This window comes from Streptomyces sp. F001 (genome assembly GCF_004187715.1).
Lineage (GTDB): Bacteria > Actinomycetota > Actinomycetes > Streptomycetales > Streptomycetaceae > Streptomyces > Streptomyces flavusporus.
Genome location: NZ_QZWF01000004.1, coordinates 396954 through 511595 on the forward strand (window position 1 = coordinate 396954; position 114642 = coordinate 511595).

Here is a 114642-nt window from a genome sequence, read left to right on the forward strand (position 1 = left end):
GGCGGCGGCGTACTCGGAGTTGCCCGAAGCGTGCGCGGTGCTGTCGAAGAAGACGTTGGGCGAACTCGTCCCGAAGGGCTCGAAGTCGGGCAAGGAGGGCAAATCCGACGATGTGTCGACGCGGGGCAGCTGCTCCTGGGACAGTCTCGACAACAACGGCGTCAACGGCTCGCAGTTCCGCTGGCTGAACGTCTCGCTGCTGCGCTTCGAGTCCGACGTCACCCGCGGCGAGGGCGACAAGCTGGCGCAGGAGTACTTCGCGAAGCAGGTCAAGGACGTCCAGGCGACCGAGGGCGCGAAGGGCACCAAGACCGAGTCGGTGTCCGGGACGGGCGACCAGGCGACGGCGGTGCGCTACGACCTGAAGAAGAAGGAGGGCACCTTCAAGCAGCAGACGATCGTCGCGCGCGTGGAGAACGTCGTCCTGACCCTCGACTACAACGGCGCGGGCCTGGCCGGCGACAAGACCCCCGACGCCGACGATCTGATGAAGGCGGCGAAGAAGGCGGCCGAGGAGGCGGTGGCCGCGGTGACGAAGGCGAACGGTGAGAGCGGCTCCGCCGCCGGCCCCGGCGCCTCCAAGTCCCCCTCGAAGTCGGCGACTTCGTCCAAGTCGCCGACGAAGAAGAGCTGACGTCACGGGTCACCGGACGCCACCGGTAGAGTCACGGAAGGGCTGACGTACCCGGACCGGCCACCCGACCCCCGTACGCGTGTGCCACCCTGTTGGCCGCGCAACAACACGCAGTGGGAGGGGGAGTACGGGTGGCCGCGCCACTACAGCTGACACGGACGCACCGCGTTCTCATCGCCGTGGTCGTCTTCGGTGCCGTGATCATCGCGGGCATCGGTTTCGCGGGTTCGTACGCCGCGGTACGTGAACTCGCGCTCGAAAAGGGCTTCGGGGACTTCAGTTACGTCTTCCCGATCGGCATCGACGCAGGTATCTGCGTCCTGCTCGCTCTGGACCTCCTGCTGACCTGGATCCGCATCCCGTTCCCGCTGCTGCGCCAGACGGCGTGGCTGCTGACGGCGGCGACGATCGCCTTCAACGGCGCGGCGGCCTGGCCGGACCCGCTGGGCGTGGGCATGCACGGGGTCATCCCGATCCTGTTCGTGGTGTCGGTGGAGGCCGCCCGCCACGCGATCGGCCGGATCGCCGACATCACGGCCGACAAGCACATGGAGGGAGTCCGCCTCACCCGCTGGCTGCTCTCCCCCATCCCCACGTTCCTTCTCTGGCGCCGTATGAAGCTCTGGGAGCTCCGCTCCTACGACCAGGTGATCAAGCTGGAACAGGAACGCCTCGTCTACCAGGCCCGCCTCCGCTCCCGCTACGGCCGGGCCTGGCGCCGCAAGGCCCCGGTGGAGGCCCTGATGCCCCTACGTCTGGCCAAGTACGGCGTCCCCCTGGCCGACACGGCTCCCGCGGGGCTGGCGGCAGCGGGCGTGGAGCCCACGCTGATACCCCCACCACCGCAACCGGCCTTGGAGCGGGCCGACGACCCAGCTGCGGGCAGTCGTGCCGCTGGGGCGGCACGGGTGGGCGCAGCGGCACCTCTCAGCGAGCGGCGTCCCCAAGGCGACGGCAACCCAGACGCAGAGCCCCTGGACCACGCCGAGCCCCAGAACCCCTGGCTGCACGCCCGTGACCCCCAGACCATCGAGTACCACGGCGGCTACGACCCCACGTACGACCCGGAAGCCGCCTACGCCCAGTGGTACGACGAACAGCAACAGGCGGACCAGTACCAGCAGCAGTACGAGGAACCCCACCCCCGAACCTCCCGGAGGACACCGGCACGTTCCCATCCCGGTAGGCCCCAACCGCACCCGCGAACTCGGCGAAGGCGGCGGCACCCCCGCTCCCGAACCGACGGAGGAGGACTACTACACGGTCTTCAAGCAGTCGATCAGCGGCAGCGGCTACCCGACCCCGCGCGAGTTCAGCGACAACGTCGAGGCGACGTACGGCGTGCCCGTCGTGGACGCCGATGCCAAGCGCATGGTCCTCCGCTTCCAGAAGCGCCACACCGCGGAACTGGAAGACGAGCACATCGCGTAACCCGCTCCCTTGCGACGACGAGGGGCGCCCGGCGAATCGCCGGGCGCCCCTCGTCGTCGCAGCAGCGGCTCTACTCCCCGAGCAGGACCCGCACCCGCTCCTGCCCCACCGCCAACAGCAGCGTAGGCAGCCGCGGCCCGGTGTCCCGCCCCACCAGCAGGTGGTACAGCAGCGCGAAGAACGACCGCTGAGCGGTCTTGATCTCCGGCGGCAGCTCCTTCGGCGTGGCGTCCGCCGGGAACCCGGCCTGCACCTTGGGCACGCCGTACACGAGGTGCGTCAGCCCGTCCAGCGACCAGTGCTCCTCCAGCCCGTCGAGCAGCAGCCGGATCGACTGCTGGGACGCCTCGTCGAGCGACTTCAGCAGCTCGACGTCCGGTTCGTCCCGCACGATGGTCCGCTGATCGGCCGGCACATGGGTGTTGATCCACGCCTCGGCCTTGTCGTACCGCGGCCGCACCGCGTCGAGCGAGGCCAGCGGCTTCTCCGGGTCGAGCTCGGAGAGAATCCGCAGTGCCTGGTCCTCGTGCCCGGCGGTGATGTCGGCGACGGACGCGAGCGTCCGGTACGGCATCGGCCGGGGCGTCCTCGGCAGCTCACTGGCGGCCGTCCGCACGGCACGCGAGTGTGCGGCGACGTCGGCGGGCAGGGCAGAGCCGTCGGTGACCTTGGCGTCGAGCTTGTCCCACTCGTCGTAGAGCCGCTGGATCTCCTGGTCGAAGGCGATCTTGAAGGACTGGTTGGGCTTGCGCCGGGCGTACAGCCAGCGCAGGAGCTGCGGCTCCATGATCTTCAGCGCGTCGGCCGGGGTGGGCACGCCACCGCGCGACGACGACATCTTCGCCATGCCGCTGATGCCGACGAACGCGTACATGGGCCCGATCGGCTGCTTGCCGCCGAAGATCCCGACGACCTGCCCGCCGACCTGGAAGGACGACCCCGGAGACGAGTGGTCGACACCGCTCGGCTCGAAGATGACCCCTTCGTACGCCCACCGCATCGGCCAGTCGACCTTCCAGACCAGCTTGCCGCGGTTGAACTCGTTCAGCCGGACGGTCTCGGAGAAGCCGCAGACCGTGCAGGCGTACGTCAGCTCGGTGGTGGTGTCGTCGTAGGAGGTGACGGTGGTGAAGTCCTTCTCGCAGTTGCCGCAGTACGGCTTGTACGGGAAGTACCCGGCGGTCCCGGAGCTGCCGTCGTCCTCGGACGCGGCGCCGGACCCCTCCTCGGCCTCCAGCTCGGCCTCGTCGACGGGCTTCTGCGACTTCTTGGCGCCTGCCTTGGGCTTGGTCCGGTACTGGGCCAGCACCGCGTCGATGTCACCCCGGTGCTTCATGGCGTGCAGGATCTGCTCCCGGTACGCCCCGGAGGTGTACTGCGCGGTCTGGCTGATCCCGTCGAACTCCACGCCCAGCTCGGCCAGCGACTCGATCATCGCGGCCTTGAAGTGCTCGGCCCAGTTCGGGTGGGCGGAGCCCTTCGGGGCGGGCACGGAGGTCAGCGGCTTGCCGATGTGCTCGGCCCAGGACTCGTCGATCCCGGCGACACCGGCCGGCACCTTGCGGTACCGGTCGTAGTCGTCCCAGGAGATGAGATGCCGGACCTGGCGTCCCCGGCGTCGGATCTCGTCGGCGACGAGGTGCGGCGTCATGACCTCGCGCAGGTTACCCAGGTGAATGGGCCCGGAGGGCGACAGGCCGGACGCGACGACAACGGGTTTGCCCGGGGCCCGACGCTCCGACTCCTCGATGACCTCATCCGCGAAACGGGAGACCCAGTCGGTGGTCTCGGTGCTCTGCCCCACGATCGGCACGTCCTTCTTTCCTCATCCGCAGCCGGCCCGGTCACACGGCTGACGCCCCCATTCTCCCAGCAACCCGAGCATCCACGAAAACCCCTTTTCACCGCCGTCAGACGCAGCTGCGGCAGCCGCCGTAGCTGCGGACAGCCGCCGTAGCTGCGGACAGCCGCCGTAGCTGCGGGCAGTCGTGCCGCTGGGGCGATGGGGGTCCCCCCGCTCGAGCGAAGCCGAGAGTGGGGGAGGGTGGGCGCAGCGGCACCCCGCAGCGCCGGGCTCCCCCCCGACCCCGCCCAGCCCCCGCACCCCGCACCCCGCACCCGCACCCGCACCCCGCACCCCGCACCCGCACCCCGCACCCCGCACCGGAAAAAACCCTTTGCCCCCCATGGGATACTGGCCGTGTCTATCCATCCCCACGAGGAGAACGGCACCCACTTCATGGCCCCGGTCACGTCCCTCACCGCTTCCGTCCACCAGCACCTCGCCGACGCCCTCGCTTCCGCCCTCCCGGAAGCCGACGGAGTCGACCCGCTGCTGCGACGAAGCGACCGGGCGGACTTCCAGGCCAACGGGATCCTGGCCCTCGCGAAGAAGGCGAAGGCCAACCCGCGCGAGCTGGCGACGCAGGTCGTCGCCCAGGTCACCACCGGCGATGTGATCAAGGACGTCGAGGTCTCGGGCCCCGGCTTCCTCAACATCACGGTCACCGACAAGGCGATCACCGAGAACCTCGCCGCCCGCGCCGCTGACGCCGAGGGCCGCCTGGGTGTGCCGCGCGCGGAGAACCCCGGCACGACGGTCATCGACTACGCCCAGCCGAATGTGGCGAAGGAGATGCACGTCGGCCACCTCCGCTCCGCGGTGATCGGCGACGCGGTCGTCCAGCTCCTTGAGTTCACCGGCGAGAACGTGGTCCGCCGCCACCACATCGGCGACTGGGGCACGCAGTTCGGCATGCTCATCCAGTACCTGGACGAGCACCCGCACGAGCTGGACCACAAGGACGCCCAGGTCACCGGCGAGGAGGCGATGTCGAACCTCGACCGCCTCTACAAGGCCGCGCGGAAGTTCTTCGACTCCGACGAGGAGTTCAAGACCAGGGCCCGCCGCCGTGTCGTCGACCTCCAGGCCGGTGATCCGCACACGCTCGCCATGTGGCAGAAGTTCGTCGACGAGTCGAAGATCTACTTCTTCTCCGTCTTCGAGAAGCTGGACATGGAGATCCGGGACGCGGACATCGTCGGCGAGTCGGGCTACAACGACATGCTGGACGAGACGTGCCGCCTGCTGGAGGAGTCGGGCGTCGCAGTGCGCTCCGAGGGCGCCCTGTGCGTGTTCTTCGACGACATCAAGGGCCCGGACGGCAACCCGGTCCCGCTGATCGTCCGCAAGTCCGACGGCGGCTACGGCTACGCGGCGACCGACCTGTCCGCGATCAGGGACCGCGTCTTCAACCTGAAGGCGAACAGCCTGATCTACGTCGTGGACGCCCGCCAGTCCCTCCACTTCAAGATGGTCTTCGAGACGGCCCGCAGGGCGGGCTGGCTGAACGACGACGTGAAGGCGTACCAGCTGGCCTTCGGTACGGTCCTCGGCAAGGACGGCAAGCCGTTCAAGACGCGTGAGGGCGAGACGGTACGGCTGGTCGATCTCCTCGACGAGGCGATCGACCGCGCCTCGGCCGTCGTACGGGAGAAGGCCCAGGACCTGTCCGAGGGGGAGATCGCCGAGCGCGGCGCCCAGGTGGGCATCGGCGCGGTGAAGTACGCGGACCTGTCGACGTCGGCGAACCGGGACTACAAGTTCGACCTGGACCAGATGGTCTCGCTGAACGGCGACACGTCCGTCTACCTCCAGTACGCGTACGCCCGTATCCAGTCCATCCTCCGCAAGGCCGGCGAGGTACGCCCGGCCGCGCACCCCGAGCTGGACCTGCACGAGGCGGAGCGCGCCCTCGGCCTGCACGTGGACGCGTTCGCGGAGACGGTCGCGGAGGCGGCTACGGAGTACGCCCCGCACAAGATGACGGCGTATCTGTACCAGCTGGCGTCCCTGTACACGACCTTCTACGACAAGTGCCCGGTCCTGAAGGCGGAGACGCCGGCCCAGGTGGAGAACCGCCTGTTCCTGTGCGACGTCACGGCCCGCACCCTCCACCAGGGCATGGCCCTCCTCGGCATCCGCACCCCCGAGCGCCTCTGATCGCGGAGTCCGATTGTCAGTGGCCGGCCCTACAGTCACCGACATGGCGACTCTTCCGAACCCGCTGCCCACGCTGGCGGCCGACCCGAGCGGCCGCTCGCTCGGGCTGCAGCTCCCGCCCGGCATCCTGACCGATGCGACGGACGACGGTCCGTGGCACGAACCGTTGTTGTGGTACGCCGGTCAGGCCGCGGCCCCCGGCGCCTGGTCGGCGTTGGGCATACCGGCCGGGCGGGCGGGGCTTCTGCCGGTGCTCATCGAGGTGGGCGACGCCCAGGGCGGCCCGGAGGACTGGGAGTTGATGCCCGGGGAGATGTCGTATCCCGGGGATCACGACGCCGATGACGTCCTCGCGGGCTTCTGGGAGGAGTACGCGGCGGACGAGTTGGAGGCCCTTGAGAGCGAGGAGGCCGAGGAAGCCGAGGAACGGATCAGGCCCTTCGGCCCGGACTGGCCGGGTCTCGCCCCCATGGCGTCCCTCACCGTCTCCCCGGACACACGCGCCGCCGAGGTCGCCGACTCCCTCAGCGGCGGCTCCCGCGACTGGTTCAAGGAGCCGCGACTGGCCCTCGTCCCGGCCCGCCGCTCCGCAGACATCCCCGCGGTGATCGGCTGGACGGGGCCGCTGAACTACGAGAACGACGTGGCGCGCCTGTGCTCGGTGCTCCGCTCCTGGGAGGACCGCTTCGGCATACGGGTCGTGGCCCTGTCCTTCGACACCCTGGTCGTCTCCGTCGCCGCCCCGCCCACCACCCAGGCCGAGGCCGAGAGGGTCGCCGCCGAGCACTTCGCGTTCTGCCCGGACAACATCACCCAGAACGGCCCCGACGATCTGCGCGCCTACGCGGAGCAGCTCGTCGGCGAGGAGGTGTGGTCCTTCTGGTGGGACTGACCTCACCGGCCGGGCCGCTCCCGCCCGGTCAGTCCTTCCCGCCCCCGCCGGACAGCTTGCGCACACGCCGCCGCACGGCCGGGCCCAACCGGACCATCACGCGCTTCTCGATGCCGCCGACCCGGCGCTCCAAGGCGCCGAGCTGCTTGCGCGTGGCGGCCAGCTCCGCGCGGGCGGCGTCGAGCAGGCGCGCGGTCTCGGCCTGCCGCTTCTCGGCGGCGGCCACCCGGCCGCGCAGCTCCTTGTTCTCCTTGACCCGCGTGTCGATCCGGGCGTTGGCCGTCGCGAGCCGCTCGCGCAGCCGGGCGATGCGGTAGCGCATGTGGCCGTCGTCGGAACCGTCCCACACCGGCATCGACGCGGGCAGGTCGAGCGCGGCGAGGCGGGCGTCGAAGGCAGCGCCGCCGTCGCCGTGGGTGTAGGTGTTCTGCAGGCCGTTGCGGTCGAGGAAGGCGACGATCCGGTCGAAGCGCTCGCGGTGGCCCTTGAGCATGGCGGAGTAGTCGGCGCTCTCGTACAGCTCGCGGGGGTCGGTCTCCGCGGGCAGACCGGCCAGTTGGCGGTGCGGGATGTCGAAGTACCGGCACAGTTCGAGGGTGCGCGAGTCGTGGGTGAGGACGACGCTCGGCGTGCCGGCCAGCAGGGCGGCGATGTTGCCGTGGATGCGGGTGCCGAAGGCGAAGTCGTAGCCGCGCAGCTCGTCGATCCAGGTCGCCGGGTCCAGCGGCATGCGCACCTTGTTCTCGCGCAGCAGGTCATGGGTGAGCTGGAGCGGGAAGGGGTCCTCGACGCCGGTCTCAGGAGTGAGGTCACCCCACAGCAGCAGTTCGGCGTCGGCGAGGTTCTGCGCGTAGTAGGTCAGCTGGGGGTGGCGCTGCTGCGCGTGCCGGGCCAGGCCTGTTATGTCGCCGACGGGTATCGCGTCCGGCGACAGGTTCAGGGCGATGCGCGAGTCGGCGGTCAGCTCGGCGGCGCGGAGCTCGGGGAAGGTGCCGCCGTTCAGGAACATCGACGGGCAGCCGATGATGTCGACGCGGTCGGCGGGGACGCCGAGGTCGGTGAGGTAGCGGGCGGTCAGCTCGCCGCGGACGCCGATGGACGCGGACCGCTCCAGGACGGCGGACGTGAAGCGCTTGACGGAGTCCGCGAGCGGGCTCAGCCGGTCGGTGGCGTAGTCGTCGGTGGTCTGGGCGCCCACGCCGAAGACCACCACCGGGATGGTGAGCTGCTCGATCAGCGTGGACAGCCGGTCCAGCGAGGCCTGGAAACTGGGGCGGAAGGCATTGGCGAGCGGAACGACGAAGACGTCGTACTGCTCGTTGATCTCGGCTGCCCGGCGCGCGGACGGGTCGGTGCGGATGCCGTTGGAGGTGACCTCCGTGTCCGGCGCCGACAGCATCTTGTGCGCGGAGTCACTGAAGAGCAGATTGCCAGTGTTTGTCCCGATGAGGTCCTGGTGGATGAACTCGGTCGGGGTGGCGACGCGGAAGGGACTTTTACCGGACCGGATCAGTATGCGCTTCACGACACTCCTCATGCTGCTGTGGGCGGAGACCTTGCGGACCGTCCACGGCCGCACGCGAAAGCAGACCCTACAGCCAGGTAAAAACGGAGTGAAGGCAAGGTGCCCGAATCGTCATGAAGCCGTGCCCAAACCCAGCCCCAGCCTCCGCAGCCCCTCCCGATCTCCTCCGGCGTCCTGCCCACCGGCTCCCAGCAGGCCCTGTCCGGAACTACCTCAGCTTCCGGGCCACTTCGGTGGCCCAGTAGGTGAGGATGTTCTGCGCCCCGGCCCGCTTGATCCCGGTCAGCGTCTCCAGGATCGCCCGGTCCCGGTCGATCCAGCCCTTCTCCGCGGCGGCCTCGATCATCGAGTACTCGCCGGAGATCTGGTAGGCGGCCACGGGCACGTCCGCGGAGTCCGCGACCCGCGCCAGGATGTCGAGGTAGGGTCCGGCGGGCTTCACCATCACCATGTCGGCCCCCTCCTCCAGGTCGAGGGCCAGCTCCCGCATCGACTCCCGTACGTTGGCGGGGTCCTGCTGGTACGTCTTGCGGTCGCCCTTGAGGGAGGACGCGACGGCCTCGCGGAAGGGCCCGTAGAAGGCGGACGAGTACTTGGCGGTGTAGGCGAGGATGGCCACGTCCTCGCGCCCGATCTGGTCGAGCGCGTCACGGATGACGCCGACCTGCCCGTCCATCATCCCGCTCGGCCCGACGACATGCGCGCCCGCGTCGGCCTGCACCTGGGCCATCTCGGCGTACCGCTCCAGGGTGGCGTCGTTGTCGACCCGCCCCTGCTCGTCGAGCACTCCGCAGTGGCCGTGGTCGATCGTCTCGTCCAGGCACAGGTCGGACATGACGAGCAGATCGTCGCCGACTTCGGCCCGCACATCACGGATCGCGACCTGGAGGATCCCGTCCGGGTCGGTCCCCGGCGTCCCGATCGCGTCCTTCTTCGACTCCTCCGGCACCCCGAACAGCATGATCCCGGAGACCCCGGCCTCCACCGCCTCCGCGGCCGCCTTCTTCAGGCTGTCCCGGGTGTGCTGCACGACCCCGGGCATCGCCGCGATCGGCACCGGCTCGCTCACGCCCTCCCGCACGAACGCGGGCAGGATGAAGTCGGCCGGATGCAGCCGGGTCTCGGCAACCATGCGCCGCATGACGGGAGTGGTACGCAGTCGGCGGGGACGCGTACCGGGAAAGGATCCGTACTTCGTCATACGCCTACGCTACGCCCGACCGAACCCCACCTTTGCCGACGAGGCGTCGGGGCTCACGCCCCCGCAGTTGCCGCAGCTGCGGGCAAGTCGTGCCTCCCCCAGTGCCTTAAGGGCCTGGGGGGACCCCCAGGGCGGCACGGGTGGGCGATGGGGCCCCCGCTCGAGCGAAGCCGAGAGTGGGGGAGGCACCCCGCCAGCGCGGCGAGCTACACCCACCCCCGGCCGACTACGTCGTCCGACGCCGCCGAGCCCCCGGCCGCCGCTCACTCGGCCGCGTCACCGGATCCCCCGCCTCCAACGCGGCAGCGCGCCGCTTCATCCCGAAGTCGGCCAGGGCCTCCGCCAGCTTGTGCACGGACGGCTCGGGAGCCATCACATCCACCCGCAGCCCATGCTCCTCGGCGGTCTTCGCGGTGGCCGGCCCGATACAGGCGATCACGGTCACGTTGTGCGGCTTCCCGGCAATCCCGACCAGGTTCCGCACGGTGGACGACGACGTGAACAGCACGGCATCGAACCCACCCCCCTTGATCGCCTCCCGCGTCTCGGCCGGCGGCGGCGACGCGCGCACGGTCCGGTAGGCGGTGACGTCGTCGACCTCCCACCCGAGCTCGATCAGCCCGGCGACCAGCGTCTCCGTGGCGATGTCGGCCCGCGGCAGGAACACCCGGTCGATCGGGTCGAACACGGGGTCGTACGGCGGCCAGTCCTCCAGCAGCCCGGCGGCCGACTGCTCCCCCGAGGGCACCAGATCCGGCTTCACGCCGAAGGCGATGAGTGCCTTCGCCGTCTGCTCCCCCACCGCGGCGACCTTGATCCCCGCGAAGGCCCGGGCGTCGAGCCCGTACTCCTCGAACTTCTCCCGCACGGCCTTGACGGCATTGACCGAAGTGAAGGCGATCCACTCGTAACGGCCCGTCACCAGGCCCTTGACCGCGCGCTCCATCTGCTGCGGAGTCCGCGGCGGCTCGACGGCGATCGTCGGAACCTCGTGCGGCACGGCCCCGTAGGACCGCAGTTGGTCGGAAAGCGAAGCCGCCTGCTCCTTGGTCCGCGGCACGAGCACCTTCCAGCCGAACAGCGGCTTGGACTCGAACCACGACAACTGCTCCCGCTGAGCGGCGGCGGAACGCTCACCGACCACGGCTATCACCGGGCGCCCGCCCTCCGGCGACGGCAGCACCTTCGCCTGCTTCAGCGTCTGCGCGATGGTGCCCAGGGTGGCGATCCAGGTCCGCTGCCGGGTCGTCGTACCGGCGACGGTCACCGTCAGCGGTGTATCGGGCTTGCGTCCGGCCGACACCAGCTCCCCGGCGGCAGCGGCGACGGAGTCCAGGGTCGTCGACACGACCACCGTCCCGTCCGACGCCCCTACCTCCGTCCAGCACCGGTCCGACGCCGTCCGCGCATCCACGAAGCGGACGTCCGCGCCCTGCGCGTCCCGCAGCGGCACACCCGCGTACGCGGGCACACCGACCGCCGCCGCAACACCGGGGACGACCTCGAAGGGAACACCGGCCGCGGCGCAGGCGAGCATTTCCTCAGCGGCGTACGTATCAAGTCCCGGATCCCCGGACACCGCACGGACGACCCGCCTGCCGCCCCGCGCGGCCTCCATGACAAGATGTGCGGCATCCCGCACTGCGGGGACCCCAGCGGTTGTTGACGTGCCGTCAACAACCGTCAGCTGAGGCGTGCCCGTGCCCGGAACGGGGTCCGAAGAAGGACCCGGCTCCGTGTTCACGACGGCGACGCCAGGCCTGGCGTGCGTGCGTACGACGTCGAGCACCTCGTGCTCGGCGACGAGTACGTCCGCGTTCGCCAGCGCCTCGACGGCGCGCAGAGTCAGCAGTCCCGGATCTCCGGGTCCGGCACCGAGGAAGGTGACGTGCCCGTGTTCCGGACCGGCGGCGGGAAGGGTGGTGGGGCTCAATGTGCTCGCTCCCCCATCAGACCGGCCGCGCCCTGGGCAAGCATCTCGGCGGCGAGTTCGCGGCCGAGTGCCACTGCCCGGTCGTGCGTCTGGGGCACGGGACCGGTGGTGGACAGCTGCACCATCCGGGTGCCGTCGGTCGTGCCGACGACGCCCCGCAGGCGCATTTCCTTGACAATCTGCCCGTCGGCCTGGGGGTCCCCCCGCTCGAGCGGAGCCGAGAGGGGGGGAAGGTCGGCCAAGGCGCCCACGGGGGCGCTGCAACCGGCCTCCAGGGCGGCGAGCAGTGACCGTTCGGCGGTCACGGCGGCCCGGGTGAACGGGTCGTCGAGCTCACCGAGGGCGGCGATCAGGTCCGCGTTGTCCGCGGCGCATTCGATCGCCAGGGCCCCCTGGCCGGGGGCGGGCAGAACCGTGTCGACCGACAGGAAGTCGGTCACGTCGTCGATCCGGCCGATCCGGTGCAGTCCGGCGGCGGCCAGGACGACGGCATCGAGCTCGCCGTCCCGCACATACCGAATGCGTGTGTCGACGTTGCCGCGGATCGGCACCGTCTCGATGTCCAGCCCGTGGCTGCGCGCGTACGCGTTCAGCTGCGCCATCCGGCGCGGCGAACCCGTACCGATGCGCGCCCCGCGCGGCAGGTCCGTGAACTTCAGCGCGTCCCGGGCGACGATCACGTCCCGCGGGTCCTCGCGCTCGGGTACGGCGGCCAGCGCCAGCTCCGCGGGCTGCGTGGTCGGCAGGTCCTTCAGCGAGTGCACCGCGAAGTCGACCTCGCCCCTGAGCAGCGCGTCGCGCAGCGCGGTCACGAACACGCCCGTGCCGCCGATCTGCGCGAGGTGCTCGCGGGAGACATCGCCGTACGTGGTGATCTCGACGAGCTCGACGGGCCTTCCGGTCACCTGGCTCACGGCGTCCGCCACGAGCCCGGACTGGGCCATGGCGAGCTTGCTGCGCCTGGTTCCGAGCCTCAGTGCCTTGTCACTCATTGCGGCCCTCGGTTCTTCTCGGTGCTGTCCTCGGCGCGGGAGACGGAGGCCACCGTCTCGGGGTCGAGGTCGAACAGGGTGCGCAATGCGTCCGCGTACCCGGCGCCGCCGGGCTCGGCGGCGAGCTGCTTGACCCGTACGGTCGGCGCGTGCAGCAGCTTGTCCACGACGCGGTGCACCGCCTGCCGGATCTCGCTGCGCTGCTTGTCGTCCAGGCCGGGCAGCCGCCCGTCGAGCCGGGCGATCTCACCGGCGACGACGTCGGCGGCCATCGTCCGCAGGGCGACCACGGTGGGCGTGATGTGCGCGGCCCGCAGCGCCGCCCCGAAGGCGGCGACCTCGTCGGAGACGATACGCCGGACCTGGTCGACGTCGGCCGCCATCGGAGCGTCCGCCGAGGCCTCGGCCAGCGACTCGATGTCCACCAGCCGCACCCCGGCCAGCCGGTGCGCGGCGGCGTCGATGTCACGCGGCATGGCGAGGTCGAGCAGGAAGAGCACCGGCTCGGGCCGCGGGACCTCGGCGACCGGCTCGGGCTTGCGGAGCTCGGGGACACGGCCGGCGGTGGCCGCGGTCGCGGCGAGTGCGCTGATCAGCTCGGGGTCGGCCTCGGGCGTACGACGCGCAGCCTCACGCCGGTCGACGGCGCTGCCCGCGGCCCAGGCGGCGTGCTGCTCCAGGGTCGCCGCGTCCATGCCGGCCACGGCGGCCTCGCCCATCACGGAGAAGCCCGGAGCCGTCAGATCCAGCGGACAGTCCTCGTCGGCGCCGACTCCGGCGGGTGGCAGCGGCGTCTTCCGTGCGTCGGCCCTCGTCGGCGTACGACGCTCCTCGTGGCCCTCCTCGACGGCGACCGCGTGGCCCGTACGGCCCTCGACCGCGGCGGCGACCGCCTCGGCGTCGAGGACCAGCCCGGTGGCGCCGGTGCAGGAGACGGCGATGTCGGCACGTGTCAGCTCGGCCCGTACCGACTCCATCGGTACCGCCCGGGCCGGCACGTCCGTGTCGTCGGCCTCGTTGAGGATCTGCGCGAGACGCTCGGCACGTTCATGGGTGCGGTTGGCGATGACGACCTCGGCGACCCCGGCACGCGCGAGCGTCGCGGCGGCCAGCGAGGACATCGAACCGGCGCCGATCACCAGGGCCCGCTTGCCGTGGGCCCACTTCTCGACGGCACCGCCGGAGGCCAGCTGCTCCAGGCCGAACGTGACCAGGGACTGGCCGGCGCGGTCGATACCGGTCTCGGAGTGGGCGCGCTTGCCGACCCGCAGCGCCTGCTGGAACAGGTCGTTGAGCAGCCGCCCGGCGGTGTGCAGCTCCTGCGCCCGGGCGAGCGAATCCTTTATCTGGCCGAGGATCTGTCCCTCGCCGACGACCATCGAGTCCAGCCCGCAGGCCACCGTGAACAGGTGGTGGACGGCCCGGTCCTCGTAGTGCACGTACAGGTAGGGCGTGAGCTCGTCCAGACCGACGCCGCTGTGCTGGGCGAGCAGCGTGGACAGCTCGGCGACACCGGCGTGGAACTTGTCCACGTCGGCATACAGCTCGATGCGGTTGCAGGTGGCGAGGACCGCGGCCTCGGCAGCGGGCTCGGCGGCGACCGTGTCCTGGGCCAGCTTGATCTGGCCGTCCGCGGTCAGTGCCGCCCGCTCCAGGACGCTGACCGGAGCGCTGCGGTGACTCAGCCCGACGACGAGAAGACTCATGCCGGCATCACGGCGGGTACGTCCCCGTCGGGCCCCTTGTCGGCGGACTGCTTGCGCGTGGCGGCGACCGGCCTGGGGCCGTCGGTCAGCGCGGCCTCTTCGCCCGCCTTGCGCTGCTCGTGGAAGGCGAGGATCTGCAGCTCGATGGAGAGGTCGACCTTGCGCACGTCGACGCCGTCCGGCACCGACAGCACGGTCGGCGCGAAGTTCAGGATGGAGGTGACCCCGGCGGCCACCAGTCGCTCGCAGACCTGCTGGGCGACGCCCGGCGGGGTGGTGATGACCCCGATGGAGACGCCGTTCTCCGAGATGATCCGCTCCATGTCGTCGCTGTGCTGGACGGTGATCCCGGCGACCTGCTTTCCGGCCATCTCGGGATCGGCGTCGATCAGCGCGGCGACCCGGAAGCCACGGGAGGCGAAGCCGCCGTAGTTGGCGAGCGCGGCGCCGAGGTTACCGATGCCGACGATCACTACCGGCCAGTCCTGGGTCAGGCCTAGTTCGCGGGAGATCTGGTACACGAGATACTCGACGTCGTATCCCACGCCACGTGTCCCGTAGGAGCCCAGGTACGAGAAGTCCTTGCGCAGCTTCGCGGAGTTGACCCCCGCCGCGGCCGCGAGTTCCTCGGAGGAGACCGTGGGTACCGAGCGCTCGGAGAGCGCGGTGAGGGCGCGGAGGTACAGCGGAAGCCGGGCGACGGTGGCCTCGGGAATTCCTCGGCTACGGGTCGCCGGTCGGTGAGTTCGGCCAGTTGCCACGGTGCTCCTGCGGGTAGAGCGGGGCTGCAGGCGGTCATACGTTCCCTGACCGCCCCGTCGAAAGCAGGCTATGTCTTTGTGAACGCGTGCACAAAGATAGTGTCCGATTTGCCCGGCCAACGTGACCGGGGTCACGCGCAGATATGCGGAGGCCAAAACCGAACACTCTCCTCAACGATTCCCGCCCCCGAGACCAAGACGCCGTCGATCCTAAGTGACGTTCCGGCCGTTTTGGACTACTCGGTCAGTGCCTTGCGCAGCCGGTCCTCGTTCACACGCCAGAACGTGTGCTGCCGGCCATCCACCAGGACGACCGGAATCTGCTCCCAGTACTTGTCATGGAGTTCCTGGTCCTCGGTGATGTCCTTCTGCTCCCACGACACGCCGAGGTCACCGCAGACTTTCTCGATCACGACCTGTGCGTCGTCACACAGATGACAACCGGGTTTACGGACGAGGGTGACGAGCCGGTCCTGGGGAGCCGTGGCGGCCTTCCGCCGAAAGATGGGACTCATGTCGGCCATTCTCGCCCCGCGGCGGCCGCTTGCTTAACGGCACGGTCGCGGAGAGTTCACAGCGTTCCAACCTGCCGACTCCGGAACTGCCGAACAGAATGGCTATGCTCACGCCATGGCCGCTCTCGGATGGCTCACTCCCCGTAGGCGCTCCGCCACGGCGCGGAGCGTGTTGGCAGGCGAGGCGTCGGCGGAGGCCGCGCGCAAGTCCACGCAGGTCACCCCCGCCGAGGAGCCGGAGTTTCCGGTACGCGGGGACGACAAGGCCGCCGCGTTCTTCGACCTGGACAACACCGTGATGCAGGGCGCCGCGCTGTTCCACTACGGCCGCGGCCTGTACAAGCGGAAGTTCTTCGAGACCCGCGACCTCGCCAAGTTCGCCTGGCAGCAGGCATGGTTCCGGCTGGCCGGATTCGAGGACCCGGACCACATGCAGGACGTCCGCGAGTCCGCCCTCTCCATCGTGAAGGGCCACCGGGTCGCCGAGCTGCAGTCCATCGGCGAGGAGATCTACGACGAGTACATGGCCGAGCGCATCTGGCCGGGTACGCGCGCACTGGCCCAGGCGCACCTGGACGCCGGCCAGCGGGTGTGGCTGGTCACGGCGGCCCCGGTGGAGATCGCACAGGTGATCGCCCGCCGCCTCGGCCTCACGGGCGCGCTGGGCACGGTGGCGGAGTCGGTGGACGGCGTGTACACCGGCAAGCTCGTCGGCGAACCCCTGCACGGCCCGGCCAAGGCGGAGGCCGTCCGCGCCCTCGCCGCCGCGGAGGGCCTGGACCTCTCCCGCTGCGCCGCGTACAGCGACTCCCACAACGACATCCCCATGCTGTCCCTGGTCGGCCACCCCTACGCGATCAACCCCGACAGCAAGCTCCGCAAACACGCCCGGGAAAAGGACTGGCGCCTGCGCGACTACCGCACGGGCCGCAAGGCAGCCAAGGTCGGCATCCCGGCAGCAGCAGGCGTGGGCGCCGTAGCAGGCGGCACAGCAGCAGCCATCGCCCTCCACCGCCGCCGCCGCTGAGCGCTCCGCGGGAAGTGTGGTACGCCACCTGCGGGTGCGTCGTGGCTGATCGCGCCCACGCGGCGGAGCCGCAAGTCGATACAGCCCCGCGCCCCTGGCCCGCTCAGCCCTCCGGCTACGTAGCTGCGGGCACCCGTGCCTCCCCCAGTGCCTTAAGGGCCTGGGAGGTGCCCCCAGGGCGGCACGGGTGGGCGATGGGGGTCCCCCCGCTCGAGCGAAGCCGAGAGTGGGGAGGCACCCCGTGGCGCCGGGCTGCGCGACCACCCCCGCCCAGCCCCGACGCCGGCGCACCCGGAAACCCTCGCCCGCTCACCACCGCAACGCCCGGGCACACCCGAAACACCGGCCAATCCAATCCCCGTACCCACCCAACCCCCCAACCAGTCCCCCACCCGCACCCGACCACAACACGCCCCTTACCCACCCCAAACCCGAACCCTTCCGATCAACAACCATTCATTCTGTGGCACTTGACCGAGCGTCATTCGGTTACAGAAGCGACGTAATCGATGATTTGAGCAACTGGGCGTAGCAGCGCCTGCACGAAGCGTTATTCTCCTCAGACGCAAACCGGTACCCCTCCGTCGCCACGACGGGTGAAAGGTCCCGCACTGCACGTGATGGAAGCTCTGCCTCTGGGAGTCCCGTGTACCCACACGTCGGGGTTGACGCCTCGGGCCTGGCTACGCTGCGCGCAAGGGTCCAAGACCTGTTGCGCGGCTTCGTCCCCACCGCGTACGCCGTCCCCGCATTCGCCACCGCCGCGCCGCTGGGCCCGTGCTACGCACTGGCCGACGGCAGCGCCGCGGTCGGCAGACGAGGCCGCCCGGCCGGCGCGGCCACCGCACGCCGCCCGGCCGCCGACAGCGACAGCGCCCGGATGATGGACCTCGTGGAGCGCGCCCAGGCCGGCGAGGCCGACGCCTTCGGACGCCTCTACGACCAGTACAGCGACACCGTTTACCGCTACATCTACTACCGCGTGGGGGGCAAGGCGACCGCCGAGGACCTCACGAGCGAGACCTTTCTGCGCGCTCTGCGCAGGATCGGCACCTTCACCTGGCAGGGCCGCGACTTCGGCGCCTGGCTCGTCACCATCGCCCGCAACCTCGTCGCCGACCACTTCAAGTCGAGCCGCTTCCGCCTCGAGGTGACCACCGGCGAGATGCTCGACGCCAACGAGGTCGAACGCTCCCCCGAGGACTCCGTCCTGGAGTCCCTCTCCAACGCCGCACTCCTCGACGCCGTGCGCCGGCTCAATCCCCAGCAGCAGGAGTGCGTGACGCTCCGCTTCCTCCAGGGCCTCTCCGTCGCCGAGACCGCCCACGTGATGGGCAAGAACGAGGGCGCCATCAAGACCCTCCAGTACCGCGCCGTACGTACCCTCGCCCGGCTCCTGCCGGACGACGCACGCTGACAGCCGTGCACGCGGCCACGACAAACGGCCTCCCGCACGCACCGAATCCATACGCCCTGCAATCCCAACTCACCAACGGGGAAGCTCCGTTGAGTTCACGGTCCACTCATCCGCCGTCCGTAACCGAAGTGCCGCGCCACTCGTTGTGCGGGATGCAGGCTCCCTGTGGTCACTCCCTGGCCGACTCCGATCCCTCGTTCGTGTGGTTGCGGTCAGGGCGTGCAACCCTCAGGACCCCCTGGGGAGTCGACCGTCATGACGAGAGGAGGTGCCGCCAGTGATCGCGAACGTATCGGCACACCGGCGGGCGAACGCCTTCGCCCAGGCCCTGGAGGAGCAGTCCGAGCGGGGCACTGTGGCCGAGCAGTCCGAGGAAGCCGAACCGGCCCCGGCTGCTGCGGAACGGACCGAGCAAGGCCGCCTGTTGGCCCTCGCGGCCAGTCTCGGCGAGCTGCCCAAGCCGGAACTGGACCCCGAGGTCAAGGCCGTCCAGCGAGCGCAGCTCGTGGCCCAGTTCGAGGCCATGCTGCAGGAGGGCGGCGAGGCGACCGACCCCGCGCTGCCCGGGCAGCGCTCCCGGGGCCGCGGCGCACACCGGGCAGCCCCGCTCGGGAAGTTTCGGCCCCGTACGCGACTGGCCAAAGGCCTCACCGCGGGCGGACTCAGCGTCGGTGTCGCCGCGGGCGCCTTCGGCGGAGTCGCCGCCGCCAGCGGTGACGCCCTGCCCGGCGACTCGCTGTACGGCCTCAAGCGCGGCATCGAGGACTTCAAACTCGGCCTCACCAACGGCGACGACGAGCGCGGACAGGCGTACCTCGACCAGGCCTCCACCCGCCTGAACGAAGCCCGCCGCCTGATGGAGCGCGACCGCAGCGGCCCCCTCGACCACGAGTCCCTGGGCGAGGTCCGCCGCGCCCTGTCCGGCATGCGGCACGACGCCTCCGAGGGCCACCAACTGCTGAGCGCGGCCTACCAGCGCGACCCCGACTCGCTGGGGCCCATCCAGGCCCTCTCCGCCTTCTCCCGCTCGAACCGCGACACCTGGGGCGCCCTGCGCGACCGGCTGCCCGTCCAACTCGGGGACGTCAGCGAACAGGTGTCGTCGGTGTTCGACGCCATAGAGCAGGAGGTCGCCCCGCTGCAGTCCCTGCTTCCGCAGTCCCCGGCTCAGGACGGCGGCGAGGACGGTGGTCGGCGCGGCTCCGGGACCGCGCAGTCCCCGGGTTCGACCGAATCCGGACGGTCCACAACGCCCAGCACCGGCAGCGGCTCCTCCGACGCCGGGCGCACCGGCACCGGCGGCCCGAGCCGGTCCACCGACTCCGACAGCGAGGACGACGGCCTGCTCGGCGGCAACACCGGCGGCCTGCTCGATCCGCCGAAGGGCACCGGCAGCGCCTCCCCGTCCCCGACCAAGCCACCGACCACCGAGCCCGACGTCACCCTCCCACCGCTGCTCCCGGGCCTGCTGCCCGGCCTGGGCATCGAAGGCGAGGACGCCGAGTAGGTGGCCGTACGACGATGGGGGCGCCCCTCCTGGGAGGGGCGCCCCCATCGTCGTACGGCCACCTCGGTCAGAAGAAGACCGACCGGCGCTGCACCAGCAACTTGTACAGCGTGTGCTGGATCTGCTCCCTGACCTGATCGGTCAGATTGAACATCAGCATCGGATCCTCGGCCGCCTCCGGCGGATAACCACCCGTCGGAATCGGCTCACCGAACTGAATCGTCCACTTCGTCGGAAGCGGAACCGCACCCAACGGACCCAGCCACGGAAACGTCGGCGTCAGCGGGAAGTACGGGAAACCCAGCAGGCGAGCCACGGTCTTCGCGTTGCCCAGCATCGGGTAGATCTCCTCGGCCCCGACGATCGAGCACGGGATGATCGGCGCGCCCCGCCGGAGGGCCGTGGAGACGAAACCGCCACGGCCGAAGCGCTGGAGCTTGTACCGCTCGCTGAACGGCTTGCCGATGCCCTTGAAGCCCTCCGGCATCACCCCGACCAGCTCGCCCTGCCCGAGGAGACGTTCGGCGTCCTCGGCGCAGGCGAGGGTGTGGCCGAGCTTGCGGGCGAGTTCGTTGACGACCGGCAGGACGAACACCAGGTCCGCGGCGAGGAGGCGCAGGTGCCGGCCCGCCGGGTGGTGGTCGTGGACGGCGACCTGCATCATCAAGCCGTCCAGCGGCAGCGTGCCGGAGTGGTTCGCGACGATCAGAGCGCCGCCCTCGGCGGGGATGTTCTCGATGCCCTTCACCTCGACCCGGAAGTACTTCTCGTACACCGGGCGCAGCAGGGACATCAGGACGTTGTCGGTGAGTTCGGCGTCGTAGCCGAAGTCGTCGACCTCGTAGTCGCCGGTGAGGCGGCGACGCAGGAAGGCCAGGCCGCCCGCGATGCGCCGCTCCAGACCGTCCTCGGCGGACGGCTGCTGCTGCTGCGACTCCTGCGCGGCTTGGTGGGGCTGGTCCGGGCGTTCCTGTTGTTGCAGCTGTTCCCGCTGTTTCTCACGAGGCACAGATCCATCATCCTGCGCACGTGCCCGACTGGGCAGAGCCTGCACCTCACCGACCTCATGGCCCTCACCGACCCCGCCGCCCCGCCGGCTCCCCGCACTCCGGCGCCGCGACGGCCGCTGCACGGCGCTCCCGCGGGACCGGTCGTCGTCGAACGGAATGACCTTGGCGTCCGCCATCGTTGCTGCGCTCCTCAGTTGGCGCTCTGCGTCGGGGGGTGGCCGCCGCCCGCGAGGGGCAGCGCGGCGATCCGGTCGACGGCCCCCGCAAGGGCCTCCGGCGGCAGGAGTCCGGGTCCGCGGCTGCGCGCGAAGTCCGCGAACGTTTCTGCAGTGGTGTGCTTCGGTCGGAAACCGAGCGTCTCGCGCATCTGGGTCGTGTCCACCACCCGGCCGTGGGTCAGCAACCGGATCTGCTCCGGTGAGAAGTCCGTCATTCCCAGCGTACGCACCAGGGTGCCCGCCCAGGTGACCGCGGGCAGCAGCAAGGGCACCGTGGGGCGGCCGAGCCGCCTGGAGCACTGGGAGAGCAGCAGGACGCCGTCGCCGGCGATGTTGAAGGTGCCGCTGTTCAGGGTGCCCCGCCGAGGCTCGTGCGAGGCGATCCGCAGCACCTCGATCACATCGTCCTCGTGCACGAACTGCAGCCGCGGGTCGTAGCCGAACACCGTCGGCATCACCGGCAGCGAGAAGTACGAGGCGAGCGGCGAGTCGGCGCTCGGCCCGAGGATGTTGGCGAACCGCAGCACGCACACCGCCACGTCGGGCCGGCGGCGCGCGAAGCCGCGTACGTACCCCTCGACCTCCACCGTGTCCTTGGCGAAGCCGCCGCTGGGCAGGGACTTGGGCGGGGTCGTCTCGGTGAACACGGCCGGGTCGCGGGGTGCCGAACCGTAGACATTGGTGCTGGACTTCACCACCAGCCGTTTGACGGTGGGGGACTTCTGGCAGGCGCCCAGCAACTGCATCGTCCCGATGACGTTGGTCTCCTTGACCGTGGCCCGGCTGCCGCTGCCCAGCGCGGTGGCCGTGACATCCATGTGGACGACCGTGTCGGCGGCCGTCTCGGCCAGCACGCGCGCGATGGTGGGCTGCCGGATGTCCGCCCGGATGAAGTCGGCGCCACCCAGATGGTGCTCGGGCGGTACCGCGTCCACGGCGACGACCCGGTCCACTTCCGGGTCACGCTGGATCCGTCGTACGAACCGGCCCCCCAGCTGACGGGCCACTCCGGTCACGAGCACGACCTTGCCCAAGATCAGCGCCTTCCTTCCAGCCCTCGTCCCTGCCGGGTTCCCCGTGTGCTCGCCAACTTAGCGGGTTGATGTTGCGCTGTGATGACTGCCCGAAGCAACAAGTGACGAGAACCCCCAGTCGTACGACCAGGGCCGGTCACCTGTGATCGGGCGGACGTATGCGGTCTGTCCGTCCGGGGATATGCGTGTGGCCCCCCACCGGGTGTGGTGGGGGGCCACAGACACGCTTTCGCGGCGTTGCAGTGCGCCGTACTACTTCTTGTTACGACGCTGAACGCGCGTGCGCTTGAGCAGCTTGCGGTGCTTCTTCTTGGCCATCCGCTTGCGCCGCTTCTTGATAACAGAGCCCACGACTACCCTCGCTCACTTCTCATCACTCGGTGTTTGGGCGCCATGGGCCCACACGACCTACGAGGGGCTAGCCTACCCGCCCGAGCGCTGAGGTCGTAATCGAGGCTCCGGGGAGATCGAAAGTGCCCTGTGCTCGATCCCCCCGGATCGCCGTCAGGCGGTTTCCACCCCCACGTAGCTCTCGCGGAGGTACTCGTGTACCGCTTGCTCCGGGACTCGGAATGACCTCCCCACCCGGATCGCGGGCAGATGACCGCTGTGCACCAACCGGTACACGGTCATCTTCGACACTCGCATCACCGAGGCGACCTCCGCCACGGTAAGGAACTGAACCTCGTTCAGAGGCCTCTCGCCAGCTGCAGCCATGACACACCTGAACCTTCCGCACTCGACGGCCACCGGCTTCCCCTTCCGGTGACTCTTCGTCGTTGCGTGCTCACTCCCCAATGTAGGGGCGGGTGATGCGAGTGGGGAAGAGGTGCACCCATCGGCGGACTACTGTGACAGACACGCCCGATTGAGTACGTAGCGGGTAAGCGGTCGGTAGTAATCAGACCGCACAGCGTCATCAAGTGGAACGACGACGGACACGCGCCCCTCAGCCTCTCCGACGAAGAGGGCGGGGTCGTCCGTATCGGCCAGCCCAATGGCCTCGAACCCCAGCTGACCTGCTCCGCAGACCCAGCCGTGGTCCCCGATCACCAGCTCCGGCAGCGGCCCGCCGACCTCGGCAATCGCAGCCAGCGCGGTCCGAACCGGGAGCGGCGAATGGGTGTGTGCGCCGGTCGCACAACCGGGGACCGAAGCGCCGGGTTCCCGCACCAACGCGACACCCTGTACGTAATCAAGGTTGTACGTGCGTAGTCCGAACCGGGTCGTTATGTCGACACAGCGACCCTTCGCCGGTGTGAGTACGGCACATCCGGCCGCCGACAGCGCGTCCGCCAAGGCGGCGTAGAAGCCAAGTAAACGGTGCGGATGCCCGGTACCGAGCAGCACCGGAGCCCCACGCCGGGCAACCAGGGCGAGCCGCTCCGCGAACGCCTCGAGCGCGGCCAGCGTCCGCTCCGGATCGATCACGTCCTGACCGGAGACATGTCGAGGATCGGCCGAGACCCCACACTTGTCCGCCATCAACCCGATCAAGTCCCGCTGCCCCCATGACCATTCGGGGTCGATCCCGATCAGCACCCGTGGATCCCGAGCAGCGAACAACCGATAACTACGAAGGCTCTCCTCCCGCGAGGTCGCCACAACCCCGGCAAGCCGGGCAGCCAGAAGATGCGCACGGAGAGCTCCGACGGTCACCATGGGGGGATCGTGACGGATGGACCCCGACGACCACCGCGAAAACAGCGAAAACAGCGCACAGTTGGCGTAACAAGACCTCGTCAAGCCGCGGGCAGTCGTCAGCGCGGCTGCGCGCCCCACCCCCCGAGCCCACGCCGACACCCCGCCAACGCCGGGCTGCGCACCCACCCCGCCCAGCCCCACACCACCCAGCCGACGAACCCCTACGCCAACAACCCCCGCAACGGAAACACCGCCCGCCGCGCAGCCAGCACCGCCTGATCCAACCGATCCGCAGGGTCGTACCCCGCCTCCCACTCCCCCACGCCACAGGCCACCGACCATCGGTCATCCGCATCGGCGCCAACTGCCGCGTACGAGCAAAAACCTCCTGCCGCCACCCCTCCGGAATCACCGCTCCGGCTCCACAGCACGCCCCGCCGCAATCCCCACCAGATGAGTCCAGGACCGCGGCACCACATCCACCACCGCGTACCCACCCCCACCCAGCGCCACCCAGCGCCCCCGGCGTACTCATGCGCCAACTCATGACAGGCGACCTGCACCGCCCGCTGCGCATCCAGCGACACCGCCAAATGCGCCAACGGATCCTCGAAATGCGTATCGGCCCCATGCTGAGTCACCAGCACCTGCGGCCGAAAATCAGCGATCAGCTCCGGCACCACCGCATGAAAAGCCCGCAGCCACCCCGCATCCCCCGTACCCGCCGGCAGCGCAACATTCGCCGCACTCCCCTCCGCCGACTCCGCCCCCGTCTCCTCCGGCCACCCGGTCTGCGGAAACAACGTCCGCGGATGCTCGTGCAACGAGATCGTCAGAACCCGCGGATCCTCCCAGAACGCCGCCTGCACCCCGTCCCCGTGATGCACATCGACATCCACGTACGCGACCCGCTCGGCCCCCAACTCCAACAACCGCGCGATCGCCAGCGACGCATCGTTGTAGATGCAGAACCCAGACGCCCCCGCCGGCATCGCATGATGCAGCCCGCCCGCGAAGTTCACCGCATGCAGCGCCTCCCCGCGCCAGACGGCCTCCGCGGCCCCCACCGACTGCCCCGCGATCAGCGCCGACACCTCGTGCATCCCGGCGAACGCAGGATCGTCCAATGTCCCCAGCCCGTACGACTGGTCGGCCGCCCCGGGATCCACGGAGGCCGCCTTCACCGCCTCGATGTAGTCCGCCCGGTGGACAAGGCGCAACGTCGACTCCCCGGCGGCCTTGGCCGCCACGACGTCCACCTCACGATCGAGCCCGAACGCCTCGACCAGTCTCCGGGTCAGAGCCAGCCGGACCGGATCCATCGGATGGTCCGGCCCGAAGTTGTAACCCGTTACTGCGTCATCCCACATCAGCTGTGCGCGGCCGCTCATGCCCGTCACCGTATCGGTCCGGTTGAGCAGCGAACGAACGGGCGTACACGAGTGTCACCAGTACCAACACCATCGGCACGAGCATCGCCCCGCGATAGCTCCACGCGTCCCCCAACGCTCCCACCAACGGCGAACCGATCAGAAACCCGACGTAGTTGAAGACATTGAGCCGCGCGACAGCCGCATCCGAAGCGCCGGGAAACAGCCGCCCCGCCGCCGCGAACGTCTGCGGTACGAGCACACACAGCCCCAGCCCGAGCAAGGTGAACCCGACCATCCCGACCCACGCCCCAGGCGCCCGGCCACCACGGCGAACCCCGCCGCCGCCACGACCGCCCCACCCCGTACGACCCCCACGGCCCCGAACCGCCGCACCCCGAAGTCCCCCACGGCCCGCCCCACCAACGTGGTCACCATGTAGACGTTGTACGGAACCGTCGCCAGCTGCTCACTGCTCCCCAGCACGTCCTGCAGATACTTCGCGCTCCAGTTGGAGACGGTCGAATCCCCGATATACGCGAAGGTCATCACCAGACAGAGCGGCAACAGCATCTTCAAGCCGACGGACCCGCCCGGCCTTCGCCTCCGCGTCATCCCGTTCGGGCACGCCCTCCCCGTCGACGTACCACCGACTTCCCACCAGCGCGGCCGGCAGCAGAACCACGACGACCGGCAGATAGGAAACGACCAGCGCCAGATCCCAGTGCGCCCCCACCCACGCCAGCGAGGCCCCCACGATCCCGCCCAGGCTGTACGCCGCATGGAAGCTGAGCATGATGCTGCGTCCGTACGTCCGCTGCAGACTCACCCCGAGCATGTTCATCGAGGCGTCCAACGCCCCGACGGCCAGCCCGAACGCCCCGAGTGCAACCCCCAGCTCGACCATCCGGTCCCCCGCCCCGACCCCGAGCAGCGCCAGGAGCACGACGGGCTGGGACCAGCGCAGCACTCGGCTGGGCGGAACCTTCTTCACCAGCTTCTCGGTCGCCACACTCCCGACACCGGCCAGAATCGGTACGGCGGCCAGGAAGGCGGGCAGCAGCGCGTCGGACACCCCGTACCGGTCCTGGATGGCCGGTATTCGGGTCACCAGCAGAGCAAACGCGACGCCCTGAGCGAAGAAGCCGAACGCCAGCGAGGTCCTGCCGCGCCGCGGCACATCAGTCATGGCGGCGAGCGTAGAGCCCCGGCGTACCCGTGGGTAGATCCAGCCAAAGGTGAATCCCCCTCAGCTTTACTCACACCAGCAAGTCGATCAACTGCCCCATGTCGGAGAAGAGTTCGCCGGCTCCAGCCAGCTTGGCGGCAGGCGTCATGGCGGTGAATGCATAGACGTCCATCCCGGCCGCGACGGCCGCCTGAACCCCCAGCGGACTGTCCTCGATCACCACACACCGCGCGGGCTCGACCCCCATCCGCTCGGCCGCGTACAGGAACAGATCCGGCGCCGGCTTCCCCCGCCCCACATCCTGCGAACTGAAGATCCGCCCGTCCTCGAACCACCGGTCCAGCCCGGTCTTCCGATGTCCCACCCGAATCCGCTCATGACTCCCGGAGGACGCCACACAGTACGGCACCCCGTCCGCGGCAAGCTTCTCCAGCACTCCGCCGGCGCCGGCCACCGCTTCCAACTCCCGTTCGAAGGCCGCGAACACCCGCCCGTGGAAGACGTCGTCGAACTCTTCGGGCAGCCGCTGCCCCGTACGCTCCAGGACAAGCTCATGGATCCGGTGCATGGCGGACCCCATGTAGTCCCGGATGGACTCTTCGTACGAGGTCGGGTGCCCGAGCTCGGTCAGATAGCCGGCCAGGAGCCGGTTGGAAATCGGCTCACTATCGACGAGGACGCCGTCGTTGTCAAAGATGACCAGGTCATAGCGCATGACACCGAGCCTAAACGCAGAAAACCCCCGTGCCGGACGGCACGGGGGTTTTCTCAATAATTGTTCGGCGGTGTCCTACTCTCCCACAGGGTCCCCCCTGCAGTACCATCGGCGCTGTGAGGCTTAGCTTCCGGGTTCGGAATGTAACCGGGCGTTTCCCTCACGCTATGACCACCGAAACACTGTGAAACTGTGAACGCCGCACCACGCGCGGTGGCGTGGGGCTGTTCGTGGTTTCAGAACCAACACAGTGGACGCGAGCAACTGAGGACAAGCCCTCGGCCTATTAGTACCGGTCAACTCCACCCCTTGCGGGGCTTCCATATCCGGCCTATCAACCCAGTCGTCTACTGGGAGCCTTACCCCATCTAGTGGGTGGGAGTCCTCATCTCGAAGCAGGCTTCCCGCTTAGATGCTTTCAGCGGTTATCCCTCCCGAACGTAGCCAACCAGCCATGCCCTTGGCAGAACAACTGGCACACCAGAGGTTCGTCCGTCCCGGTCCTCTCGTACTAGGGACAGCCCTTCTCAAGACTCCTGCGCGCACAGCGGATAGGGACCGAACTGTCTCACGACGTTCTAAACCCAGCTCGCGTACCGCTTTAATGGGCGAACAGCCCAACCCTTGGGACCGACTCCAGCCCCAGGATGCGACGAGCCGACATCGAGGTGCCAAACCATCCCGTCGATATGGACTCTTGGGGAAGATCAGCCTGTTATCCCCGGGGTACCTTTTATCCGTTGAGCGACGGCGCTTCCACAAGCCACCGCCGGATCACTAGTCCCGACTTTCGTCCCTGCTCGACCCGTCGGTCTCACAGTCAAGCTCCCTTGTGCACTTACACTCAACACCTGATTGCCAACCAGGCTGAGGGAACCTTTGGGCGCCTCCGTTACCCTTTGGGAGGCAACCGCCCCAGTTAAACTACCCATCAGACACTGTCCCTGATCCGGATCACGGACCCAGGTTAGACATCCAGCACGACCAGACTGGTATTTCAACGACGACTCCACCCACACTGGCGTGTGGACTTCACAGTCTCCCAGCTATCCTACACAAGCCGAACCGAACACCAATATCAAACTGTAGTAAAGGTCCCGGGTCTTTCCGTCCTGCTGCGCGAAACGAGCATCTTTACTCGTAGTGCAATTTCACCGGGCCTATGGTTGAGACAGTCGAGAAGTCGTTACGCCATTCGTGCAGGTCGGAACTTACCCGACAAGGAATTTCGCTACCTTAGGATGGTTATAGTTACCACCGCCGTTTACTGGCGCTTAAGTTCTCAGCTTCGCCCACCCGAAGGTGAGCTAACCGGTCCCCTTAACGTTCCAGCACCGGGCAGGCGTCAGTCCGTATACATCGCCTTACGGCTTCGCACGGACCTGTGTTTTTAGTAAACAGTCGCTTCTCGCTGGTCTCTGCGGCCACCCCCAGCTCGGAGAGCAAGTCTCTTCACCGGGCGCGGCCCCCCTTCTCCCGAAGTTACGGGGCATTTTGCCGAGTTCCTTAACCATAGTTCACCCGAACGCTCGGTATCTCTACTGACCACTGAGTCGTTTAGGGTACGGGCCCATGAAATCGCTAGAGGCTTTTCTCGACAGCATGAGCAATCCTCACACAAATCGGCTCGGCATCAGGTCTCAGCCACACGTGCGACGGATTTACCTGTCGCACGGCCTACACCCTTACCCCGGGACAACCACCGCCGGGATGGACTACCTTCCTGCGTCACCCCATCACTCACCTACTAACCGCTTGGTCCGGCGGCTCCACCACTCCGTGCTTGTCCGAAGACGCACACGGCGGTTTCACGGCCTTAGCATCACGATGCTCGATGTTTGACGCTCCACAGCGGGTACCGGAATATCAACCGGTTATCCATCGACTACGCCTGTCGGCCTCGCCTTAGGTCCCGACTTACCCTGGGCAGATCAGCTTGACCCAGGAACCCTTAGTCAATCGGCGCACACGTTTCTCACGTGTGTATCGCTACTCATGCCTGCATTCTCACTCGTCAACCGTCCACGACTCGCTTACGCGGCCGCTTCACCCGGCAGACGACGCTCCCCTACCCATCACAGTCTCCGTTGGGAGTATGTACTGCAATGACACGACTTCGGCGGTACGCTTGAGCCCCGCTACATTGTCGGCGCGGAATCACTTGACCAGTGAGCTATTACGCACTCTTTCAAGGGTGGCTGCTTCTAAGCCAACCTCCTGGTTGTCTCTGCGACTCCACATCCTTTCCCACTTAGCGTACGCTTAGGGGCCTTAGTCGATGCTCTGGGCTGTTTCCCTCTCGACCATGGAGCTTATCCCCCACAGTCTCACTGCCGCGCTCTCACTTACCGGCATTCGGAGTTTGGCTAAGGTCAGTAACCCGGTAGGGCCCATCGCCTATCCAGTGCTCTACCTCCGGCAAGAAACACACGACGCTGCACCTAAATGCATTTCGGGGAGAACCAGCTATCACGGAGTTTGATTGGCCTTTCACCCCTAACCACAGGTCATCCCCCAGGTTTTCAACCCTGGTGGGTTCGGTCCTCCACGAAGTCTTACCTCCGCTTCAACCTGCCCATGGCTAGATCACTCCGCTTCGGGTCTTGAGCGCGCTACTCTACCGCCCTGTTCGGACTCGCTTTCGCTACGGCTTCCCCACCCGGGTTAACCTCGCAACACACCGCAAACTCGCAGGCTCATTCTTCAAAAGGCACGCAGTCACGAGAATGAAGCAAGCTCCATTCCGACGCTCCCACGGCTTGTAGGCACACGGTTTCAGGTACTATTTCACTCCCCTCCCGGGGTACTTTTCACCATTCCCTCACGGTACTATCCGCTATCGGTCACCAGGGAATATTTAGGCTTAGCGGGTGGTCCCGCCAGATTCACACGGGATTTCTCGGGCCCCGTGCTACTTGGGTGTCTCTCAGACGAGCCGCTGACGTTTCGACTACGGGGGTCTTACCCTCTACGCCGGACCTTTCGCATGTCCTTCGCCTACATCAACGGTTTCTGACTCGCCGACCGGCCGGCAGACCGGTCAAGAGAGATCCCACAACCCCCACGCGCAACCCCTGCCGGGTCTCACACGTCGTAGGTTTGGCCTCATCCGGTTTCGCTCGCCACTACTCCCGGAATCACGGTTGTTTTCTCTTCCTGCGGGTACTGAGATGTTTCACTTCCCCGCGTTCCCTCCACATGCCCTATGTGTTCAGGCATGGGTGACAGCCCATGACGACTGCCGGGTTTCCCCATTCGGACACCCCCGGATCAAAGCCTGGTTGACGACTCCCCGGGGCCTATCGTGGCCTCCCACGTCCTTCATCGGTTCCTGGTGCCAAGGCATCCACCGTGCGCCCTTAAAAACTTGGCCACAGATGCTCGCGTCCACTGTGCAGTTCTCAAACAACGACCAGCCACCCGTCACACACCACTACGTGATGCTTCACCGGGGCCGGCATCCGAAGACAGACCATGCGGCCGTGCCCTCAGACACCCAACAGCGTGCCCGGCACGGCCAGCCGACCAGATCAGCGTTCCACGCCCTTGCGGGCAGTACTAGCGCCTGGTCCATCCTGGACCGTGCCGAATAATCAACGTTCCACCCATGAGCAACCGGCATCGGACGTTCGCCGATGTACCGGCCCCTGAACCGGGCAAGCCCGGCTTAGAAGTGCTCCTTAGAAAGGAGGTGATCCAGCCGCACCTTCCGGTACGGCTACCTTGTTACGACTTCGTCCCAATCGCCAGTCCCACCTTCGACAGCTCCCTCCCGCGAACGGGTTGGGCCACCGGCTTCGGGTGTTACCGACTTTCGTGACGTGACGGGCGGTGTGTACAAGGCCCGGGAACGTATTCACCGCAGCACTGCTGATCTGCGATTACTAGCGACTCCGACTTCATGGGGTCGAGTTGCAGACCCCAATCCGAACTGAGACCGGCTTTTTGAGATTCGCTCCACCTCACGGTATCGCAGCTCATTGTACCGGCCATTGTAGCACGTGTGCAGCCCAAGACATAAGGGGCATGATGACTTGACGTCGTCCCCACCTTCCTCCGAGTTGACCCCGGCGGTCTCCCGTGAGTCCCCAGCACCACAAGGGCCTGCTGGCAACACGGGACAAGGGTTGCGCTCGTTGCGGGACTTAACCCAACATCTCACGACACGAGCTGACGACAGCCATGCACCACCTGTACACCGACCACAAGGGGGCGCCTGTCTCCAGACGTTTCCGGTGTATGTCAAGCCTTGGTAAGGTTCTTCGCGTTGCGTCGAATTAAGCCACATGCTCCGCCGCTTGTGCGGGCCCCCGTCAATTCCTTTGAGTTTTAGCCTTGCGGCCGTACTCCCCAGGCGGGGAACTTAATGCGTTAGCTGCGGCACCGACGACGTGGAATGTCGCCAACACCTAGTTCCCACCGTTTACGGCGTGGACTACCAGGGTATCTAATCCTGTTCGCTCCCCACGCTTTCGCTCCTCAGCGTCAGTAATGGCCCAGAGATCCGCCTTCGCCACCGGTGTTCCTCCTGATATCTGCGCATTTCACCGCTACACCAGGAATTCCGATCTCCCCTACCACACTCTAGCCAGCCCGTATCGAATGCAGACCCGGGGTTAAGCCCCGGGCTTTCACACCCGACGTGACAAGCCGCCTACGAGCTCTTTACGCCCAATAATTCCGGACAACGCTTGCGCCCTACGTATTACCGCGGCTGCTGGCACGTAGTTAGCCGGCGCTTCTTCTGCAGGTACCGTCACTTGCGCTTCTTCCCTGCTGAAAGAGGTTTACAACCCGAAGGCCGTCATCCCTCACGCGGCGTCGCTGCATCAGGCTTGCGCCCATTGTGCAATATTCCCCACTGCTGCCTCCCGTAGGAGTCTGGGCCGTGTCTCAGTCCCAGTGTGGCCGGTCGCCCTCTCAGGCCGGCTACCCGTCGTCGCCTTGGTGAGCCGTTACCTCACCAACAAGCTGATAGGCCGCGGGCCCATCCTTCACCGCCGGAGCTTTCCACCATCAAAGATGCCCAAGATGGTCGTATCCGGTATTAGACCCCGTTTCCAGGGCTTGTCCCAGAGTGAAGGGCAGATTGCCCACGTGTTACTCACCCGTTCGCCACTAATCCACCCCGAAGGGCTTCATCGTTCGACTTGCATGTGTTAAGCACGCCGCCAGCGTTCGTCCTGAGCCAGGATCAAACTCTCCGTGAATGTTTACCGGTCATCCGGTGCAACACCACGAGAGCGGAACAGCCGGGCGGAATAGGCCCGGCCGTTCACAGCGTCCTCGCTGTGTTATTTCAAAGGAACCTCGCCCCGGCCTGACGGCCGGAGACGGGGTATCAACATATCTGGCGTTGATTTTTGGCACGCTGTTGAGTTCTCAAGGAACGGACGCTTCCTTCGTACTCACCCGAGAGACTCTCTCGCGGCTTTCCTCCGGGCGCTTCCCTTCGGTCTTGCATTTCCGACTCTATCAGATCTTTTCCCGATCCGATTTCCTCGGTGCTTTCCAGGTTCCCGCTTTCGCGTTTCCCTTTCCGGCGGTTCCGACTCTATCAGATCCTTTCGGGCCTGACTCCCAGTCAGCAGGGCTTGTCTTCCCGGCCGTTGGGCCGTTCCGACGAGTGAGACTTTAGCGGATTCCTGGCTCCCGAGCTAATCGGGGGCTGCGTCCTTTCGAACGCGGATTCCTCATCTCGCAAATACGCATGGCAATGCATACGACGACAGATCGTCGATTACTGCTTGAGTACCTGCGGAATGGCTGTCCGGGGACCGACCGGAGTCGACTCTCACGTCGGACAACCCGGAGAACACTACGGACCGGGTCGGGGTGTGTCAACTCGGCTCCGGACCAGACCCTACGGGCGTACCCTGGTGTGCATGACGACGCGTACGTACACCCAGCAGTGGTGGGCCGCCTGACGGCGGCCGGACTTACGTATGCACTCAACGGCCGCCGCCTCGGCGGCCGTTCTCGTATCTCCCTCCGGAACTCCAGAGGGTCGGCCCGCCGGGGCGGCGGCCTCGACCAGGAGGTGGAGAAGGGATGACGCGGGTCTTCAGTGGGGTCAAGCCGACCGGGAATCTGACGCTGGGGAACTACCTGGGGGCCATGCAGCGGTGGGCTGCCGTGGATCAGCACCAGGCGGACGCGCTGTTCTGTGTCGTCGATCTGCATGCGCTGACCGTGGAGCACGATCCTGCGCGGGTGCGGCGGCTGAGTCGGCAGGCGGCGAGCCTGTTGTTGGCGACGGGGCTGGATCCGGAGCTGTGCACCGTGTTCGTACAGAGCCATGTGGATGAGCACGCGAGACTGTCGTATCTGCTGGAGTGCGTGGCCACGGACGGCGAGATGCGGCGGATGATCCAGTACAGGGAGAAGGCCGTGCGGGAGCGGGAGCGGGGCGGGAGTGTGCGGCTGTCGCTGCTGACGTATCCCGTGCTGATGGCGGCGGACATCCTGGTGTACGGAACCGACGAGGTGCCGGTGGGGGACGACCAGGCACAGCATGTGGAGCTGGCGCGGGATCTCGCGGTGCGGTTCAACCGTCGGTACGGGTACACGTTCGTGGTGCCTCGGGCCACGCATCCGACGGTGGCCACGCGGGTGATGAACCTGCAGGACCCGGCCTCGAAGATGGGGAAGAGCGAGGACGTCGGGCCCGGGATCGTCTATCTGCTCGATGAGCCGGACGTGGTGCGGAAGAAGGTTCTGCGGGCCGTGACCGACAGCGGGCGGGAGGTCGTGTACGACCGGGAGGCGCGGCCGGGCCTCGCCAATCTGCTGGAGATCCTCGCGGCCTGTACGGGTGGGAACCCATCGGAGCTGAGCGGTGTATATGAGTCGTACGGCGCCTTGAAGAAGGACACCGCAGAGGCCGTGGTCGAGGTTCTCAGGCCCGTGCAGGAGAGGCACAAGGCGTTGTGCGCGGATCCTGGCTATGTGGAGGAGGTGCTGCGGGATGGTGCGGAGAGGGCTCGGGCGATGGCCCGGCCGACCGTGGATGCCGCGTATCAGGCGATCGGGTTGTTGGCGGCGGCTGCCGATATCGAGGTGACTGCTCAGGGGTGAGCTGGGCCGCCCCGGGGCAGGGGCGGCCGGGCGTCAGCTGTTGCTGCCGGAGGCCAGTTCGCGGCTGCGGTCGCGGGCGGCTTCGAGGGCTGCGATGAGGGCGGCTCGTACGCCATGGTTCTCGAGTTCGCGGATGGCGTTGATGGTGGTGCCGGCGGGGGAGGTGACGTTCTCGCGGAGCTTCACCGGGTGTTCGCCGCTGTCGCGGAGCATCGTGGCGGCGCCGATCGCGGACTGGACGATCAGGTCGTGGGCCTTGTCGCGGGGCAGGCCCAGCAGGATGCCGGCGTCGGTCATGGCTTCGACCAGGTAGAAGAAGTACGCCGGGCCGGAGCCGGAGAGGGCCGTGCAGGCGTCCTGCTGGGACTCGGGGACGCGCAGCGTCTTGCCGACGGCGCCGAAGATCTCCTCCGCGTGGGCCAGGTCGGCATCGCTGGCGTGGCTGCCGGCGGAGATGACGGACATGGCTTCGTCGACGAGGGCGGGGGTGTTCGTCATGACGCGGACGACCGGAGTGCCGGTGGTGAGGCGCTCCTCGATGAAGGAGGTGGTGATGCCCGCCGCTCCGCTGATGACCAGGCGGTCGGTGGGGACGTGGGGGGCGAGTTCGTCGAGGAGGGTGCCCATGTCCTGCGGTTTGACCGTGAGGATCAGGGTGTCGGCGGTCTTGGCGGCTTCCGGGTTGGTGACCGGGATGACTCCGTAGCGGGTGCGGAGTTCTTCGGCTCGTTCCGGGCGGCGGGCGGTGACCAGGAGGTCGGCGGGGGTCCAGCCGGCGCGGATCATTCCGCTGAGCAGGGCTTCGCCGATCTTGCCGGTGCCGAGGACTGCGACTTTCTGGGTCATGGTGCGGGGCCCTCCGGGGGTGCGTCGTCCTTTGGGCATCCTCGCACTTGGAGTGAGGGTGCGCGTGGGCTGTCCGGCAGGCGGGACGCCGGTTGACGGGGGGGGTGGGGTTGCGGCTGAGGGCGTTTTGCTCGCCCGCGCCAGCGGGGTGCCTCCCCCACTCTCGGCTTCGCTCGAGCGGGGGGACCCCCATCGCCCACCCGTGCCGCCCTGGGGGCACCTCCCAGGCCCTTAAGGCACTGGGGGAGGCACGACTGCCCGCAGCTACGGCGGATGCGCGGTCGCCGCCCGCAACTGGGGCGGAAACATCTACGCCGTGCGGCGCCTCAGTGTTGCTGCGCCCAGGGTCAGGACCAGTAGGGCGCAGCCTGCCACGATCAGGGTGTCGCGGAGGAAGTTGGCGGTCATGTCGGTGTGCTTGAGGACTTCGTTCATGCCGTCGACGGCGTAGGACATGGGGAGGACGTTGGAGATGGCCTCGAGGACGGGGTGCATGTTGTCGCGTGGGGTGAACAGGCCGCAGAGGAGGAGTTGGGGGAAGAGCACTGCCGGCATGAACTGGACCGCCTGGAATTCGGAGGCCGCGAAGGCCGAGACGAAGAGACCGAGGGCTGTCCCGAGCAGGGCGTCGAGCAGGGCCACGAGCAGGAGCAGCCAGGGGGAGCCCGTGACGTCCAGGCCCAGGAACCAGAGCGCCAGGCCGGTGGCGAGAGTGGACTGGATGATCGCCAGGGTGCCGAAGGCGAGGGCGTAGCCCGCGATCACGTCGCCTTTGCCGAGGGGCATGGCGAGGAGGCGTTCGAGGGTGCCGGAGGTGCGTTCGCGCAGGGTGGCGATGGAGGTCACCAGGAACATCGTGATCAGCGGGAAGATGCCCAGGAGGGAGGCGCCGATGCTGTCGAAGGTGCGCGGGCTGCCGTCGAAGACGTAGCGCAGCAGGATCAGCATCAGGCACGGGACGAGGAGCATCAGCGCGATCGTGCGCGGGTCGTGGCGGAGCTGGCGCAGGACGCGGGCCGCGGTGGCAGTGGTGCGGGAGGCGTTCAGGGCGCTGGTGGGTGCGGGCGTTGCGGGGGCGGTGACCGTCGCGCTCATCGGGTGGTCTCCTTCTTGCGGCTGTTCGCGGTTGCCTCGTCCACCAGGTGCAGGAACGCCGCTTCGACGGTGTCGGCGCCGGTGCGGGTGCGCAGGGCGTCCGGGGTGTCGTCGGCGAGGATCTCGCCTTCGCGCATGAGGAGGAGGCGGTGGCAGCGTTCGGCCTCGTCCATGACGTGGGAGGAGATGAGGAGGGTGGCGCCGCGGTCGGCGGCGATGTCGTGGAAGAGGTTCCACAGGTCGCGGCGGAGGACGGGGTCCAGGCCGACGGTCGGTTCGTCGAGGACCAGGAGTTCGGGGGTGCCCAGGAGGGCCACTGCCAGGGAGACGCGGCTGCGCTGGCCGCCGGAGAGGTTGCCGGCGAGGGAGTCGGCGTGGCTGGTGAGGTCGACGTCGGCGATGGCTCGGGTGACGTTGTCGTGGCGGCGTTCGGTTGATGAGCGGCCGGGGTCGAGGATCGCGGCGAAGTAGTCCAGGTTCTGACGGATGGTCAGGTCGTCGTAGACGGAGGGGGCCTGGGTGACGTAGCCGATGCGGGCGCGCAGTGTGGGGTGGCCGGCGGGGCGGCCCAGGACGTCGAGGGTGCCGGTGACCTTGGCCTGGGTGCCGACGATGGCGCGCATCAGGGTCGACTTGCCGCATCCGGAGGGGCCGAGCAGGCCGGTGATCTGGCCGCGTGGGACGGTGAAGTCGAGGGCGCGCAGGACTGTGCGGGGGCCGCGGACGACGGTGAGGCCCTCGGCGTGGATGGCGGAGGTCTCGGCGGTTCGGGGTGGAGTGTTGCCGCTGGCGTCGGGCGGGTCGGCAGCATTATTCATCATGTGATGAATAATGCTCCTGGGTGTAGGCCTCGTCAAGGCAAAGGGTGCTCAGGTGCGGCGGCGCTTCTTCGGGTTGCCGGTGCGGCGGGCGGAGCGCTTCTCGTGCTGTCGGCGGGCCTCCTCGTACTCCTCGCGGTGGAGGTTCTCGCCCGGCGCCTCAAGGAGGGAGCGGAAGAAGTAGGCGAGGAGGGAGCCGACGAAGCCGATGGTCAGCAGGCCGCGCAGGGAAGCCTGGCGGTCGGGGTCCGGGCGCTTGGTGAAGGCGTCCCAGGTGTGGCGGAAGGCGAGGGCGCTGCAGACCGCGAACATGACGACGACCAGCAGCGTGACGAAGCTGCCGGAGCCGGCGATCTGCAGACCCTCGTAGGCGAAGCGGAGCACCAGGCAGGCGGCGACGGCTGCGGCGAGGGAGCCGACGGCGGCGGCGATGCGGCGGGCCGGGTATCCGTTGTCGTGGTGCACCCAGGTCGTGCCGAAGAAACGGATGGGCTCGGGGCGGGGGCCGTCCGTGGGCTGGTCCGGGGTGCGGTTCTGCTGGTCGCTCACGGGCTGATTATGACTCCCGGCCATGGCGGGGCCAGGCCCTCGCCGCGGTCAGGAGCCGCGCCGGGCGCCCCTGGTCGTCGTCAGGAGCAGCGCCCGGCGCACCCTGCCGTTGTCAGGAGCAGCGCGGTGCCACGTAGCCGTCGCTGCCGGTGTTGACGTAGGCGTCGGAGACGTACTGGGCGTTGGCGATGCAGTCCCAGAGGTTGGTGGTGCCGTAGGGGCCGGTGACGGTGTCGCCGGGGCGCTGGCAGTAGATGGGGACGGTGGTGCCCTCGGGCAGGACGCGGACGATCCGGTAGTGGGTGCCGGGGCCGCTGCGGACGTTGAGCCGGACGCCGGGGGCGACCGGGTAGGAGCGGACCCTCGCCTCCGCCGTCGTCGCCGTCTCCGGCTCGCCCGTGCCCGAGATCTCGATGTCCTCCGTGGCCATGTCGGCCTCCCCCGTTTGGATGCTTGTGAACGGTTCACGCCAAAATCACCTGGCACACCGAGGCTAGCAAGCCACAGAGGTTTCGCACGAAGCATCGACTAGGCTCAGCGCGTCGCGCATGCGGACGGACATCCGGGGGTGAGAGATGCCGCCATGGCGCAGCACCGGTACGGATGCGGAAGCGGAATCTCCGCAGTACGCCGGGCAGTACCTGCTGGAGGCGCCGCTCGGTTCCGGTGGCATGGGCGTGGTCCATCTGGCGCGGTCGGCCTCGGGGTTGCGGCTCGCCGTGAAGGTGGTGCACGGGGAGTTTGCTCAGGACCCGGAGTTCCGGGGGCGGTTCCGGCAGGAGGTGGCTGCCGCACGGCGGGTCAGCGGCGCCTTCACCGCGCCCGTCGTCGACGCCGATCCCGATGCAGAGCGCCCCTGGATGGCGACGCTCTTCATCCCCGGCCCCACCCTCGCCGAGTACGTGAAGCGGAACGGCGCCCTTGCGCCGGCCCGGCTGCGCCAGTTGACGGCGGGACTCGCCGAGGCGCTGCGGGACATCCATCGGGTCGGGGTCGTGCACCGCGACCTCAAGCCGAGCAACGTCCTGCTCGCCGAGGACGGGCCGAAGGTCATCGACTTCGGGATATCCCGGCCCTCGGACAGCGAACTGCGCACCGAGACCGGCAAGTTGATCGGCACACCGCCGTTCATGGCGCCGGAGCAGTTCCGCAGGCCGCGGGAGGTCGGGCCGGCCACCGACGTCTTCGCGCTCGGGTCGGTCATCGTGCACGCAGCGACGGGCAGCGGCCCCTTCGACTCCGACAGCCCGTACCTGGTGGCGTATCAGGTCGTTCATGAAGAGCCGGACTTGACAGGAGTGCCGGACGAGCTGGCGCCGCTCGTCGCCCGGTGCCTGGCCAAGGAGCCTGAGGACCGGCCCACTCCGGACGAGCTGATGGCGGAGCTCCGGTCGCTTTCGGCGTCGTATGACACACAGGCCTTCATTCCCGAACAGCGCACGGGCGAGCGGCCGTTCGATGACCTGCGGGAAGTCGATCGCCCGCGGGAAGCCGGTTCCCCGCGTGATGCCGGTCCCGCGCAGGACGAGGCCCCCACGCACTGGCGCCGGGTGCCCTCGGCGGACGGTCCGGTCGCGGACGCACCCGGGGCCCGCGGCCCGAGAAGGCGGTGGTGGAGGGCCGCTGTGGCCGTCGCCGCCGTGCTCGCCCTGGGCGCGGGGGCTGTTGCCCTCCTCGGGGCCGGCGACAGCCCGACGCCGGCCGGGGCCGGGCAGCCCGCCCCGTTCCGCCCCTGGGACATCGACCTGAGCGCCCGTGGCGCCGAGGCGAGCGGCATGCCGCAGTGCGCCTACACGCCCGGGACGCTGTACTGCACCCGCCCCGGTGTTCTGGCCGCCGCGGTCGATCCCGCCGACGGCGGCGTGAAGTGGGCGCGTGCGGGGGCGGGGCAGCAGGCGGACGGGACCGTCGAGCCGCCGGTGCTGTCGGGCGGGTTGCTGCATGTCGTCACGGAGGGCGGGCGGCGGCTCGCCGCGCTCGACCCGGCGACCGGCAGGACCCGCTGGAGCCACGACATCTCGCGCTACGACGGTCGGGTCGCGCACGTCGGCGGGGTCGTCCTGTTCACCGGACGCGACTCGGAGGTCACCGCGCTGGACGCGGCCACCGGCGAGCGGAAGTGGCAGCACGCGGTCGCCGGGCTCACGCAGCCGGTGTTCCAGTCGTACGGCGGCCGGGTCGCGTACGCGGTCGGCGCGGCCGGGACCGGGACCCGGGTGACCGCCGTCGACCCGGAGAGCGGCGCCGTCCGCTGGCAGCGGCGGCTGGCCGGTGCGCTCAGCCTGGTCGGCGCCCGTGAGGGCGTGCTCTGGTTCACGTCGACCTCGGCGGAGTACGCCGACACCGACGCGGTCGTGCGCTACGACGCCACGCACGGGACGCAGCGCCGTACCGCGCTGCGCCATCCGCTGGCGGGAGCGCAGGCCGTCGTGCAGCGGGACACGGTGTATCTGCTGGGGGCCGACGGTGCGCTGGTCGCCGTCGACACGCGGACGTCGGCGCAGCTGTGGCGGCTGGAGACGTCCGTCAGTTTCCCGTCCGCGCCGGTGGTGGCCGGGGGGCGGCTGTACTTCAGTGCCGGGGACGGGCGGGTCGTCGCCGTCGACACCGGGAAGGGTGCGCTGCTGGGAGACCAGGGCGTGGCCCGGGGCGGGGCGGGGGTCGGTGGTGTCCGGGCTGCCGCTGCCGGTCGCCGGGGACGGCAGGGTGTTCGCCGCGGCTCCGGACGGTTCGCTGTTCGCGGTGGACGGGGACGATCCGGCACGGTGGTGACAGGCGGGGCGGGCTGAGCGGCTGGGGGCGGCGCGCGAAGGCCGGGCCCACCGGCCGAAGGACACGCGAAAGCGGGCTCACCGGCTGGGTGCACAGCGAAACCCGGGCCCACCGGCCGAGGCCACACACGAAAGCCGGGCCCACCGGCCGAGCCCGCACACAAAAGGGGCCGCCCCGTCACAGGCGGCCCCAGGTGTGTGCCTCAGCCCAGTTTGCTGACGTCCCGCACGGCGCCCTTGTCCGCGCTGGTTGCCATGGCGGCGTAGGCCCGCAGTGCGGCCGACACCTTGCGCTCGCGGTTCTTCGGGACGTACGCCCCGTTCAACGCCTGATCCCGGCGTGCCAGTTCCGCCTCGTCCACGAGCAGTTCGACGGAACGGTTCGGGATGTCGATGCGGATGCGGTCGCCGTCCTCGACGAGCGCGATGGTGCCTCCCGACGCCGCCTCGGGGGAGGCGTGGCCGATGGACAGGCCGGACGTGCCGCCGGAGAAACGGCCGTCGGTGATCAGGGCGCAGGTCTTGCCGAGGCCGCGGCCCTTCAGGAAGGACGTCGGGTAGAGCATCTCCTGCATGCCGGGGCCGCCCTTGGGGCCCTCGTAGCGGATGACGACGACGTCGCCGTCCGTCACCTGCTTGTTGAGGATCTTCTCGACGGCCTCCTCCTGCGACTCGCAGACGACCGCCGGGCCCTCGAAGGTCCAGATGGACTCGTCGACACCGGCCGTCTTCACCACGCAGCCGTCGACGGCGAGGTTGCCCTTCAGTACTGCCAGGCCGCCGTCCTTGGAGTAGGCGTGCTCGGCAGAGCGGATGCAGCCGCCCTCGGCGTCCACGTCCAGGGCCTCCCAGCGCTCGGACTGGGAGAAGGCCTCGGCGGAGCGGACGCAGCCGGGTGCCGCGTGCCACAGCTCCACGGCCTCGGCCGAAGGCGAGCCGCCGCGGACGTCCCATGTCTTCAGCCAGTCCGCCAGGGACGGGCTGTGGACGGCGTGCACGTCCTCGTTGAGCAGGCCCGCGCGGTGCAGCTCGCCGAGCAGGGCGGGGATGCCGCCGGCGCGGTGCACGTCCTCCATGTAGTACGTGCGGTTCTTGGCCACGTTGGGCGCGACCTTCGCCAGGCACGGCACGCGGCGCGAGACGGCGTCGATCTGCTCCAGGCCGAAGGGCACGCCTGCCTCCTGGGCGGCGGCCAGCAGATGCAGGATCGTGTTGGTGGAGCCGCCCATCGCGATGTCCAGGGCCATGGCGTTCTCGAAGGCCGCGATGGTGGCGATGTTGCGAGGCAGGACCGTGTCGTCGTCCTGCTCGTAGTAGCGGCGGGTCAGGTCCATCACCGTGCGGGCGGCGTTCTCGTAGAGCGCGCGGCGGGCGGTGTGGGTGGCGAGGACCGAGCCGTTGCCGGGGAGGGAGAGGCCGATGGCCTCGGTCAGGCAGTTCATCGAGTTGGCGGTGAACATGCCGGAACAGGAGCCGCAGGTCGGACAGGCGTTCTCCTCGATACGGAGGATGTCCTCGTCCGAAATCTTGTCGTTCACCGCGTCGGAGATCGCGTCGACCAGGTCGAGCGTGCGGACCGTGCCGTCGACCAGCGTGGCGCGGCCGGACTCCATGGGACCGCCGGAGACGAAGACCGTCGGGATGTTCAGGCGCAGGGCGGCCATGAGCATGCCCGGGGTGATCTTGTCGCAGTTGGAGATGCAGACCAGGGCGTCGGCGCAGTGCGCCTCGACCATGTACTCCACGCTGTCCGCGATCAGGTCGCGGGAGGGCAGGCTGTACAGCATGCCGCCGTGGCCCATCGCGATGCCGTCGTCGACGGCGATCGTGTTGAACTCGCGCGGGATGCCGCCGGCCTCCTTGATCGCCTCGCTGACGATCCGGCCGACCGGCGCCAGGTGCGTGTGGCCTGGCACGAACTCCGTGAAGCTGTTGGCGACCGCGATGATCGGCTTTCGGCCGATGTCCGCACCGGGTACACCGGAGGCGCGCATAAGGGCGCGGGCGCCCGCCATGTTGCGGCCGTGGGTGACTGTGCGGGACCTCAGCTCGGGCATCGTCGCTCGCTCCTTCGGAGAGTTCTGACTGAGTCGAGCCTACGCCGGTCATCCAGAGAGCGGACAGGATGTCCGGATTGCGGGACGCATGTCTCAGGGATTCAAGGGCTCGTTCCCTCTGAAGGAGTCAGGGGTCCGTCAGGTGGGCCGGTAAGGGATTCAGGGTTTCGTCAGGTGGCCCTGCACCACGGGTGCGATCCGTTGGATGATCACTTCCATGTCGGCCGACGCCAGCGGCTCAAGCTTGATCACGTACCGCAGCATGGCGACACCGACCAGCTGCGCGGCCGCCAGTTCCGCCCGCAGCTCCGCGTCGGGCATGCCGAGCTGGGCGGCGACCCTGCGGAGCAGCTGGGCGGCAACGAGGCGGCGGAAGACGGCGGCCGCGACCTCGTTGTTCACCGCGGACCGTACGACCGCGAGCAACGGCGTCCGGGTGACCGGGTTCTCCCAGATCCCGAAGAGGAATCGGGCGAACCGCTCACCGATCTCCTCGGGCGCCCCCTCGAAGATCACGTCCGGTGCCCTCAGCGCGGGCGCGAAGACCGTCTCCACCGCCTCCTGGAAGACCTGCTCCTTGGTGCCGAAGTAGTGGTGCACCAGCGCCGAGTCCACACCGGCCGCCTTGGCGATGCCACGCACGGACGTCTTCTCGTAGCCCCGTTCGGAGAACTCCTCGCGGGCCGCGGCGAGGATGCGGTCGCGGGTGGCGGGGCCGTCGGCGGACTCCGTACGCGAGGGCCGTCCCCGGCGGCGCGGCGTGGGCGTCATGCCGGTCATCGCCGGGGCACCTTCACCGCGGAGGCCAGGTGGAGCCGGGTGAAGGCCAAGGCCTCGGCGAGGTCGGCCTCGCGCTCCGCGCTGGACATGGCGCGGCGGGTGTTGACCTCGATGACGACGTGCCCGTCGAATCCGGACACGGCGAGCCGTTCCAGCAGCTCGGCGCAGGGCTGGGTGCCGCGGCCGGGGACCAGGTGCTCGTCCTTGTTGGAGCCGGAGCCGTCCGCGAGATGGACGTGACCCAGCCGGTCGCCCATACGGTCGACCATCTGCAGGGCGTCCGTGCGCGCGGTCGCGGCATGGCTGAGGTCGATCGTGAAGTGGCGGTAGTCGTCCTTCGTCACGTCCCAGTCGGGGGCGTACGCGAGCATCTCGCGGTCGCGGTAGCGCCAGGGGTACATGTTCTCGACGGCGAACCGCACATCCGTCTCGTCCACCATCCGCCAGATCCCGGCGACGAAGTCGCGCGCGTACTGGCGCTGCCAGCGAAAGGGCGGGTGGACGACGACCGTGGTGGCGCCGAGCTTCTCGGCCGCCGCCTGGGCGCGCTGGAGCTTGACCCACGGGTCGGTGGACCACACGCGCTGCGTGATGAGCAGGCAGGGGGCGTGTACGGCGAGGATCGGGATCTGGTGGAAGTCGCTGAGCCGGCGCAGCGCCTCCATGTCCTGGCTGACCGGGTCGTTCCAGACCATGACCTCGACGCCGTCGTACCCGAGGCGCGCGGCGATCTCGAAGGCCGTTGCCGTCGACTCCGGGTACACGGAGGCCGTCGAGAGGGCGACCTTCGCATCCGGGATGCGTACGACTGGTTCTGCCACGGAGACAGGGTACGTGGGTCTGCGGGGTGGACCGGGGTTGGTGTGCGCCTATTCACCATTGGTCTTTGTCGCCGAGGGCGAGTGCGGGTTGTCGTGGGCTGATCGCTCCCCCACTCTCGGCTTCTCCCCCACGCTCGGCTTCTCCCCCACGCTCGGCTTCGCTCGCGGGGGAGCCCCATGAGCGGGGGGACCCCCATCGCGGCGGAGCCGCATGTCGATGCAGCCCCGTGCCTCTTGTCGGCGCTACCCCGCCGCCCGTTTCAATCCGAGCCCATGTGGTCCAACCGTCGCAGGATGATGCCCTCCCTCAGTGCCCACGGGCAGATCTCCAGCGTCTCCACGCCGAACAGGTCCATCGCGGCCTCCGCCACCAGGGCGCCGGCGACCAGCTGGCCCGCTCGGCCGTCGGAGACTCCGGGGAGTTCGGCGCGTTCCTCGGTGGTCATGCCGGCGAGGCGGGGGACCCAGGCCTCCAGGGACTGGCGCTTGAGTTCGCGCTGGACGTAGAGGCCGTCGGCGGAGCGGGCGGCACCGCTGATGCGGGCAAGCTGCCGGAAGGTCTTGGAGGTGGCGACCACGTGGTCGGGGGCGCCGAAGCGGCTGAACTCACCGACCGTACGAGCGATCTCGGCCCGCACATGGCGGCGCAGAGCCCGTATGTCCTCGGTGGCGGGCGGGTCTTCCGGCAGCCAGGCGGAGGTGAGCCGGCCGGCGCCGAGCGGCAGGGAGACGGCCGCGTCGGGGTCCTCGTCGATGCCGTAGGCGATCTCCAGGGAGCCGCCGCCGATGTCCAGGACGAGCAGCTTCCCGGCCGACCAGCCGAACCAGCGGCGGGCGGCGAGGAAGGTGAGCCGGGCCTCCTCGGCGCCGGTGAGAACCTGGAGCTGGGCGCCGGTCTCGGTCTGCACGCGCGCGAGGACGTCGTCGGCGTTGCTGGCCTCGCGTACCGCGGAGGTCGCGAACGGCAGCAGTTCCTCGACGCCCTTGTCCTCGGCGGCCTGGAGCGCCTCGTGGACGACGCCGATCAGCCGGTCGACACCGTGGGGGCCGATGGCACCGTTCTCGTCGAGAAGCTGGGCGAGGCGCAGTTCCGCCTTGTGCGAGTGCGCGGGCAGCGGGCGCGCGCCGGGGTGCGCATCCACCACCAGCAGATGCACCGTGTTCGATCCCACGTCGAGGACACCGAGTCTCATGTACGGAACGCTACTGCCAGCTGCGCTGTGCTCCGCCCTCGAGGCGGTCCCTGGACGGGCGGCGGGCGACTTACCCTGGACCCGTGCCAAAGACGAAAAAGGCGAAGACCGAAAAGGCAGACAAGAAGGCCAAATCAACCAAGGGTTCTTCGCAGGCGAAAGCACCGACGAAGTCGCAGCAGGCCCTGACGGACGACGAGAAGGGCCTCGACTTCGCGCGCGCGTGGGTGGAGTTCCCTGATCCGGCGGACGACGAACAGGTCTTCCGCTGTGATCTGACATGGCTGACCTCCCGCTGGAACTGCATCTTCGGAAGCGGCTGCCAGGGCATCCAGGCCGGCCGGGCGGACGACGGGTGCTGCACGCTGGGGGCCCACTTCTCCGACGAGGACGACGAGAAGCGGGTCGCCGGGCATGTGGCGAGGCTCACGCCGGAGATCTGGCAGAACCACGCCGAGGGCACCCGGGGCGGCTGGGTCTCCAAGGACGACGAGGGCTCCCGGCAGACCCGCCCCTACCAGGGCTCCTGCATCTTCCAGAACCGGCCCGGCTTCGCGGGCGGCGCGGGCTGCTCGCTGCACATCCTCGCCCTGAAGGAGGGCCGGGAACCGCTGGAGACGAAGCCGGACGTGTGCTGGCAGCTGCCGGTCCGGCGGACCTACGAGTGGATCGACCGGCCCGACGACACGCGTGTGCTCCAGGTGTCGATCGGTGAGTACGACCGCCGGGGCTGGGGGCCGGGCGGCCACGACCTGCACTGGTGGTGCACGTCGGCGACCTCGGCGCATGGTGCGGGCGATCCGGTGTACGTCTCCTACCGGGCGGAGCTGACGGAGCTGATGGGCAAGGCCGGCTACGACCGTCTGGTCGAGCTGTGCGAACAGCGGTTGAACTCGCAGCTGCCTCTGCTCGCGCCGCATCCGGCGGATCCGGTGGAGTGACGGGCGGCTGCGTGCCGTAGTGGGGGGCGCAACCCGGCGTTGACGGGGTGCCTCCCCAGAGGGGGATCCCCATCGCCTGCCCTCCCCCACTCTCGGCTTCGCTCGAGCGGGGCCCCCATCGCCCTGGGGGTCCCCCAGGCCCTGAAGGCACTGGAGGAGGCACGACTGCCCGCGGCCGGCGGGGTGGCACCGGTGCCTTACGACGTCGACGGGCTCGGGTCGCCACTGTCGCTGGGTGGTGGCGGTGAGTCGCCCGGGGTGGACGGGGTGGAGTCGCTGGGGGGCTCGGGTCGGTGGGGGCGGGTGGTCGGTGGTCGCTGGGGTGGGCTCGGTGGGCGGGGTCGTGGGCGTCGGGTCCGGTCGGGCGGGGGCGGAGGTGGGCTGCGGGGGTGCTGGGCGGGGTCCGGGGGCGGGCCCGGGTCGGTCGGGGTGGGGGCGGGGCCGTAGCCCTGGATCGTGACAACCGCGCCGGCTGGTGAGATCGCCACCCGTGCGCTCCAGTACCCGGACGGCTCGCGCAGCTGGTCGACGTACACCTTGATCGTCAACGTTTCGCCTGGGCGGAGCGTTCCTGCAGATCGGCTCAGGTAGAGCCAGGAGGCGCCCGTGGTCGCGGACCAGCGCACCGGGGCATGGCCGGAGGCGGTCAGAGTGATCAGCGTGGTGTCGCCGCTGTTGTCGGCGGTCACCGCCAGCTCCCCCACACCCTTGCGGCCCGCTCCGGCGACGCTGACGACCTCCACGGAGACGTCGGGTTGGTCGCCGTTCGAGAAGCGGCCACCAGGGTGCGTGTCGGCGTTTCCCGTGTTCTCGTAGCCGCCGCGCGCCGCCTCGCCGTCGAGGCTGCCGGGGGTGTCGTCGCGGCTGGCGGTGGCGGTGCTGCCCTCTCCGCCCTCGCCGGTGACCGGCGAGGCCCGGTAGGCGGACCAGAGGGCCAGTACGGGGGCCGCCACGACGGTGGCGACGACGGTCGTGGTGACGGCACGCGCGCGTAGGCGGTCCCTTCGGGCGGTGCGGTCCTTGGGGTCCATGGGGAAGCCGCGCCGGTCGAAGCGCGGCGCGGCGGTGCCCCGCGCGCGCGGGTGATGCGCCATGGCGTGGCGCAGTGCCGCGCGGGGCGCCTCCAGCACGGGCAGCGCGGCGGGGGTGACGCTGGCGCCGGGCCAGCGGCCGGGGACGGCGCGCTCGGCGGTGCGCCGGCAGCGGGGGCAGTCGTCGACGTGCCGGACGAGCTCACGGCGGACCGCGGCGCTGAGCACGAGCTGGTTGTCGCCGGTGAGGCGGGCGACGCCCGGACAGCCGCCGGTCTCGACGACCGCAAGGGCGGCGCGGGTGCGTTCGACCTCGCAGGCGGCGGAGGCGAGCAGTTCACGGGTGGCGGCGAGGTCCATGCCGAGGACGGCGGCGACCTCATGGGCGGCCAAGTGGTGGCGTACGGCCAGCTCGAGCGCCTCGCGCTGCTCGGGGGTGGTGCCGGCGGCCTCCGGCCAGGCCAGCTGGGCGAGTTCGCGCCGACGCTGCTCCTGGGCCTCCTCGGAGACGGGCGGGGTGGTGGGCTGTCTGCCGCGCTGCCGTTCGGTGCCATGGCGGCCCGCCGCGTGCGTGGCCTGACGTTTCTGCTTGGCCTCGGCCAGCTTGCGCAGGCACACCCAGCGGGCCAGCGCGTACAACCACGCCCGGCGGTCCCCGGCGGCGTCCGGGGCACGCTGGCCGCGGCGTTCGGCGAGCGCGAGGACCTCGCCCAGGGCGGCGGTCGCGGCGTCGTGGTCACACAGCACGGAGAGGCAGTAGGTGAACAGACCGTCCAGATACGGCTCGTAGCGCGCGGGCGGGTGGTGCGCCAGCGTGCGCGCCGCAGCACGGTCGCGTGCCTCGCGGCGCGCCCGGTGTGCGCCGGTCGTGCGGGTCGAGGTGTCCGGGCTGCTGCTCATCACCCGGCCGACCGTAGGGGGCGGGGGGTGGCGCCTTCCGCCCCCTTGAGCACATTTAATTCGTACGGGTGAAACGATCCCTCATAAGGGGACAGGAACCGGTGATTCCGTGACCGGTTCGGGCGTGTCGATACCGGTTCGTACAGGGTTCGCGGCCCCGCTCGCGGCCTCAGGGCACAGTGGCCCGCGGACCGATGACCTGCAGCGTGCCCGCGCTGTCAGTGGGGCCGGTTACGGTTTCGTCCATGGCTGCCCGTACGAAGACCACGAAGGACCGCCCGTCCTACCGCTGCACCGAATGCGGCTGGCAGACGGCCAAGTGGCTCGGCCGCTGCCCCGAATGCCAGGCCTGGGGCACGGTCGAGGAATACGGCACGCCCGCCGTACGCACGACCACACCCGGCCGCGTCACCACCTCCGCCCTGCCCATCGGCCAGGTCGACGGCCGCCAGGCCACCGCCCGCCCGACCGGCGTCCCCGAGCTGGACCGCGTGCTCGGCGGCGGGCTCGTGCCCGGCGCGGTGGTGCTCGTCGCGGGCGAGCCCGGCGTCGGCAAGTCGACCCTGCTGCTGGACGTGGCGGCCAAGTCGGCGAGTGACGAACACCGCACCCTTTATGTGACCGGCGAGGAGTCGGCGAGCCAGGTCCGGCTGCGCGCCGACCGGATCGGCGCCATCGACGACCACCTCTATCTCGCCGCCGAGACCGATCTGGCCGCCGTGCTGGGCCACTTGGACGCGGTGAAGCCGTCACTGCTCATCCTCGACTCGGTACAGACGGTCGCCTCCCCGGAGATCGACGGCGCCCCAGGCGGCATGGCCCAGGTCCGCGAGGTCGCCGGCGCCCTGATCCGCGCCTCCAAGGAGCGGGGCATGTCCACGCTCCTGGTGGGCCATGTCACCAAGGACGGCGCGATCGCGGGTCCGCGCCTGCTGGAGCACCTCGTCGACGTCGTCCTGCACTTCGAGGGCGACCGGCACGCGCGTCTGCGCCTCGTACGCGGCGTCAAGAACCGCTACGGGACGACGGACGAGGTCGGCTGCTTCGAGCTGCACGACGAGGGCATCACCGGACTCGCCGACCCCAGCGGCCTGTTCCTGACCCGCCGGGCCGAACCGGTCCCCGGCACCTGCCTGACCGTCACCCTGGAGGGCCGCCGCCCCCTGGTCGCCGAGGTCCAGGCACTCACGGTCGACTCACAGATCCCCTCCCCACGCCGCACGACGTCCGGCCTGGAGACCTCCCGCGTCTCGATGATGCTGGCGGTCCTGGAACAGCGCGGCCGCATCAGCGCCCTGGGCAAACGGGACATCTACTCCGCAACGGTCGGCGGAGTGAAGCTGTCCGAACCGGCCGCCGACCTCGCCATCGCCCTCGCGCTGGCGTCGGCGGCCAGTGACACCCCGCTGCCGAAGAACCTCGTGGCGATCGGCGAGGTCGGCCTCGCGGGCGAGGTCAGACGGGTCACCGGCGTGCAGCGCCGGCTCGCGGAGGCGCACCGCCTGGGCTTCACGCATGCGCTCGTGCCGGGCGATCCGGGCAAGGTCCCTGCGGGTATGAAGGTCCTGGAAGTCGCGGACATAGGGGACGCCCTGAGGGTCCTCCCCCGCTCCCGTCGCCGAGAGGCCCCCCGGGACGCGGAGGACCGCCGGTAGACTTTGCCCTGGTCTCGCCCGTCCGTACGAACCGAGTGCGCATACGGGAGCGCCCCAGAACCTGCGACCGGAGGAGTGCAGTGGCAGCCAACGACCGGGCAGCAGCTCCCGGAAAATCCGGTGGGAGTGCCGGTTCCGATGGCCTGATGCGCGCCTCGCTGAGCGCCGTGGCTCCGGGCACGGCCCTGCGTGACGGGCTCGAGCGGGTCCTGCGCGGCAACACCGGCGGGCTGATCGTGCTCGGCTCCGACAAGACCGTCGAGGCCATGTGCACGGGCGGTTTCGTGCTGGATGTCGAGTTCACGGCGACCCGGCTGCGCGAGCTGTGCAAGCTGGACGGCGGCATCGTGCTCTCCTCCGACCTGTCGAAGATCCTGCGTGCGGGTGTCCAACTCGTCCCGGATCCCACGATCCCGACCGAGGAGACGGGCACTCGCCACCGCACCGCGGACCGGGTCAGCAAGCAGGTCGGATTCCCTGTGGTCTCGGTCTCCCAGTCCATGCGGCTGATCGCGCTGTACGTCGACGGCCAGCGCCGCGTACTGGAGGACTCGGCGGCGATCCTGTCCCGCGCCAACCAGGCCCTGGCGACCCTGGAGCGCTACAAGCTCCGCCTGGACGAGGTCGCGGGCACGCTGTCGGCGCTGGAGATCGAGGACCTGGTGACGGTCCGGGACGTCTCCGCCGTCGCCCAGCGACTGGAGATGGTGCGCCGCATCGCCACCGAAATCGCCGAATACGTGGTCGAACTGGGCACCGACGGACGTCTCCTCGCCCTCCAGCTGGACGAGTTGATCGCCGGCGTCGAACCGGAGCGTGAACTGGTCGTCCGGGACTACGTTCCCGAGCCCACCGCCAAGCGCTCCCGCACGGTCGAGGAGGCGCTGGCCGAACTGGACGCCCTCACCCACGCCGAGCTGCTCGAACTGCCCACGGTGGCCCGAGCATTGGGCTACACGGGCTCCCCCGAGGCCCTCGACTCCGCGGTGTCCCCGCGCGGCTTCCGCCTCCTCGCCAAGGTGCCGCGCCTCCCGGGCGCCATCATCGACCGGCTGGTGGAGTACTTCGGCGGCCTGCAGAAACTCCTCGCCGCCAGCGTGGACGACCTTCAGACGGTCGAGGGCGTGGGCGAGGCGCGTGCGCGCAGCGTCCGGGAGGGGCTGTCGCGGCTGGCGGAGTCGTCGATCCTGGAACGCTACGTCTGACTCGCCTGGCCTGGCTGTGGGGTCCGGCGGAGCTAATCGGCATCCAGCACGAACGAAGTCCGCACCTTCCCGAACCCCGGCGCCGCAGCCTCCACCAGATACGTCCCCGCCCCGGCCGCCCCCGCCGGAGGCGTCCCGCACTCGGGAACGCTCGGCTTGCGATCCCACTCCACGGTGTACGTGATGCCGCTGCCCGCCGGCACCCGGTACAGCAGGCTGCCGGCCCCCTTGGGACAGTCCTTCGACGACCAGTACGCGTCGTCGCTTCCCGCCTGAGTGATCGTCAGCACCGCGCTCTTCGGCCCGAGATCGACCTTGCAGTCACTGCCGGAGGAGTTCTGCGCGGCCAGCCGGAAGGCCGGCTTCTCGTCCGGCGAGTAGGAGTTACGCACACTGCGCAGCGTCAACGACACCGCGCTCGGCGTGCAGTGGGCCAGGGGGGACCCGGCCGGCAGGGCATCCCCCGCACCGACGTCGGCCCCTGACACAGCGCCACCCGAGCCGCCACCGCTGCTCGCACTGCCGCTGCCGCCGTCACCCGAGCCGTCGGCCCCGCCGGAGTCCCCCGCCCCGGCACTGTCTCCCGAGCCGCCCCCGTTGGCGTCCCCGTCGTCCGACTCGTCACGTCCGCCGGGCGCCTGGCTGATCGCAGGTCCGGAGCTGGACGGCCCCGGCGTGATCGTGGGCGCGGGATTCTTGCCGTCGGACCCGTCGGCGCCGTTCTTGCTGCCGCCGCCCGATGTGAGGACCCAGGCGATCAGCAGCGCCAACAGGGCGATCACAGACAGCAGGACGACCCTCCGTCGCCAGTAGATGGAGGAGGGAAGCGGCCCGACCGGATTGCGCAGAGATCCCACGGCGCAAACTGTACGAGAGATCGGTGCGCCAGCTTGCCCCACCCGCCGCCAGGAGCCACAACTTTTCCGGATCATCATTCCGGAATGCGGCCGACGCGCCGCTGCCGGTCATCGAGTCGAGCACCGGACGACGCAGGGAGTGACGAACCTTCCCACGCCGCCTACGGTCCGTGACCGCGAGCGCCGGGTACGACGACAACACCCCCGGCGGCGCCCGGAACTTGACGGAGCGGCGGACGGAGACGGGGCCGTTCGCGACCGTAGCCCTTGCACCATTGGCCACGGCCTCCGGGCGGCGCAGCCGACACCGCGCCCCGACCCGCCCCACTCCGCGCTATCCACGTCCGCGACCTTCGACGTGGCAGGATCGGAACTGCCATGACTGCGCCCACGAAGCCACCGCACACCCGCCCCGCCGACGCCGTCCCCGGTCCGCCGCTCGGAGCCGAGCTGCATTCCCCTGTCATCGCCTGGTTCGACGAGCATGCGCGCGACCTGCCCTGGCGGCGCCCGGAGGCCGGCGCCTGGGGCGTGATGGTCAGCGAGTTCATGCTCCAGCAGACGCCGGTGAACCGCGTCCTGCCCGTCTACGAGCACTGGCTGGCCCGCTGGCCCCGCCCCGCCGACCTCGCCGAGGAGGCCCCCGGCGAGGCCGTCCGCGCCTGGGGCCGGCTCGGCTACCCGCGCCGCGCCCTCAGGCTGCACGGCGCCGCCGTCGCCATAACGGAGCGGCACGGCGGGGACGTACCGACCGACCACGGCCAGCTGCTGGCGCTGCCCGGCATCGGCGAGTACACGGCGGCGGCCGTGGCGTCGTTCGCGTACGGGCAGCGGCATGCCGTGCTCGACACCAATGTCCGCCGGGTTCTGGCCCGCGCGGTCAACGGTGTGCAGTACCCGCCGAACGCCACCACCGCCGCCGAGCGCCGGCTCGCCCGGGCGCTGCTGCCCGAGGACGAGCGGACCGCCGCCCGCTGGGCCGCGGCCTCCATGGAGCTGGGCGCGCTGGTGTGCACGGCCAAGAACGAGAGCTGCCAGAGCTGCCCGATCGCCGCACAGTGCGCCTGGCGACTGGCCGGGAAGCCGGAGCACGACGGTCCGCCGCGCCGGGGACAGACGTACGCCGGCACCGACCGTCAGGTACGCGGCAAGCTGCTCGCCGTGCTGCGCGAGGCGCATGTGCCCGTGCCGCAGACGGTGCTGGACCGGGTGTGGCACGAGCCGGTGCAGCGGGCCCGGGCGCTGGACGGCCTGGTCGCGGACGGTCTGGTGGAGCCGCTGCCGGGCGGCCTGTACCGGCTGCCGCTGAGCTGACGTACAGCCGCATCACAGGCCTCTGTCACACATCAGCGCTCGTTCACAGCTCAACCCCAGCGTCAAATCACTCCATACCCACCCCATCCGATCTACTCCTTTAACACGTCCCTACTTCCGTTACACAACCGACGGACAGCCGAGCGTTTACCGCAGGCTGCTTCGGACAGCGCCGTGACAACGCCTCCGTAGCTTCATTTCCGTGCCCGACGGGGTGGCACGGCTACAGAAGTAACGGGGATGGAGGCGGTTGATCATGGCGCAGCGCGAGGTGGGCGAGGTGGGCGAGGTACTCGGGTTCGAGGAGTACGTCCGCACCCGGCAGGACGCGCTCCTTCGCAGCGCCCGTCGGCTGGTCCCGGACCCGGTCGACGCCCAGGACCTGCTCCAGACGGCGCTGGCCCGGACGTACGGCCGCTGGGACGGCATAGCCGACAAGCGGCTCGCGGACGCCTATCTGCGCCGGGTCATGATCAACACGCGGACCGAGTGGTGGCGGGCCCGCAAGCTGGAGGAGGTGCCCACCGAGCAGCTCCCGGACGCCTGCGTGGACGACTCCACCGAGCAGCACGCGGACCGCGCCCTGCTGATGGACGTCATGAAGGTGCTCGCCCCGAAGCAGCGCAGCGTGGTCGTGCTGCGACACTGGGAGCAGATGTCCACGGAGGAGACGGCCGCCGCCCTCGGCATGTCGGCCGGAACGGTCAAGAGCACGCTGCACCGGGCGCTCGCCCGGCTCCGCGAGGAGCTGGAGTCCCGCGATCTGGACGCACGCGCGCTGGAGCGTGAGGAGCGGGAGCGTTGCGCGGCCTAGGGTCTGTCCGGCGGCCGGAGTCGGAGACGCGGGGCGGGGCACGTCCCCCTGCGGGGCCGCCCACCCCGGCCCGGAGCACCTGGCAGGCGGCGAGTACGGCGGCGGTCGTGTTCGTCGCCCTCGCCCTGTCGGTCTCCGCCTGCGGTACCGGCGGCACCGGCGCCCGGGACGAGGGCCCGGCCCACTCCGACGAGGTCGCCGGCACCGGGGCCTCATCGGCGGCCCCGGCCTCCGCGGTGCCGCCCGCCAAGTCCCTCACCCGTCCCGCGGTGGTCAAGCTCCTCATGGCCGACCCGGAGGTCTCGACGACGGTCAAACGCTCCCTGAAGCCGTGCGCCGGGGACGAGTACCCGGTCGACCTGTCGTACGGCAATCTGACGTCAGGGCCGGTCGACGATGTCGTCGTCAATGTCGTGACCTGCAGCGATGTCGTCGGCATCGGCTCGTATGTGTATCGCGAGCAGGGCGGCGCGTACCAGAATGTCTTCCAGTCCGAGGAACCTCCGGTCTATGCCGAAATAGACCGTGATGACCTGGTCGTGACCAAGCAGGTGTACGAGAAGGGCGACCCGGTGTCGAGCCCGTCCGGCGAGAACGTGATCACGTACCGCTGGGCCTCGGGCCGCTTCACCGAGGAGTACCGGACGCACAACGACTACAGCCCGGTGGTCGGTGGCGCGGCCACCCCGGCGCCCGAGAGCAACTGAACCCCGGCCGGACTCCCACGCACGACAAGCACACGAGAACAGAGAGCAGCGGGATGGCAGACCAGACCCACGTTCTGTTCGTCGAGGACGACGACGTCATCCGCGAGGCCACCCAGCTCGCCCTGGAGCGGGACGGCTTCGCGGTCACCGCCATGCCCGACGGGCTGTCGGGCCTGGAGGCGTTCCGCGCGGACCGCCCCGACATCGCCCTGCTGGACGTCATGGTGCCCGGCCTGGACGGCGTCAGCCTGTGCCGCCGGATCCGTGACGAGTCGACCGTCCCGGTGATCATGCTGTCGGCGCGGGCCGACTCCATCGACGTGGTGCTGGGCCTGGAGGCGGGCGCCGACGACTACGTGACCAAGCCATTCGACGGTGCCGTCCTGGTCGCCCGGATCCGTGCCGTACTGCGCCGCTTCGGCCACGCCGGCGGCGCCCGCGCGGGCCGGGCGGAGGAGGCCGGCGCCGCGGCGGACGGCGGCGTGCTCACCTTCGGCGACCTGGAGGTCGACACCGAGGGGATGGAGGTCCGCCGGGCCGGCCGCCCGGTGGCGCTCACCCCGACCGAGATGCGGCTGCTGCTGGAGTTCTCCTCCGCGCCGGGCACCGTGCTGTCGCGGGACAAGCTGCTGGAGCGCGTGTGGGACTACGGCTGGGGCGGGGACACCCGGGTCGTCGACGTCCATGTGCAGCGGCTGCGTACGAAGATCGGCCAGGACCGGATCGAGACGGTCCGCGGCTTCGGCTACAAGTTGAAGGCCTGAGCAGGGCAGGGGTATGCGGGGGATCTTTCCACGCCTCGTTCCGCAGCGGCTGGAGCGCGCGGACATCCGTACGGGACTGAGGTGGAAGCTCAGCGCGGCCATCGCGCTGGTCGGCGCGCTGGTCGCGATCGCGCTCAGCCTGGTCGTGCACAACGCCGCCCGGGTCTCGATGCTGGACAACGCGCGTGACCTCGCGGACGAGCGCCTCCGGATCGCCCAGCGCAACTACGAGCTGTCCGGCCGCCCCAACTTTCCCAGCATCAAGATCGACGACCCGCGCCTGCCGCCCGAGCTGCGGGCGAAGGCCGAGGCGGGGCGGCGGGCGACCTACGTGGCCGACCGTCCGGCCGGCGGGCCGGACATCTGGGCCGCGGTGCCACTCAAGGACGGGCATGTGATGTCGCTGCACACGGGGTTCACCGACCGCAGCACGGACATCCTCAAGGACCTCGACCAGGCCCTCGTCATCGGCTCCATAGCGGCCGTCCTCGGCGGCAGCGCGCTCGGCGTGCTCATCGGCGGCCAGCTGTCGGGCCGGCTGCGCAAGGCGGCGGCCGCGGCGAACCAGGTCGCCAAGGGCGAGCCGGACGTCCGGGTGCGGGAGGCGATCGGCGGGGTCGTCCGGGACGAGACCGACGACCTGGCGCGGGCCGTCGACGCGATGGCGGACGCCCTCCAGCAGCGTCTGGAGGCGGAGCGCCGGGTCACCGCCGACATCGCGCACGAGCTGCGCACCCCGGTGACCGGGCTGCTGACGGCGGCCGAGCTGCTGCCGCCGGGCCGCCCGACCGAGCTGGTACTGGACCGGGCCAAGGCGATGCGCACGCTGGTCGAGGACGTCCTGGAGGTGGCCCGCCTCGACGGGGCCTCCGAGCGGGCCGAGCTGCAGGACATCATGCTGGGCGAGTTCGTCGCCCGGCGGGTGGCGGCCAAGGATCCGGACATCGAGGTGCTTGTCGTGCACGAGTCGGAGGTGACGACCGACCCGCGGCGGCTGGAGCGCGTGCTGTTCAACCTGCTCGCCAACGCCGCCCGGCACGGCAGACCGCCGATCGAGGTCACCGTCGAGGGCCGGGTCATCCGCGTCCGCGACCACGGGCCCGGCTTCCCCGAGGACCTGCTCGCGGAGGGCCCGAGCCGCTTCCGCACCGGCAGCAAGGACCGCGCCGGCCGCGGCCACGGCCTCGGCCTGACCATCGCGGCCGGCCAGGCCCGGGTGCTGGGCGCCCGCCTGACCTTCCGCAACGTCCGCCCGCCCGGCGCGGCGGAGCACATCCCGGCGGAGGGCGCGGTCGCCGTGCTGTGGCTGCCGGAGCATGCGCCGACGGCCACGGGCAGCTATCCGATGCTGCCCGACCGGTAGGGCGGACGTCGGGCGAACCTCAGACGGCCTCGGTCACCGGCGCCTGCGCGGGAGCACCGTCGTCCGCCTTCGGCCCCGCCCCCTTCAGCGGCACCTCCTTGACGAACACCGCCGCCACCAGCGCGACCACGGCGATCCCCGCACCCAGCAGGAACGCCCCGTGCGTCCCCGCGGACACCGCGTGCTGGTAGGCCTCCCGGGCCGCGGCCGGCAGCTCGGCCAGGCTCGCGGCGTCCAGCTGGGCGGACTGTTCGGTCACCTTGGAGCCCAGCGCGCCGGCCCGCTCGGCCATGACGTCCTGGACGCGGTGGTTGAACAGCGCGCCCATGATGGCGACGCCGAAGGAGGAACCGAGCGTGCGGAAGAGGGTGGTGGAGGACGACGCGACGCCCATGTCCTTCATCTCCACGCTGTTCTGCGCGACCAGCATGGTGATCTGCATCAGGCAGCCCATGCCCAGACCGAGGACGGCCATGTACACGCCGGAGGTCAGCCGCGAGGTCCCGGTGTCCATCAGGGACAGCAGGTACAGCCCGACGACCAGCAGCACACCGCCCGCGACCGGGAAGAGCTTGTAGCGGCCGGTGTTGGTGGTCACCCGCCCGGCGACCATCGACGTGACGAGCATCGCACCGAGCATCGGCAGAAGCAGCAGCCCGGAGTTGGTCGCGGACGCGCCCTGCACCGACTGCTGGTACAGCGGCAGGAAGAGGGTTGCGCCGAACATCACGAAGCCGGTGACGAAGCCGATGACGGACATCAGCGTGAAGTTGCGGCTGCGGAAGATGTGCAGCGGCACGACCGGTTCGGCGGCCCGGGTCTGCCAGAACACGAACCCGACGAGCGCGGCGACACCGATGCCGATCAGCTCCATGATCTGCACGGACGTCCAGGCGTACTCCGTACCGCCCCAGGTGGTGACGAGCACGATCGCGGTGATGCCGACGGTCAGCAGCGCGGCGCCCAGGTAGTCGATCCGCGCCTCGGACCGCTTCTTCGGCAGGTGCAGTACGGCGCTGACGGCGAGCAGCGCGACGGCGCCGAGCGGCAGGTTGATGTAGAACGTCCAGCGCCAGCCCCAGTGGTCGGTGATGGTGCCGCCGACCAGCGGACCGCCGATCATGGCCAGCGCCATGACGCCGGCCATCATTCCCTGGTACTTGCCGCGCTCCCGCGGCGGCACCAGATCGCCGATGATCGCCATCACGCCGACCATCAGTCCGCCGGCGCCCAGTCCCTGCACGGCACGGAAGGCGATCAGCTGACCCATGTCCTGGGCCATACCGCTGAGCGCGGAGCCGATCAGGAAGATCACGATCGAGGTCATGAACGAGCCCTTGCGCCCGTACATGTCGCCGAGCTTCCCCCAGAGCGGGGTGGAGGCGGCGGTCGCCAGGGTGTACGCGGTCACCACCCACGACAGGTGTTCCAGACCGCCCAGTTCGCCGACGATCGTCGGCATCGCGGTGCCCACGATCATGTTGTCGAGCATCGCGAGCATCATCGCGATCATCAGGGCGAGCAGGACGACCCGCACGCTCCTGGGCTGCTTCCCCGTGTCCGTGCTGTCGGCAGGTATGTCCGCCACCGCTCCCCCAACTTACTTGCCGCCCGGCTAGTTCTGCCACGGAACGTAGCTCGCAAACTAGCCGGGCGTCAAGTAAGTTTTTGTCTTACCAGGAGCACGAGGACGGGCGGCACGATGGGCGGCACCAAGCAGCAGCGGCGCGGCAACACGCGCCAGCGCATCCAGGACGTGGCGCTGGAGCTCTTCGCCGAGCAGGGCTACGAGAAGACGTCCCTGCGCGAGATCGCCGAGCGCCTGGACGTCACCAAGGCGGCGCTGTACTACCACTTCAAGACCAAGGAAGAGATCCTGGTCGGCATCTTCGACGACCTGATGCAGCCGATCGACGAACTGGTCGAGTGGGGCGGGCACCAGCCGCACACCCTGGAGACGAAGCAGGAGATCGTACGGCGCTACAGCCAACTGCTCTCCGACGCCGCACCGTTGTTCCGCTTCATGCACGAAAACCAGGCGACCGTACGTGAACTGCGTATCGGCGACCTGTTCAAGGAGCGCATGCGAGGCCTGCGCGAGATCATCATCGACCGGGACGCCGGCCTGGCCGACCAGGTCCGCTGCGTGAGCGCGATCTTCACGCTGCACGCCGGCACGGTGTTCGTGATGCAGGAACTGGAAGGCGACCCCGAGGACAAGCGCAAGGCCATCCTCGAGGTCGCCGTCGACATGGTGACCCAGGCGCACGGGGGCGCCGCTCGGTCGTCTTAGAGGGTCACGCCCTTGGTGCGCAGGAAGGCGACCGGGTTGATGGCCGTGCCGTAGTTCGGGGTCGTACGGATCTCGAAGTGCAGGTGCGGACCGCTGGAGTTGCCGGTGTTGCCGGACAGGGCGATGCGCTGACCGGTGGCGACGACCTGGCCGACCCTCACGTCGACGCGGGACAGGTGGGCGTACTGGGAGAACGTCCCGTTGCCGTGCTTGATGACGACGGCGTTGCCGTACGCGGGGCCGTCACCGGCGCCGTTGCCGCCGGCCTTGACCACGGTGCCGCCGTGCGCGGCGACGACCTTGGTGCCGGTCGGGACGGCGAAGTCCTGCCCGCTGTGGGTGGACTGCCACATGCCGCCGGCCTGCGCGTAGCTGGCGCTGAGCTGGTAGCGCTTGACCGGGCTGGTCCAGGACGCGGCCTTCTTCGCGGCGGCCTGCGGCGCGGTCTTCTGGGTGTTCGCGGCGGCCGCCTTGGCCGCCTTTGCCTTCACGGCGGCCGCCTTGGCCGCCTTCGCCTTGGCGTTCGCGGCGGCCACCTTGGCCGCCGCCTTCGCCTGAGCCGCGGCCTGCGCCTCGACGGCGCTCGCAACGCCGGAGGTGGCAGCGGTTGCGGTGGTGGTGGCCGCGACGGTGTTGGCGGCGGCCGCGACCCCGGCCCCCAGCACGACCGAGGCGCCGAGACCGGCGGCCAGCACGGCCGCGCGAGTGCGGAGCTGCGGCGTACGGGAAGAACGGGACGTGACACGCGTGAACATGCGAAACCTCATGGGACGGGGACAGAGAAAAGCCACCCGGCACACGGACGTCCGCCGAATGGGCCATCCCTTGGTAACCCCCGGACCTAGCTATCCCAAAAGGTGTGACCTACGACGGAAGCTAGTAGTCCACCCCATAACTCCCTGACTCTTGACAGAGTCCTCATCAGGGACGAATCAGCACATAGCGGCCGTCCAGCGTTAGGATTCCGAGATAAAAGTCCATTTTGTCCAGATCGGCCTTTCCACTATTCCAGGTAGTAACGGACAAATCGCCTGTGCGGCATGTCACCGATAGGCAAGATCGAGGGACCCCTGAATGTGACGGGGGCTACGCTGCTGTTTCCTGCCAACGGGGCTCAGGGGGAGGCCGGGTGGAACCGACGGTCATCGGCATGCGGCTGGCGTCCGGGGTGGTCGCACCGCTCGTGAAGAAGCTGTTCGTGACCGAGGGTTCGGGCGCCGGGCTGGTGGACCGGCCGGTGCGGATCTCGTCGTACGTCTCCTTCAGGGGCGAGAAGCAGCGGCTCGACCGCAAGGACGTGACCGGACTGGCCGCGGAGCTGGTGCGCCGGGGCCTGCGCGGCACCGGGGAGCGCCCCCTGCCCGTCGACGAGGAGCAGGCCGTCGTCCACGCCCTGGCCGACACGCTGTACGCCCTCGGCGACCTGGACATGACCGACGTACAGGCCGTGGAGCTCGGCCATGAGGCCCTGGCCGCCCGTCTGCGCGCGGCGAGCGGCAAGCCGGACCGGGACCTGTCCCTCGACGCGGCCCTGTTCTACTTCCGGGCGCTCACCACCGCCTGCCTGCACATCCTGCACTTCTTCACCCAGCGGTCGGCCTTTGTCCCGCGCACGCTGGTCGAACAGGCCCGGCGGCAGAGCGAGCTGCTGGCCAGGGTCGACGAGCTGATCGCCCGGACCCCGCCGCCCGGCGGCACCGACCCGGCCTTCGAGCAGCGCTACGTGTCGTACGTCACGACCAGGCACGGCCACCTCACCATCTACGGCATCGACCTGGTCAACTCCCCCGACCGCTGGCCCCTGGACGCGGCCTATCTGAGCCTGCAGGCACTGCACCCGGCCGGGGACGGCACCGGTTCCGACGGCCTCGGCGTCGCCTCCGCCGCCACCGCACTGCCCGCCGAACAGGCCTTCGCCGAGCACGACCGGGTGCTGCTGCGCGGAGTGGCCGGCTCCGGCAAGACCACGCTGGTGCAGTGGCTCGCGGTGACCGCGGCCCGGGGCGAGCGCGGCGACCGCATCCCCTTCGTCCTCCCCTTGCGCACCCTGGTCCGCCGCCCAGAGGGGCTGCCCGCCCCCGACGCCTTCCTGGCCGCCGTACGCGTCCCTTTCCACGCGAACGAGCCCGACGGCTGGGTGGACCGGGTGCTCACCGCCCGCCGCGCCCTGCTCCTGATCGACGGCATCGACGAGATCCCCGAACGCGAGCGGGAGCGCACCCGCCGCTGGCTGCGCGAACTGCTGGACGTCTATCCCGGCAACCAGTGGCTGGTCACCTCCCGCCCCTCCGCCGTACGGGAGGACTGGCTCGCGGCCGACGGCTTCACGGAGCTGATGCTCACCCCCATGAGCCGGGACGACGTGGCCGCGTTCGTCTCCCGCTGGCACACGGCGGTACGGGCCGACGCCCCCGGCCCCGAACGCCTCGACGACTACGAACGCTCCCTCCTCGACGCCCTGCGCACCAAGCCCGACCTCGGCCGCCTCGCCACCAACCCCCTGATGTGCGGGCTGATCTGTGCGCTGCACCGCGACCGGCGGGGCTATCTGCCGCACGGGAGGCAGGAGCTGTACGACGCTGCCCTGTCGATGCTGCTGGCGCGGCGGGACGAGGAGCGGGACATGTACGGCCACGACGGCATCCAGCTCACCGAACTGCCCCAGATCCAGCTCCTGCAGCGCCTCGCCTACTGGCTGATCCGCAACAACCAGTCGGAGATGGATGCCGAGCGGGCGGAACGGATCATCGCCGACGTCCTCCCGTCCCTCCCGGCCGCCGCCGCACAGGGCGCCGCCGGCCAGATCCTGCGGTACCTGCTCGTCCGCAGCGGCCTGCTGCGCGAACCCGCCCCGGGGACCGTGGAGTTCGTGCACCGCACCTTCCAGGACTACCTCGGCGCGAAAGCGGCGGTGGAGGACGGCGACTTCGGCCTGCTGGTGCGCGGTGCGACGGACGAGCAGTGGGCGGACGTGGTCCGGATGGCGGTGGCGCACGCTCGACCGCGGGAACGGGCGGAGCTGCTACGGGACTTGAGTGCGGCGGCCGATCGGGCGCAGGGTGCGGCGAGTGCGCGGGTACGGCTTCTCGCGCTGGCCTCGCTGGAGCATGCGACCGAGCTCGATCCCCGGGTGCGGGAGGAGGTCGAGCGGAAGGCAGCGGCGTTGATCCCGCCCCGGACGACGGAGGAGGCCCGCGCGCTCGCGTCGGTGGGACCGCTCGCGCTGGAGCTGCTGCCGGGCCCGGAGGGGCTCGACGAGGAGGAAGCGCGGGCGGTCGTCGTCACGGCGTCCCTCATCGGGACGGAGGCCGCGCTGCCGGTACTGGCCCGCTTCCGTTCCCATCCCGCCCTTGACGTACGGGCCCAACTCACGTGGACATGGCATCGGTTCGGGACCCGGCAATACGGCGAGGAGGTCATCGCGCATCTGCCGGAGAAGGGTCTCTTCTTCACCGCGCGATCGGTGGAACACCTGCGTTTTCTGCGGGAACTGGGCGGCAGGCGTGCCGTGCAGCTCGTCGGCGGCATCAAGCCGCGCGACATCAGCGCCGGCCTCCACCCCGACAGGACGGCAGAGCTCCACATCCGCGACAACGACGAGCTGGAGGACCTGACCTGCCTGTCGTCCCTGCATCGGCTCACCTATCTGGACCTCAGCAGGTGTTTCTATGTGGACGATCTGACTCCGCTGGCTCGCCTGCCCCTGTCCTGGCTGTCACTGGACCTCCTGCTCCATCCCGACCTGACCGTGCTGTCCGGATCGCCGACCCTGGACCAACTCAACCTGGGGATCGTGCTGGAGGCCGAGTCCCTCGACGAGGCGCTCCCGGACCTGCCACTGCGCTATCTGCGGTTCACCAGAACGGCGCTCGAGAACACCGGCCTGCGCGGCCTGCACCGCTTCCGCTCGCTGAGGCAACTGAGCCTCGCCAAGCTGTCCACCAGGCTCTCCCCCGACGCCTACGAGGAAATCGCCCGGCTCCCCGAACTGAAGGAGCTGCGCATCGACTGGCAGCACATCGACTGGCAGGGCCCACCCCTGCCGACCGTCACCGACCTACGCCTCAACAACGTTCTGGGCACCGAGGACTTCTCGGACATCCCGACCCTGTTCCCCAACCTGCGTGCGCTCACCGTCGTCCACGCCCCGGACGTCGCCCACATCCCGCAGCACATCCTCGAACCGCTCCCGGTCACGCCGGTGTTCAAGAAAATCCGCAGCGTTGTGTGACGCACACCTCTGTTCACCTACCGTCCAGTAACCCTACGGTTCCCCTCGCGCCATCCACACCGACGAGCATGCTCACGACACGTTGGCAGCCGTACGGACACCGTACGGACGTGAAGGGACCCCCACACATGACGAGACGACGCCCCTGGGCGAGCCGCACCGCCGCAACCGCCGTCGCAGCAGCCGCCCTCGTGGCCATCGCCGCCCCTGCCGAGGCCGCGACCAGCACCGGCACGACCACCACCGCCACCACCGCCGCCGCGGCGGACGTGGACTACGACACCTGGCAGAAGGACTGCCAGGCGGTGATGGACCAGGCACTGCCCTACCTGAAGCAGCGCATCGCCCAGTCGAAGCCGGGCGAGAAGCAGGCGATCGTCTTCGACATCGACAACACCACCCTGGAGACCGACTTCGGCTTCAGCTACCCGCAGCCGGCCAACCAGCCGGTCCTGGAGGTCGCCGAGTACGCCCAGGAGCACGGCGTCGACCTGTTCTTCGTCACGGCCCGCCCGGGCATCATCTACGCGCCCACCGAGTACAACCTGGAGAAGGTCGGCTACGAGGTCGACGGCCTCTATGTGCGTGGCTTCCTCGACCTCTTCAAGGACGTCGCCGCCTACAAGACCGCCCAGCGCGTCGACATCGAGTCCAAGGGCTACACAATCATCGCCAACATCGGCAACAACACCACCGACCTGTCGGGCGGCCACGCTGAGAAGACGTACAAGCTGCCGGACTACGACGGGCAGTTGTCCTGACCCAGCAACAGAGAAGGGGCTGCCCCCGGGACTCGCGTCCCGGGGGCAGCCCCTTCTTCGATCTTCGGTTCAGGCCGAGCGCAGCGGCTAGGCCTCCTTGCTCAGGTTCGGGCCTGCTCCGCCGGCCGCCTGCTCGATCGGCGGGACGTCCGGCAGGGCCGACTTCTCCTCACCGCGGAAGGTGAAGGTCTTGGTCTCGCCCTCGCCCTCGGTGTCCACGACCACGATGTGACCGGGGCGCAGCTCGCCGAAGAGGATCTTCTCCGACAGCGAGTCCTCGATCTCGCGCTGGATGGTGCGACGCAGCGGACGCGCACCCAGCACGGGGTCGTAACCCTTCTTGGACAGCAGCTCCTTGGCGGACTGGGAGAGCTCGATGCCCATGTCCCGGTCCTTCAGGCGCTCGTCCACCTTGCCGATCATCAGGTCGACGATCCGCAGGATGTCCGACTGCGTCAGCTGCGGGAAGACCACCACGTCGTCGACGCGGTTGAGGAACTCGGGCCGGAAGTGCTGCTTGAGCTCGTCCGAGACCTTGTTCTTCATACGCTCGTAGTTGGTCTTCGTGTCACCCGCGGCGGCGAAGCCCAGGTTGAAGCCCTTGGAGATGTCCCGGGTGCCGAGGTTGGTCGTCATGATGATGACCGTGTTCTTGAAGTCCACGACCCGGCCCTGGGAGTCGGTCAGACGACCGTCCTCCAGGATCTGCAGCAGCGAGTTGAAGATGTCCGGGTGGGCCTTCTCGACCTCGTCGAAGAGGACGACGGAGAACGGCTTGCGGCGGACCTTCTCGGTCAGCTGGCCGCCCTCTTCGTAGCCCACGTAACCGGGGGGCGAACCGAAGAGACGCGACACCGTGTGCTTCTCGCTGAACTCCGACATGTCGAGGGAGATCAGCGCGTCCTCGTCACCGAAGAGGAACTCGGCCAGCGCCTTGGACAGTTCGGTCTTACCGACACCGGACGGGCCGGCGAAGATGAACGAACCACCCGGACGCTTCGGGTCCTTCAGACCCGCACGCGTACGCCGGATCGCCTTCGACAGCGCCTTGACGGCGTCGTCCTGGCCGATGACCCGCTTGTGGAGCTCATCCTCCATGCGGAGCAGGCGGCTGGACTCCTCCTCGGTCAGCTTGAAGACCGGGATACCGGTGGCCGTGGCGAGGACCTCGGCGATCAGCTCGCCGTCGACCTCGGCGACGACGTCCATGTCGCCGGCCTTCCACTCCTTCTCCCGCTTGGTCTTGGCGGCCAGGAGCTGCTTCTCCTTGTCGCGCAGGGAGGCGGCCTTCTCGAAGTCCTGCGAGTCGATCGCGGACTCCTTGTCCCGGCGGACGGCGGCGATCTTCTCGTCGAACTCGCGCAGGTCCGGCGGAGCGGTCATCCGGCGGATACGCATCCTCGAGCCGGCCTCGTCGATCAGGTCGATCGCCTTGTCCGGCAGGAAGCGGTCCGAGATGTACCGGTCGGCCAGGGTGGCGGCCTGGACCAGCGCCTCGTCGGTGATGGAGACGCGGTGGTGCGCCTCGTACCGGTCGCGCAGGCCCTTGAGGATCTCGATCGTGTGCGGCAGGGACGGCTCGGCGACCTGGATCGGCTGGAAGCGGCGCTCCAGGGCCGCGTCCTTCTCCAGGTGCTTGCGGTACTCGTCCAGCGTGGTCGCACCGATGGTCTGCAGCTCACCGCGGGCCAGCATCGGCTTCAGGATGGAGGCCGCGTCGATGGCGCCCTCGGCGGCACCCGCACCGACCAGCGTGTGCAGCTCGTCGATGAACAGGATGATGTCGCCGCGGGTGCGGATCTCCTTGAGCACCTTCTTCAGGCGCTCCTCGAAGTCACCGCGGTAGCGGGAGCCGGCGACCAGCGCGCCGAGGTCCAGGGTGTAGAGGTGCTTGTCCTTGAGGGTCTCGGGCACCTCGCCCTTGACGATGGCCTGGGCGAGGCCCTCCACGACGGCGGTCTTGCCGACGCCGGGCTCACCGATCAGGACCGGGTTGTTCTTCGTACGGCGGGACAGCACCTGCATGACCCGCTCGATCTCCTTCTCGCGCCCGATGACCGGGTCGAGCTTGGACTCACGAGCGGCCTGGGTGAGGTTCCGGCCGAACTGGTCGAGGACCAGGGACGTGGAGGGGGTGCCCTCGGCAGGACCGCCGGCGGTGGCGGCCTCCTTGCCCTGGTAACCGGAGAGCAGCTGGATCACCTGCTGCCGCACCCGGTTCAGATCTGCGCCCAGCTTGACCAGGACCTGGGCGGCGACGCCCTCGCCCTCACGGATCAGGCCGAGCAGGATGTGCTCCGTGCCGATGTAGTTGTGGCCCAGCTGAAGGGCCTCGCGGAGCGACAGCTCCAGGACCTTCTTGGCACGGGGGGTGAAGGGGATGTGCCCGGACGGGGCCTGCTGGCCCTGGCCGATGATCTCCTCCACCTGCTGGCGGACCGCCTCGAGCGAAATCCCGAGGCTCTCAAGGGCCTTGGCGGCGACACCCTCACCCTCGTGGATCAGGCCCAGGAGGATGTGCTCGGTGCCGATGTAGTTGTGGTTGAGCATCCGGGCTTCTTCCTGAGCCAGGACGACAACCCGCCGCGCGCGGTCGGTGAACCTCTCGAACATCGTTAATCGCTCCTCAGAGCGGTCAGGCAGTAAGGGGAACTTCCCCTCCCTGTCCTTCCGCAGCTTAGTCCCGCAAGCGGGGACCGCTCATTCCAACTGCCGACACCGTCGATGGCCTCCTGACCTCGAACGCCGACATCTGCTCCAACCCGATGGTGCGAGACGATGTTCCCGCAGGCCAGGCAGTTACCCTCACCATCAGTACGCCGATGGCGAACGTGAGACGTCCTCTCCTGCGTGTCGCCCCCTCCCACTAGGGATGTCTTACCCGCTCGGACTGACAGTCCATGCGGCGCGCGCCCGTTCCCTCAGCTACGGGCGAACAACCTTGCGCCACCCCACGCCCCCACACGCCCCCGCATTCGGCACTCTGCGCATTCACTGGAACACTCAGCGTAACCCGCACGTCCTTTTGACGGTTGCGCTGGACATGGTTGGCGCTATGTCCATGGTCCCCCTTCCCTGCCGACCGCTCGACTCGAGCGACCGGGTGCGGCGGTGGTACGAGAACGAACTGGGCTGGGCGACCGTGCCCGGCCCTCCGATCCGCCTGTGTGTGGGCCTGCGCTTCGACGTTCTGGACGTGCCGGCCGAGGCGGGCTGCGCCGCCCTGCGGCATCTGGATCCCGGCTCCCCGGTGGCCGTGCGGGGCGACCGGATGCGGCTGCTGGTGGCCGCGGGCAGCACCGAGGAGCTGCCGGGGCTGCTGGACTGGCTGGAGTGGGGCGCCCTGCCCCTGGACCTGACGGCCATCGGCCCGGGCGGCGTCATGGACGCCCCGAGGCCCCCGGGAGGCGGCGCAGCACTCGCGGATACGTGCTCGGATCCGCTCTTGGATCCACTGGAGCCGGGTGAGCCTGAGACGGGGCCTACCGGCCCGGCCGGAGGTCGGCCGCTTTCCCCGGGCTGCTCAGGCGGCTCTCTTCAGGGGGCCGCCGTGTGGCTGCGGCCCCCCGAGCCGGGGTGCGAGGTCGAGGCCTCGCTGCCGACGCTGTCGGCCATGGGGGGCGGTGGGGGCGCCCCCGATCTCGTACGGCTGGTGGACACGGTGGCCACTCACTGCCACCGGATCCGACTGCGACGCGCGTGCGCTCAGCCGTTCGCCTTCTCGTAGGCCTCGCGAATGGACGCCGGAACACGGCCACGGTCGTTGACCTCGTAACCGTTCTCCTTCGCCCACGCACGGATCGCAGCGGTGTCCTGGCTGCCGCCGGCCGCGGCACGCGCCTTTCCACGCCCGCCGGAAGCACGGCCACCGGTACGCCGGCCGCCCTTCACATAGGGGTCGAGAAGGCCGCGAAGCTTGTCCGCATTGGCGGTCGTGAGATCGATCTCGTACGTCTTGCCGTCCAGCGCGAACGTCACCGTCTCGTCCGCCTCGCCGCCGTCGAGGTCGTCGACAAGAAGGACCTGAACCTTCTGTGCCACCGGATTTCCTTTCATCGATAACGTGAGGGCCGGGGGCCTGCGGCGTCCGCCCGTTTCGCCGCCCCCTGTTATATGCACTACTGCAGTACGTCGGAAAGCAAACCGCTTTTGCGGGAAAAACACAAACCCCCGGCAGAGACCGACCGCGACTCCCCGCCCGGAAACATGCGCGTTTCGGACATAGGGAACGGAGCAGCGGGGTCGGACGGAATACTCCTCGCATACCACCGGCATACCCGCGGCGATCACAGATGCAGAAGCATCCGGCTGTTGCCCAAGGTGTTCGGTTTCACTCGTTCGAGTCCGAGGAACTCGGCGACGCCCTCGTCATAGGAACGGAGCAGCTCGGCGTAGACATCGGTGTCGACCGGCGTCTCACCGATCTCCACGAAGCCGTGCCTGCCGAAGAAGTCCACTTCGAAGGTCAGACAGAAAACGCGGCGAACACCCAGCCAGCGTGCGGTCTGGAGCAACTTCTCCAGCAACTGATGGCCGACGCCGGCGCCCTTGAGGCCGGGCTTCACGGCGAGCGTGCGGACTTCCGCGAGGTCTTCCCACATCACGTGCAGTGCACCGCAGCCGACCACCTCGGCGTTGTCGTCACGTTCCGCGACCCAGAACTCCTGGATGTCCTCGTAAAGCGTCACCGTGGCTTTGTCGAGCAGGATGCCGAGGCGGACGTACGCGTCGAGCAGTCGGCGGACGGCCGGGACATCACTGGTCCGGGCCCGCCGGACGGTGATGGCTTTAGCGGTGACTTCGGGGCTCTCTGCGGACATGAGCGGACGCTATCGCCCGCTGCCCTCCGGTGCCGAGCCGGGGTTCTCGCCCGCGCTATCGGAGGGGGATTCCGGGGCCGGGGTGCGTTCAGCAGGTGGGGGTGCGGGCGTTTCCGGGCCCTGGACGATGCGTACGGCGTCGCGCAGCGCCTGTCGCTGTTCCTCGCTCATCATGCCGAAGAAGGCGACGAGCGCGGCGGCGGGGTTGTCACTCTGCGACCAGGCCTCGTTCATGAGGGCGGCGGCGTAGGCGGCCCGGGTGGAGACGGCCTCATATCGATAGGCCCGGCCTTCCGACTCGCGGCGTACCCAGCCCTTCTGATGGAGATTGTCCATAACGGTCATCACCGTGGTGTAGGCGATGGACCGTTCCTGCTGAAGATCTTCCAGGACTTCTCGAACGGTCACCGGGCGGTTCCACTTCCACACCCGCGTCATGACCGCGTCTTCGAGTTCTCCCAATGGGCGAGGCACAACTCATCACAGTAGTGGGATGTCTGTGCACTTGCGCACCGAACCGGCACGTTCAGTTACTTTTCTCCGCAAACCAGAAAAAATTGGGCGGACTTGTGCGGGGTGGTCGGCGCGTGGGTGGCCGGGTGGCCGGGTCGTCGTGCGGCAGCTCAGGCGTCGCTGCGCGTGGAGGACTGACGGGCACCCTCCGCACGCGCGATGGCTGCATCGACGACCGCGTCCTCCTTGGCCTTGTTGGTGCCGCCCTGGGTCTTCACGATCACCCTGATCACACCGATGAAGAACACGGCCATGACGAACGGGGGCAGGAGCGCGGAGACGTAGTCCATGGCTCAAGGGTAGACGCGGGGGCGGGGTGGCTGGGCGGGGGCCGGTGGGTGGGCGTGTGGGGCGCGGCGTGGGGGCGGCGACAGGGGTGGCGGGCGGGCGTGGGGGGCTGGCGGGTCTGGCGGGGGCGCGGCAGGAGCGGGGCGGCGTGGGGTGCGGCGGGGCGGCGTGGGTGCGGCGGGTGCGGGGTGCGCAGCGGGGCGGGCGCGGCGGGCGGAGCTTGGACTGGGGCGGTCAGCCGGCGGCGAGCTGGTGCGGGGGTTCGTGGGGGGCTGGGGTGGCTTGCGGCGGGGGAAGACCTCGCCCGGGGTGGGGACGGGGCGGCGGACGGTTGGGGGGTGGCGGGCCTCGGCGTCGGCCGGGGCGGGCTTTTCCGGGGGTTCTTCTCGGGCTTCTCGCCGGGCTTCGCTGCGGGGTCCTCGTCCGCGCCCGAGAGGCCGCCTGACAGGCCGCCGGGGAGGGCCAGGAGGCGTGTGGCGGGGGGTGGGGGCCATCGGGGCACGGGCGGCTGCCGGTTCTGCCGTGGCGGGGGCGCTGTGGGCGAGGCGGGCGCACACGTCCTGTTCGGCGAGCCTCTGGCAGCGGTCCAGCAGGACGGCGGCCGTGGGGGTGCCGCGTAGCGCGCGGAGCGCGGCGAGGTCGTCGGGGTGGGGGCGGTATCCGGCGCGGAGGGCCTCCTCCAGGAGCGTGACGTAACCGGCCGCGGCGCCGGGCAGGGCGGCACGGTAGCGGGCCAGGTCGGCCACGAGGAAGGCTCGCAGGCGGGCGACCTCACGCACCGCCTCGTCGAGCGACTCGGCGAGGTGAAGGCAGTCCTGGACGTCCTCGGCCGAGGCCTGGCCGGGGTGGAGGGCGAGGGCGAGAGCGCGGCGGAGCACACGCAGCTCCTCCACACCGAACGCCATGCCGCCGCGGGATCCGTAAGGCGTGGGCATGGACCGACGGTACGCGCTAATCGGACAAACCAGTCGAAAGGGGTGGAATGGCGCGCGGGTGTGCCACCCGGGTGGGGGCGCGCCGACTCCCGTCAGTCCGCGGGTGGTCGTGCGCCTGGGCGGCACGGGTGGGCGCGGGCGGCGACCCGGCAGCGCCGGGCTGCGCGCTCCCCGCCCAGCGCAACGCCGCTCACATGCGGGACACGTTCCGCTCGTACACCAACCGCAGCCCGATCAACGTCAGCCACGGCTCGTGTTCGTCGACGACCGAGGATTCGCCCAGGACCATCGGCGCCAGCCCACCCGTCGCGATCACCGTCACGTCGTCGGGGTCGTCCGCGAGCTCGCGCACCATGCGGTTCACCACGCCGTCGACCTGGCCGGCGAAGCCGTAGACGATGCCCGCCTGCATGGCCTCGACCGTGTTCTTGCCGATCACGCTGCGCGGCCGGGCGACCTCGATCTTGCGGAGCTGTGCGCCCTTGACGCCGAGTGCCTCGACGGAGATCTCGATGCCGGGGGCGATGACACCGCCGACGTACTCCCCGCGCGCGCTGACCGCGTCGAACGTCGTCGCCGTACCGAAGTCGACGACGACGGCCGGGCCTCCGTAGAGCTCTACCGCGGCGACGGCGTTGATGATGCGGTCGGCGCCCACCTCCTTGGGGTTGTCCGTGAGGATCGGCACTCCCGTCTTCACGCCGGGTTCGACCAGCACCGCGGGTACGTCGCCGTAGTAGCGGCGGGTCACCTCGCGCAGCTCGTGCAGGACGGACGGGACCGTCGCGCAGATCGCGATGCCGTCGATGCCGTCGCCCAGTTCGTCCCCGAGGAGGGGGTGCATGCCCATCAGGCCCTGGAGCAGGACCGCCAGCTCGTCGGCCGTGCGGCGCGCGTCCGTGGAGATGCGCCAGTGTTCGACGATGTCGTCCCCGTCGAACAGGCCCAGGACCGTGTGCGTGTTGCCTACGTCGATCGTCAGCAGCATGGCCGGTTCCCGCTCCCTACTCCGCCGCTCGCAGATCCAGGCCGATGTCCAGGATCGGGGAGGAGTGCGTCAGGGCTCCTACGGCCAGGTAGTCGACGCCGGTGTCGGCGTACGCCCTGGCGTTGTCCAGGGTCAGCCGGCCGGATGCCTCGAGGGCCGCGCGGCCGTGTACGAGGGCCACCGCCTCCTCGCACTCGCCCGGGGTGAAGTTGTCCAGCAGGATCAGGTCGGCGCCCGCGTCGACCACCTCGCGCAGCTGGTGCAGGGTGTCGACCTCGACCTCGATCGGTACGTCCGGGAAGGCCTCCCGTACGGCCTTGAAGGCCGCTGCCACGCCGCCCGCGGCGACCACGTGGTTGTCCTTGACCAGGGCCGCGTCCGAGAGCGACATGCGGTGGTTCATGCCGCCGCCGCAGCGGACCGCGAATTTCTCGAGTGAGCGCAGACCGGGGGTCGTCTTGCGGGTGTCCCGGACCTTCGCCTTGGTGCCCTCCAGAACGTCCGCCCACGCGCGCGTGGCCGTCGCGATGCCCGAGAGGCGGCACAGGAGGTTGAGCGCGCTGCGTTCGGCGGTGAGCAGGTCGCGGGTGCGGGTGGTGATCGAGAGGAGCTTCTGGCCCTCCGCCACGCGGTCGCCGTCCTCGACGTGGCGTTCGACCTCGAACTCGTCCTCGCAGACGATCGACATGACCGCCTCGGCGACCCGCAGGCCCGCCACCACGCCCGCCTCACGCGCGACGAAGTCGGCGGTGGCCACCGCGTCCTCGGGGATCGTCGCGACCGTCGTCACGTCGACGCCGCCCGCGAGGTCCTCCTGGATGGCGACGTTGGCGATGTCCTCGACCTCCACGGGGTCGAGTCCGGCGTCGGCCAGGAGCTGGGCGAGTGCCGGGTCCAGGCCGCACTCCAGGTATGCCGCGTCGTCGGTGTCCGCGCCGCAGGCACAGCCGTCGCCGCAGCCGTCGGACGGGGCGAGGGGAAGGTCGGGGGTGCTCACTGCTGTCACTGCTCCTGGGGACGGTGCGCCGGGTGGTGCGGCCGGGTCGGGGGGAAGTCTGCGGTATCGGTGGTGTGTACGGCGAGCGTGCGGTCCGGATTCAGCCGTACGACGATGTGGCGGCGCCATGCCGTGTCGTCGCGCTCGGCGTGGTCCTCACGCCAGTGGCAGCCGCGGGTCTCCTCGCGCAGCCGGGCGGCGGCGACCAGGACGCGGGCCACACACAGGAGGTTGGTGGACTCCCACGTGTCGACGCCGGGCTCGGCCGTCTTGCCGTTCTCCTCGAGGGCGTCGCGTGCCTCGGCGTGCAGGTGCTGGAGCTGTTCGGCGGCCTTGGTGAGGGAGTCGGCGGAGCGCAGGACGCCCGCGCCCTCGGTCATGATCCGCTGGATCGTGAAGCGGTCCTCGGGCGCGAGCAGGGGGTGGGCCGGCTGCTCCGGCTGCGGAACAGGGGCGGGCACGCGCGCGTGGAGGCCGTTGTGCCGGTGGGTCACCGCGATGTCGTGGGCTATGCGCTCGGCATAGACCAGGCCTTCGAGGAGGCTGTTCGAGGCGAGGCGGTTCGCGCCGTGCACACCTGTGCAGGCGACCTCGCCGCACGCGTACAGGCCCGGCACGGTCGTACGGCCGTGGGAGTCGGTGCGTACGCCCCCGGAGGCGTAGTGGGCGGCCGGGGCGATCGGGATCGGCTCGTGGACCGGGTCGATGCCGTGGGCGCGGCAGGCGGCGAGGATCGTGGGGAAGCGGTGCTCCCACATGTCGGCGCCGAAGTGCCGGGCGTCGAGGAACATGTGCTCGGCGTCCTGCTCCTGCATGCGGCGCATGATGGCCTTGGCGACGATGTCCCGGGGGGCCAGTTCCGCGAGTTCGTGCCGGCCGGCCATGAAGCGCACGCCGTCGGCGTCCACCAGGTGGGCGCCCTCGCCCCGTACCGCCTCGGAGACCAGCGGCTGCTGGCCCTCGGCGTCCGGGCCCAGGAACAGCACGGTGGGATGGAACTGGACGAACTCGAGGTCGGAGACCTCCGCGCCCGCGCGCAGCGCCAGGGCCACGCCGTCGCCCGTGGAGACCGAGGGGTTGGTGGTCGCCGAGAAGACCTGGCCCATGCCGCCGGTCGCGAGGATCACCGCGGGGGCATGCACCGCGCCCACGCCGTCGTGCTGGCCCTCACCCATGACATGCAGGGTGACGCCGGCCGTGCGGCCGTCGGCGTCCGTGAGGAGGTCGAGAACCAGGGCGTTCTCGATCGTGCGCAGGCCACGCGCGCGTACCGCCTCGACGAGGGCACGGGAGATCTCCGCGCCGGTCGCGTCGCCGCCGGCGTGTGCGATGCGGCGCCGGTGGTGGCCGCCCTCGCGCGTGAGCTCCAGCTCGCCCTCGGTGGACTCGTCGAAGTGCGCGCCGGTCTCGATGAGGCGCCGTACGGCGTCGGGGCCCTCGGTGACGAGGATCCGAACCGCCTCCACGTCGCACAGCCCCGCGCCCGCCACCAGGGTGTCGTCCAGGTGCTGCTCGGGGCTGTCGCCCTCGCCGAGGGCCGCGGCGATGCCGCCCTGGGCCCAGCGGGTGGAGCCGTCGTCGAGGCGGGCCTTGGTGACGACGACCGTCGTCATGCCGGCGGCCTGGCAGCGCAGGGCGGCGGTGAGGCCGGCGACGCCGGAGCCGACGACCACGACGTCCGCGGAGATGGACCAGCCCGGGGCGGGGGCGTGCAGTCGTATGCCTGTGCTGGTCACGAGGCGGCTCCGAAGGTGAGGGGGATGTTGTCGATCAGCCGGGTCCTGCCGACCTTGGCGGCCACCGCGAGAACGGCCTCGCCGGTGAAGTCGTCCCCGATCTCGGTGAAGTCGGACGGGTCGACCAGGGCCAGGTAGTCCAGGACGAGCGGCGGGTCGAAGCGGACGGCCTCGTCGAGGGCCAGGCGGGCCGCGGCGCGCACGGCGGACGGGCCGCCGGGGGCCGCCTTGGCGACAGCGTGCGCGTCGGCCGCCGCACGCGACTCGCCTATGGCGCTGAGGGCCTCCGCACGCGCGCGCGTGGAGGGCACTTCCCGCGCCCTCGCGCGCAGCGCCTCCTGCGCCGCGTGCCGGTCCCGGCCCGCGAACAGGGCGCGGGACAGCGCGAGCGCCGTGCGCCGCTCCTGGGGCGAGAGGTAGCGGTTGCGGCTGGACAGGGCCAGGCCGTCGTCCTCCCGCACGGTCGGTACGCCGACGATCTCGACACCGAAGTTCAGGTCCCGCACCATGCGGCGGATCAGGGCGAGCTGCTGGGCGTCCTTCTGCCCGAAGAAGGCGACGTCGGGGCGGGTGAGGTGGAGCAGTTTGGCAACGACGGTGAGCATGCCGTCGAAGTGGCCGGGCCGGGAGGCACCCTCCAGGCGCTCCCCCATGGGACCCGCGCTGATCCGGACCTGCGGCTCGCCGCCGGGGTACACCTCTTCGACGGCGGGGGCGAACACGACGTCCGCGCCCGCCTGCTCGGCGACCTTGAGGTCGGCCTCCAGGGTGCGCGGATAGCGGTCGAGGTCCTCGCCCTTGCCGAACTGCAGGGGGTTGACGAAAACGGTGACGACGACGAAGCCGTCCCGCCCGACGTGCTCGCGTGCCGTACGGACGAGGGTGGCGTGTCCGTCGTGCAGGGCACCCATCGTCATCACCACGCCCGTGCGGCCGGGCACGGCGAAGTGTTCCCGGACGTACGTCAGGTCGTCCACGGTGGGGACGAGCTCGAAGCTCCGGCGGCTCATCGGTCTCCCCCGTTCTCGGGCAGGTTCGTGTCCGCGGCGAGTACCCCGAGCAGGTCCTCGGCGAGTTCCGGCTTCAGCAGCCCGTGGGCGAGCGCCCGGTCGGCGGTCGCGCGCGCCATCGCCAGATAGCCGGCGACGGCCTGCGGGGCGTGCCGGCGCAGCTGCGTGACGTGCGCCGCGACCGTGCCGGCGTCCCCGCGCGCGACGGGGCCGGTCAGGGCGGCGTCGCCGGAGCGCAGCGCGTTGTCGAGGGCGGCGCCGAGCAGCGGGCCGAGCATCCGGTCGGGGGCGTCGACGCCGGCCGTGCGCAGCAGCTCCATGGACTGGGCGACCAGCGTCACCAGGTGGTTGGCGCCCAGCGCGAGCGCCGCGTGGTACAGCGGCCGGTTCTCCTCGGCGATCCACTCGGGCTCGCCGCCCATCTCGATGACGAGCGCCTCGGCCGCGAGCCGCAGCTCGTCGGGGGCGGTGACGCCGAAGGAGCACCCGGCGAGGCGCTGGACGTCCACCGGGGTCCCCGTGAACGTCATCGCGGGGTGCAGGGCCAGCGGCAGCGCTCCGGCCCGCAGGGCGGGCTCCAGGACGTTCGCGCCGTACCGCCCGGAGGTGTGCACGAGCAGCTGTCCCGGCCGTACGGCGCCGGTGGTGGCGAGGCCCTCCACGAGGCCGGGCAGGGCGTCGTCCGGGACGGTCAGCAGCACCAGCTCGGCGCGCTGGAGCACCTCGGCAGGCGCGACGACGGGCACGTCGGGCAGCAGCAGCGCGGCCCGCCTCCTGGAGGCGTCGGAGACCCCGGAGACGGCCACCGGGCGGTGCCCGGCGAGCTGGAGTGACGCAGCGAGCGCGGGGCCTACGCGACCGGCGCCGACGACACCGACGGTGAGCCGCGCGGGGCGGTCCTTGGGGTCTGGCTGTTGGCTTGTACTCACGCGAGGGCGGCCTTCCCGTTCCAGTCCGCTCGGGGTACCGGACGATTTCTCGTCATGTTAACGCGATTGGTTCCGGGGGCGTTCGGCTGTCCACAGGCTGTGGGCCGCGGCTCGGTGCGGCCGAGTCCGGCATCGGTGCGGCGGGCTCCAAAAAGCGGGTGCCCGGGCGAATCGCCGCGCGGCATGATCCGTGGCATGACGGATACGGCGGAGCAGGGCGCACAGGAACCGGTGTCGGTCGAGGAACAGCGCAAGCGACGCTACGAGCGGCGCAAAGTCGCGTACCGGGGCGCGCAGCGCGTCCTCGCGCGCACCAGCGTGCTCGGCACGCTCCGGGAGCGTCTGGCCCTCCTGGAGAGAGCCGAGGACCTGTACGACCTCGACGAGACCGTGGACATGTACGGCAACGGCATCGTGGAAGCCCTCGAGGGGAAAGTCGCCGGACTGCTCGGCACGGAGGGGGCCGCGTTCTTCCCGACGGGCACGATGGCCCAGCAGGTGGCCCTGCGCTGCTGGGCCGGCCGCACCGGCAACCCGAGCGTCGCCCTGCACCCGCTCGCCCACCCCGAAGTGCATGAGCGCCATGCGTTGACGCAGGTCAGCGGCCTGCGCCCGGTCCGCCTGAGCAGTGCGCCCCGGCTGCCCACCGCGGCCGAGATCCGCGACCTCGACGAGCCCTTCGGGACACTGATGCTGGAACTCCCGCTCCGGGACGCCGGTTTCGTGCTGCCCTCCTGGGAGGAGCTCACCGAGCTGGTGGAGGCCGCGCGCGAGCGCGATGCGGTGGTGCACTTCGACGGCGCGCGCCTGTGGGAGACGACCGTCCACTTCGGCCGCTCGCTGGAGGAGATCGCGGCCCTGGCGGACAGCGTGTACGTGTCGTTCTACAAGTCACTCGACGGCTTCGGCGGCGCCGCCCTCGCCGGTCCCGCGTCCCTGGTGGAGGAGGCGAAGGCCTGGCGGCACCGGTACGGCGGGCAGGTTTTCCAGCAGTTCCCGACCGTGCTGTCGGCGCTCGCCGGGCTGGAGCGTGAGCTGCCCCGGCTGCCCGACTACGTGCGGCACGCGCGCGTGGTGGCCGCCGCGCTGCGCGAGGGCTTCGCGGCGGCCGGGGTGCCCTGGGTACGCGTCCACCCCGAGGAGCCGCACACCAACGAGTTCCAGGTCTGGCTCCCGTACGACGTCGATGTCGTCGCCGAGGCCGCGGTCCGGCACGCCGAGGAGACGAAGACCCTGCTCTTCGCGCGCCCCTGGGACGCCCCGGGGCCGGGCCTCGCCGTCACGGAGATCGAGGTCCGGGCCGCGGGCCTGGAGTGGACGGCGGGCGATGTGGAAGCGGCGGTCGCGGAGTTCGTCTCCCGGCTGCCGCAGGAGGTCAGCTCGTAGCCCGTCGGCGCAGATGGAGCCACCGGCCCAGCGCCTGCCGTAGCCGTCCGTGGGCCGGACGCTCGGCGATCACCGCGCGGAACTGCCGGCGGTCGCGCCACTCCCGCACGACCTGCCAGTCGTGGACGCCGGGCGCGGGCGGGCCTGACCGGCCGAGCTGCTGGGCGCGGTAGGTGTCGAGGAGGTACTGCTGCGTGATGCTCATGGCGGTTCGCCTTCTCGGGACGAGGAGAAACAGTGGATCGGGCTCCGCGGCTGCCCCGGTTGTCCCAGGCTGCGCCGCCCGCTCCGCCGGTGTCGCGCCGATTGACGGCCGCCGTCAATCGAGGGCTGCGTTGTCAGTGGCGGCGTGCACCATGGCGACATGAGCGTGAGCATCGACATCGCGGGGCTGCGGCCGGAGAGGGTCGCCGTGGTGCCCTCGCCCCTCGCCGAGCTCGGTTCGGCGCTGCACGCGCTGTCCGAGCCGGGGCACCATCCCGGCCTGCAGGGCTGGGTGACCGGCGTGACCGCCCGGCTCGACTCGCATCTGGCCGACCGGATGTGCGAGGCCGACTTCCTGTGGCGGACGACGTTCTCGGACCTGTTCCTGCCCTTCGCCGGTGTCCCGGGCGGGAGCACACTCCCGGGCGCCACGCTCGCCGAGGACTTGGACCTGCTGGACAAGCTGACGGACGAGCAGTTCGTGGACGCGGCCCTGGAGTTCACCTGCGCCCTCCCGGCCACCACGCCGGTGTCCGACGTACTGGCCGACTCGGAGCTGCGCCGACGCGCTCTTGAGCTGGCCGCCGCGCGCGGGCCGCAGCAGTTGCGGTTCAGCCAGCGGCTGCTCGAGGATCCGCCGCGCATCCGGGCCTGGCTGCGGCAGTTCCTGGAGGACTGCGACGAGATGTTCTTCGCGGACGCCTGGCCCCGCCTGCGTCACCAGCTCGCGGCGGACGCCCGCCACAAGACCGACCTTCTGCGGCACAAGGGCCTGACCGAGGCACTGACCGCGGTGTCCCCGGCGGTGGGCGTCGACGAGGCCGCCGGAAGAATCACCATCGACAAGCTGCGCCACGGCCACACCGTCATCAGGGACAGGAGCCTGCTGCTCGTGCCGACGAGCCTGGGCTGGCCGCATCTGCAGGTGCTGCACCGGCACGGCTGGCAGCCGGTACTGCACTATCCGGTCGGCTCCCCCGGGCTCACCGTGCCGCCTTCGGTCGACCAGCTGACCATGCGGATGACCGCCCTGTCCCACCCGGTGCGGATGCAGCTCTGCCGCAACCTCGCCCGCAGCACGTACACCACGAGCGAACTCGTACAGATCCACGGCATGACCGCGCCCGAGATATCCCGGCACCTGGGCGTCCTCAAGAAGGCGGGCCTGATCACCACTCGCCGCCGCGGTCGGTACGTCCTGCACCAGCTGGACGTCACCGCGGTGGCGCGGCTCGGCAGCGACTTCCTCGAAGCGCTCCTGAGGTGACCGTCAGTCGAACCGGATGTGCCTGATCCCGACCCGCGCCTGCCTCAGCCGCGTCCGCAGCGCGCCCTCGTTGTTGGGCCTGAGGGCCAGCCCGGCCAGCACGGCGATCCGGTCCGCCGTCTTCGGCACGGTCGAGTGGTCCGTCCACAGGTGCTCGGCGAACTCCGGCTCGCACAGCCGCTCCAGACAGTGGTCGAGCTGCTGCACGGCCCAGCTCTCCCTGCGCAGGCCGGCGTCCTTTCCGGCGACGAACCGGAGGAGGTGTCCGAGACCGCGCTCACGCAGCCGTTCCAGGACGGTCTCGCGTTCGGCGAGGAGCGTGAAGTGCCGTACGTCATGGCCCAGTTCGCGGAGCCGCCCGACGGTCTCCTGGAAGCAGCCGGAGTCGGTGACCGTCATCGGCGCGATCACCACGCCGTCGTGTTCGGTGAGGGCGAGGTCGAGGACCTCGACGACGCCCTGCCGCCAGGACGCCAGGTCCTGGAAGTTTCCGCGCAGTGCGGGCGGCAGCATGCGGCGCAGGCCGAAGCCGGGGTGCTCGGGGTCGCAGATGACGCTGCCGGGCAGACGGCGCTGTATCTCGTGTGCGGTCTGTGTCTTGCCGCCCCCGAAGGGGCCGTTGATCCACAGGAGCATGCGCAGACCCTACCGACGGCCGCGGCTCCGGTCAGCCGTGTCCGCCGGCCCGTACGAGCCCCGTCTCGTACGCGAGGACCACCACCTGCACCCGGTCCCGCAGCCCGAGCTTGGTCAGGATGCGGCCCACATGTGTCTTGACCGTCGCCTCCGACAGCACCAGCCGGCCGGCGATCTCCCCGTTGGACAGCCCCTGGGCGACCAGCACCATGACCTCGCGCTCACGCTCGGTGAGCCGCTCCAGCTCCTTGTGCCGGGGCTCCTTGCCGGTGCTGGGCAGCATCGGCGCGAACCGGTCGAGCAGCCGCCGGGTCGTCGACGGGGCCACGACGGCGTCGCCGCTGTGCACGGAGCGGATCGCGGCGAGGAGTTCGCCGGGCGGCACGTCCTTGAGCATGAACCCGGAAGCGCCCGCCTTCAGCGCGGAGAAGGCGTACTCGTCGAGGTCGAAGGTGGTCAGGATCAGCACCTTCGGCGGGTCGGTGTCCGAGCAGATGCGCCGGGTGGCCTCCACACCGTCGAGCTTCGGCATGCGTACGTCCATGAGCACCACGTCGACCTCGGTCGAGCGCAGCACCTGCAGGGCCTCGACACCGTCGCCCGCCTCCGCCACGACCTCCATGTCCGGCTGTGCGGCGAGCACCATCCGGAACCCGGTGCGCAGCAGCACCTGGTCGTCGACGAGCATCACGCGGATCGTCATCGGGGCCTCTTCCATGTCCGTTCAGAAGGTCGTTGCAGAGGGTTGTTACAGGTGTCAACAGGGGGCGTGCGTCGGCGGTCAATGCGCTGGTTTGAGCGGCAGCAGAGCACTGATGCGGAATCCTCCACCGGGGCGCGGCCCCGCGTCCAGGGTGCCGCCCACCATGCCGACCCGCTCGCGCATGCCGATCAGGCCATGGCCCCGGCCGTCGGCGCCGCCCTCCTCGTACAGCTCGTGCGGGGCGCCCTTGCCGTCGTCCTCGACGAGCAGTCCGAGGCCGTCGTCGAAGTAGACCAGCCGCACGCTCGCGCCCGCGTTCGGCCCGCCGTGCTTGCGGGTGTTGGTGAGCGCCTCCTGCACGATGCGGTACGCGGTGAGCTCGACGCCACTGGGCAGCGGGCGCGGAGTGCCCTCGATCCTGAAGTCGACCGGCAGGCCCGCGCCGCGGCACTGCTCGACCAGGTCCTCGATCTGCTCGACGTCGGGCTGCGGGACGTACTCGCCGCTCTCCTGGTGCTCACCGGTACGCAGCACGCCGAGCAGGCGGCGCATCTCGGCGAGGGCCTGGCGGCCGGTGGAGGAGATGGTCTCCAGGGCCTTCTTCGCCTGGTCCGGCGCGGCGTCGAGGACGTAGGCGGCGCCGTCGGCCTGCACCACCATCACCGACACGTTGTGCGCGACGACGTCGTGCAGTTCGCGCGCGATACGGGCGCGTTCCGCGGCGACCGCGACCTTGGACTGCGCCTCGCGCTCCTTCTCGAGGCGGGCGGCGCGCTCCTCCAGCTGCGCGAAGTAGGCGCGGCGGGTGCGGATGGAGTCGCCGAGCACCCAGGCGAGGGCGAAGGGCACCGTCTGGAAGACCGCGACCGCGATGTTCCCCGCGACGCTCGACTCGTACTCCGGCCAGCGGATCTGCGCCAGCGGCGCCGCGCACAGCCCGCCGGCCAGCGCGAACCGGGAGGCCCAGCGGGCCCCGACCGCGGCGACGGTGTACACGATCAGCAGCAGGGCGAAGTCGGCGGCCGTGGTCGCCACGTCCAGCACCAGCTGCGCCACGCCCACCACGGCCGCCAGCACCAGCATCTTCTCCGGCATGCGGCGGCGCAGCGCGACCACCAGGCACAGCAGCAGCGTGACCGGGACGACGAGCCACGGCAGGTCGGTCCCCGTGTTCTCCTGCTGGACCGTACCCCCCACCACCGAGATCCCGAACAGAACGAGGGCCCAGAAGCCGTCGACCCATGTCGGGTGCCTGCGGAGGAAGTCGTAGAGGCGCTGCACGTAACCCAGAGTAGGGAAGCATGATGCGGGCGGGAGTCAACCGGAGGGCCGATCCGCACCGGATACGTGTACTCCGCAAGGTGGAGGCCCCCTTCCCCTCCGGCCCTAGCCTGGCGATGTGACCAAGGAAACGGCGGACGGCCGGTGGCGAGGGTGGCGGGCGGCTGCGGAGGCGGCGCTGTACGGTCCGGGCGGCTTCTACCGCAGGCCCGAGGGGCCCGCCGGGCACTTCCGTACGTCCGTGCACGCGTCGCCGCTGTTCGCCGAGGCCGTGGCGGGGCTGCTGTGCCGGGTCGACGAGGCGCTGGGCCGTCCGTCCGGTCTCGACTTCGTCGACATGGCCGCCGGGCGGGGTGAGCTGGTCTCCGGCGTGCTCACCGCGCTGCCCGCCGATGTGGCCGCCCGCACGCGCGCGTACGCCGTCGAGATCGCCGGCCGCCCGGCAGGGCTCGATCAGCGCATCGAGTGGCTGGCCGAGCCCCCGAAGAGCGTGACCGGCCTGCTGTTCGCCAACGAGTGGCTGGACAACGTGCCCGTGGAGGTCGCCGAGGTGGACTCCGCGGGCGTACCGAGGCTGGTGCTCGTACGGGAGGACGGGACCGAGCGGCTCGGGGAGCCGGTGTCCGGTGCGCAGGCCGAGTGGCTCGCCCGGTGGTGGCCACTGCCCGCCGAGGAGGGGCTGCGGGCCGAGATCGGTCTGCCCAGGGACACGGCGTGGGCGTCGGTGGTCTCCCGCGTCGAGCGCGGGCTCGCCGTCGCCGTCGACTACGCGCACACGGCCGGCGCACGGCCGCTCTTCGGGACGCTCACCGGTTTCCGCGAGGGGCGCGAGACGGCGCCTGTGCCGGACGGGTCGTGCGACATCACCGCACACGTCGCGCTGGACGCGTGCACGCTCCCCGATGGGCGCGTGCTGGCACAGCGTGATGCGTTGCGCACCCTGGGCATCGCAGGCGCACGCCCCCCGCTCGCGCTCGCCACCACCAACCCCTCGGCATACGTGCGCGCCCTCGCGGGCGCCGGGGAGGCCGCCGAGCTCACCGCAGCGGGTGGACTGGGCGACTTCGGGTGGCTGGTGCAGCGGGTTGGAATTCCGGACGTACTCGCCTGAGGCCCGTACCGGCTACTTGTCGATGTCCCCCACCACGAAGAACATCGACCCCAGAATCGCCACCATGTCCGCCACCAGCGTGCCCGGCAGCAGCACGGTGAGCGCCTGGATGTTGTTGTACGAGGCCGAGCGCAGCTTGAGCCGGTACGGCGTCTTGTCGCCCTTGCTCACGAGGTAGTAGCCGTTGATGCCGAGGGGGTTCTCGGTCCAGGCGTACGTGTGCCCCTCGGGTGCCTTCAGGACCTTGGGGAGCCGCTGGTTGATCGGCCCCGGCGCCAGCTGAGCGATCCGGTCGAGGCAGGCGTCGGCGAGGTCGAGGGCGTTGTGGGTCTGCTCCAGGAGGCACTCGAAGCGGGCGAGGCAGTCGCCCTCCTGCCGGGTGACCACCTTGAGGGTGTCCTGCAGCTCCCCGTAGGCGAGATACGGCTCGTCGCGGCGCAGGTCGAAGTCGACGCCCGACGCGCGCGCGATCGGCCCGCTGACCCCATAGGCGTGCACGGCCTCCGGCGCGAGCGTGCCCACGCCCCGCGTGCGCCCCCGGAAGATCTCGTTGCCGAGGACCAGGTCGTCGAACCGGTCCATGCGGGAGCGCACACCGGCGACCGCGGCACGCGCGCGTGCGGTCCAGCCGGCCGGCAGGTCCTCCTTGAGGCCGCCGACACGGTTGAACATGTAGTGCATCCGCCCGCCGGAGACCTCCTCCATGACGTTCTGCAGGACCTCGCGCTCCCGGAACGCGTAGAAGACCGGCGTGATGCCGCCGAGCTCCAGCGGGTACGAGCCGAGGAACATCAGATGGTTCAGCACCCGGTTCAGCTCCGCGAGCAGGGTGCGCGTCCACACGGCGCGCTCGGGGACCTCCATGCCGAGCATGCGCTCCACACCGAGGACCACACCCAGCTCGTTGGAGAAGGCCGACAGCCAGTCGTGGCGGTTGGCGAGCATGATGATCTGGCGGTAGTCGCGCGCCTCGAAGAGCTTCTCCGCGCCACGGTGCATGTAGCCGATCACCGGCTCCGCGCGCGTGATGCGCTCGCCGTCCAGGAGGAGCCGCAGCCGCAGCACGCCGTGCGTGGACGGGTGCTGGGGGCCGATGTTCAGCACCATGTCGGCGCTCTCCGCGGCGCCGCCGATTCCGACCATGGTCTCCGTCGTAGGAGTCATGGACCCAGTCTCTCCTACGTACGCTGGCCGTATGGAGACGGGGAGCCCAGCGGGCGGCACGACAGCGGAGGCGGAGCCGGTGTGGACCGGGCTGCCGCCCCGCCTGCTACGGATGCGACGGATGCTGCTGATCGTGTGGCTGGGACTGCTCGCCCTCGCCGCCGGGCTGCTGCCGGGCCTGCTGGCCGGTCCCGCCTGGGCCGCGTTCGCACTGCTGCCGCTGGCGCTGATGGCGTGGGGCTGGGACCTCGCCGGCCGCAACTGGCGCTCCTGGCGGTACGCCGAGCGCGCCGACGACCTGCTGATCAGCCGGGGCGTGCTGTGGCACACGGTGACCGTCGTGCCGTACGGGCGCATGCAACTGGTCGAGGTCACGTCCGGGCCCGTCGAGCGGCACTTCGGGCTGGCCAGCGTGCAGCTGCACACGGCGGCCGCCGCGACGGACGCGACCATCCCGGGCCTGGACCCGGCCGAGGCGGAGCGGCTGCGGGACCGGCTGACCGAGCTCGGCGAGGCCAGATCGGCGGGGCTGTGACGACTCCGGACACCGACGGCGACGTACGCCGCGACAAGGCCGTGACCGAGCGGCGGCTGCACCCCGTCACGCCGCTGCGGCGGGCGTGGGCGCCGGTCGCCGTGCTCCTCGGGTGGGCCCTGCACGACCCGGACGGCACACAGCGCCAGTTGGCGCGGCTGACCACGACGACGCTGCTGATCGCCCTCGCCGTGCTCATACCGGCCGCCGCGCTGTACGGCTTCCTCACCTGGTGGTTCACGCACTTCGCGGTGACGGAGAGCGAACTGCGCATCCGTACAGGCTTGTTGTTCCGGCGCACCGCGCACATCCGCCTGGAACGGATCCAGGCCGTCGACGTCACCCGGCCGCTCCTCGCGCGCGTGGCGGGTGTCGCGAAACTCAAACTCGACGTCATAGGGACCGACAAGAAGGACGAACTCGCCTTCCTCGGCGAAGGAGAGGCCCGCGCGCTGCGGGCCGAACTGCTCGCGCGCGCGGCCGGTTTCGCGCCCGAGACCGCGCACGAGGTCGGCGAGGCGCCGGCCCGGCAGCTGCTGAACGTGCCCCCGGGTGTCCTCGCCGTCTCCCTGGTGCTGACCGGGGCGACCTGGGGCACCCTGATCGCCGCGCTCGTCGTGCCGTCCGTCCTGTGGTTCTTCACCCACAACCTGTGGACGGTGCTCGCGACCGCGCTGCCGCTGATCGGTGCGGCGGGCGCGAGCAGCGTGGGCCGCTTCGTCACCGAGTACGACTGGACGGTGGCCGAGTCCCCGGACGGGCTGCGGATCGACCGCGGCCTCCTCGACCGCGCCCATGAGACGGTGCCGCCGGGGCGGGTGCAGACCGTGCGGATCGTGGAGCCGCTGCTGTGGCGGAGGCGCAGTTGGGTACGGGTGGAGCTGGACGTGGCCGGCTCGTCGAACTCCGTACTGCTGCCGGTCGCCCCGCGCGAGGTGGCCGAGTCGGTCATCGCGCGCGTACTGCCCGGGGTGACGGTTCCGCCCGTGTCGTCGCTGTCGCGGCCGCCGCGGCGCGCCGGGCGGTGCGTGCCGCTGTGGTGGCGGGGCTACGGCTTCACCGTCACCGAGGCGGTGTTCGCGGCCCGGCACGGACTCCTGCGGCGCAGCCTGGCGCTCGTACCGCACGCGAAGGTCCAGAGCGTACGGCTCGCTCAAGGGCCCTGGATGCGGCTGTGGCGCGTTGCGGACGTGCATGTGGACACCGGAGCCAACAAGACCGTCACGGCGCGGCTGCGGGACGCTGGGGAAGCCGCGGAGCTGCTGCGGGCACAGGCGGAGCGGTCACGGACGGGGCGCAAGGGGGCACGGCCGGACCGGTGGATGGCGTGAAGAACGCCGTGCCCGGCTTGGCGGCGCCGGGCACGGCGTTCAGGCAACTCCCTGCTCGGGGCGGCTGTTTCAGGAGACGGCGCTGCGCAGTCCGCGCAGTCCCTGCATGTCGATCTGCTCGGTCTCGTCGTGCGCCGTCAGGTCGATCACCTGGCCGATGCCGCGCGACTCCTCGCCGGCCGGCTTGAACTCGGCCTCGGCCTCCGCCTTGTGCAGGTCGAGCGCCTCCTGGCCGACCACATCGGCGAGGTCCTCGTTCTGCACGGCCTCCAGCGCCGCGGACGTGTTCGCCTTTGTACCGAAGAAGTCGAACCCGCCCTCGGCCGTCGGACGGCGCACCGGAACGGAGGCCGGTACGACGGCCACCGCGGTCGGCACGGTGAAGTGACCGGAGGGCTGCTGCACGGGCGCGGCGGGCCTGGCCGTGGCCGGGACGGACTCCGCGGGGGCCGCGGCAGCGTTGTCATCGGAGGGGGCCGTGTCGGCCGTGGTGGTGGCGGCCGCGCGCTCGTGCCCGTCGGCCGCCTCGGACTTCCCCCGCGCCTCGTCCTCCTGCGCGGCCTCCGCACCGGTGACCCGCTCGGCGTCGGCGGCCGGTTCCTTGGGGGACGCCTCCTGGTCGGCGTGCTCCTTGGCAGACGCCTCCGTGTCGGCGTCGAACCGGACCAGCGCCGCCCGCGCCCGCAGGAACAGCCGGGAGCCCTCCGGGGAGAACAGTCCGGAAGCCGCCGCCTTCTGTTCCACGGTCTCGTCGGTGGCGTCGGTATCAGTGGCCTCGTCGGTATCAGTGACCTCGTCGGGGTCGGCCGGGGCTGCCACGGCCTCGGTCTCCTCCGTCGTCGGTGCGGGCGGCAGCGCACGCGCGGGAGTCGCGGCCTCTATCTCCAGCAGGCGGCGGCCTTCCAGGGCGCTGGCACGCTCGGTCTCCGCGGTGGCGTACCGGCGCAGCAGTGCCGCGTGCTCGTTGCGCAGGCCCGCCAGTTCGGCGCGCTTCGCCCGCAGTCGCTGCTCGAGTTTGACGCGCAGTTCCCGCGACTCCTCCAGGTCGGTCTCCAGTTCGGCGACGCGCTCCTCGTGCCGCCACTCATCGCTCGCACGCGCGCGCGTGAGGTCGGCGACCTGCTTGCCCGCCTGCGTGTCCCAGCGGCGCAGAACGACGGCACCGGCGACAGCCGTCACCGCGGCGGCCGCCGCCAGCCCACGGAGCACCGTCGGCTCCGTGAACACCCAGGGGCCGAGGGCGCAGACGAGGGAGACGCCTGCGATCGCCGACGGAGGCAGCAGCCTGTGCAAGGGCGGTGAATGGCGATGACGTCCACGTGGCATGGCCAGAAACTTACCGCGCGTAGGCGAATCATGGTGGCCCGGGCGGTAAAAACACAGCCACTCCGATGCATTCACAGCACATGGGCCGTCGGGCCTGCGGGAGTTCACCCGGATCCCCTTCTCCGGACTGTGAAAGGGCTTCGGCGAACGGGAGTGAACCTGACCCCGGATCCCACCGTCCTAGAGGGCGCAATGTCGCCGGATGCCCGAATCGGCACCGGTTTCACGGTCTCTCGCAGAACAACGAGCAGACCTACGACCAGAACTACGGGATGCGATGCCTGTCAAGGAAGAAGGGGCAAGGGTGCGGCGGCGGCTGTTCCGGGTTCTGCGCCCGGAGGCCGTTCCCGTCCTCGTCGCCAGGGCGTGTGCCCTTGTGGGCCTCCTGGACATCGCCGCGAGCGTCTTTCCGCGCTTCCGGCACAGCCGTGTGCACGCCCTCGCCGAGGTGCTGCCCGGCGCTCTCGGCCCGTTCGCGGCGGCGCTCTCGCTCAGCACGGGCGTGCTGTTGCTGCTGCTCGCCCACAGTCTGGGGCGGGGCAAACGCCGGGCGTGGCGCGCGGCCGTCGCGCTGCTGCCGGCCGGGGCGGTCGCGCAGTTCACGTACCGGCCCTCCGTTGTCGGCGTGGTCGTCTCCCTCGCGCTGCTCGCGCCGCTGCTGCGCCACCGCGAGCAGTTCACGGCCCTGCCCGACCCGCGCAGCCGGTGGCGGGCCCTCGCCAACTTCGTGCTCATGGGCGCCGGTTCACTCGCCCTCGGGCTGGTCGTCGTCAGCGCACATTCCCGCACGATGATCGGCGACCCGTCCCTGGCGGACCGCATCACCCATGTCCTGTACGGCCTGTTCGGCTTCGAGGGCCCGGTCCGGTACCAGGGCGACACGTCCTGGACCGTCGCCGTCTGTCTCGGAGCGCTCGGCCTGCTCACCGCCGTCACCACGGTCTGTCTCGCCCTGCGCCCCGAACACCCGGCACACCCGGCCGCCCGGCTCACACAGGACGACGAGGCCCGGCTGCGCACCCTGCTGGACCGGCACGGCGGCCGCGACTCCCCCGGCCGCTTCGCGCTGCGCCGGGGCGAGTCCGTCGTCTTCTCGCCCAGCGGCAAGGCGGCGGTGACCTACCGCGTGGTGTCCGGGGTGATGCTCGCCGGCGGTGACCCCATCGGCGACGTCGAGGCCTGGCCGGGCGCCATCGAACGCTTCATGGACGAGGCCCGGGCACACTCCTGGACCCCTGCCGTCACGGGCTGCTCCGAGACCGGCCGCGAGGTGTGGACCCGCGAGACCGGCCTGGACGCCCTCGAGCCGGGCGACGAGGCGGTGGTGGACGGCGCGGATTTCTCCCTCGCCGGCCGCGCGATGCGAAGCGTGCGCCGGCCGGCCAGGCGCATCGAGCGTGCCGGTTACGCAACCCGGGTCCGACGCGTCCATGACCTCGGCGACCTCGGCGAGGTCGAGGGATACCTGCCGCGCATCCGCCTCGCCACCCCGCGCCCCTGCGCGTACGCCGTCACGGAGCGGGGCATGCGCGCGGCCTGACCGGACAGGCCCGAGCGGAGGCCCCACCCCTCCAGCACCCGGAGCTTCCGCTCGGGCCGCACGACGCCGGGACCGCCGGGCCGCACACCCATGTGGAGAGGCCCCGCCCACCGGGGGCCTACGCTGAACGTATGAGCAAGCAGAGCGGACGCGGGCGTATCGCGGGCCTTCCGGAATGGGACCGCTGTGCGGTCATGGGAGTCGTGAACGTGACCCCCGATTCCTTCTCCGACGGCGGCCGCTGGTTCGACACCACCGCGGCCGTGAAGCACGGCCTCGACCTCGTCACCGAGGGCGCCGACCTGGTGGACGTCGGCGGCGAGTCCACCCGCCCCGGCGCCACCCGCGTCGACGAGGCCGAAGAACTGCGGCGGGTCATCCCCGTCGTCCGCGGCCTGGCTTCCGAAGGTGTCGTCGTCTCCGTCGACACCATGCGCGCCTCCGTCGCCGAACAGGCCCTCGCCGCCGGCGCCGCCCTCGTCAACGACGTCAGCGGCGGCCTCGCCGACCCCGCGATGATCCGTGTCGTCGCGGAGACCGGCGCCCCCTTCGTCGTCATGCACTGGCGCGGCTTCCTGGAGGGCGGCAACGTCAAGGGCGTGTACGACGACGTCGTCACCGAAGTCGTCGACGAGCTGCACGCGCGCGTGGAGGCCGTCCTGGAGGGCGGTGTCGCACCCGACCGCATTGTCGTCGACCCCGGCCTCGGCTTCTCCAAGGAGGCCGAGCACGACCTCACTCTGCTCGCCCATCTGGACCGCCTGCGCACCCTCGGCCACCCGCTGCTGGTCGCCGCCTCCCGCAAGCGGTTTCTCGGCCGTGTCCTCGCCGGTCCCGAGGGCGCCCCGCCGCCGGCCCGGGAGCGCGATGCCGCAACGGCCGCTGTCTCCGCGCTGGCGGCGCGCGCCGGCGCCTGGGCGGTGCGGGTGCACGAGGTACGGGCAACGGCCGACGCGGTACGGGTCGCGCGCGCCGTGGAAGGAGCCCGGTGAGCGCCCCCCACACCGACGTCGAACAGGTCGAACTCGCCAACACGGCCTTCTACGAGGCACTGGAGCGGGGCGACTTCGAAGAGGTGTCGTCGCTCTGGCTCACCCCGTCCGACCTGGGCGTGGACGAGACCTACCACGACCCCGCGGACACCGGCGTGGTCTCCTGCGTGCACCCCGGCTGGCCCGTACTCACCGGCCGCGGCGAAGTCCTCAGGTCGTATGCGCTGATCATGGCGAACACCGACTACATCCAGTTCTTCCTCACCGACGTCCACGTCTCCGTCACCGGCGACACCGCCCTGGTCACCTGCACCGAGAACATCCTCAGCGGCGGCCCCGCCCCCGAGGACGGCGACGGACCCGGCCCGCTCGTCGGCCAGCTGGTGGTCGCGACGAACGTGTTCCGCCGCACACCCGCCGGCTGGAAGCTCTGGTCACACCACGCCTCCCCCGTTCTGGCCGAAACCGACGAGGCCGAGGACGACGACACACCCGCCTGAGTGGGTAGGCGCCCTCCAAGGGCCCGAAGGGACCAAGGAGTGGTTGGAATCACCTACTCCGGGGTATGCGCGGCTACCACCCCATGAGCCGCCGGGTTCCCCAGGGAAAACACTCGATGAAACCTCCAGGCCCCGACCCGGGCCCACGCCCCCGTGGCCCGGAGCTGTCAGTGCCCGCAGGTAGATTCGGTTCAGGCCGGGGTGCCGCCCGCACCCGGTACGAACCGGCCGCAACCGACGATTGCAGGAGTGATTCGCGTGGATCGTGTCGCGCTGCGCGGCCTGAAGGCCCGCGGGCACCACGGTGTGTTCCCCAAGGAGCGCGAGGAGGGCCAGACCTTCCTCGTGGACCTCGTCCTGGGCCTGGACACCCGGTCGGCCGCCGCCGACGACGACCTGGCGAAGACCGTGCATTACGGCATCGTGGCGGAGGAGGTCGTGGCCGTCGTCGAGGGCGAGCCCGTGAACCTCATCGAGACGCTCGCCGAGCGCATCGCCCAGACCTGTCTGAAGCACGAAGGGGTCAAGGAGGTCGAGGTCTGCGTCCACAAGCCGGACGCGCCGATCACCGTCCCCTTCGACGACGTGACCGTCACCATCACCCGGAGCCGAGTATGACTGCCTCGTTCACCGAGGGTCACAGCGACCCGACCGTACAGCCGGTACCCGCCTCCGTCGTCGAGAAGGTGGACGCCGCCGACACGACCCTGCACAACCCCAAATGGGCCGTGCTCTCCATCGGATCCAACCTCGGCAACCGCCTGGAGACCCTCCAGGGCGCCATCGACGCCCTCGAGGACACGCCGGGCGTGCGCGTCAAGGCGGTCTCCCCCGTCTACGAGACCGAGCCGTGGGGCGTCGAGCCCGGCAGCCAGCCCTCGTACTTCAACGCGGTCGTGGTCCTGAAGACCACCCTTCCCCCGTCCTCCCTCCTGGAGCGGGCGCACGCGGTCGAGGAGGCCTTCCACCGGGTCCGGGACGAGCACTGGGGCCCGCGCACCCTCGACGTCGACATCGTCTCGTACGCGGAGATCGTCTCCGACGACCCGCACCTCACCCTCCCCCACCCGCGCGCCCACGAACGCGCCTTCGTCCTCGCCCCCTGGCACGACCTCGACCCCGATGCCCAGCTCCCCGGCCGCGGCGCCGTCGCCGACCTCCTCGGCACGGTCACCCGCGAGGGCGTGGCACCCCGTGCGGACCTGGAACTCCGGCTGCCCGAGTAGTCGTTAAGGTCAAGACGACCACGTCGCGACGACACAGGGACGACCTGACCGGCCGGGTCACCACAGACCACGGCCCGGGGAGCTGAAGGGACACCGTGAGAGAGCTGCGCATCAGGGTGCTGATCGGCGTGTTCGTCGTCGCGGGGGTGCTGTCCTGGGCGGGCGCCCGCCTGTGGAACTCGATCGGGACGCTCCCCAGCGTCCCTCTTGCCGCCCCCGTCGTCCTGGCGGTGATCGCGGCGATCCTGCTCGCCACGGCGCTCTCACTGCGCGCCCGCCTGAAGGCCCAGCGCGAACGCCGCCCCGGCGCCAAGGGCGTCGACCCCCTGATGGCGGCCCGCGCAGTCGTCTTCGGCCAGGCCAGCGCCCTGGTCGCCGCCCTCGTCGCCGGGATGTACGGCGGCACGGGTGCCTTCCTGCTGGAGTCCCTCGACATTCCCGCCCGCCGCGACCAGGCCTTCTACGCCGGCTTCTCGGTGCTGGCCGGCATCGGCGTCATAGCGGCCGCCATCTTCCTGGAGCGCGTCTGCAAGCTCCCGGAGGACGACGACCACGACAACACGGGAGCGGCGCCGGCGGCCTGAGCGCTCCGCTGGAAGCGCGGTGCTGAAGCTGCGGGCCGGTGGGGGCCTGGTCACGTCCACGGCGGAGCCGCACACCGATACAGCCCCAGGCCCCTCGGCGTGCGGAACTGTCAGCGGGCCATGATGAGGCTCATGGCCTCGTTCCGCGTCGCGGCGTCCCGCAGCTGACCCCGCACGGCGGACGTGATGGTCATCGCGCCGGGCTTGCGGATGCCCCGCATCGACATGCACATGTGCTCGCACTCCACGACGACGATCACCCCGCGCGGCTCCAGGATCTCCATCAGGGAGTCCGCGATCTGCGTGGTGAGTCGTTCCTGCACCTGCGGCCGACGGGCGTAGACGTCCACGAGACGGGCCAGCTTGGACAGTCCGGTGATCTTGCCGCTGGTGGCCGGAATGTATCCGACGTGGGCGACGCCCCGGAACGGCACCAGATGGTGCTCACAGGTCGAGTACACCTCGATGTCCTTCACGAGGACCATCTCGTCGTGCCCGATGTCGAACGTCGTCGTCAGCACGTCCTCGGGCTTCTGCCACAGCCCCGCGAACATCTCCTTGTACGCCCGCGCCACCCGACCCGGGGTCTCCCTGAGCCCCTCACGGTCCGGGTCCTCGCCGACCGCGATCAGGAGTTCGCGTATGGCGTTCTCGGCGCGCTTCTCGTCGAACTCGCCGATGATGCCCTCGCCGTCCAGCGTCACGGGGTCGGTCATGTGGTGCCTCGTTCCTGTGCTGTCACGTGTGGGGACACGCGTCCTCTCTGCGGACATACGACGATGCCGCGCCCCCAGGCTAGAACCTGGGGAACGCGGCATCCATTCCGGGCCTGCGGGACCGCCGGGGCGGCCCGGGCTCAGACTTCGGGGCGGTCCTCCGGGGCGGCCGGCTCGGCCGCCGGGGCGGGCTCCGCCGCCGTGGTCTTCGCGGTGATCGCGGCCGTCGCGCCGTTGGCGCCGTTCGTCAGTGCGAGCTCCTTCGGGGAGAGCACCGGCGGACGGGTGGAGGGCGTCCGGCGGGAGGAGCCGGTCCACGCGGGGCGCGGCGGCCGCTTGACGATCGGGGCGAAGATCTCGGCGATCTCCTCCTTGCCCAGGGTCTCCTTCTCGAGGAGAGCCAGGACGAGGTTGTCGAGGACGTCGCGGTTCTCGACCAGGATCTCCCAGGCCTCGTTGTGCGCGGTCTCGATGAGCTTCTTGACCTCTTCGTCGACCAGCGCGGCGACCTCTTCCGAGTAGTCGCGCTGGTGAGCCATCTCACGTCCGAGGAACGGCTCGCTGTTGTCGCCGCCGAACTTGATCGCGCCCAGACGCTCGGTCATGCCGTACTGCGTGACCATCGCGCGGGCCAGGCCGGTGGCCTTCTCGATGTCGTTCGCAGCACCGGTGGTCGGGTCGTGGAAGACCAACTCCTCGGCCGCGCGGCCGCCCAGCATGTAGGCCAGCTGGTCGAGCATCTCGTTGCGCGTGGTCGAGTACTTGTCCTCGTCGGGCAGCACCATCGTGTAACCGAGGGCGCGGCCGCGGGACAGGATCGTGATCTTGTGGACCGGGTCGGAGTTCGGGGAGGCCGCCGCGACCAGGGCGTGACCGCCCTCGTGGTACGCGGTGATCTTCTTCTCCTTGTCCGACATGATCCGGGTCCGCTTCTGCGGGCCCGCCACGACGCGGTCGATGGCCTCGTCGAGCATCTTGTTGTCGACCAGCTTCTGGTCGCTGCGGGCCGTCAGCAGCGCGGCCTCGTTCAGCACGTTCGCCAGGTCGGCACCGGTCATGCCGGGCGTGCGCCGGGCGACGGCCGACAGGTCGACGTCGGGTGCGACCGGCTTGCCCTTCTGGTGGACCTTGAGGATCTCCAGACGGCCCTGCATGTCCGGACGGTCGACCGCGATCTGCCGGTCGAAGCGGCCGGGGCGCAGCAGCGCCGGGTCAAGGATGTCGGGCCGGTTGGTGGCGGCGATCAGGATGACGCCGCCCTTCACGTCGAAGCCGTCCATCTCGACGAGCAGCTGGTTCAGGGTCTGCTCGCGCTCGTCGTGACCGCCGCCGAGGCCGGCGCCGCGGTGGCGGCCGACCGCGTCGATCTCGTCGACGAAGACGATCGCGGGGGCGTTCGCCTTGGCCTGCTCGAACAGGTCACGGACCCGGGAGGCACCGACACCGACGAACATCTCGACGAAGTCGGAACCGGAGATCGAGTAGAAGGGGACGCCGGCCTCGCCCGCGACGGCACGCGCGAGCAGCGTCTTGCCGGTGCCGGGCGGGCCGTAGAGGAGCACACCCTTGGGGATCTTGGCGCCGACGGCCTGGAACTTGGCCGGCTCCTGCAGGAACTCCTTGATCTCCTGGAGTTCCTCGACGGCCTCTTCGGCACCCGCGACGTCCGAGAACGTCGTCTTCGGGGTGTCCTTGGTGATGAGCTTGGCCTTGGACTTCCCGAAGTTCATCACTCGGGAGCCGCCGCCCTGCATCTGGTTCATCAGGAACAGGAAGACGACCACGATGAGGACGAAGGGGAGCAGGGAGAGCAGAATCCCGACCAACGGGTTCTGCTTGGACGGCGAGACCGTGTAGCCGTCCGGGATCTGCTTGTCCTGGTACTTGGTCTGCAGCGTGTTGGCGATGGTCACGCCCTGGTCGCCGATGTAGCTCGCCTGGATCTTCGAGCTGCCCTCGACCTTTTCGCCGTCCTTGAGCGTGACCTTGATGGTCTGCTCGTCGCCGGTGGTCAGCTTGGCCGCTTCGACCCTGTTGTCATTGATCGCCTGGACGACCTGGCCGGTGTCCACCGTCTTGTAGCCGCCGGACGAGCCGACGACCTGCATCAACACGACCACGGCAAGGACGGCCAGCACGATCCACATGACCGGCCCACGGAAGTATCGCTTCACGTCCATCCATACGGAGCGGTGCCGCCCCGTCCCTCCTGCCACAGTGAGTTTGATAAGACAGTTCTTCTGACGGTACCCCAGCATTGTTGCGCGAAGCCGCACAGGACGGCTGGCGTTCCCGTCTGCATGCTCCAACGGCGCGAGGCCCGCCGGGGTTCCCGATCATCCTGCGGGGCTTTGAGCCGGGTGGCTCAGCCGCCGTAGACGTGGGGCGCGAGCGTACCGACGAACGGGAGGTTGCGGTACTTCTCGGCGTAGTCGAGGCCGTAGCCCACGACGAACTCGTTGGGGATGTCGAAGCCGACCCACTCCACGTCGATGGCGACCTTGGCGGCCTCGGGCTTGCGCAGCAGCGTGCACACCTTCAGGGAGGCGGGCTCGCGGGAGCCGAGGTTGGACAGCAGCCAGGACAGGGTCAGGCCGGAGTCGATGATGTCCTCGACGATGAGGACGTGCTTGCCCTTGATGTCGGTGTCGAGGTCCTTGAGGATCCGCACCACACCGGAGGACTGGGTGCCCGCGCCGTAGGAGGAGACGGCCATCCAGTCCATGGTGACGGGGGTGGACAGTGCCCGGGCGAGATCGGCCATCACCATCACCGCGCCCTTGAGGACGCCGACGATCAACAGGTCCTTGCCCGCATACTCCGCGTCGATCTTCGCGGCCAGCTCGGCCAGCTTCGCGTCGATCTCTTCCTTGGTGATGAGCACCTGCTGAAGGTCGGCACCCATGTCTTTCGCGTCCACCCGCATCACTTTCGGTCGTCCCACCGGCTGCCCGATCCCTCGCCCGAGCCGTCGGAGAGGGTCCGGATTCAGCCTTGCCGAATCACCAGTCTGCCACCCTGCCGCTGGGCGACGACTTTGCCCGGAAGATTGATGGCTCCCTGACCGCGCCAACCGGTGATCAGCCGGTCGACTTCCTCGATGTGGCGGGCGAACAGCGAACCGGCCGGGGCACCGGCCTCGATGGCCGCCCGGCGCAGGATCCGGCGGCGTACGGCGGGCGGGAGGACGTACAGCTTGTCGCACTCCAGACGGCCGGCGGCGTCCCGGACGGAGGCCTCGACCTGGCCGGCCCAGGCGTCGAGGGCGTCGGCGTCGTCGCGGGAGAGCTGGGCCGTACGGGCGAGCGCCTCCACGACGCCCTTGCCGAGCGCCTTCTCCAGGGCGGGCAGGCCCTCGTGGCGCAGCCGCGACCGGGTGTACGCCGGGTCCGCGTTGTGGGGGTCGTCCCAGACGGGGAGGGACTGGACCATGCAGGCCTTGCGGGCGGTCTGCCGGTCGAGCTGGAGGAAGGGGCGACGGTAACGGCCGCCGGCCCCCGAGACCTCGGCCATTCCGGACAGGGAGCGGATGCCGGAGCCGCGGGCGAGGCCGAGCAGGACGGTTTCGGCCTGGTCGTCGCGGGTGTGGCCGAGCAGGACGGCAGCGGCGTCGAGGCGCACGGCAGCGGCGTCGAGGGCGGCGTAGCGGGCGTCGCGGGCCGCGGCTTCCGGACCGCCCTCTCGGCCGACGGTGACGGTGGCGGACTCGACGGGGTCCAGGCCGAGTTCGCGCAGGCGCAGGACGACTTCCTCGGCGCGCATGCCGGAGCCGGGCTGCAGGCCGTGGTCGACGGTGATGCCGCCCGCGCGGATGCCGAGTTTGGGTGCCTCGAACGCGAGGGCGGAGGCGAGCGCCATGGAGTCGGCGCCGCCGGAGCAGGCCACGAGCACGAGCGTCGACGGTGGAGGCTCGTGTGCGGTCCGGTCGGTGGGGGTGTGTTCGCTGAGGATGTCGTGGAGTACGCGGCGGACCGCCAGGCGTATCGCCGCGACCGCAGGATGGGGACCCATGTCCGGTTCCCTTCATGAAGTTGTCGGGGGTTGAGCCCGAGTCCGGTCACTCAGAGTGTGTAGATGGTGACAGAACCGGGCCGTTCCCCGAGCATTGCACGCCTACCCATGCCTCACGGTCCCTCGGACGAGTGATTGGAGGGGCGTTTGCCTGCCGTCGGCCGGCTCCGGCTCACGACCTCTCCCCGGGTTTCACGCCTCGCTCCGGCGGTGCACCCGTGCGATCCAGTCCGCCGGTTTGGCGATCTCCGACTTGGTGGGGAGGGTGTTCGGGGAGGTCCACACGCGGTTGAAGCCGTCCGTGCCGACCTCGTCGACGACGGCCCGTACGAAGCGTTCGCCGTCCCGGTACTGCCTGAGTTTGGCGTCCAGACCAAGCAGCTTGCGCAGGGCGAGATCCAGCCGGGAGGCGCCCTTGGCGCGGCGCTGCTGGAACTTCTCCCGGATCTCCGCGACGCTCCCCACGACCTCGGGACCGACCCCGTCCATCACGAAGTCGGCGTGGCCCTCCAGGAGGGACATCACCGCGGTGAGACGGCCGAGGATCTCCCGCTGCGACGGCGTCTGCACGAGGTCGACCAGCGACCGGCCGCCGTCGTCCTCCTCGCCCTCGGGACGGCCCCCGACGAGGGACTGGGCGGCCTCCCGGATGCGTTCCAGGACGGTCACGGGGTCGACGTCGGTCTCCCCCAGGAACGACTGGATTTCGCCCTCCAGATGATCGCGCAGCCAGGGCACCGCGGAGAACTGCGTGCGGTGGGTCTCCTCGTGCAGGCACACCCACAGGCGGAAGTCGTGGGGCTCCACGTCGAGTTCGCGCTCCACGTGCACGATGTTCGGGGCGACGAGCAGCAGCCGGCCGCCGCCGTTCGCGCCGGCCGGGAGCTCGCGGGTGGCCGGGGCGAAGGTCTCGTACTGGCCGAGGACGCGGGAGGCCAGGAAGGACAGCAGCATGCCGAGTTCGACGCCGGTGACCTTGCCGCCGACGGCGCCGAGGACCGCGCCGCCCGGGCTGCTGCCACGGCGCTCCTGCATCTTGTCGAGGAGCGGCCTGAGGATCTCCCGGAACCCGGCGACGTTCGCCCGCACCCAGCCGGGGCGGTCGACGACGAGGACCGGGGTGTCGTGGGTCTCCTCGGTGCCCATCCGGGTGAAGCCCCGGACGTGTTCCTCCGAGGCCTTGGCGTGCCGGCGGAGTTCCGCGACGACGGCCCGGGCCTCGTCACGGCTCACCTCGGGGCCCGGCCGTACGAGCCGGGTCGCGGTCGCCACCGCGAGATTCCAGTCGACCATCCCAGCAGATGCGGCACCACCGATGCTCGTCATGCATCAACGGTACGTGAGCGCTCCCCCTGGGGGCAGGCCATAGGGGCCGGCAGCGGCTGAGGCCCGTTCCGGCGCTGTGGTGCACGGCCGTGCAGGGCTCAGCGGCAGCCGCATGCCGCCAGGGCCGTCGCTGCGCGGTCCAGGGCCGTCTGAGCCGCCGTCGGGTCCGTGGTGCCGGTGGCCAGGAAGGCGAAGGCCAGCAGGCGGCCGTCCTGGTTCACGACCGTTCCGGCGAGGGCGTTCACGCCCGTGAGGGTGCCGGTCTTGGCGCGGACGATGCCGGCCGCCCCGTCGCCGTAACGGTCGGACAGTGTGCCGGTGAAGCCGGCGACCGGGAGGCCTGTGAGGGTGGGGCGCAGCGCGGGGCGGGCGGGATCCGCCGCCTTCAGCAACAAGGCGGTGATCAGGTCCACGGTCAGCCTGTTGTCGCGGTTCAGACCGCTGCCGTCCCTGAGGACGGCGCCCTTCAACGGCAGGCCGAGCTTCCTCAGCTGGGTCTGCATGGCGCGGCCCGCCCCGGCGAAGTCGGCGCGCTCGCCGGTCGCGACGGCGGTGTGGCGGGCGAGGGCCTCGGCGATGTCGTTGTCGCTGTTGGTCAGCATCCGCTCGACCAGCGCCGAGAGCGGGGGTGAGGAGACCGTGGCGAGGGCGTCGGCCCGGTCCGTCGCCTTGGACGGGCCCGGGGATGTCGTCCTGATGCCGTGGTCCCGCAGGAAGCCCGCGAACGTCCGGGTCGCCTCCGCCGCCGGGTCCGTCACCCGGGGTGCCGGGCCGCTCGTCGAGCCGTCCGTACGAGCCTCGTCGGCCATCAGGGCGGTGACGGGGGCGAGGTTGTCGTTGACGCCGATGGGGTGACGTTCGGGTCCGGCGTAGAGGGTGGTGTCGTACGAGAGGGTCACCTGGCGTACGTCGCGCTGCTTCAGGGCGGCGGCCGTTTTCCGGGCGAGCGTACGCAGGTCGGCCAGGCCCCGGCTGCCGTTGCGTGCGGTGAGTGTGGGGTCGCCGCCGCCGACCAGAATGAGTTCCTCGGTGTCGGGTTCGTAGACGGTGCGGGTGGTGAGGCGGTGGTCGGGGCCCAGGGCGGAGAGGGCGGCGACAGCGGTGGCGATCTTCGTGGTGGAGGCGGGGGTGAGCGCGTCGTGGGTGCCGGTGCCGTACAGGTGCTTGCCCGTGGTCACGTCGACGACCGCGGCCGCGCGGCGGGCGCCGAGCGCGGGGTCGTTCAGGAGTGGGTTCAGGACGCCGGTCAGGGCCTGGCGGCGGGGCCGATTGACCGTGTTCGCGGCGCGGCCCAGGCCGGTCAGGACGGAGGCCGCGCTGGGGGCGGGCTGGGGCGCGCCCGCCGCCGCGTCGGATGTACCCGAACGGCTGCCGTGATCTGTGCCACCCCCGCCCTCCCGGGCGGCGGCCCACTCCCGCTCCGCCGTACGCTGGCCTGAGGAGTCCCAGGGCCCCGCGGCGGTCACCACAACAACGGCCAGCGCCAGGCCGACGGTGGCGGCGCCCGTGGTGTACTGCCAGGTCTTCGCCGTCGCGACCCGTGTGACCTGCGGTTTCGTGGCGCGTACCAGCCGCGTGACCCGCGGACCGGTCACGGCCGTGACCCGCGCAAAGCGGGGGCGTACGGCGTTCGCGACCCGTGCCAGGCGCGGTTTCGCGGCTCGCCAAGGCCTCAGCTCAGGCACGACCACCAGCCCCTTTCGCGATCACACAGCTGCGTGAGGGACACTTAACCACCAGAACTGTGTGCTGATCATGGAGGAGCCACCGGTGGAGTTCGACGTCACGATCGAGATTCCGAAGGGTTCGCGGAACAAGTACGAGGTGGACCACGAGACCGGTCGTATCCGCCTGGACCGCCGCCTGTTCACTTCGACCAGCTACCCGGCCGACTACGGCTTCGTCGAGAACACCCTCGGCGAGGACGGCGACCCGCTGGACGCGCTGGTCATCCTGGACGAGCCGACCTTCCCCGGCTGCCTCATCCAGTGCCGTGCGATCGGCATGTTCCGCATGACGGACGAGGCCGGCGGCGACGACAAGCTGCTGTGCGTGCCCGCCCACGACCCGCGCGTGGAGCACCTGCGGGACATCCACCACGTGTCCGAGTTCGACCGCCTGGAGATCCAGCACTTCTTCGAGGTCTACAAGGACCTGGAGCCCGGCAAGTCCGTCGAGGGCGCCAACTGGGTGGGCCGGACCGAGGCCGAGGCCGAGATCGAGCGGTCGTACAAGCGGTTCAAGGAGCAGGGCGGTCACTGAGCCTCGTATCCCCGTAACGGGCCGCACGCGCACGTGTGCGGCCCGTCCGCGTGTCCGTGCGCATACTGAGGCCTGTTGGGTGTCGTACGCCTGCTGGATGTCGTACAGGGAGCACTGCTTCAAGTGACGGACGCGGAGAACCGCAAGCCGCAGTCGGACGAGGCGCGGACGACGTTCGATCCCGAGGTCACCTCGGAGTTCGCGATCCCCGAGGGCCTGGCCGTGCCGAGGCAGGGGGCCGAGTCGGAGACCTCGTCCGAGTTCGCCGTACCCGAGGGGCTGGACGTCCCGTCGCCGGCCGACGCCGAGCCGGAGGGGTCGGCGTTCAGTCCGCCGAGCACCTACAGCGCCCGCGGCGCGCCGGCCGCGTTCACGCCGGCGACCGGTGTGCCCGTGGTCCGGCTGACCAAGGACGTGCCCTGGCAGGACCGGATGCGCACGATGCTGCGGCTGCCGGTGGCCGAGCGGCCCGCGCCTGAGCCGGGACCGAAGGCGGAGGAGGGCGGTCCGGCCGTTCCGCGTGTGCTCGACCTGACGCTGCGTATCGGCGAGCTGCTGCTCGCGGGCGGTGAGGGCGCCGAGGACGTGGAGGCGGCGATGTTCGCGGTCTGCCGCTCCTACGGCCTGGACCGCTGCGAGCCCAACGTCACCTTCACCCTGCTGTCGATCTCGTACCAGCCGTCCCTCGTCGACGATCCGGTGACGGCGTCGCGGACGGTACGCCGCCGGGGCACCGACTACACCCGGCTGGCGGCCGTGTACCAGCTCGTGGACGACCTGAGCGACCCGGAGAGCCACATCTCCCTGGAGGAGGCCTACCGGCGTCTCGCGGAGATCCGCCGCAACCGGCACCCCTACCCCACGTGGGTGCTGACCGCGGCGAGCGGGCTGCTCGCGGGTGCGGCCTCGGTGCTCGTCGGCGGTGACGCGATCGTGTTCTTCGCGGCCGCGCTCGGCGCGATGCTCGGCGACCGGCTGGCGTGGCTGTGCGCGGGGCGCGGGTTGCCGGAGTTCTACCAGTTCGTGGTCGCCGCGATGCCGCCGGCCGCGATGGGGGTCGCGCTCACGCTGGCACACGTCGATGTGAAGGCGTCCGCGGTCATCACCGGTGGGCTGTTCGCGCTGCTGCCCGGGCGGGCGCTGGTGGCGGGTGTGCAGGACGGCCTGACCGGCTTCTACATCACCGCGGCGGCACGGCTGCTGGAGGTCATGTACCTCTTCGTCGGCATCGTCGTCGGGGTGCTGGTGATGCTGTACTTCGGCGTCCAGCTGGGCGCCCAGCTCACCCCCGACGCGGCGATGAGCATCGCCGAGCGGCCGGTCGTGCAGATCACCGCGTCGATGCTGCTGTCGCTGACGTTCGCCGTGCTGCTCCAGCAGGAACGGGCCACCGTGCTCGCCGTGACCCTCAACGGGGGTGTCGCGTGGTCGGTGTACGGCGCGATGCACTACGCCGGTGACCTGTCACCGGTCGCCTCCACGGCGGTGGCGGCGGGGTTGGTGGGGCTGTTCGGGCAGCTGCTGTCCCGGTATCGGTTCGCGTCCGCGCTGCCGTACACCACGGCGGCGATCGGGCCGCTGCTGCCCGGTTCCGCAACGTACTTCGGTCTGCTGTCGATCGCGCAGAACGAGGTCGACGAAGGGCTGGGGTCGCTCACCAAGGCCGCCGCGCTTGCGATGGCCATCGCCATCGGGGTGAACCTCGGGTCGGAGATCTCGCGGTTGTTCCTCCGTCTGCCGGGCGGCTCCGCCGAGGGGCGGAAGGCCGCCAAGCGGACGCGGGGTTTCTAGCGCCCGGGCTCCTTCAGCTCTGTCGGTAAGGGTCGTACGGGTACTGGCCCTGGCCCTGCTGGTAGTCCTGCTGCGAATCGTAGGGCTGCTGCTGGTAGTCCTGTTGCGAACCGTAGGGCTGCTGCTGGTAACCCTGCTGGTACCCCTGCGGATACTGCTGGGCGTACGGCTGCGGGTTCTGGCCGTATCCGTACTGCTGCCGGTCGTGCCCCTGCTGCGGGTAGCCCTGGTCGCCGTAGGGCTGGTCGCCATAGGGCTGCTCCTGGTGGTCCGGCTCCACGCGGCGCAGCTGCGTGGTCGCGTCGTCCATCAGGGGCGCCTGCTGCTGGAACGGAGGCTGCGGCTGCTGGGGCGGGTTCTTCTTGTTCTTCGAGCGTGCGCGCCAGAACTCGATGATGATCGGGAGCACGGAGACGAGGACGATCAGGATGAGGATCGCTTCGATGTTGCTCTTGACGAAGTCGATGTTGCCCAGCCAGGCGCCGAGCAGCGTGACGCCCGCGCCCCACAGGATGCCGCCGAGGACGTTGAAGATGACGAACGAGCGGTACCGCATGCCGCTGACACCGGCGATGATCGGCGTGAACGTCCGCACGATGGGCACGAAGCGGGCCAGGACGAGGGACTTCGGGCCGTACTTCTCGAAGAACTCGTGCGCCTTGGTGACGTTCTCCTGCTTGAAGAGCCGGGAGTCCGGGCGGGTGAAGAGCGACGGGCCGACCTTCTTGCCGAACATGTAGCCCGCCTGGTCGCCGAGGATCGCGGCGATGCAGATCAGAACGATCGCAGCCCACAGCGGAAAGTCCAGCTGATTCGATGTGATCAGCAGGCCCGCCGTGAACAGCAGCGAGTCACCCGGCAGGAAGAAGCCGATGAGCAGGCCCGACTCGGCGAAGACGATGAGGAGCAGGCCCCAGATCCCGAAGTTGTCCAGCAGATAGTTCGGATCCAGCCAGCTCGGTCCGAGTGCAAGCGTCGTCACGGTTCCGGGCTCCTGTGGGGTGAGGCGAAGTACGGCGTTCGGTTCGGCCGGACAAAGCTATCAACGCAAGATGTCCACCCCAGGTTCCACCGGTGTCTCGGGGATCCACTGTGCGCCGGCTGGGACGCAGCTGTGGGTCGGCGGTGGTCCTGGCCGGGAGCGGGACTCCCGGCCAGGGTCTTACGAGGTGTGCCGGGCCGTGTTGGCGAGAATCGCGTTGCGCAGGTACGCCGCCAGGCCGGGCCGGATCTTCTCGTACGTCGCGGTGAACCGGGCGTCGGCAACGTACATCTCGCCGAGACAGCTGTGCATCTCGTGCGAGCAGTCGTAGTACGAGCGGGAGATGAACCGGCGGTGTTCCTCCGCCGTGTCCATGGCCGCCTCGGAGTCGGCCGGCGTGCCGGAGGCCATCAGGTCGGCCATGCGCCGGTGGATGGCGTCGAACTCCTCGGTGACGCGCTTCCAGTCCTCCTTGGTGTAGGAGGCCGTGCGCCGCTGCGACTCCCGGTAGGCGTCGGTACTGCCCCAGCGCTCCTGCACCTCGTCCTCGTACTGGTCCGGGTCGAAGTCCCCGAACACCTCGAACTTCTCCTCGGGCGTGAGGTTGATGCCCATCTTGCGTGCCTCCATGGCGTGCTCCACGGCCGCCGCCATCTTCTGCAGCTTCTCGATCCGGACGGTCAGCAGCTCGTGCTGGCGGCGCAGATGCGCGCGCGGGTCCGCGTCCGGGTCGTCGAGCAGGGCGGCGACCTCCTCGAGCGGGAAGCCGAGCTCGCGGTAGAACAGGATCTGCTGCAGCCGGTCGAGGTCGGCGTCGTTGTAGCGCCGGTGGCCCGCGTGGCTGCGCTCGCTCGGGACGAGCAGGCCGATGTCGTCGTAGTGGTGCAGGGTGCGCACCGTGACTCCTGCGTACCCGGCGACCTGTCCCACGGAGTAGCTCACTTCCGCTCCCTTCTCGGTACGCCCTCCACGGTCCGCCCTCACGCCACGTGAGGTGCAAGTCGTCTGTGCCGGGCGGGTTCGGCATGCCGAGGATCGGTGCTCAATCTTCGCCGAGATCGAAGAGGTGCCAGGTGAGGCCGTCGGACGATATCCGGCAGGTGCCATTGCCGTAGCTGTCGGTCCACAGCCAGCCGATCGGGGTCCTGCGGACCGAACCCGCCGGGCCGCGCGTGGGACTGTTGCTTCGGAACGTGCGGGCCTGATCGGTACTGCGCCACACGCCGGTCTCGCCGTACACGACGAGGCTGTTGTCGTCGGCCACCAGCAGGTCGCCGAGGAGGGACAGCGGCTCCACTCCCTCCCGATAGCGCCATATCCGGGTCCAGGTGGTGCCGCCGTCGGTGCTGACGTGGATGGTCATCAGGCCGTTCTTCACCTCCTCGTGGCTGGGGAGCTGGCCCGGCTGGACCGCGTACAGCGCGCTCCGGCCCGCGACCACGTTCATGGCCCACGCCCGCTCGGCGACGCCGGTCATCTGTGTCGGGCGCCAGGTGCGGCCGCGGTCCTCGCTGAGGACCAGGGTCGGCAGGCCGGAGTCGGGGTCCAGGCCCGTTGCGAACAGGGCGTTCTCGGCGATGTCGCCGGCCGGTGCCAAGGTTCCCTTGAGCGGCGGCTGATGCTTCAGGATCCGGTGCTCTCCGGTGTCCGGCATGACGACGAGCAGTCTGTTGCGGACGCATTCGTTGCCGTCGGCCGCCAGTGCCAGGCATTCGGTGACGAGAGAGGCGCTCTCGGGCACGGTCGGCGTAGTGCCCGTCGGCTTCGCCGTGCCGCGTTTCCAGGTGCGGCCGTTGTCGCGGGTGAACCAGGTGCGGTTGGGCACGCCGGTCCGCTCGGAGCTGTCGGTGATCAGGGCGCGGCCCGGCCCGAGCACGGTGAGACCGGCGGTGAGGCCCCGGTCGCCCGTGACGTCCGGCAGCGGGGACTCGGCCAGGCGCCACAGCCCGGCGTTCGCCTCGAGTACGGCGACGTACTGACGGCAGTGGTCCTCGCCGCAGTCGGAGCGGAGGGTGAAACCGCTGCCGTCCGCGGCGAAGGCCACGTCGTAGGACGCACCCGGCAGGTCGGTGGCCGACGGTATGTTCGGGGGCGCGGTGAAGGAGGAGCCCGACGACGCGGGCGCGTGCGTGTTCTTCTTCGCGGGTGCTCCCGCCGGCTCCTCGTCCACGCTCCCCGTGCCGGCACTGCACGCTGCCAGAAGGCACACGAGCAGGGCTCCCACAAGGAGAAGCCGCCATCGACGTACATCCATGGATCCTCCGATCCGCGGTGACCGGTATCTGCTTCTGGTACACCGCGGGCCGGCTTCGGGTTCCACTCCCGGCGAACTTTCTGCCGAACGCCCTGCCGGGGAGCGCCGCCCTACTTGCTCAGGCGCGCGAACCGGCGCAGGGCCAGCGGGAAGAACACCGCGAGCAGCGCCAGCGGCCAGACGACCGCGGGCCAGACGTGCCCCGCCTCCCCGCCCTGGTTGCCGAACAGGTCGCGGACGGCCGTCGCCGTGTGGGACATCGGGTTCCACTGGACGACCGTGCCGAGCCAGCCGGGCATGGCCTCGGGTGTGGCGAAGGCGTTGGACAGGAAGCCGACCGGCCAGACCAGGATCTGCACGGCCTGCACCAACTCCGGCTTTCCGGCCACCAGGGCCAGCTGGATGCCGATCCACAGCATCGCGAAGCGGAACAGCAGCAGCAGGCCCAGCGCCCCCAGGAAGGCCGCCGCCCCGCCGTGCGCACGCCAGCCGAGCGCGAGCCCGACGCCGATGAGGACGGCCAGGGCGAGCGCCGACTGGAGCATGTCGGCCACCGAACGGCCCACCAGGATGGCGCCGTTGGCCATGGGCATCGACCGGAAGCGGTCGATCACGCCCTTGTTGAGGTCCTGGGTGACGGCGATCATCGTGCCCTCCAGGCCGAAGGCCATGGTGAGCGCGAGCATGCCGGGGACGAGGTAGTCGACGTACTCGCCGCTGACACCGCGACCGCCGCCGACCAGGTAACCGAACATCAGCAGCAGCATCACGGGGAACGCCACGTTGACGACGATCTGGACCGGTTGCCGTGCCCAGTGGGCGAGTTCACGGCGGGTCATCGTCCAGGAGTCGGTCAGTGCGTAGGTGGTCACGCGGCCTCCTTCACACGGTCTGCGGTGACATGCAGGAACACCTCGTCGAGCGTGGGCCGGCGCAGGGCGATGTCCTCCGCCTCGATACCGGCCTCCTCCAGGGCTCGTACGACGCCGGAGAGTGCCGCCATCCGGTCGGTGACCGGTGCGCTGAGCAGCCGCCGGTCGGTGTCGACGGTGACGTCGTCCTTGGGCACCGGCAGCACGGCCACTGCGGCGCCGAGGTGGCCGGCGTCGCGCAGGACGACGTCGATGCGGTCGCCGCCGGTCAGCGCCTTCAGGGCGTCGGCCGTGCCGTCGGCGACGACCCGGCCGCGGTCGACGACCGAGATGCGGTCGGCGAGCTGGTCGGCCTCCTCCAGGTACTGGGTGGTGAGCAGGACGGTCGTGCCGCCGCCGGCCAGTGAGCGGACGGAGGCCCACACCTCGGCGCGGCCGCGTGGGTCGAGGCCGGTCGTCGGTTCGTCCAGGAAGAGCACCTCCGGTTCGGTGATCAGTGAGGCGGCGAGGTCGAGGCGGCGCCGCATGCCGCCACTGTACTGCTTCACCGCCTTACGGCCGGTGTCCGCGAGGCCGAAGCGCTCCAGGAGTTCACCGGCCCGCACGCGCGCGTGGCGGGTGCCCAGGTGGTACAGGCGGCCGAACATCTCCAGGTTCTGGTAGCCGCTCAACTCCTCGTCGACGGCGGCGTGCTGGCCGAGCAGGCCGATCCGCAGCCGTACGTCGTACGCCTCCGTGACGACGTCGTGGCCCGCCACCTCGATGCGGCCCGCGTCGGGGCGCAGCAGCGTGGACAGGATGCGGACCAGGGTGGTCTTGCCGGCGCCGTTCGGGCCGAGCACTGAGTGCACCGCGCCGCGCGCGACCGTGAGGTCGAGCCCGTCCAGTGCGGGTTTGTCGCCGTACTTCTTGCGTGCCCCTTCGACGGTGATCGCCGTGTCGGCCACTGAGACTCCCTTGCTAGTCAAACTTGACTACCCACGGAAGGCTAATACCCTTCCGCCCTCTAGTCAAACTTGATTAACGGTCGTCCTCGGGATGCCGGTCCGCAGTCGCGTAAGGGTTCTCCTGGTCCTCGGCCAGGACGCCGACGAAGGGGTCGCCTTCCCCGGCGAAGGTGTACGCGCCGCCCTCGATCCGACCGATCAGGCCCAGGGTCCATTCGGCTTCGGCATCCGCGGTGTGGATCCAGAGGTTCATGATCTCGCCGATGTGGCCGAGCTGTTCGGGGCCGTCCTCGGGGACGTAGTGCTCGGTGACGGCGGCGCGCCACTCCTCGATCCGCCGGGTCCGCTCCTTCAGGAGCGCCACCGCCTCCGCCCTCGGAAGGTCGACGATGAACCCGATGGCCGCCGACTTCATGTCCATCTTCTGGTCGTACGAGGTCAGCGCCTCGCGCAGGAGCCGGAAGTATTCCTCGGTGCCCCGGTCGGTGATCTCGTACTCGGTGCGCGGGGGGCCACCCGCGGTGGACGGGGCGATCTCGTGCGCGTGGAGCAGGTCCTGCTTGGCCATCTGCTTCAGGGCGTGGTAGATCGAGCCGGGCTTGGCGTTGGACCACTCGTGCGCGCCCCAGTACTCCAGGTCGTTGCGCACCTGGTAGCCGTGGGCCCGCCCGTGCTGGCGGACGGCACCCAGCACAAGGAGACGGATCGCTGACATGCCGTCCAGGTTATGACCTCAAGATTCGACCAGGGCAACCAGCTCGAAGGCAGTCTTGCCGGTCCAGGGACTCACGGTCAGGCCATATGGCCGTGCGGCCCACGTGCTCGATGTTGGAGTGTGTGCGTGTCCGGATCGAGGCGGCACAGGACGCGCCAGGGGCCGTGATGCAGGCGGCGGTGCTGTGCACCCCAGGCCCGCGACCCCTCCGGCCGCTCGTTCTCGGCGAGTTGGTCGGTGGCTTGCAGAAGTGCGTCGACGCTGAGCGGGTCATCCTTGAGGTGACCCGCGGCGGCGTCGAGGGCCGCGGGCTCACAGACGACCTGCCAGGTCACCCACTCCTCCCCGCCGCTTCGAGCAGCGCGCGCCGCGCCTCATCATGCGGAATGGATGCCTCGGCGCGCCCCAGGGCCCTGTCCCGCTCCAGGCGAGCAAGCGCGAGGGCGCCCTCCAGATCTTCCAGCTCAGCGGGGGAGATCAGCACTGCGGCCGGGACACCTCGGTCAGTCAGGGTGATGTGCTCGTGCTGCGCGGCCCGGCGAGCCAGCTCGCCGAGTTTGCCCCGCGCCTCCGCAATGGGATACGTAGCAGACATGCATCTACTGTGCACCTGGATGTATGTCTGCTGTACCCGGGACCGCCTCCCTAGAACGGAAACCCGCTCCGCCCCCGCTGCACCGAGATCCACTTCAGCGTCGTGAACGCATCCAGCGTCGTCTCACCGTTCAGGCGGCCCACGCCGGAGTTCTTCTCGCCGCCGAAGGGGACGAGCGGCTCGTCGTGGACGGTGCCGTCGTTGACGTGAAACATGCCGGTGTCGATGCGCTGGGCGAAGCGGATGCCGCGTTCGACGTCACCGGTGTGGACGGCGCCGCTGAGACCGTACGGCGTGTCGTTGACGAGGCGTACGGCCTCCTCCTCGCCGTCGAAGGGGATGAGGAAGGCGACCGGGCCGAAGACCTCCTGGCGCAGCAGGCCGGAGTCGGCGGGTATGTCCGTCAGGACCGACGGCTCGACCAGGTTGCCGGTCGTCGTGCCGCGCACCAGGGCCGTGGCGCCCTCGGCGAGCGCCTGCTCGACCGTGCCCGAGATCGACTCCGCCTGGGAGGCGTTGATGACCGGGCCGATGACCGTCTGCGGGTCGCGCGGGTCGCCCGCCTTGAGGGACTTCACCTTGGCGACGAACTTCGCCGTGAACGTGTCGGCGATCGAGCGGTCCACCAGCACGCGGTTGGCGGCCATGCAGACCTGCCCCTGATGGACGTACCGGCTGAAGACGGCGGCGTCGACCGCGTAGTCGATGTCGGCGTCGTCGAGGACCACCAGCGCGCTGTTGCCGCCCAGTTCGAGGACCGACCGCTTGAAGTGCTGCGCGCAGACGGTGGCGACGTGGCGGCCGATCTTGTCGGAGCCGGTGAAGGAGATGACCTTGGGAACCGGGTGCGCGAGGAAGGCGTCGCCGATCTCCGCGATGTCCGTGATGACGACGTTGAGCAGACCGGCCGGGAGTCCCGCGTCCTCGAAGAGCTTCGCGATGGCGGAGCCGCCGGCGACGGGTGTGTCCTGGTGGGGCTTGAGGACGACGGCGTTGCCCAGGGCGAGGGCCGGGGCGACCGACTTCAGCGACAGCAGGAACGGGAAGTTGAACGGGCTGATGACGCCGACGACGCCGACCGGGAGGCGGTAGAGGCGGTTCTCCTTGCCGGGGTCCGGGGAGGGGATGAGACGGTCCTCGGGGCGCATCGTGAGGCTCGCTGCCTCGCGCAGGAACTCCTTGGCGAGGTGGAGTTCGAAGCCCGCCTTCACATGAGTACCGCCCAGCTCGGCGATGATCACCTCGGTGAGCTCCTGCTCACGCTCCTCGAGCAGGAGCAGCGCCTTCTCCAGGACCGCACGGCGGGCGAACGGGCCGGCCTCGGCCCACTCCTTCTGGGCCCGGGCGGCCGCACGGTAGGCCTGATCTATCTCGTCGACCGTGGCTATGGTGATCGACGCGAGCTTCTCACCGTCGTACGGGTTGAAGTCGATGATCTCCCAGGAGCCGGTGCCCGGACGCCATTCGCCGTCGATGTACTGCTGAGCCAGGTCGGTGAAGTAGGACGACATGTGATCCCTCAATCCCCTGCCGCAGGACCAGTCGGAGGCGGCCCGGACGGCACGGCCGTCACGGACACCCGATCGACTTGTGATCTGATCTCACGTCATCGTACTGATGTCTTACGACAGTTGGAGCAGACCTCGGAGAAGATCCCGGCTCTCGGCCGGACCCGGACTGTCCCGCTGCAGCTCCTTGAGAGCCTTCTCGTACTGGGCGACGTCCTCGGCCTTGTCGAGGTACAGCGCGCTGGTGAGCTGCTCCAGATACACGACGTCCGACAGGTCGGACTCCGGGAAACCGAGGATGGTGAAGGCGCCGGACTCGCCGGAGTGGCCGCCGAAGCTGAACGGCATGATCTGCAGCCGTACGTTGGGCCGCTCGGAGAACTCGATGAGGTGCTGGAGCTGCCCGCGCATCACCTCGCGGTCGCCGTAGGGGCGGCGCAGGGCGGCCTCGTCCAGGACGATGTGGAAGTCGGGGGCGTTCTCGGAGACGAGGTGTTTCTGCCGCTCCAGGCGCAGCGCCACCCGCTTCTCGACGTCGGACTCGCTCGCACCCTTCATGCCGCGCCGGACGACCGCGCGCGCGTACGCCTCGGTCTGCAGCAGTCCGTGCACGAACTGCACCTCGTAGGCGCGGATCAGCGAGGCCGCGCCCTCCAGGCCGACGTACGTCGGGAACCAGCTCGGCAGGACGTCCGAGTAACTGTGCCACCAGCCTGCGACATTGGCCTCCCGGGCGAGCGAGACCAGCGAGGTGCGCTCCGTCTCGTCACTGATCCCGTACAGCGTCAGCAGGTCCTCGACGTCCCTCGTCTTGAAGCTCACCCGGCCCAACTCCATCCGGCTGATCTTCGACTCGGAGGCGCGGATGTGGTACCCCGCCGCCTCGCGCGTGATGCCGCGCGCCTCACGCAGTCGCCTGAGTTGCGAGCCGAGCAGCATCCGCCGCACCACCGATCCGGGCTCTCCCGCGCTCACGTTCGCCAGCCTCCCCAACCGTCTTCAGGGCCCGCAGTCTGCCACTAAAACACTCCGAGCAGTACTCGTCCGATTACACAGACGGAAAGAAGCCGAAGATTCCGCGACTGTTGGGGGAAGGAGAGGGCAAGCAGAGGACAAGCGGACGGCCCGAAGTTGGCGGAAAAAATGACCAACAAGCGGTACGGGAGGGGCCAATTCGGTCGCGTGCACGTGCATCTGCCCTTGCATCTGCTGTAAGCATCCGAAACCATGGTCCCGCGCCACCGCCGCATCGCTGACCGCGAATTCCCGGGAGTGCCTCGCATGGGGACGAATGGATCGACCATGCTCGAGCCGTTACGGCAGGGCCTTCCGCCGCTGGATCCCGCGGCCGTGTCCAACGCCGCCTCCTGTGCCCTGCCCGGCCGCTACGAAGCGGTCCGCGAGGCACGGCGGTTCACGCGCAGAACACTCGACCAGTGGGACATCGGGGACCGTTTCGACGATGTCTGCCTGGTGGTTTCCGAACTCGTCACCAACGCCCTCCGGCACGCGCTGCCGGCAGCGGGCCCGCAGGCAGCGGAGGAACCGGCCGTACGGCTGCACCTGATGCGGTGGACCGAGCGGCTGGTGTGCGCGGTGCGCGACCCCAGCAACGACAGTCCGGTCCCGCGCGAGGCCGACGACTTCTCGGCGGAGTCGGGGCGCGGACTGTTCCTCGTCGACTCCTTCTGCGACGGCTGGGGCTGGCATCCGCTCGCGGGCACGCTCAGCGGCAAGGTCGTCTGGGCGCTGTTCCGGCTTCAGCCCGACGGGTGACGAACCGCGGCACTTCTTCGTGCCGCGGTTCTACGCGCGTTACGGAGCGTCTGCGCACCGATACGCGGGAGTTGTCCCGGTGGCGGAGCGGGTCAGCCCGCTATCAGGTGGTCGAACTCGCCGTCCTTGATGCCGAGGAGCATCGCCTCGATCTCCGCGCGCGTGTAGACGAGGGCAGGGCCGTCCGGGAAGTTCGAGTTGCGCACGGCCACCCGTCCCCCTGGCAGCCGCGCGAACTCCACGCAGGAACCCTGCGAATTGCTGTGCCGGCTCTTCTGCCAGGCCACATCGTGCAGTTTCGTGGCGGCCATGCCGTTGTACACGCCGGACGCCGCGGCGCCGTGGTGCACGTCAGCGTCGTACACGTCACCGTCGTACACGTCGTGATCCACAGGTCGCTCCCCGGTGGTGCACTGGCTGGTGTGGCCATGGATGCAGTGGTCAACTGTGCCGGATCATAACCCTGTTCACGTGCAGATGCATGGGCAGATGCACGTGCACGGGGGGTGTTCCTGCGGTTACAGCTTTGACGACCGCTTTACCGAAGTCGTTCCAGCGTCTGCCCCAGGGATCGCAGGACATGCGACCGTCTCCCCCGTCCATGGCCCTTCCGCGCCATCAACCGCACCAGATCGTCCGGATCGAATCCTTCGTGCACCGGAAGAGACGCGTTCCGCGGCCTTTGTGTTCCCACCTTCCTGTTCCAAGACGGCCGACAGAAGAGAGGTAGGCGATTCCCTGCGCGTCGAACGCAGGGAATCGCCTACCTGTACGGGTGTGCTCAGCGGCTGGAGTACGGCAGCAGCGCCATCTCCCGTGCGTTCTTGATCGCACGGGCCAGCAGCCGCTGCTGCTGGGCGGTAACGCGCGTGACGCGGCGGCTGCGGATCTTGCCGCGGTCGGAGATGAACTTCCGCAGCAGGTCGGTGTCCTTGTAGTCGATGTACGTGATCTCGGCCTGGTCCAGCGGGTTGGGACGGTTCTTGGCCGGCTTGCGCTCGGGCTTGCGGGGCATCGGAGTCAGACCTCCAGGAGGGTGTCGAAGGCGGGTGGCAGCCGCTTCCAGGCGTTGCGCCCGGCGGCGTACTCGGCGTCGGTCAGCAGGCAGGACTCCAGCAACTGCTCAAGTCCCTCGCGGTCGAGGCCGGGGGACGTGAAGACCAGGTGCTGGCAGCAGTCGCCGTGCTCGGGGTGCCAGTCCAGCGCCGCGGCGGCACGGCGCACCGGCGGCACCATCTCCCAGGCCGCGTCGGGCAGGGAGGCCAGCCACGGACCCGCGCTCTCCACGCACAGGGCACCGCCGGCCGCGTCCCAGTGCAGCAGCGTGTCCGGCCTGTCGGCGAGCCAGAACCGGCCCCGGCTGCGGGCAGCGGCGCAGGTCAGGTCCTCCAGCGCCTGGTAGAGCCGCTCCGGGTGGAAGGGGCGGCGGCGGTGCCAGACAAGCGTGGAGACGCCGTGCGCGTCGGCCTCGGCGGGCAGCAGGGCGCACGCCGGGTGCTGGGCCGCGGCGGCCGCCTCTACGTCGAACCCGGCGAGGGCAGCGTGCGCCAGCGGGGAGTGCGCGCCCGTCAGGTCGCCGTGGCCGATCGGGACCTGACGGGCCGTCGGGTGGAGTTGGGCGAGCAGCTCGCGGTCCTCGTCGTCGGCCTCCGGGGAGTCCAGGACGGCGAGGGCGGGGGCGTACTCCAGCTGCCGGGCGAAGGTGTCGGCGACGGTGCGCTGGTCGGTGGCCGCGGCGGCGAGGCCGCGCTCGGCGAGGTCGTCGCCGTTGCCGAGGTACGGCAGCAGCAGCGCCGGGTCGACGGCGGTGATCACGCCGGTGACCGTGAGCCCGCCGGAGGTGACCACCTCGGCCATGGCCTTCGGCTCGACGGAGTCCCACAGCTCGACGACCGCGAGCGGGGTGCCGCCGGCGTCCGCGAGCCGCCGCAGCTCGGGCACCAGGTCCTCGCGCAGCGCGCAGCACGCGCAGTCGTTGACGAGCGGTGCCTCGCCGGCGTCCCGGACACCGGTGGCGTCGCGGACGGTCCGTACGACCGTGCCGGCCGCGGCCGTCGCCAGGTCGTGGTGGAGTACGACGCTGCCGGGCACGTCGGCGAGCAGCTGCTCGACGGCCGCCTTGCGGGCGTCGGCGTGCAGCCCGCCGACGATCACGACGGAGAGCTCGGGCATGGGCTAGCCCTGCTTCCCGTACCGGCGTTCGAAGCGCTCGACGCGTCCGGCGGTGTCCAGGACTCGGGCGGTGCCGGTGTAGAAGGGGTGGCTGACGTTCGAGATCTCGACGTCGACGACCGGGTAGGTGTTGCCGTCCTCCCACTCGATCGTCCTGTCGCTCGTCATCGTCGAGCGGGTCAGGAAGGCGTAATTCGCGGCACGGTCACGGAAGACGACGGGACCGTAGTCCGGATGGATTCCCTTGCGCATGGCGACTGATCAGCGCTCCTCTCGGAAGTCGACGTGGCGGCCGACGACCGGGTCGTACTTGCGCAGGGTCAGGCGGTCCGGGTCGTTGCGGCGGTTCTTGCGGGTGACGTACGTGTAGCCCGTGCCGGCTGTGGACCGGAGCTTGATGACCGGGCGGAGTTCGTTGCGTGCCATGCTGGTATCTTACTGAAAATGAATTCCATTTACACAGCCTGAGAGCAGAGAGGTACGTCACCACCGATGTCCGCCCACTGCATGCTGACCGGCGCACAGCCCGGCTTCGGCAACCGCATCTCCCACTCGCACCGGCGCACTTCGCGCCGCTTCGACCCCAACATCCAGACCAAGCGCTACTGGCTGCCCACCGAGGGCCGGTACGTGCGCCTGCGGCTGAGCGCCAGGGCGATCAAGACGGTCGACACGATCGGCGTCGAGGCGGCGGTGGCCCGCATCCGCGCGCGCGGAGTGAAGGTCTGAGAAGGGCTTCTGAGAGGGAGAGGGAACCGAGATGGCGAAGAAGAGCAAGATCGCGAAGAACGAGCAGCGGCAGGAGATCGTCGCGCGGTACGCCGCACGACGGGCCGAGCTGAAGGAGATCATCCGGCGGCCGTCCTCCACGGAGGCCGAACGGCTCGCCGCGCAGCGCGAGTTGCGCAGGCAGCCGCGGGACGCCAGCGCCACGCGCGTACGCAACCGGGACCAGGTGGACGGCCGTCCGCGCGGCTACTTCCGGGCGTTCGGGCTGTCCCGGGTGAGTCTGCGGGAGCAGGCGCACGCGGGGTATCTGCCGGGGGTGCGGAAGTCGTCCTGGTAGGACCTGGGGCCGATCCTGTTACGGGCTGGTAGCTTGCTGCGGTCGTACGGCTGGCCGGCTCACCCCTGGGGGCATGCAGT

At 70.0% G+C, this 114642-nt stretch carries 100 protein-coding genes, 3 rRNA genes and 5 pseudogenes (2 of these 108 running past the window's edge); 38 read left to right on the plus strand and 70 right to left on the minus strand.

What is annotated here, in order from left to right; genetic code table 11:
• A protein-coding gene (locus StrepF001_RS19070; RefSeq protein ID WP_240797579.1) for a DUF3558 family protein crosses the window boundary here: on the plus strand, positions 1 to 634 show its 3' portion. 221 nt of this gene lie to the left of the window's left edge; the window shows 634 of its 855 coding nt (coding positions 222-855); the start codon falls outside the window, past its left edge; its stop codon occupies positions 632 to 634.
• A gap of 131 nt (positions 635 to 765) precedes the next feature.
• A pseudogene (locus StrepF001_RS19075) lies at positions 766 to 2065 on the plus strand (DUF2637 domain-containing protein).
• 70 nt (positions 2066 to 2135) lie between these two features.
• On the opposite strand, the gene lysS reads toward StrepF001_RS19075, so the two are convergent.
• Positions 2136 to 3878 carry a lysine--tRNA ligase gene (gene lysS / locus StrepF001_RS19080; protein WP_129799438.1) on the minus strand — a complete coding sequence of 581 codons (1743 nt, stop codon included), beginning with the start codon at positions 3876 to 3878 and terminating at the stop codon, positions 2136 to 2138.
• A 426-nt stretch (positions 3879 to 4304) separates the two neighbouring features.
• Here lysS and argS point away from each other — a divergent pair, with 426 nt between their 5' ends.
• Both argS and StrepF001_RS19090 read left to right on the plus strand, forming a co-directional pair.
• The gene (gene argS, locus StrepF001_RS19085; RefSeq protein WP_129799621.1) at positions 4305 to 6068 is read left to right on the plus strand and encodes an arginine--tRNA ligase; all 1764 of its coding nucleotides are present in this window, start codon (positions 4305 to 4307) and stop codon (positions 6066 to 6068) included.
• Between the two features lie 43 nt (positions 6069 to 6111).
• Entirely contained in the window at positions 6112 to 6960 is an 849-nt protein-coding gene (locus StrepF001_RS19090; RefSeq protein ID WP_129799439.1) for a DUF4253 domain-containing protein, read from the plus strand.
• Between the two features lie 28 nt (positions 6961 to 6988).
• Here StrepF001_RS19090 and StrepF001_RS19095 read toward each other — a convergent pair whose 3' ends face one another.
• From StrepF001_RS19095 to StrepF001_RS19125, 7 genes are all read right to left on the minus strand, one after another.
• Complete coding sequence (locus StrepF001_RS19095) at positions 6989 to 8485, minus strand: polysaccharide pyruvyl transferase family protein (RefSeq protein WP_129799440.1); 1497 nt, start codon at positions 8483 to 8485, stop codon at positions 6989 to 6991.
• 208 nt (positions 8486 to 8693) lie between these two features.
• A complete protein-coding gene (hemB, locus tag StrepF001_RS19100; protein WP_129799441.1) occupies positions 8694 to 9686 on the minus strand; it encodes a porphobilinogen synthase in 993 nt (330 codons plus the stop codon).
• A 226-nt stretch (positions 9687 to 9912) separates the two neighbouring features.
• A complete protein-coding gene (locus StrepF001_RS19105) occupies positions 9913 to 11619 on the minus strand; it encodes a bifunctional uroporphyrinogen-III C-methyltransferase/uroporphyrinogen-III synthase (protein WP_129799442.1) in 1707 nt (568 codons plus the stop codon).
• Complete coding sequence (gene hemC / locus StrepF001_RS19110; RefSeq protein ID WP_129799443.1) at positions 11616 to 12611, minus strand: hydroxymethylbilane synthase; 996 nt, start codon at positions 12609 to 12611, stop codon at positions 11616 to 11618. Before hemC ends, StrepF001_RS19105 begins: the two co-directional genes overlap by 4 nt.
• Entirely contained in the window at positions 12608 to 14317 is a 1710-nt protein-coding gene (locus StrepF001_RS19115) for a glutamyl-tRNA reductase (protein WP_129799444.1), read from the minus strand. Before StrepF001_RS19115 ends, hemC begins: the two co-directional genes overlap by 4 nt.
• Complete coding sequence (locus StrepF001_RS19120; protein ID WP_129799445.1) at positions 14314 to 15078, minus strand: redox-sensing transcriptional repressor Rex; 765 nt, start codon at positions 15076 to 15078, stop codon at positions 14314 to 14316. Before StrepF001_RS19120 ends, StrepF001_RS19115 begins: the two co-directional genes overlap by 4 nt.
• A 236-nt stretch (positions 15079 to 15314) precedes the next feature.
• On the minus strand, positions 15315 to 15593 hold the full coding sequence (locus tag StrepF001_RS19125; protein ID WP_129799446.1) for a glutaredoxin family protein: 279 nt from the start codon (positions 15591 to 15593) through the stop codon (positions 15315 to 15317).
• 115 nt (positions 15594 to 15708) lie between these two features.
• Here StrepF001_RS19125 and StrepF001_RS19130 point away from each other — a divergent pair, with 115 nt between their 5' ends.
• From StrepF001_RS19130 to StrepF001_RS19140, 3 genes are all read left to right on the plus strand, one after another.
• Entirely contained in the window at positions 15709 to 16620 is a 912-nt protein-coding gene (locus tag StrepF001_RS19130; RefSeq protein WP_129799447.1) for an HAD-IB family hydrolase, read from the plus strand.
• A 646-nt stretch (positions 16621 to 17266) separates the two neighbouring features.
• Positions 17267 to 18037, plus strand: a complete 771-nt coding sequence (locus StrepF001_RS19135) for an ECF subfamily RNA polymerase sigma factor, BldN family (RefSeq protein ID WP_129799448.1) — start codon at positions 17267 to 17269, stop codon at positions 18035 to 18037.
• A 277-nt stretch (positions 18038 to 18314) separates the two neighbouring features.
• Positions 18315 to 19544 carry a DUF5667 domain-containing protein gene (locus tag StrepF001_RS19140; RefSeq protein WP_129799449.1) on the plus strand — a complete coding sequence of 410 codons (1230 nt, stop codon included), beginning with the start codon at positions 18315 to 18317 and terminating at the stop codon, positions 19542 to 19544.
• 67 nt (positions 19545 to 19611) lie between these two features.
• Here the strand turns inward: StrepF001_RS19140 and StrepF001_RS19145 are convergent, their stop codons facing one another.
• The 11 genes and pseudogenes from StrepF001_RS19145 to StrepF001_RS19195 form a co-directional block, all read right to left on the minus strand.
• Positions 19612 to 20730: a lysophospholipid acyltransferase family protein gene (locus StrepF001_RS19145; RefSeq protein WP_129799450.1), complete on the minus strand. Its 1119-nt coding sequence runs from the start codon at positions 20728 to 20730 to the stop codon at positions 19612 to 19614.
• Positions 20731 to 20744: 14 nt separating this feature from the next.
• Positions 20745 to 21806 carry an NAD-dependent epimerase/dehydratase family protein gene (locus StrepF001_RS19150; RefSeq protein WP_129799451.1) on the minus strand — a complete coding sequence of 354 codons (1062 nt, stop codon included), beginning with the start codon at positions 21804 to 21806 and terminating at the stop codon, positions 20745 to 20747.
• 252 nt (positions 21807 to 22058) lie between these two features.
• Positions 22059 to 22157 (minus strand): AURKAIP1/COX24 domain-containing protein, encoded by a 99-nt coding sequence (locus StrepF001_RS19155; protein ID WP_003948845.1) that lies wholly within the window; start codon positions 22155 to 22157, stop codon positions 22059 to 22061.
• 153 nt (positions 22158 to 22310) lie between these two features.
• Positions 22311 to 22523 (minus strand): helix-turn-helix domain-containing protein, encoded by a 213-nt coding sequence (locus tag StrepF001_RS19160; RefSeq protein ID WP_004984898.1) that lies wholly within the window; start codon positions 22521 to 22523, stop codon positions 22311 to 22313.
• Positions 22524 to 22652: 129 nt separating this feature from the next.
• The gene (locus StrepF001_RS19165) at positions 22653 to 23468 is read right to left on the minus strand and encodes a phosphatase (RefSeq protein ID WP_129799452.1); all 816 of its coding nucleotides are present in this window, start codon (positions 23466 to 23468) and stop codon (positions 22653 to 22655) included.
• Between the two features lie 203 nt (positions 23469 to 23671).
• Positions 23672 to 24841, minus strand: a pseudogene (locus tag StrepF001_RS19170) (acetoin utilization protein AcuC).
• Positions 24810 to 26009: pseudogene (locus StrepF001_RS19175) on the minus strand (MFS transporter). The pseudogenes StrepF001_RS19170 and StrepF001_RS19175 overlap by 32 nt, the downstream one beginning before the upstream one ends.
• Before the next feature lie 70 nt (positions 26010 to 26079).
• Positions 26080 to 26724, minus strand: coding sequence for an HAD family hydrolase (locus StrepF001_RS19180; RefSeq protein WP_129799453.1), 645 nt, complete (start codon positions 26722 to 26724; stop codon positions 26080 to 26082).
• Between the two features lie 62 nt (positions 26725 to 26786).
• A 5S ribosomal RNA gene (gene rrf, locus StrepF001_RS19185) occupies positions 26787 to 26903 on the minus strand.
• Between the two features lie 87 nt (positions 26904 to 26990).
• Positions 26991 to 30097: ribosomal RNA gene (locus StrepF001_RS19190) — 23S ribosomal RNA — on the minus strand.
• A 311-nt stretch (positions 30098 to 30408) separates the two neighbouring features.
• A 16S ribosomal RNA gene (locus StrepF001_RS19195) occupies positions 30409 to 31934 on the minus strand.
• The 16S, 23S and 5S rRNA genes sit together here, the layout of an rRNA operon.
• Before the next feature lie 841 nt (positions 31935 to 32775).
• Between StrepF001_RS19195 and trpS the strand changes: the two genes are divergently transcribed.
• Positions 32776 to 33801, plus strand: coding sequence for a tryptophan--tRNA ligase (gene trpS / locus StrepF001_RS19205; RefSeq protein WP_129799454.1), 1026 nt, complete (start codon positions 32776 to 32778; stop codon positions 33799 to 33801).
• A 33-nt stretch (positions 33802 to 33834) separates the two neighbouring features.
• Here trpS and proC read toward each other — a convergent pair whose 3' ends face one another.
• The 5 genes from proC to StrepF001_RS19230 form a co-directional block, all read right to left on the minus strand.
• Positions 33835 to 34647 carry a pyrroline-5-carboxylate reductase gene (gene proC / locus StrepF001_RS19210; RefSeq protein ID WP_129799455.1) on the minus strand — a complete coding sequence of 271 codons (813 nt, stop codon included), beginning with the start codon at positions 34645 to 34647 and terminating at the stop codon, positions 33835 to 33837.
• A 309-nt stretch (positions 34648 to 34956) separates the two neighbouring features.
• Positions 34957 to 35742: an ABC transporter permease gene (locus StrepF001_RS19215; RefSeq protein ID WP_129799456.1), complete on the minus strand. Its 786-nt coding sequence runs from the start codon at positions 35740 to 35742 to the stop codon at positions 34957 to 34959.
• On the minus strand, positions 35739 to 36563 hold the full coding sequence (locus StrepF001_RS19220) for an ABC transporter ATP-binding protein (protein WP_129799457.1): 825 nt from the start codon (positions 36561 to 36563) through the stop codon (positions 35739 to 35741). Before StrepF001_RS19220 ends, StrepF001_RS19215 begins: the two co-directional genes overlap by 4 nt.
• 48 nt (positions 36564 to 36611) lie before the next feature.
• On the minus strand, positions 36612 to 37133 hold the full coding sequence (locus tag StrepF001_RS19225) for an EamA/RhaT family transporter (RefSeq protein ID WP_240797580.1): 522 nt from the start codon (positions 37131 to 37133) through the stop codon (positions 36612 to 36614).
• Positions 37134 to 37221: 88 nt separating this feature from the next.
• Entirely contained in the window at positions 37222 to 37539 is a 318-nt protein-coding gene (locus StrepF001_RS19230; RefSeq protein ID WP_129799459.1) for an SH3 domain-containing protein, read from the minus strand.
• A 145-nt stretch (positions 37540 to 37684) separates the two neighbouring features.
• Here StrepF001_RS19230 and StrepF001_RS19235 point away from each other — a divergent pair.
• Positions 37685 to 39881 (plus strand): annotated as a pseudogene (locus tag StrepF001_RS19235) (serine/threonine-protein kinase).
• A 202-nt stretch (positions 39882 to 40083) separates the two neighbouring features.
• On the opposite strand, the gene ilvD reads toward StrepF001_RS19235, so the two are convergent.
• The 4 genes from ilvD to StrepF001_RS19255 all read right to left on the minus strand — a co-directional run bounded on the left by ilvD (position 40084) and on the right by StrepF001_RS19255 (position 44731).
• The gene (gene ilvD, locus StrepF001_RS19240) at positions 40084 to 41937 is read right to left on the minus strand and encodes a dihydroxy-acid dehydratase (RefSeq protein WP_129799460.1); all 1854 of its coding nucleotides are present in this window, start codon (positions 41935 to 41937) and stop codon (positions 40084 to 40086) included.
• A gap of 159 nt (positions 41938 to 42096) precedes the next feature.
• Complete coding sequence (locus tag StrepF001_RS19245; protein WP_240797581.1) at positions 42097 to 42717, minus strand: TetR family transcriptional regulator; 621 nt, start codon at positions 42715 to 42717, stop codon at positions 42097 to 42099.
• Positions 42714 to 43538 carry a sugar phosphate isomerase/epimerase gene (locus tag StrepF001_RS19250; protein ID WP_129799461.1) on the minus strand — a complete coding sequence of 275 codons (825 nt, stop codon included), beginning with the start codon at positions 43536 to 43538 and terminating at the stop codon, positions 42714 to 42716. The genes StrepF001_RS19245 and StrepF001_RS19250 overlap by 4 nt, the downstream gene beginning before the upstream one ends.
• 260 nt (positions 43539 to 43798) lie before the next feature.
• Complete coding sequence (locus StrepF001_RS19255) at positions 43799 to 44731, minus strand: Ppx/GppA phosphatase family protein (protein ID WP_129799462.1); 933 nt, start codon at positions 44729 to 44731, stop codon at positions 43799 to 43801.
• Positions 44732 to 44814: 83 nt separating this feature from the next.
• Here StrepF001_RS19255 and StrepF001_RS19260 point away from each other — a divergent pair, with 83 nt between their 5' ends.
• Positions 44815 to 45672 (plus strand): hypothetical protein, encoded by an 858-nt coding sequence (locus tag StrepF001_RS19260; protein ID WP_129799463.1) that lies wholly within the window; start codon positions 44815 to 44817, stop codon positions 45670 to 45672.
• A 197-nt stretch (positions 45673 to 45869) separates the two neighbouring features.
• On the opposite strand, the gene StrepF001_RS19265 is transcribed toward StrepF001_RS19260, so the two are convergent.
• Positions 45870 to 47606 carry a hypothetical protein gene (locus StrepF001_RS19265; protein ID WP_129799464.1) on the minus strand — a complete coding sequence of 579 codons (1737 nt, stop codon included), beginning with the start codon at positions 47604 to 47606 and terminating at the stop codon, positions 45870 to 45872.
• A 242-nt stretch (positions 47607 to 47848) separates the two neighbouring features.
• Here StrepF001_RS19265 and radA point away from each other — a divergent pair, with 242 nt between their 5' ends.
• On the plus strand, positions 47849 to 49258 hold the full coding sequence (radA, locus tag StrepF001_RS19270; RefSeq protein WP_129799465.1) for a DNA repair protein RadA: 1410 nt from the start codon (positions 47849 to 47851) through the stop codon (positions 49256 to 49258).
• 80 nt (positions 49259 to 49338) lie between these two features.
• Complete coding sequence (gene disA, locus StrepF001_RS19275) at positions 49339 to 50463, plus strand: DNA integrity scanning diadenylate cyclase DisA (RefSeq protein ID WP_129799466.1); 1125 nt, start codon at positions 49339 to 49341, stop codon at positions 50461 to 50463.
• 32 nt (positions 50464 to 50495) lie between these two features.
• Here disA and StrepF001_RS19280 read toward each other — a convergent pair whose 3' ends face one another.
• Entirely contained in the window at positions 50496 to 51320 is an 825-nt protein-coding gene (locus tag StrepF001_RS19280) for a hypothetical protein (protein WP_129799467.1), read from the minus strand.
• A 378-nt stretch (positions 51321 to 51698) separates the two neighbouring features.
• Here StrepF001_RS19280 and StrepF001_RS19285 point away from each other — a divergent pair, with 378 nt between their 5' ends.
• The 5 genes from StrepF001_RS19285 (at position 51699) to cseC (ending at position 56282) form a co-directional block, all read left to right on the plus strand.
• On the plus strand, positions 51699 to 52634 hold the full coding sequence (locus StrepF001_RS19285) for an A/G-specific adenine glycosylase (protein ID WP_129799468.1): 936 nt from the start codon (positions 51699 to 51701) through the stop codon (positions 52632 to 52634).
• Between the two features lie 256 nt (positions 52635 to 52890).
• Positions 52891 to 53448: a SigE family RNA polymerase sigma factor gene (locus StrepF001_RS19290; RefSeq protein WP_129799469.1), complete on the plus strand. Its 558-nt coding sequence runs from the start codon at positions 52891 to 52893 to the stop codon at positions 53446 to 53448.
• Between the two features lie 107 nt (positions 53449 to 53555).
• On the plus strand, positions 53556 to 54155 hold the full coding sequence (locus StrepF001_RS19295) for a hypothetical protein (protein ID WP_129799470.1): 600 nt from the start codon (positions 53556 to 53558) through the stop codon (positions 54153 to 54155).
• A 53-nt stretch (positions 54156 to 54208) separates the two neighbouring features.
• Positions 54209 to 54919, plus strand: coding sequence for a two-component system response regulator CseB (cseB, locus tag StrepF001_RS19300; protein ID WP_129799471.1), 711 nt, complete (start codon positions 54209 to 54211; stop codon positions 54917 to 54919).
• Positions 54920 to 54932: 13 nt separating this feature from the next.
• Positions 54933 to 56282 carry a two-component system sensor histidine kinase CseC gene (gene cseC / locus StrepF001_RS19305; RefSeq protein ID WP_129799472.1) on the plus strand — a complete coding sequence of 450 codons (1350 nt, stop codon included), beginning with the start codon at positions 54933 to 54935 and terminating at the stop codon, positions 56280 to 56282.
• Positions 56283 to 56301: 19 nt separating this feature from the next.
• Here the strand turns inward: cseC and StrepF001_RS19310 are convergent, their stop codons facing one another.
• Positions 56302 to 57870 (minus strand): MDR family MFS transporter, encoded by a 1569-nt coding sequence (locus tag StrepF001_RS19310; RefSeq protein ID WP_129799473.1) that lies wholly within the window; start codon positions 57868 to 57870, stop codon positions 56302 to 56304.
• A gap of 114 nt (positions 57871 to 57984) precedes the next feature.
• Between StrepF001_RS19310 and StrepF001_RS19315 the strand changes: the two genes are divergently transcribed.
• Positions 57985 to 58575, plus strand: coding sequence for a TetR/AcrR family transcriptional regulator (locus StrepF001_RS19315; protein ID WP_129799474.1), 591 nt, complete (start codon positions 57985 to 57987; stop codon positions 58573 to 58575).
• Here the strand turns inward: StrepF001_RS19315 and StrepF001_RS19320 are convergent.
• The gene (locus StrepF001_RS19320; RefSeq protein WP_129799475.1) at positions 58572 to 59330 is read right to left on the minus strand and encodes a M23 family metallopeptidase; all 759 of its coding nucleotides are present in this window, start codon (positions 59328 to 59330) and stop codon (positions 58572 to 58574) included. The genes StrepF001_RS19315 and StrepF001_RS19320 overlap by 4 nt on opposite strands.
• Positions 59331 to 59704: 374 nt before the next feature.
• Here StrepF001_RS19320 and StrepF001_RS19325 point away from each other — a divergent pair, with 374 nt between their 5' ends.
• Both StrepF001_RS19325 and StrepF001_RS19330 read left to right on the plus strand, forming a co-directional pair.
• Complete coding sequence (locus tag StrepF001_RS19325; RefSeq protein WP_129799476.1) at positions 59705 to 62806, plus strand: NACHT domain-containing protein; 3102 nt, start codon at positions 59705 to 59707, stop codon at positions 62804 to 62806.
• A gap of 128 nt (positions 62807 to 62934) precedes the next feature.
• Positions 62935 to 63567 carry an HAD family acid phosphatase gene (locus StrepF001_RS19330; protein ID WP_129799477.1) on the plus strand — a complete coding sequence of 211 codons (633 nt, stop codon included), beginning with the start codon at positions 62935 to 62937 and terminating at the stop codon, positions 63565 to 63567.
• Between the two features lie 87 nt (positions 63568 to 63654).
• Here StrepF001_RS19330 and StrepF001_RS19335 read toward each other — a convergent pair whose 3' ends face one another.
• Positions 63655 to 66180 carry an ATP-dependent Clp protease ATP-binding subunit gene (locus StrepF001_RS19335; protein WP_129799478.1) on the minus strand — a complete coding sequence of 842 codons (2526 nt, stop codon included), beginning with the start codon at positions 66178 to 66180 and terminating at the stop codon, positions 63655 to 63657.
• A 442-nt stretch (positions 66181 to 66622) separates the two neighbouring features.
• On the opposite strand from StrepF001_RS19335, the gene StrepF001_RS19345 reads away from it, so the two are divergent.
• Entirely contained in the window at positions 66623 to 67294 is a 672-nt protein-coding gene (locus tag StrepF001_RS19345) for an SCO3374 family protein (protein ID WP_129799480.1), read from the plus strand.
• Here the strand turns inward: StrepF001_RS19345 and StrepF001_RS19350 are convergent.
• From StrepF001_RS19350 to StrepF001_RS19395, 10 genes are all read right to left on the minus strand, one after another.
• Positions 67273 to 67608 carry an Lsr2 family protein gene (locus StrepF001_RS19350; protein WP_129799481.1) on the minus strand — a complete coding sequence of 112 codons (336 nt, stop codon included), beginning with the start codon at positions 67606 to 67608 and terminating at the stop codon, positions 67273 to 67275. The two genes, StrepF001_RS19345 and StrepF001_RS19350, sit on opposite strands and share 22 nt — an antisense overlap.
• 245 nt (positions 67609 to 67853) lie before the next feature.
• Positions 67854 to 68387 carry an amino-acid N-acetyltransferase gene (locus StrepF001_RS19355; protein WP_129799482.1) on the minus strand — a complete coding sequence of 178 codons (534 nt, stop codon included), beginning with the start codon at positions 68385 to 68387 and terminating at the stop codon, positions 67854 to 67856.
• 9 nt (positions 68388 to 68396) lie between these two features.
• Positions 68397 to 68861, minus strand: a complete 465-nt coding sequence (locus StrepF001_RS19360; RefSeq protein WP_129799483.1) for a BlaI/MecI/CopY family transcriptional regulator — start codon at positions 68859 to 68861, stop codon at positions 68397 to 68399.
• A 149-nt stretch (positions 68862 to 69010) separates the two neighbouring features.
• Complete coding sequence (locus StrepF001_RS19365; RefSeq protein ID WP_129799484.1) at positions 69011 to 69190, minus strand: hypothetical protein; 180 nt, start codon at positions 69188 to 69190, stop codon at positions 69011 to 69013.
• Between the two features lie 3 nt (positions 69191 to 69193).
• Positions 69194 to 70123: a hypothetical protein gene (locus tag StrepF001_RS19370; RefSeq protein WP_206306892.1), complete on the minus strand. Its 930-nt coding sequence runs from the start codon at positions 70121 to 70123 to the stop codon at positions 69194 to 69196.
• 190 nt (positions 70124 to 70313) lie between these two features.
• Complete coding sequence (locus StrepF001_RS19375) at positions 70314 to 71111, minus strand: type III pantothenate kinase (protein WP_129799485.1); 798 nt, start codon at positions 71109 to 71111, stop codon at positions 70314 to 70316.
• Between the two features lie 16 nt (positions 71112 to 71127).
• Positions 71128 to 72108, minus strand: a complete 981-nt coding sequence (gene nadC / locus StrepF001_RS19380; RefSeq protein ID WP_129799486.1) for a carboxylating nicotinate-nucleotide diphosphorylase — start codon at positions 72106 to 72108, stop codon at positions 71128 to 71130.
• Positions 72109 to 72113: 5 nt separating this feature from the next.
• Positions 72114 to 73844, minus strand: coding sequence for an L-aspartate oxidase (locus tag StrepF001_RS19385; protein ID WP_129799487.1), 1731 nt, complete (start codon positions 73842 to 73844; stop codon positions 72114 to 72116).
• Positions 73841 to 74854: a pantoate--beta-alanine ligase gene (gene panC, locus StrepF001_RS19390; RefSeq protein ID WP_129799488.1), complete on the minus strand. Its 1014-nt coding sequence runs from the start codon at positions 74852 to 74854 to the stop codon at positions 73841 to 73843. The genes StrepF001_RS19385 and panC overlap by 4 nt, the downstream gene beginning before the upstream one ends.
• On the minus strand, positions 74851 to 75783 hold the full coding sequence (locus StrepF001_RS19395; RefSeq protein WP_129799489.1) for a DUF2520 domain-containing protein: 933 nt from the start codon (positions 75781 to 75783) through the stop codon (positions 74851 to 74853). Before StrepF001_RS19395 ends, panC begins: the two co-directional genes overlap by 4 nt.
• A gap of 195 nt (positions 75784 to 75978) precedes the next feature.
• Here StrepF001_RS19395 and StrepF001_RS19400 point away from each other — a divergent pair, with 195 nt between their 5' ends.
• Positions 75979 to 77169: a beta-eliminating lyase-related protein gene (locus tag StrepF001_RS19400; RefSeq protein WP_129799490.1), complete on the plus strand. Its 1191-nt coding sequence runs from the start codon at positions 75979 to 75981 to the stop codon at positions 77167 to 77169.
• Here StrepF001_RS19400 and StrepF001_RS19405 read toward each other — a convergent pair.
• Entirely contained in the window at positions 77159 to 77374 is a 216-nt protein-coding gene (locus tag StrepF001_RS19405) for a hypothetical protein (protein WP_129799491.1), read from the minus strand. The genes StrepF001_RS19400 and StrepF001_RS19405 overlap by 11 nt on opposite strands.
• A gap of 159 nt (positions 77375 to 77533) precedes the next feature.
• Between StrepF001_RS19405 and StrepF001_RS19410 the strand changes: the two genes are divergently transcribed.
• On the plus strand, positions 77534 to 78640 hold the full coding sequence (locus tag StrepF001_RS19410; protein ID WP_129799492.1) for a DUF5937 family protein: 1107 nt from the start codon (positions 77534 to 77536) through the stop codon (positions 78638 to 78640).
• A gap of 3 nt (positions 78641 to 78643) precedes the next feature.
• Here StrepF001_RS19410 and StrepF001_RS19415 read toward each other — a convergent pair whose 3' ends face one another.
• The 3 genes from StrepF001_RS19415 to StrepF001_RS19425 all read right to left on the minus strand — a co-directional run bounded on the left by StrepF001_RS19415 (position 78644) and on the right by StrepF001_RS19425 (position 81260).
• A complete protein-coding gene (locus StrepF001_RS19415; RefSeq protein WP_129799493.1) occupies positions 78644 to 79276 on the minus strand; it encodes an AAA family ATPase in 633 nt (210 codons plus the stop codon).
• A gap of 31 nt (positions 79277 to 79307) precedes the next feature.
• Positions 79308 to 79979 carry a response regulator transcription factor gene (locus StrepF001_RS19420; protein ID WP_129799494.1) on the minus strand — a complete coding sequence of 224 codons (672 nt, stop codon included), beginning with the start codon at positions 79977 to 79979 and terminating at the stop codon, positions 79308 to 79310.
• Positions 79980 to 80057: 78 nt separating this feature from the next.
• Complete coding sequence (locus StrepF001_RS19425) at positions 80058 to 81260, minus strand: sensor histidine kinase (RefSeq protein ID WP_129799495.1); 1203 nt, start codon at positions 81258 to 81260, stop codon at positions 80058 to 80060.
• 118 nt (positions 81261 to 81378) lie between these two features.
• Here StrepF001_RS19425 and StrepF001_RS19430 point away from each other — a divergent pair, with 118 nt between their 5' ends.
• Positions 81379 to 82371, plus strand: coding sequence for an SAM-dependent methyltransferase (locus StrepF001_RS19430; RefSeq protein ID WP_129799496.1), 993 nt, complete (start codon positions 81379 to 81381; stop codon positions 82369 to 82371).
• Between the two features lie 12 nt (positions 82372 to 82383).
• Here the strand turns inward: StrepF001_RS19430 and StrepF001_RS19435 are convergent, their stop codons facing one another.
• Positions 82384 to 83535 carry an NADH-quinone oxidoreductase subunit D gene (locus StrepF001_RS19435; protein WP_129799497.1) on the minus strand — a complete coding sequence of 384 codons (1152 nt, stop codon included), beginning with the start codon at positions 83533 to 83535 and terminating at the stop codon, positions 82384 to 82386.
• Between the two features lie 31 nt (positions 83536 to 83566).
• Here StrepF001_RS19435 and StrepF001_RS19440 point away from each other — a divergent pair, with 31 nt between their 5' ends.
• Entirely contained in the window at positions 83567 to 84070 is a 504-nt protein-coding gene (locus tag StrepF001_RS19440; protein WP_129799498.1) for a PH domain-containing protein, read from the plus strand.
• Complete coding sequence (locus StrepF001_RS19445; protein ID WP_129799499.1) at positions 84067 to 85401, plus strand: PH domain-containing protein; 1335 nt, start codon at positions 84067 to 84069, stop codon at positions 85399 to 85401. Before StrepF001_RS19440 ends, StrepF001_RS19445 begins: the two co-directional genes overlap by 4 nt.
• A gap of 69 nt (positions 85402 to 85470) precedes the next feature.
• On the opposite strand, the gene StrepF001_RS19450 is transcribed toward StrepF001_RS19445, so the two are convergent.
• Positions 85471 to 86727, minus strand: coding sequence for a hypothetical protein (locus StrepF001_RS19450; protein ID WP_129799500.1), 1257 nt, complete (start codon positions 86725 to 86727; stop codon positions 85471 to 85473).
• Positions 86728 to 87004: 277 nt separating this feature from the next.
• Between StrepF001_RS19450 and StrepF001_RS19455 the strand changes: the two are divergent.
• From StrepF001_RS19455 to StrepF001_RS19480, 6 genes and pseudogenes are all read left to right on the plus strand, one after another.
• Positions 87005 to 88168 (plus strand): annotated as a pseudogene (locus StrepF001_RS19455) (phosphatidylglycerol lysyltransferase domain-containing protein); the annotation flags it as partial.
• A 230-nt stretch (positions 88169 to 88398) separates the two neighbouring features.
• Positions 88399 to 89259 (plus strand): dihydropteroate synthase, encoded by an 861-nt coding sequence (gene folP / locus StrepF001_RS19460; protein ID WP_129799501.1) that lies wholly within the window; start codon positions 88399 to 88401, stop codon positions 89257 to 89259.
• Complete coding sequence (locus StrepF001_RS19465; RefSeq protein WP_129799502.1) at positions 89256 to 89759, plus strand: nuclear transport factor 2 family protein; 504 nt, start codon at positions 89256 to 89258, stop codon at positions 89757 to 89759. The genes folP and StrepF001_RS19465 overlap by 4 nt, the downstream gene beginning before the upstream one ends.
• A 258-nt stretch (positions 89760 to 90017) precedes the next feature.
• Positions 90018 to 90377, plus strand: coding sequence for a dihydroneopterin aldolase (gene folB, locus StrepF001_RS19470; protein WP_129799503.1), 360 nt, complete (start codon positions 90018 to 90020; stop codon positions 90375 to 90377).
• Positions 90374 to 90985, plus strand: a complete 612-nt coding sequence (gene folK / locus StrepF001_RS19475; RefSeq protein ID WP_129799504.1) for a 2-amino-4-hydroxy-6-hydroxymethyldihydropteridine diphosphokinase — start codon at positions 90374 to 90376, stop codon at positions 90983 to 90985. The genes folB and folK overlap by 4 nt, the downstream gene beginning before the upstream one ends.
• Positions 90986 to 91080: 95 nt before the next feature.
• The gene (locus StrepF001_RS19480) at positions 91081 to 91569 is read left to right on the plus strand and encodes a DUF3180 domain-containing protein (protein ID WP_129799505.1); all 489 of its coding nucleotides are present in this window, start codon (positions 91081 to 91083) and stop codon (positions 91567 to 91569) included.
• Between the two features lie 110 nt (positions 91570 to 91679).
• Here StrepF001_RS19480 and folE read toward each other — a convergent pair whose 3' ends face one another.
• The 6 genes from folE to dacB all read right to left on the minus strand — a co-directional run bounded on the left by folE (position 91680) and on the right by dacB (position 99313).
• A complete protein-coding gene (gene folE / locus StrepF001_RS19485) occupies positions 91680 to 92285 on the minus strand; it encodes a GTP cyclohydrolase I FolE (protein WP_129799506.1) in 606 nt (201 codons plus the stop codon).
• Between the two features lie 140 nt (positions 92286 to 92425).
• Positions 92426 to 94465 carry an ATP-dependent zinc metalloprotease FtsH gene (gene ftsH / locus StrepF001_RS19490; RefSeq protein ID WP_129799507.1) on the minus strand — a complete coding sequence of 680 codons (2040 nt, stop codon included), beginning with the start codon at positions 94463 to 94465 and terminating at the stop codon, positions 92426 to 92428.
• A gap of 185 nt (positions 94466 to 94650) precedes the next feature.
• Entirely contained in the window at positions 94651 to 95211 is a 561-nt protein-coding gene (gene hpt, locus StrepF001_RS19495) for a hypoxanthine phosphoribosyltransferase (protein ID WP_094057060.1), read from the minus strand.
• Positions 95212 to 95273: 62 nt separating this feature from the next.
• A complete protein-coding gene (gene tilS / locus StrepF001_RS19500; protein ID WP_129799508.1) occupies positions 95274 to 96296 on the minus strand; it encodes a tRNA lysidine(34) synthetase TilS in 1023 nt (340 codons plus the stop codon).
• Positions 96297 to 96488: 192 nt separating this feature from the next.
• On the minus strand, positions 96489 to 97622 hold the full coding sequence (locus tag StrepF001_RS19505) for a zinc-dependent metalloprotease (protein ID WP_129799509.1): 1134 nt from the start codon (positions 97620 to 97622) through the stop codon (positions 96489 to 96491).
• A 98-nt stretch (positions 97623 to 97720) separates the two neighbouring features.
• Positions 97721 to 99313, minus strand: coding sequence for a D-alanyl-D-alanine carboxypeptidase/D-alanyl-D-alanine-endopeptidase (gene dacB / locus StrepF001_RS19510; protein ID WP_129799510.1), 1593 nt, complete (start codon positions 99311 to 99313; stop codon positions 97721 to 97723).
• Between the two features lie 79 nt (positions 99314 to 99392).
• On the opposite strand from dacB, the gene StrepF001_RS19515 reads away from it, so the two are divergent.
• Positions 99393 to 99884 (plus strand): inorganic diphosphatase, encoded by a 492-nt coding sequence (locus StrepF001_RS19515; RefSeq protein WP_053756473.1) that lies wholly within the window; start codon positions 99393 to 99395, stop codon positions 99882 to 99884.
• 123 nt (positions 99885 to 100007) lie between these two features.
• Positions 100008 to 101675, plus strand: coding sequence for a threonine/serine exporter family protein (locus StrepF001_RS19520; RefSeq protein ID WP_129799623.1), 1668 nt, complete (start codon positions 100008 to 100010; stop codon positions 101673 to 101675).
• 13 nt (positions 101676 to 101688) lie between these two features.
• Here the strand turns inward: StrepF001_RS19520 and StrepF001_RS19525 are convergent, their stop codons facing one another.
• From StrepF001_RS19525 to StrepF001_RS19570, 10 genes are all read right to left on the minus strand, one after another.
• Positions 101689 to 102657 carry a VTT domain-containing protein gene (locus StrepF001_RS19525; protein WP_129799511.1) on the minus strand — a complete coding sequence of 323 codons (969 nt, stop codon included), beginning with the start codon at positions 102655 to 102657 and terminating at the stop codon, positions 101689 to 101691.
• A gap of 180 nt (positions 102658 to 102837) precedes the next feature.
• Entirely contained in the window at positions 102838 to 103599 is a 762-nt protein-coding gene (locus StrepF001_RS19530; protein WP_129799512.1) for a MerR family transcriptional regulator, read from the minus strand.
• A 100-nt stretch (positions 103600 to 103699) separates the two neighbouring features.
• Positions 103700 to 104827 carry a sialidase family protein gene (locus StrepF001_RS19535; protein WP_129799513.1) on the minus strand — a complete coding sequence of 376 codons (1128 nt, stop codon included), beginning with the start codon at positions 104825 to 104827 and terminating at the stop codon, positions 103700 to 103702.
• Between the two features lie 194 nt (positions 104828 to 105021).
• The gene (locus StrepF001_RS19540; protein WP_165396304.1) at positions 105022 to 105783 is read right to left on the minus strand and encodes an ABC transporter permease; all 762 of its coding nucleotides are present in this window, start codon (positions 105781 to 105783) and stop codon (positions 105022 to 105024) included.
• The gene (locus StrepF001_RS19545; RefSeq protein WP_129799514.1) at positions 105780 to 106730 is read right to left on the minus strand and encodes an ATP-binding cassette domain-containing protein; all 951 of its coding nucleotides are present in this window, start codon (positions 106728 to 106730) and stop codon (positions 105780 to 105782) included. Before StrepF001_RS19545 ends, StrepF001_RS19540 begins: the two co-directional genes overlap by 4 nt.
• Positions 106731 to 106803: 73 nt before the next feature.
• A complete protein-coding gene (locus tag StrepF001_RS19550) occupies positions 106804 to 107445 on the minus strand; it encodes a PadR family transcriptional regulator (protein ID WP_129799515.1) in 642 nt (213 codons plus the stop codon).
• A gap of 77 nt (positions 107446 to 107522) precedes the next feature.
• Positions 107523 to 107780, minus strand: coding sequence for a type II toxin-antitoxin system RelE/ParE family toxin (locus tag StrepF001_RS19555; RefSeq protein ID WP_240797582.1), 258 nt, complete (start codon positions 107778 to 107780; stop codon positions 107523 to 107525).
• Positions 107777 to 108040 carry a type II toxin-antitoxin system prevent-host-death family antitoxin gene (locus tag StrepF001_RS19560; protein ID WP_129799516.1) on the minus strand — a complete coding sequence of 88 codons (264 nt, stop codon included), beginning with the start codon at positions 108038 to 108040 and terminating at the stop codon, positions 107777 to 107779. The genes StrepF001_RS19555 and StrepF001_RS19560 overlap by 4 nt, the downstream gene beginning before the upstream one ends.
• Positions 108041 to 108090: 50 nt before the next feature.
• Positions 108091 to 109551, minus strand: coding sequence for an aldehyde dehydrogenase family protein (locus StrepF001_RS19565; RefSeq protein ID WP_129799517.1), 1461 nt, complete (start codon positions 109549 to 109551; stop codon positions 108091 to 108093).
• A gap of 111 nt (positions 109552 to 109662) precedes the next feature.
• On the minus strand, positions 109663 to 110487 hold the full coding sequence (locus StrepF001_RS19570; RefSeq protein ID WP_129799625.1) for a helix-turn-helix transcriptional regulator: 825 nt from the start codon (positions 110485 to 110487) through the stop codon (positions 109663 to 109665).
• A 363-nt stretch (positions 110488 to 110850) separates the two neighbouring features.
• On the opposite strand from StrepF001_RS19570, the gene StrepF001_RS19580 reads away from it, so the two are divergent.
• Positions 110851 to 111324, plus strand: coding sequence for an ATP-binding protein (locus StrepF001_RS19580; RefSeq protein ID WP_129799519.1), 474 nt, complete (start codon positions 110851 to 110853; stop codon positions 111322 to 111324).
• Between the two features lie 92 nt (positions 111325 to 111416).
• On the opposite strand, the gene StrepF001_RS19585 is transcribed toward StrepF001_RS19580, so the two are convergent.
• The 5 genes from StrepF001_RS19585 to rpmG all read right to left on the minus strand — a co-directional run bounded on the left by StrepF001_RS19585 (position 111417) and on the right by rpmG (position 113922).
• Positions 111417 to 111716, minus strand: a complete 300-nt coding sequence (locus tag StrepF001_RS19585; RefSeq protein WP_206306893.1) for a DUF397 domain-containing protein — start codon at positions 111714 to 111716, stop codon at positions 111417 to 111419.
• A gap of 389 nt (positions 111717 to 112105) precedes the next feature.
• Positions 112106 to 112339: a 30S ribosomal protein S18 gene (rpsR, locus tag StrepF001_RS19595; RefSeq protein WP_129799520.1), complete on the minus strand. Its 234-nt coding sequence runs from the start codon at positions 112337 to 112339 to the stop codon at positions 112106 to 112108.
• Between the two features lie 5 nt (positions 112340 to 112344).
• Complete coding sequence (locus tag StrepF001_RS19600; RefSeq protein ID WP_129799521.1) at positions 112345 to 113496, minus strand: GTP-binding protein; 1152 nt, start codon at positions 113494 to 113496, stop codon at positions 112345 to 112347.
• 3 nt (positions 113497 to 113499) lie between these two features.
• On the minus strand, positions 113500 to 113748 hold the full coding sequence (locus StrepF001_RS19605; protein WP_129799522.1) for a type B 50S ribosomal protein L31: 249 nt from the start codon (positions 113746 to 113748) through the stop codon (positions 113500 to 113502).
• A gap of 9 nt (positions 113749 to 113757) precedes the next feature.
• Positions 113758 to 113922: a 50S ribosomal protein L33 gene (gene rpmG / locus StrepF001_RS19610; RefSeq protein WP_009192555.1), complete on the minus strand. Its 165-nt coding sequence runs from the start codon at positions 113920 to 113922 to the stop codon at positions 113758 to 113760.
• 66 nt (positions 113923 to 113988) lie between these two features.
• Here rpmG and rpmB point away from each other — a divergent pair, with 66 nt between their 5' ends.
• From rpmB to StrepF001_RS19625, 3 genes are all read left to right on the plus strand, one after another.
• On the plus strand, positions 113989 to 114225 hold the full coding sequence (rpmB, locus tag StrepF001_RS19615) for a 50S ribosomal protein L28 (RefSeq protein ID WP_129799523.1): 237 nt from the start codon (positions 113989 to 113991) through the stop codon (positions 114223 to 114225).
• Positions 114226 to 114256: 31 nt separating this feature from the next.
• On the plus strand, positions 114257 to 114562 hold the full coding sequence (gene rpsN / locus StrepF001_RS19620; RefSeq protein WP_129799524.1) for a 30S ribosomal protein S14: 306 nt from the start codon (positions 114257 to 114259) through the stop codon (positions 114560 to 114562).
• Between the two features lie 78 nt (positions 114563 to 114640).
• Positions 114641 to 114642: a 2-nt sliver of a hypothetical protein gene (locus tag StrepF001_RS19625; protein WP_240797583.1), read on the plus strand. 526 nt of this gene lie beyond the right edge of the window; a 2-nt sliver of its 528-nt coding sequence is all that appears in the window; the start codon is cut by the window's right edge — 2 of its three bases fall inside, at positions 114641 to 114642; the stop codon falls past the right edge of the window.

Excerpts from the sequence above, each read along its gene's own strand:
- argS (WP_129799621.1), top strand. The coding sequence starts at position 4,305 with ATGGCCCCGGTCACGTCCCTCACCGCTTCCGTCCACCAGCACCTCGCC.
- StrepF001_RS19090 (WP_129799439.1), top strand. The coding sequence starts at position 6,112 with ATGGCGACTCTTCCGAACCCGCTGCCCACGCTGGCGGCCGACCCGAGC.
- hemB (WP_129799441.1), bottom strand. The coding sequence starts at position 9,686 with ATGACGAAGTACGGATCCTTTCCCGGTACGCGTCCCCGCCGACTGCGT.
- hemC (WP_129799443.1), bottom strand. The coding sequence starts at position 12,611 with ATGAGTGACAAGGCACTGAGGCTCGGAACCAGGCGCAGCAAGCTCGCC.
- StrepF001_RS19115 (WP_129799444.1), bottom strand. The coding sequence starts at position 14,317 with ATGAGTCTTCTCGTCGTCGGGCTGAGTCACCGCAGCGCTCCGGTCAGC.
- StrepF001_RS19125 (WP_129799446.1), bottom strand. The coding sequence starts at position 15,593 with ATGAGTCCCATCTTTCGGCGGAAGGCCGCCACGGCTCCCCAGGACCGG.
- StrepF001_RS19130 (WP_129799447.1), top strand. The coding sequence starts at position 15,709 with ATGGCCGCTCTCGGATGGCTCACTCCCCGTAGGCGCTCCGCCACGGCG.
- StrepF001_RS19145 (WP_129799450.1), bottom strand. The coding sequence starts at position 20,730 with ATGGCGGACGCCAAGGTCATTCCGTTCGACGACGACCGGTCCCGCGGG.
- StrepF001_RS19160 (WP_004984898.1), bottom strand. The coding sequence starts at position 22,523 with ATGGCTGCAGCTGGCGAGAGGCCTCTGAACGAGGTTCAGTTCCTTACC.
- StrepF001_RS19165 (WP_129799452.1), bottom strand. The coding sequence starts at position 23,468 with ATGGTGACCGTCGGAGCTCTCCGTGCGCATCTTCTGGCTGCCCGGCTT.
- StrepF001_RS19180 (WP_129799453.1), bottom strand. The coding sequence starts at position 26,724 with ATGCGCTATGACCTGGTCATCTTTGACAACGACGGCGTCCTCGTCGAT.
- trpS (WP_129799454.1), top strand. The coding sequence starts at position 32,776 with ATGACGCGGGTCTTCAGTGGGGTCAAGCCGACCGGGAATCTGACGCTG.
- proC (WP_129799455.1), bottom strand. The coding sequence starts at position 34,647 with ATGACCCAGAAAGTCGCAGTCCTCGGCACCGGCAAGATCGGCGAAGCC.
- StrepF001_RS19215 (WP_129799456.1), bottom strand. The coding sequence starts at position 35,742 with ATGAGCGCGACGGTCACCGCCCCCGCAACGCCCGCACCCACCAGCGCC.
- StrepF001_RS19220 (WP_129799457.1), bottom strand. The coding sequence starts at position 36,563 with ATGATGAATAATGCTGCCGACCCGCCCGACGCCAGCGGCAACACTCCA.
- StrepF001_RS19225 (WP_240797580.1), bottom strand. The coding sequence starts at position 37,133 with ATGGCCGGGAGTCATAATCAGCCCGTGAGCGACCAGCAGAACCGCACC.
- StrepF001_RS19230 (WP_129799459.1), bottom strand. The coding sequence starts at position 37,539 with ATGGCCACGGAGGACATCGAGATCTCGGGCACGGGCGAGCCGGAGACG.
- ilvD (WP_129799460.1), bottom strand. The coding sequence starts at position 41,937 with ATGCCCGAGCTGAGGTCCCGCACAGTCACCCACGGCCGCAACATGGCG.
- StrepF001_RS19245 (WP_240797581.1), bottom strand. The coding sequence starts at position 42,717 with ATGACCGGCATGACGCCCACGCCGCGCCGCCGGGGACGGCCCTCGCGT.
- StrepF001_RS19255 (WP_129799462.1), bottom strand. The coding sequence starts at position 44,731 with ATGAGACTCGGTGTCCTCGACGTGGGATCGAACACGGTGCATCTGCTG.
- radA (WP_129799465.1), top strand. The coding sequence starts at position 47,849 with ATGGCTGCCCGTACGAAGACCACGAAGGACCGCCCGTCCTACCGCTGC.
- StrepF001_RS19285 (WP_129799468.1), top strand. The coding sequence starts at position 51,699 with ATGACTGCGCCCACGAAGCCACCGCACACCCGCCCCGCCGACGCCGTC.
- StrepF001_RS19290 (WP_129799469.1), top strand. The coding sequence starts at position 52,891 with ATGGCGCAGCGCGAGGTGGGCGAGGTGGGCGAGGTACTCGGGTTCGAG.
- cseB (WP_129799471.1), top strand. The coding sequence starts at position 54,209 with ATGGCAGACCAGACCCACGTTCTGTTCGTCGAGGACGACGACGTCATC.
- cseC (WP_129799472.1), top strand. The coding sequence starts at position 54,933 with ATGCGGGGGATCTTTCCACGCCTCGTTCCGCAGCGGCTGGAGCGCGCG.
- StrepF001_RS19315 (WP_129799474.1), top strand. The coding sequence starts at position 57,985 with ATGGGCGGCACCAAGCAGCAGCGGCGCGGCAACACGCGCCAGCGCATC.
- StrepF001_RS19320 (WP_129799475.1), bottom strand. The coding sequence starts at position 59,330 with ATGTTCACGCGTGTCACGTCCCGTTCTTCCCGTACGCCGCAGCTCCGC.
- StrepF001_RS19330 (WP_129799477.1), top strand. The coding sequence starts at position 62,935 with ATGACGAGACGACGCCCCTGGGCGAGCCGCACCGCCGCAACCGCCGTC.
- StrepF001_RS19335 (WP_129799478.1), bottom strand. The coding sequence starts at position 66,180 with ATGTTCGAGAGGTTCACCGACCGCGCGCGGCGGGTTGTCGTCCTGGCT.
- StrepF001_RS19345 (WP_129799480.1), top strand. The coding sequence starts at position 66,623 with ATGTCCATGGTCCCCCTTCCCTGCCGACCGCTCGACTCGAGCGACCGG.
- StrepF001_RS19355 (WP_129799482.1), bottom strand. The coding sequence starts at position 68,387 with ATGTCCGCAGAGAGCCCCGAAGTCACCGCTAAAGCCATCACCGTCCGG.
- StrepF001_RS19365 (WP_129799484.1), bottom strand. The coding sequence starts at position 69,190 with ATGGACTACGTCTCCGCGCTCCTGCCCCCGTTCGTCATGGCCGTGTTC.
- StrepF001_RS19370 (WP_206306892.1), bottom strand. The coding sequence starts at position 70,123 with ATGCCCACGCCTTACGGATCCCGCGGCGGCATGGCGTTCGGTGTGGAG.
- StrepF001_RS19375 (WP_129799485.1), bottom strand. The coding sequence starts at position 71,111 with ATGCTGCTGACGATCGACGTAGGCAACACGCACACGGTCCTGGGCCTG.
- panC (WP_129799488.1), bottom strand. The coding sequence starts at position 74,854 with ATGAGCCGCCGGAGCTTCGAGCTCGTCCCCACCGTGGACGACCTGACG.
- StrepF001_RS19400 (WP_129799490.1), top strand. The coding sequence starts at position 75,979 with ATGACGGATACGGCGGAGCAGGGCGCACAGGAACCGGTGTCGGTCGAG.
- StrepF001_RS19405 (WP_129799491.1), bottom strand. The coding sequence starts at position 77,374 with ATGAGCATCACGCAGCAGTACCTCCTCGACACCTACCGCGCCCAGCAG.
- StrepF001_RS19410 (WP_129799492.1), top strand. The coding sequence starts at position 77,534 with ATGAGCGTGAGCATCGACATCGCGGGGCTGCGGCCGGAGAGGGTCGCC.
- StrepF001_RS19415 (WP_129799493.1), bottom strand. The coding sequence starts at position 79,276 with ATGCTCCTGTGGATCAACGGCCCCTTCGGGGGCGGCAAGACACAGACC.
- StrepF001_RS19420 (WP_129799494.1), bottom strand. The coding sequence starts at position 79,979 with ATGACGATCCGCGTGATGCTCGTCGACGACCAGGTGCTGCTGCGCACC.
- StrepF001_RS19435 (WP_129799497.1), bottom strand. The coding sequence starts at position 83,535 with ATGACTCCTACGACGGAGACCATGGTCGGAATCGGCGGCGCCGCGGAG.
- StrepF001_RS19440 (WP_129799498.1), top strand. The coding sequence starts at position 83,567 with ATGGAGACGGGGAGCCCAGCGGGCGGCACGACAGCGGAGGCGGAGCCG.
- StrepF001_RS19450 (WP_129799500.1), bottom strand. The coding sequence starts at position 86,727 with ATGCCACGTGGACGTCATCGCCATTCACCGCCCTTGCACAGGCTGCTG.
- folP (WP_129799501.1), top strand. The coding sequence starts at position 88,399 with ATGAGCAAGCAGAGCGGACGCGGGCGTATCGCGGGCCTTCCGGAATGG.
- folK (WP_129799504.1), top strand. The coding sequence starts at position 90,374 with ATGACTGCCTCGTTCACCGAGGGTCACAGCGACCCGACCGTACAGCCG.
- folE (WP_129799506.1), bottom strand. The coding sequence starts at position 92,285 with ATGACCGACCCCGTGACGCTGGACGGCGAGGGCATCATCGGCGAGTTC.
- ftsH (WP_129799507.1), bottom strand. The coding sequence starts at position 94,465 with ATGGACGTGAAGCGATACTTCCGTGGGCCGGTCATGTGGATCGTGCTG.
- hpt (WP_094057060.1), bottom strand. The coding sequence starts at position 95,211 with ATGCGGGTGGACGCGAAAGACATGGGTGCCGACCTTCAGCAGGTGCTC.
- tilS (WP_129799508.1), bottom strand. The coding sequence starts at position 96,296 with ATGGGTCCCCATCCTGCGGTCGCGGCGATACGCCTGGCGGTCCGCCGC.
- StrepF001_RS19505 (WP_129799509.1), bottom strand. The coding sequence starts at position 97,622 with ATGACGAGCATCGGTGGTGCCGCATCTGCTGGGATGGTCGACTGGAAT.
- StrepF001_RS19550 (WP_129799515.1), bottom strand. The coding sequence starts at position 107,445 with ATGTCAGCGATCCGTCTCCTTGTGCTGGGTGCCGTCCGCCAGCACGGG.
- StrepF001_RS19560 (WP_129799516.1), bottom strand. The coding sequence starts at position 108,040 with ATGTCTGCTACGTATCCCATTGCGGAGGCGCGGGGCAAACTCGGCGAG.
- StrepF001_RS19565 (WP_129799517.1), bottom strand. The coding sequence starts at position 109,551 with ATGTCGTCCTACTTCACCGACCTGGCTCAGCAGTACATCGACGGCGAA.
- StrepF001_RS19570 (WP_129799625.1), bottom strand. The coding sequence starts at position 110,487 with ATGCTGCTCGGCTCGCAACTCAGGCGACTGCGTGAGGCGCGCGGCATC.
- StrepF001_RS19580 (WP_129799519.1), top strand. The coding sequence starts at position 110,851 with ATGCTCGAGCCGTTACGGCAGGGCCTTCCGCCGCTGGATCCCGCGGCC.
- rpsR (WP_129799520.1), bottom strand. The coding sequence starts at position 112,339 with ATGCCCCGCAAGCCCGAGCGCAAGCCGGCCAAGAACCGTCCCAACCCG.
- StrepF001_RS19600 (WP_129799521.1), bottom strand. The coding sequence starts at position 113,496 with ATGCCCGAGCTCTCCGTCGTGATCGTCGGCGGGCTGCACGCCGACGCC.
- StrepF001_RS19605 (WP_129799522.1), bottom strand. The coding sequence starts at position 113,748 with ATGCGCAAGGGAATCCATCCGGACTACGGTCCCGTCGTCTTCCGTGAC.
- rpmG (WP_009192555.1), bottom strand. The coding sequence starts at position 113,922 with ATGGCACGCAACGAACTCCGCCCGGTCATCAAGCTCCGGTCCACAGCC.
- rpmB (WP_129799523.1), top strand. The coding sequence starts at position 113,989 with ATGTCCGCCCACTGCATGCTGACCGGCGCACAGCCCGGCTTCGGCAAC.
- rpsN (WP_129799524.1), top strand. The coding sequence starts at position 114,257 with ATGGCGAAGAAGAGCAAGATCGCGAAGAACGAGCAGCGGCAGGAGATC.